Below are 115,343 nucleotides of genomic sequence, written 5' to 3'. Positions count from 1 at the left end.
AATATCAAATTGACACGATTTATAGTCAAAACGAATGGACGCAAGAAGAGGTGGATGTTGAAACTGAAGTGCGAAATTTAATTCCAGCTGTAAATTGGAAAACGTATTACGACCAATTCTTATTTCATCCTGATGATGTTCCTTATGAAGACTGGGAGAAAATTCCAGAAGTTTTTACAGAGTTTAGAAAGCAATTGGAAAAGAAAATTCGAGTACGACCAACAGTTGCCATTTCAGCGAAACCAATTTCAAATCTAATTGAAGAAAAAACAAATATTCCAACTTTAGAAGATTTAGAATTTGATGATTTTAAACAACCAAATAAAACCGCTTTTCCATTTAAAGGTGGAGAAAATCAAGCTAAAAAAAGAATCAAAGACTACTTTTGGGACACCAAAAAACTAGCCGTTTATAAAAAAACTCGAAACGGTTTGGTTGGAAAAGATTATAGTTCAAAACTTTCGGCTTGGTTGGCAAATGGCAGTATTTCAGCACGCATGATTTATTGGGAAGTCCAACAATTTGAGAAAAAAATTGTCAAAAACGAAGATACGTATTGGTTGATTTTCGAATTGATTTGGCGTGATTATTTTAAATACATTTCGTTAAAACACTGCAATAAAATTTTCCAATTGAATGGAATTTTACAAAAAGAATACCATTGGAATCAAAATACAAAAGCTTTCAATCAATGGACGAATGGGAATACAACCGAACATTTCGTGAATGCCAACATGATTGAATTGCAAAAAACAGGTTGGATGAGCAATCGCGGCCGTCAAAATGTAGCAAGTTATTGGGCTAAAGAATGGGAACAAGATTGGCGCATTGGCGCAGCTTATTTTGAAAGTATGTTGATAGATTACGATGTACACAGCAATTATGGTAATTGGATGTACAATGCGGGGGTAAGTAACGACCCTAGAGACAGAAAATTCAACATCAAACGTCAAGCGGAAATGTACGATAGCGATGGGAAATTTCAGAAAATGTGGTTAATTCCAGAATTATTTTAGATGAAAATACTTCGATTACTTTTGGGTGACCAACTCAATTCACAACATTCTTGGTTTGATGAAGTCAATCCGAATGTGATGTATGTAATGGCAGAAATGCGTCAGGAAACGGATTATGTGAAACATCATATTCAAAAAGTGGTGGCATTTTTTCTAGCAATGCGAAATTTTTCAGAGGAATTAATACATAAAGGTCATCAAGTGATTTATTATAAAATTTCGGATACCCATAATCCTCATAATTTGGAACATTTGATTTTGGATTTGGTTGAAAAGAATACAATCGAGCAATTTGAATACCAACTTCCTGATGAATACCGTTTGGATGAACAATTGAAATCCATCTGCGAAAAACTTTCGATTCCGACAAATGCAGTTGACTCCGAACATTTTTATACTTCTAGAAATGAATTGGCTGATTTTTTCAAAGGGAAAAAGCAACTTTTGATGGAAAGTTTCTATCGCATGATGCGAAAAAAACACGATGTTTTAATGGTAGGCGACCAACCGCTAGACGGAAAATGGAACTTTGACCACAACAACCGCAATCAATATAAAAACGAAGTCCCGATTCCGTTTCCATTGGAATTTCATAAAAACGTGAGTAAACTTATTGCTGAAATTGAAGGGCAAAACATCACCACTTTTGGAAGTATTGATGCTGAAAATTTCAATTGGTCAACTTCCAGAAGCGAAAGTTTACAACTGATAGACTATTTCTGTGAGCATTTGTTAATGCATTTTGGAACCTATCAAGATTCTTTATTTTCTGGACATAAATTTCTTTTTCATTCCCGTTTGTCTTTTGCGATGAATTCCAAAATGATTAGCCCCAAAGAAGTGGTTAATGCTGTGATTTCGTATTATTATCAAAATCAAGAAACCATTGAATTGACCCAAGTAGAAGGTTTTGTGCGACAAATTATTGGTTGGCGTGAATATGTTAGAGGAATTTATTGGAAAGAAATGCCCAATTATGCCCAAATGAACGCACTAGAAAACTACAATCCGCTACCTGAATTCTTTTGGACCGGAAAAACCAAAATGAAATGCCTACAACATTCGATTTCCCAAAGTTTATCGGAAGCGTATGCGCATCATATTCAGCGATTGATGGTGATTGGGAATTTTTCTTTGTTAGCCCAATTGCATCCTGACGAAGTAGATGCATGGTATTTAGGAGTTTACATCGATGCAATTGAATGGGTTGAAATGCCGAATACTCGAGGTATGAGTCAATATGCGGATGGTGGAATTGTGGCAACCAAACCTTATGTTTCTTCGGGAAGTTACATCAATAAGATGAGCAATTATTGTGGTAGTTGTCATTACAACGTAAAAGAGAAATTGGGCGAAAAAGCCTGTCCGTTTAACAGTTTGTATTGGCATTTTTTAGATGAGAAAAAGCAGCATTTTGCCAATAATCAAAGAATGAGCATGATGCTAGCCTTACTAAGAAAAATGAAACCAGAAGAATTAGCAGCGACGAAAGAAAAAGCGATATTGATTTTGGAGGATTTGGGAAGTTTATAGTTTAATTTTAAATTCCTCAGGTTTATTTGGATTTTTATGATATTCATACCAGATATACATATTTGCAATATCATTTTTATAATCAACCTTTATTGAATCAATGTCTTCAAAATTTAAATTTTCATCTTTATATTCCTTTTCAAAAATTCCAATTTTTTTATAAACTTTAATTCTTGGAGGTGCCATAACCCCAACAAAACTGCTTTGAATTCTTAATTTATTATCTTCATAATAAATTTTATCCACTGGATTAAATAATTGTCCGATTAGGGAAACTACAATTATAAAACCAATCATCGGAATTAAAACTAATCCAAAAAATAGAATAGGAAAAAAACTTAAAAAAGTGAAATAATATTTTTCCACCTTATTTAAAACCGATTTTTGAGCAATCAAATTGTAAAATACTCCAATAAAAATTGAAACTATAATTACAATTTGAGTCGTCCAAATTCCCCTTAAACTATAATTAATAAAAGCAAAAGACAATGATAAAATTAATGTAAAATAGTGTAAATATTTTAAACAGCTAGATTTAAATGCCGAAAATCTAAATTGGTTTTTCTTCCAAAACCTCAAGGAGTATGCATAACTACCCGCAATTATTAAAAATAAAAAACCTAATTCTATCATTTATTTTAGACTATAAAGAAGTTATTAAATTAAAAAGTCAAACTAAAACAACTTCAGTCTGACTTTATATATTCAAATTAAACTTTACTTATTAAATTTAATTTTATTCCCCACATTCATTTTCTGAGATTTCGCAAAAGCCCCACACATGTGGAACAACATTCTTGCTCCTACATTTCCGTCCCAATCGTCATCGCCTGGAGCAACCTCAACTAAATCAAATCCGATGATTTCTTTATTCGTTTCAGCTAAACGACTAAACAAATAAGCGGCTTGCTCAAATGAAAATCCACCCGGAACTGGAGTTCCTGTATTGGGGCAATACCAAGGATACATGCCGTCAATATCAAACGAAATACAAACTTTTTCTGGTAATGAAGCGATGATTTGGTCGCATTGTTGTTGCCACGTTTTGCCTTCAAAAGCTTCTTGCTTTAAATCCATATCGGTATGCACTAATACGTTGTCTTTCAATGCCACTTCCACTTCTTGCTCACAAAAATCGCGAATTCCAACTTGTACAATTTTAGAAATTTGCGGAATTTGCAACGCATTATACATAATAGAAGCGTGCGAATATGTGAATCCTTCGTAAGCAATACGTAAATCCATGTGCGCATCTAAATGTAAAATCCCAAAGTTGTCGTATTTGGTTGCTAAAGCTTGATAATACCCAAGAGGAGTTGAATGATCTCCACCTAAAAGCACTACTTTTTTACCTTGATTCATCCAATGCAACACGCGGTCTTTTACTTCTTGATGCAATTCCTTACATACTTTATTGATTTTATCTAGATCCGCTTGTAAGGCCGGAAAAGTTGCCACATCTTCTCCACTTTCTAAAGCTTCGATTATGGGTTGGGCTAAACTTTTATATTTTTCTGAATTCTTTGCCCAATGTGCTGGCGCTTCATCCATGTAAATTCCTAATTTCCATAATTCAGGGAACTCTTGATGATTTAAATCTACTTGAAAAGAAGCATCTAAAATCGCATCGGGTCCTTCCGAAGCACCGGCTCCATAACTTACTGTTACTTCCCAAGGCACTGGAACTACAATAATTTCACTTTGCTCTGCTGAGAATGGCAATCCAAAAACGGTTGCATCTGCTAACCCAGGTTGTGATGGGTCAAAATTTTCTATGATTTGTTGTTTGGTCATTTTTTTGATATTGGATTTTCTGATATTCTGATGTTCGGACAGACTGAAAACCTGAACATCCGATTATCTAAAAATCATTACTACTTATTTTTATCGTTTAAATACTTTATAAATTTTATTAACTTTTTGATGATTGAAAATAGCTTCTCCATAATTTGGTTGTATTCAATCTCTGTTATGAAGCTTAATTCTACACAAACAAGCAACTGTGTTTCTATTTCATAGCACGAACCTAAAGAATTTTCCAAAAAAATAATAAAATGTTTGTCAGATGATTTGGCTGAACCTTCGGCAATATTGGATGGAATTGAAATGACTGCTCTTTTCAATTGGCTAATTAATCCAAACTTTTCTTCTTCAGGTAATTTTCGAACAAGTTTATAAATTTCTGGACAAAACTTGATGCTTTCCTTCCAAACTTCTAATTCTTTGTAATTGTGCATGGCTTTTTTTTATGATGTTCAGATATTCGGATAGTGGATTTTCTGATGGTCTAAAAATCTGAACATCCGAAAATCCGAAAATCTATTTCTCCAAAATTAATCTTTTCAATATTTGCCCAAATTCGTACATATCTTCGAAAGAACAATAGAATGGTGCTGGCGCTAAGCGAATTACATTTGGTTCTCTCCAATCGGTGATTACACCGTTTTTCATTAATCGGTCGAATAATTCTCGTCCTTGTCCGTGAAGATAAACGGATAATTGACAACCACGTTCTCTAGGATTTGATGGTGTGATAATTTCAAAATCTGCACCTTCTAATTCTTTGTCGATTTCATGAAGAATAAATTCCAAATAAGAAGTAATTAAATTTCGTTTTGCAATTAATTTATCCATTCCTACTTCAGCAAACATTTCTACCGAAGCTAAATAAGGTGCTAAAGACAAAATCGGAAGATTACTTACTTGCCAACCATCTGCTCCGTGAACCGGATCAAAATCTGGTTCCATTTTGAATCTTCTTTCTTTGTTGTGTCCGTACCAACCCGCGAAACGTTTTAATTCTTTATCGTTATGATGTTTTTCGTGGACAAAGAATCCCGATGCATTCCCTGGTCCTGAATTCATGTATTTATAACTACACCAAGCGGCGAAGTCTACATTCCAATCGTGTAAATTTAATTTGATATTTCCAGCTGCATGCGCTAAATCCCAACCCACATAAGCTCCATGTTTTTGTCCAGCTGCTGTTATGGTTTGCATATCAAAAACTTGACCTGTGTAATAATTGACTCCACCTATTAAGACTAACGCCAAATCACTTCCAACTTCTTCAATTTTGGCCAAAACATCTTCTAAACGAATATTAGCTTCTCCTTCTCTACGTTTGATTTCAACAATAGCATCTTTTGGATCATAACCGTGAAACTTCACTTGACTTTGAAACATGTATTGGTCGCTTGGAAACGCTTTTTCTTCGCAAATGATTTTATATTTCTTTGGCGTTGGATTATAGAAAGACACCATTAACAAGTGAAGATTCACAGTTAAGGTATTCATAACACCAACTTCAGTTGGCTTTGCCCCAACAATTTCGCTTAAAGGAACAGCGAATCGTTCTTGATAATCCCACCAAGGCTTATCAGCATAAAAATGACCTTCTACAGCCATATTTGCCCAATCACTCATAACTTCATCTACATAGGTTTTGGCTCTTTTGGGTTGAAGTCCTAAAGAATTTCCTGTAAAATATAGTACTTCTTTTCCATTAACCTTAGGAAAATAAAATTCATCTCTATATTTTCTTAATTCGTCTTGAGCGTCTAAACTTTGTGCAAATTTGCGATTGTTTTCAAAAATCATTTTCTTGTTTGTTTGTTTAGCAAAAATAGAGAAAAGTTAGTAGGTGACCAACTTTTAAAAAAAGGCAAAAAGGAATTTGAATTCGAAAGATTACTGGAAAAAAAAATCCCAACCTTTCGATTGAGATTTTCAGAAATTATATAATTAACATTGCGTCTCCATATGAGTAAAAACGATATTTTTCTTGAATGGCTTCTTTATATGCTTTCATCATTAAGTCATGACCACAAAATGCCGAAATCATCATTAGCAAAGTTGATTTTGGCGTATGAAAGTTAGTAATCATACAATCTGCAATACTAAAATCGTAAGGTGGATAAATAAATTTATTGGTCCAACCTGTATACGGATTTAAAGTCCTTTGTGAAGAAACAGAACTTTCCATAGCACGCATGGATGTAGTCCCCACACAACAGATTTTTTTCTTATTCGCTTTCGCATTATTAACAATATCACAAGCTTCTTGCGTAATTATCATTTCTTCAGAATCCATTTTGTGCTTAGATAAATCTTCTACCTCAACTGGATTAAAAGTTCCTAAACCAACATGCAATGTTACTTCTGCAAAATCCACACCCTTGATTTCTAAACGCTTTAATAAATGTTTAGAAAAATGCAAACCAGCAGTCGGAGCTGCAACAGCACCTTCCTCTTTTGCATAAATCGTTTGGTAGCGTTCTGCATCTTCTGGAGTGACTTCACGATTGATGTATTTAGGAATTGGAGTTTCTCCAAGCTCAACTAATTTTTCTCTGAATTCTTCATAGGACCCATCGTATAAGAAACGTAATGTTCTCCCACGAGAGGTAGTATTGTCAATTACCTCAGCTACTAAAGAATCGTCATCACCAAAATATAATTTATTTCCAATACGAATTTTACGCGCTGGATCAACTAAAACATCCCATAAACGTTGTTCCGCATTTAATTCTCTTAGTAAGAAAACTTCAATACGAGCACCTGTTTTTTCTTTATTTCCATATAAACGAGCTGGAAAAACCTTTGTATTGTTCAACACCATTACATCACCATCATCAAAATAATCGATAACGTCTTTGAATAATTTGTGCTCAATTGTTCCTGTTTTTCTATTCACTACCATTAGACGAGATTCATCTCTGTTTTCAGTAGGAAATTCAGCTAATAATTCTTCTGGCAAATTGAAATTGAAATGTGATAATTTCATAGTTTAGTATTAAGTATTAAGAATTTAGTATATAAGACTTGCATCTTACTAAAAACGGTTGCAAATATACAATCTGAAAATAGGGGTTGTCAAGTAATTTGTTATTTATTTTTTATAAATCTAATTAAAGTTATTATTTTTGCAAAAATTTCGGGATGTAGCGCAGCCTGGTAGCGTACTAGCATGGGGTGCTAGGGGTCGCTGGTTCGAATCCAGTCATCCCGACTTTCTTTTAAATTTCTTCAATAGTAAATCCTGCTTTTCTCAAATCTTCCCAAAAATCCGGATACGATTTAGAAACTACTTCAGCTTCATTAATTTGAATAGGAACTCTCAATGCTAATGGAGCAAATGCCATAGCCATTCTATGATCTTGATAAGTTGCAATTTCTACATTTTCTTTGATAGTACTTGAAGATTCTAGTATCAATTTTTCATTTGTAACCGTAACCTTAGCACCTAACTTCGTCAACTCTACTTTTAAAGCTTCTAATCTATCGGTCTCTTTAATTTTTAAAGTGTGTAGTCCATTCAATTCACAGCCCACTCCTAATCCAAAGCAAGTAACAGCAATGGTTTGAGCAATATCAGGTGAATCTCTAAGATCAAAAATTAAAGGCAATGAGTTATGAGTTTTAAATTTTGATATTGTTATTGAGTTATCATTATTAAATGAAGTTGCAACACCAAAATCTTGATAAATATCTACTAATGTACTATCACCTTGTAAACTATTTTCTTTATAACTAGAGAGTATCATTTGAGTACCCACTTTTGATAAAGCAACAATAGAATACCAATACGAAACAGATGACCAATCGGATTCAACCGTTAATTGAGATGCTGAAACAAATTTAGCATGTTGAACAACAATTGTATTCCCGATAAAAGAAGTTTCTACTCCAATTTCATGCAACAAAGCTAACGTCATTTTGATATAAGGAACAGAAGTAATTTCGCCCTCCAAAACTAATGCTAAGCCATTCTCTAATTTTGGCGCAATTAAAAGTAATGCTGAAATATACTGACTACTTACATTAGCAGGAAGTGATACTTTATTTTTGACCAACTTTTTCCCTTTAATACGAACTGGCGGAAAACCTTCTTCTTCTTCATAAATAACTTCGGCACCCAACTTATTTAAAGCCTCTACCAAAATTTTTATGGGACGTTCTTTCATACGAGATGACCCAGTTAACACAACTTCTTTACCCGCTTGTATAGAAAAGAAAGCGGTTAAAAAACGCATAGCAGTACCCGCATGATGAACATCTATGAGTTGGGAGTTGGAAGTTGGGAGTTGGGAGTTTTTCAATGCTTTCAACATGACTTCAGAATCATCAGAATTTGAAGTATTCTCCAAAACTAAATTTGGGTATAATGCCTGCAACAACAACAATCTATTCGTTTCAGATTTACTACCCGTTATTTTAATGGATGCTGAAGGCTTAGTACGGGATAATGGAAGTAATAATTTCATTATTTGGTTACCATTTTTAATCCGATTATGGATAAAATTAACGTACAGATGAAGAAAACACGCCAAAAAGTTGCAGGCTCTTTAAAAACAATGACCCCCACTAAAACACTTCCTACAGCACCGATTCCGGTCCAAACTGCGTAAGCTGTACCGATAGGCAATTCTTTTGTCGCTTTCACTAATAAAATCATGCTAACAGAAAGACAAACTAAAAAACCTCCGTACCAAAATAAAGAACTATTTCCTGTTGTTTCTTTTGCTTTTCCTAGGCAAGTTGCAAAGCCTACTTCAAACAAACCTGCTATGATGAGTAAAATCCAATTCATGTTTTTATAAGGGTGAAAGGTTAAAAGAGAAAGGTTAAGGGAGTTTCAACATCAACAAGTGACCTTTTACCTTTAACCCATCACCATTTACCTTATTTTAGTTTCTCATTATTATGATGTCTATCGTGATCGCGTTTGGTTTTTAAATCCATTTTCTTATCGAAAGCAGCTTGTAAATCCACTCCTGTTTGATTCGCTAAACATAAAACTACAAAAACTACATCGGCGAGTTCTTCACCAAGATCTTTGTTTTTATCACTTTCCTTCTCTGATTGTTCGCCATATCTGCGAGCAATAATTCGAGCGACTTCTCCTACTTCTTCAGTAAGTTGCGCCATATTAGTTAACTCATTAAAATAGCGAACACCGTGTTCTTTTATCCAATTATCGACTTCTTGTTGCGCGTTTTTTAGGTTCATATTATATCTTCTTTTTCAACACAATTTTCTCATTTTGTTTAATCCACTTTTTATTATAGTATTCCTTCAAGTCTGGATAAAATTCTGAGGATAAAATAGTAACATTAACATCGTCTTGAATCATGAACTTAAGAGTTTTTTCATCTTTATTAACGATATATCTATGTGACAAAATCTTATCAGCAAAAAACAGATTCTCAGTTTCAGGAACATAATCAACTACATAACCCTCAGGTATTTGCAAAGTTATAATATATTTATCTGAATGTGGATATGCAAATTCTATTGGAAAAGTACGATTGTCACTTTTAAAAGGGTTAGAATCTAAAGCGTAAAACAGAAGAGGTGATATATAAATTTTATCCCCTATAACCTCAACATTCTTATTATCCTCAAAGTCAAAGGATTCAATAACAGCCGCATTTAAATTGTCCGCATTCTCTTTATTATAGTTATCAATTACAATACCGCCAAGTGATTTTTCTTTTTTCTCAATAACAGATTCATCATTGAGTAAACCATAATCATTTCTATAATTATAGGCATTGTAATCCGTTAACTGTCTTTTAATAGTACCTTGAATACTTCCTGATGTGGATACAGAATAATCCATAATAATATTGTCTTTTGAAACGACAGTAGGCTCTAAATCAATTTCCTTTGAGCCTCCATTTTCATATATCATTCTCCCTCTCCAGTTAATTGCTCTATAAGGCAAAATATTTAAATGAGAAAACTTATCAGTAGCATCAAGTAAAATTGTTCTACCTTCTATCTCAACTCCAGCCAAGACATAATTAAAAGCAGTTCTTGATGGAAAAAGTGGTATTCCGTTTGACACAGAACTAATCAAAACGGGATGAGCATTTAACTTTGAAAATCTCAAAATAGCTGTAAGCAATAAATTAAGATCTGCAACATTTCCAATTTTATTCTTATATGTATTCTTTAATCCTTCATCAGTATAAATCCCAAAATAGCCATTCCATTTGAAATTATTTTTCACAAACTCAAAAATAGATATCATCTTTTCTTGATCAGAATTTTTCCCTACTAATAACTTATTAATATCATCTTCAAAATAACTCATTTTACTTAACTCACCTCCAAAATCCTGAGATAAATTAATATTTTTAGCAACCTCTTCCCAAGAAGTTGAAAGCAGTTTAAAAGGTTCATTTGGATATTGTATCGACGCTAATTCATGAGTTACACCACCAATGTAATTTGCAAGATTCTTTACAAACGTCTCTTCTTTTATTGAAGGAACATCATGAATCTCAAAATTAGAAATATTTTCCTTAAAATCAACCTTTGATTGTGAAAACTCAGTAGAAACTGTTCTTCCTCGACTCGTAGATTGTCGCTCTTTACTATTAATTGTTAAACTTGAAGAGACTGTGTTCTTAATACTCTTAATATTTAAAGATCCTTTTGTAAAGCTATTATATGTGTAATATTCTGGAATCCTTATTTGAAAACTAGAATAATCTACAGGAATTAAATCCTGAAAATACCAATCCTTAACTTGAGAAACAAAAGGTGACTTAATGGTATATTTATATTCTACTATAGACCCAACCTTAACATTAGGCATAGTAATTTTTTTTACTTGATTATATTTGTTTATTCTTTCCGTAAATTCTCCTTCACTTTTTAGCTTTGTCTTTTCAATTTTACCAGCTACTAAATTATAAGTAACTGCATCTGAAAAATTCACAATCTCTTTATCTGATCCATAACTATAGAAATCAACTGAAAAATTTGCAAATTTTAATCCATCTGTCTTGTAAATCTTTATCTTATTTTCTACTTCGGTAACTAATTCAAAACCTTTATCGTTATTATAAACCATATATGTTTTAGCCTTACTAAAGATTTTACAAGCACTTGCATCCTTTTCTAATTTATGTTCATTCTCTTTTAATTCATCAATGGTAACTTTTCCCAATTTATATTCTTGAGAATAAAATAAATTAAGGTTCAGGATAAATAAATAAATAAATAAATTTTTCATTTTATAGGTTTAATTAGTTAGTTCTTTTAAAAATAATTTTTGAATTATCTGCTTTTGAAATTTGTTCTGAAAAATTTCTAAACTTTTCATATTCCTCTTTCGGATACGATCCATTTTTTAACAAATAACTCCTCTTGAATAATATTCTATTAGTATTTATTTCTATCTCCATTTTATATGTTCCAAATTTATCTGAAATTTCAACATTATTTGGTTTTGCCTCAACAATGTACCCATTTGGAATTTCAATCTCAACTTCATCTTCATCAAAAAAACCAGTATCGATTTCAAAAGAATTTAACCTATTTCTGTATCGCTGTGGTATAAATGATGTTCTATTAAAAACATTCAAATTAAACATTAATCCATTGGAAAAAGTAGCATACGATGGAACTAAAACATCCAAATCCTCTATAAATTCAATCGTTTCTTTATCATTTATAATTGATACTGAATTTACCTCTAGTGCATTCAACCAACTTAACATCTCTTTATAATGCAATTCTTGATCATCCTTTGATTTAATCTCAACTTCACTTTTTTGTTCATATTGAACTCCCTTTGACTTATAATTCAATTTTGCCTTTAAATCCCCTCTTTCATTAATTTTACAAAAAGCTTTTATACTCTGTTTACTTTTTGAATTATTGTAATCATTTGTTTTTATGATTTCTCCACCATGAGGTTTTACAACTAACGCATATCTATCATCTGTAAAATCACCATTAAAACCGAATGGACTTGTTTGACTGGTACACTCTAAAAATATATAGTTATTTTTATATGGAATAGATAATATCGCATGATTACCTTGCATAGCAACAAAATCATCTAATATATTCTGCTTATTATTTCCTCCATAAATAATGGTATAATAAGAATCTACTCCAACACTCTTAAGTAAAACTCTAGTATAGTTAGACAATGCTTTACAATCTCCATATCCTAACCTATCTACATCTGCTGCTAACATCGGTTTCCATCCACCAATTCCCATTTGAACACTAACATAACGTGTTTTATCTTGAACAAACTTATATACAATTCTTGCTTTTTTTATTGGATCTTTTTCATCTCCAACAAGAGATTTCATTTTTGCAACTGTTGCCTCTGGTAAAGTTTCTGTATCTTTTAAAAGACTGTTATAAACCCATGAACTAAACTCATTCCAATCTCTTGCATTTCCCTGATAACCCTCTAGGTAAAAAGAGTTTAATCCAAATAAAACAGATGGATTATTTTGAATAAATGTTGGTGAAAGCTCTTCATACTTCCTTGCTGGATAATTTTCTACAGAATAGAATAATAATTGACTTTGCTCTGTTCTCTTTATCTTATCATCAATAAAATTTCTCTCTTTAAACTTAAAACCCAAATCAACTTCATATTTAATAGCGATTGATGATTCTTGGATACTCTCATAATAATCGTCAAGAGGATACCAAGTTGGAATAAAAGCAGTATTAAACGTTTCTATTTCACTATTGTAAACAATTGTAAAAGGGTATTCAGTAGGGGTATAATCTAAATAAACCATTCTATTATCGTTGTAAACAGAAAAGCCATCCGCAACACTTTGATCTTTAAAATCTTTTCTTCTTATTTTCCTCAGTTCAGCACCAGATGCATTATAGATAACAGCTTCTATAGACTTTAATTTTGTAGAGCCATCATAATATTCTACCGCATCTATATTGTTTAATCCCTTACTATTTAAAACTGTTATAATTTTTGATTTACGAATTTGCATCAACTTTTGAGACAAAATATTAATTTCTAATTTTTGATTTCTAACTACACTATTAGCATTTTCCATTAATTCTTTGGGAATAAATAGTGTCGATAATTTCAAATCTTGTGAATAATTCAATAGAGAGAAAAAAAGAAAAAGAATGAGATTTTTTTTCATAATTAAATTTGTATGGAATTTTTATTCTTTATTTTTTGTATCAATTATAATAGTTACGGGACCGTCATTAACCAAACTCACTTTCATATCGGCTCCGAATTGTCCAGTTTGTATTTTTTTACCTAATTCACTTTCCATTTGTTTTAAAAAGGATTCGTAAAGTGGAATAGCAATTTCAGGCTTTGATGCTCTAATGTAACTGGGACGATTCCCTTTTTTAGTCAAAGCATGTAAGGTGAACTGGCTTACTACAATCATCTCCCCGTCAATATCCTTTAACGACAAATTCATTATTTGATTTTCGTTAGCAAAAATTCTAAGATGAACTATTTTTGATACCAACCAATTGATATCATCCTCATTATCTGCATCTTCAATTCCAACTAAAACCAATAAACCTTGTCGAATTTGTGAAATTACCTGACTATCTACTACAACTGATGACTGAGAAACTCTTTGAATAACTGCTTTCATTTATCAAAAATAGGAAAAATAACAGAATTTATTTACGGAAATCCGTATTTACACTTTTTTTAGTAACCAAAATTTAAAAATTAACTTTTATAACCCTGATTTTTAAATACAATAAACCACCACTACTATGACTTTCTAGTTTCATCACTAGCTCTTCTCTCTGCATCATAAATATCCGAACGATAGTGTTCTTCGTCACCTTCTAAAATTTGTATATAACTTTTGTAACGCGACCAAGAAATTTCGTCCTTTTCTAATGCTTTTTTAATAGCACAATGTGGTTCATCCTTATGCAAACAATTATTAAATTTACACTGATCTTTCAAAGCAAAAAATTCAGGGAAATAATCTCCTATTTCCTGTTTATCCATATCCACAATCCCAAAACCTCGGATTCCAGGCGTATCAATAATTTTTGCTCCAAAAGACAAATCAAACATTTCGGCAAAGGTTGTAGTATGTTTCCCTTGGGCATGTGACTCTGATATTTGTTTGGTTTTTAAATTCAATGATGGCTCTAACGTATTTACCAAAGTTGATTTCCCAACACCTGAATGGCCCGAAAACATCGAAACTTTATCTTTCATTAAAGCTTTCAATTCCTCAATACCTTTTGCATCTTTTGCAGAGACACGTAAACATTTATAACCAATTGATGAATAAACATGTTGCAAATACAATTGTTCATCTAAAGTAGCTTCATCAAAAGTATCAATTTTATTAAAAACGATTACAGCTTCAATTCCGTAAGCTTCAGCTGTAACTAAAAATCGATCAATAAAACTTGTTGTTGTGGGTGGATTGTTTATAGTTACCAATAAAAACACCACATCAATATTCGACGCAATAATATGCATTTGATGCGATAGATTTACTGATTTTCTTACAATGTAATTCTTTCTTTCATGAATAGCTGTTATAACTCCAGTTGTTTCATCAGATGTATTTTCGATATCATAATCTACTACATCTCCAACGGCAATAGGATTGGTACTTTTAATACCTTTCATTCTAAATTTACCTTTTATACGGCACTCCAAAAAGTCACCATTTTCTGTTTTGATGGTATACCAACTTCCAGTAGATTTATAAACGATTCCTGTCATGCAAAGTTAGAAGTTAAAAGTTAGAAGTTTTCTAAATCTAACTCGTTAGTTGTAGCAAAGATAGTGTTTCTTATTAAAAATTATAAATAAAAAAGACCACTTAAAAGTGGTCTTTAAAAATTTCTAGAAAGAAATTAATATTTATAACCAATTCCTTTTTTAATAACTTGAGAACCTCCTAATGAATTAGAATTAGCACCAACTGTTGATTTATCAGCAGTTTGTAAAATAAAAGGACATCCCATTTTTGCTGCCTCAATTTTTAATTTCTTTTCTGCTTTTTTGTCGCCTGTATTTCCAGTATGATAATTAATCAAGCCTGTTTTACCTCTAACTTCATCAACTTTTTTCAAACCAGCAATATAGGCTTTATCCTCTAAAATAACCACTTTCTCCCAATCATCTTCTCCGTTGATAACAATCTTCTCTGTTACCTCTTCAACACGTCCTGTCTTTCCATAAACAATTTTTTCAATTGCATATTTACCTATAGTATTTTCAGCATCTTCCCCATCATACTTAAATACTATTGTAAACTCATCTAATCTAACGACCTTACCATCTACAACTTCACCGCTATGTTTGTAAATTTTATCTACTTGTGCATTAGATATAAAGCCAACTAAACTAAAAATTAAGAATAAAATTTTTTTCATTTATTTTCTATTTTGTGATTATTTTGGCGCTAAAGTATAAAAATATTCCACTTATTTAACATCTCAATAGAAAAAAATTAATTTTTCATAACTTTTTCTTGATGACTTATACTTTCTTGATGTATCGCTTTAAATAATTGCATCACAAATTCATTACTTAATCCTTTTTCTTCACCTTCCAAAATCATTTTTCCTAAAATTTCATTCCAACGCTTGTTTTGTAAAATTGCAACATTTTTCTCTTTCTTGAGCACCCCGATTTTATCGGCTACTTTCATTCTATTACCTAGTATTTCTAGTAGTTTCCCATCAAACTCATCAATTTGCAAACGCAATTTTGCCATTTTCTGATTATACTCACTTTCATCATCTGAAATTTTTCTAACGCGTAAATTAACGAACATTTGTTTCAAAGTTGCTGGAGTTACTTGTTGCGCCGCATCACTCCATGCGTTATCTGGGTCAATATGCGTTTCAATAATCAATCCATCATAATTCAAGTCTAAAGCTTGTTGCGATACTTCCTGAATCATATCCCGTCTTCCTGTAATGTGCGAAGGATCACAAATCAAAGGCAAATCGGGAAAACGATTTTGCAGATCAATAGCAATTTGCCATTCGGGATTGTTTCTGTATTTCGTTTTTTCATAAGTAGAAAATCCTCTGTGAATTACACCTAATTTCTTAATATTCGCATTATACAATCGCTCTAAACCGCCAATCCATAAAGATAAATCTGGATTAACAGGATTTTTTAGCAACACTATCTTATCGGTTCCTTGCAAAGCATCCGCGATTTCTTGTACAGCAAATGGATTTACAGTAGTTCTAGCACCAATCCAAAGTACATCAATATCATGTTCCAATGCTAATTTCACGTGAGCTGCCGTTGCGACTTCTGTGGCCATTAATAAACCTGTTTCGGCTTTAGCTTTTTGTAACCACTTTAATCCGATTTCGCCCACACCTTCAAAACCACCTGGACGGGTACGAGGTTTCCAAATTCCAGCACGAAAAATGGAAACATCCGAATTTTTCAATTCATGTGCAATTTTTAAAACTTGTTCTTCGGTTTCTGCACTACAAGGACCCGCGATTACAAGTGGATGATTCAATTGAAAATCATCTAACCAAGTACGTAATTCTTTTTTATTTTCCATAACCATTATTTCACTGTAAAATTACTATTTATTCTTAAATTATTGTTGTTTACTTCTTTCATATTCACCCAAAACCTTGAAATGCGCAGTCATAATTTCCATTACCTTTTTTGCTTTTTCAAAATGTTTGTATTTTTCAAAAACTACATCCACAAAAAAAGCATACGTAAAAGGAGTTTCTATAATAGGCAACGATTGAATTTTTGTTAAATTTAATTTGCAATTATTCAACACATTTAAAACCGTTGCCAAAGACCCTGGTGTATCATCCAATTCAAATTTTATTGACGCTTTATTAATGCGCTCTTTTGGAATTTCTTTTGTAGAGGCTTTCAATACTACAAATCGTGTTTTGTTACTTTTGACAGTGTGAATTCCATCTGCGATTATTTCCAAATTATAAATCTGTGAAGCCACTGGTCCACCAAGAGCGCCAATTCCTCTTAATTGATTCTCCTGAATTCGTTTTGCTGTAATTGCCGTGTCAGAACTTTCCACTAACTTGATGTGTGGATATTGACTAAAAAAATTAGCACATTGCAATAATGCAATAGGATGCGAATGCACTTCATGAATATCTTGAATGGTTTGACCTGGAAAAACCATCAAATTCATATGAATATCTAAAAAATACTCCCCAACAATATGCAAATCGTTCGAATCAATTAAGGCATAATTAGGCAATATTGATCCTGCAATAGAATTCTCTAACGCCATAATTGCTTTGTTTGATTGATTGGTCTTTAAACTAATTACCACATCTCTAAATGATTGACACTCATCTAACCGAATGGAATCACCAAAATAGTGATGTGCTACTTGATGATGAAAAGAACCCTTTATCCCTTGAATTGCAACTTTTATTTCCATTAGTACGAGCAAAAAAAAATCCCGATTTGCATCGGGATTGTATGTTTATAAAATATAATTTATTCAATTTATATGATAGCACAACAATCCCTCATCTGACACCAGAAGAAATAAAAAGAATTGTTATAAAAAAATGTGCTATTTGTAAGCATTTTGAGTTTGTTCATATATTTGGCTAAAGTAATAAAAAAAATGAAATCGAAATACTTTTTTAAATAAATTTGAGTTCTTTTAAAAAAAGTTATTTTTGCTAAAATTTAAAAAGTATGTCGATAGAAATTCAAAATATTTCAAAAAATTACGGTGACCAAAAAGCATTGGACAACGTTAGTTTTTCTATAAAAAAAGGAGAAATAGTAGGTTTTTTAGGCCCTAACGGCGCTGGAAAATCAACACTAATGAAAATCCTGACTACTTATTTATCAGCAGATAGTGGAACAGCTAAGGTTAACGAGCACGATGTGACTGCCGCACAAAAAGAAGTTCAAAAATCAGTAGGATACTTACCAGAACATAATCCGTTATATATAGATTTATATGTAAAAGAATATTTAGCTTTTAATGCAGATCTTCATAATGTGGCTAAATCGAGAATTGATGAAGTAATTACTTTAACAGGATTAACTCCTGAAAGTCATAAAAAAATAAGTGAACTATCCAAAGGATATCGACAACGCGTAGGATTAGCAACAGCTTTATTACACAATCCAGATGTGATGATTTTAGACGAACCAACTACTGGTTTAGATCCAAACCAGTTAGTTGAAATTCGCGATTTAATAAAAAACATTGGAAAAAATAAAACCGTTTTTCTATCAACACATATTATGCAAGAAGTAGAAGCTATCTGTGATAGAATTATCATTATCGATAAAGGAAAAATAGTTACCGATAAAAAACTAAATAATTTAGTTGACGAAGAGGCGGAACAAATCATTGAAGTAGAATTTGACAAAAAAGTTAATGAAAATATATTTAACGCGCTTCCTAATTTAAAGAGCGTCAAAAATACCCACGATTTAGTGTGGGAATTAACATTTTCTTCAACGTCAGATATGCGCCCAAATTTATTTGATTTTGCACAAGACCATCAATTAAGAACCTTACAAATCGTATTAAAAAGCAAAAATTTAGAGCAGATTTTCAGAGAAAAAACAACAAAAAATAATTAAAATATTTCTTTAGCAATAGCTTTAATATTTTCTGCCTTACCCATGGAATAATAATGTAAAACCGGAATCCCTGCTTGAACCAAACCTTTACTTTGTTCAATGCACCATTCAATTCCAATTTGCTTTACGACATCATTATCTTTTGCTTTAACTACTGCCATAATCAGATCATCGGGCAAATCAACTTTAAAACGATGTGGAATTAAGTTTAACTGTTTTTTTGTGGCTATGGGTTTTAGTCCAGGTATGATCGGAACAGTAATCCCCGCTGTTCTGCATTTATTTACAAAATCAAAAAATTTTTGATTGTCAAAAAACATTTGGGTTATAATATAATCAGCACCATTTTTAATTTTCTGTTTTAAAAAATGAATATCACTATCCATACTTGGTGCTTCCATATGCTTTTCAGGATAACCCGCAACACCTATACAAAAATCCGTTTTAGTTGAATTTTGTAAGTCTTCGTCTAAATAAATTCCGTTATTTAAATTATATATTTGTGCTACTAGCTCAGAAGCATATGCATGACCTTCTCTTTCGGGTTTGAAATAAGTTTCGCTTTTTACTGCATCACCACGAAGGGCAACGACATTGTCGATGCCTAAAAAATCTAAATCAATTAATAGATTCTCCGTATCTTCTTTCGTAAAACCGCCACACAAAATGTGTGGAATAGCATCTACCTGATATTTATTTTGAATTCCGGCACAAATACCAACAGTTCCCGGTCGTTTTTTAACTACTTTTTTCTGAAGCAAACCGTTTTCTAACTCTTTGAATTCATATTCCTCTCGATGATAGGTAACATCAATAAAAGGGGGATTAAACTCCATCAGTGGATCTATCCCGTCAAAAATAGATTGAATGTTTTGCCCTTTTAAAGGCGGTAAAATTTCGAAGGAGAACAAAGGTTTTCCGTTGGCGTTTTGTATATGTTCAGTTACTTTCATGTTTTTTATTTTCAGGTTTCAGGTTTCAATTTTCAGGTTAGTTGAGAAACTTGAAACTTGAAACTTGAAACAAATATTTAATCTGCTAAATTGGGTGACAGCCATTTTTCGGCTAATTCAATACTAATATTTCTTCTTTTGGCGTAATCTTCTAATTGGTCTTTTTTAATTTTTCCTAAACCAAAATATTTACTTTCTGGATTCGCAAAATAATAACCCGAAACTGAAGCTGCTGGCCACATCGCCATACTTTCGGTTAACTTTACTCCTATTTCTTGTTCCACCTTTAATAATTTCCAAATCGTTGGTTTTTCCAAATGATCAGGACAAGCAGGATAACCCGGAGCAGGACGAATTCCTTTGTATTGTTCTTTGATTAACTCATCATTTGACAACACCTCATCAGAAGCGTAACCCCAAATTTCCTTACGCACTTTTAAATGCAAATATTCCGCGAATGCTTCTGCTAATCTATCTCCTAAAGCTTTCACCAAAATAGAATTATAATCGTCTAATTGTTTTTCGAATTCTAGAGCTTTTTCGTCTACCCCAAAACCTGTAGATACACAGAAACATCCTATGTAATCTTGTTTTCCAATTTCTTTCGGGGCTATAAAATCTGCTAAAGCGATATTGGGAGCCCCTGCTGTTTTTTGAGATTGCTGTCTTAAAGTAAGAAGTTGGAAGTTGGAAGTTGGAAGATTTACTTCGATATCATCATCATTAATAGTATTCGCTGGAAAAATTCCTAAAATCCCTTTTGCTGTGAACCATTTTTCTGAAATAATTTGAGATAACATCTTTTGGGCATCTTTATATAAATCAGAAGCTTGTTCACCTACAATATCATCAGTTAATATCGCTGGAAATTTTCCATACAATTCCCATGATTGAAAAAACGGTGTCCAATCAATGAAATCTACTAATTCTGAAAGTTCCACTTCAATGGTTTTTGTTCCGATGAAATTTGGTTTTACAGGTTCGTAATTATTCCAATCGATTTTGAATTTATTTTTTCTTGCATCTTCTATTGATAAGAAATTTTTCTCGCGACTTCTATTCAAATAACCTTCACGAAGTGTATCATACTCTTCACGAAGTGATTTTGCGTAGGTGATTTTAGTATCGGGTTGTAATAAATGGGTTGCAACGGTTACTGCTCGAGATGCATCGTTTACATGCACCACCGTTTCCTTATATTCTGGAGCAATTTTAACAGCGGTGTGCGCACGAGAAGTGGTTGCACCGCCAATCATGATTGGAATTTTGATATTCAACTTATCCATTTCTTTGGCCAAATACACCATTTCGTCCAACGATGGCGTAATCAAACCACTCAAACCAATAATATCTACATTTTCTTTAACCGCAGTTTCAATTATTTTTTCTGGCGGAACCATCACACCTAAATCAATAATTTCGAAATTATTACAAGCTAAAACTACAGAAACAATATTTTTACCAATATCATGCACATCACCTTTTACAGTTGCCATCAGAATCTTACCAGCCCCCCCCGCCCCCGAAGGGGGAGCTACAAACTTCATGGATAATTCCTTTTTGATGTTTTCAATAGTTTCAAATAAATTATTTAAAACCTCCTGATTTTTAAATCTTACTATTTTAAATCCTTTAGATTCAAGCCATTCGGTTCTCTGTTTATCATGTTCTATTTGTTCTTTCAAATTATGAATGGAACCATCAATCTCAATAACCAGTTTTTTTTCCAAACAAACAAAGTCTACAATATATTCACCAATAATATGTTGTCTTCTAAATTTATAACCATCAATCCCTTTATTCGATAAAACACTCCAAAGCAATTTTTCTGCCTCAGTTGGCTTGTTTCTCATTTCTTTTGCTTTCTCTTTTAGAGATTTATACAATATTGGGCTAGCCGTATTCCACGATTGCTTTTCAGCTCCCCCTTCGGGGGTTGGGGGGCTAACATAAGGAAGTAAATAAGCAACCGCTTTCTTCATTACGCGAGCCGATTTTACTACTTGCGGCAAAAACATTTTCCCACTTCCGAATAAATCGCCAACCACATTCATACCAGCCATCAAATTGATTTCGATTACTTCGATTGGTTTTTTAGCTAACTGACGAGCTTCTTCGATATCAATTTCGATAAATTCGTCAATTCCTTTTACTAATGAATGCGTTAATCGCTCTTGAACCGAACCATTTCGCCATTCGGCAATCGCTTTTTCATTCGATTTTACATCACCTTTGAAACTTTCGGCTAAATCTAGTAAACGCTCTGTGGCATCTTCTCTTCTATTTAATAAAACGTCTTCAACATGTTCTAATAAAATGGGATCAATTTCATCGTAAATCTCTAACATTTCAGGATTTACAATTCCCATCGTCATTCCGTTTTGAATCGCATGATACAAAAATGCTGAATGCATTGCTTCACGCACTTTATCATTACCACGGAAAGAAAAAGAAACGTTACTAACTCCGCCTGAAATATTAGCATACGGAAGATTTTCGCGAATCCATTTGGTTGATCGGAAGAAATCTAAAGCATTTAGTTTGTGTTCTTCCATTCCGGTTGCAACTGGAAAAATATTAGGATCAAAAATGATATCTTCTGCTGGAAAACCCACTTGGTTAACCAAAATATCGTAACTTCTTTTACAAATTTCGATACGTCTTTCGTAAGTATCCGCCTGACCATTTTCGTCAAAAGCCATTACAATTACTGCAGCTCCGTATCGTTTGATTAATTTGGCATGATGAATAAAAGTAGCTTCTCCTTCTTTTAACGAAATCGAATTCACCACGCCTTTCCCTTGAATAACTTTTAAACCGGCTTCAATGATTTCCCATTTCGAAGAATCAATCATTACTGGAACTCGGGCAATATCGGGTTCGGCTGCGATTAGATTTAGGAATTTAGTCATCGCATAAACGCCATCTAACATTCCTTCATCCATATTGACATCGATGATTTGCGCGCCACCTTCTACCTGTGCACGTGCAATTTCTAAAGCTTCATCGTACTTTTTTTCTTTAATTAAACGAAGAAATTTCCTAGAACCGGTTACGTTTGTTCGTTCTCCAACGTTTACAAAATTGGTTTCTGGAGTCACAATCAAAGGTTCTAAACCTGATAATTTTAAATATTTATCGGAATTATAACGCATTACTTATTCTTTTATAATGTTTCGCAACATCCTTCCAAAAGGTTTTGCTGTCGCTAACGTATTGGCAAACCCAACATCGTTGCGACTGTAAAAATGTTTCGAATTGTATTTTTATCGAATTGTTTTTCATTGTTCTATTTTTTTCCACGGATTTCACCGATTAAACGGATTTAAATTGTTGCGTCCTAGGTTTAAATTCTCTTGCAACCTCAGCAATTAATTTGATATGTTCAGGAGTCGTTCCGCAGCAGCCACCGATGATATTCACTAAATTTTCTTTTAAATATTCGCGAATTAATTGTTGCATTTCTTCAGGCGTTTGGTCATATTGTCCGAAGGGATTGGGTAAACCTGCATTTGGATGTGCTGAAATATTTAACGAGGTATTATTTCCTAATCGTTTCAAATACGGTTTCAATTGATCAGCTCCTAAAGCGCAATTAAATCCAACACTCAACAAAGGAATATGCGAAATCGAAATCAAAAAAGCTTCCACCGTTTGTCCTGAAAGTGTTCTTCCAGAAGCATCGGTAATTGTTCCTGAAACCATTACTGGAATATCGATATTGCGTTCCTCTTTCACTTCCTCAATCGCAAACAAAGCGGCTTTTGCATTTAAAGTATCGAAAATCGTTTCTACCAAAAGTAAATCGCAACCGCCATCAATTAAAGCTTCGACTTGCTGTTTGTAAGCAATTTTTAAGTCGTCAAAATTCACCGCGCGAAATCCTGGGTCATTCACATCTGGACTCATAGAAGCGGTTCTATTTGTTGGACCAATTGAACCCGCAACAAATCTTGGTTTATCGGTAAATTCATCAGCAACTTCACGAGCGATTTTTGCTGATTGAAAATTCAACTCATAGACTAAATCTTCCATGTGATAATCCGCCATTCCGATAGTAGTTCCCGAAAAAGTATTGGTTTCTACAATATCGGCACCTGCTTCAAAATAAGCGCGATGTACCGATTTTACAGCTTCGGGTTGAGTAATGGAAAGTAAATCGTTATTTCCTTTTAATGGATGTGGAAAATCTTTGAAACGTTCGCCTCTAAAATCTTCTTCTTCAAATTTATAACGTTGCAACATCGTTCCCATCGCTCCATCGAGTACGAGAATTCGTTTTTTGATTTCTTCTTGAATTTTTGACATTGTATTCTCTCACAAAGGCTAATTGCCTAATTTCTCTTTATTAACTTAATTTGTTACCGTAGAAAGTTGGAGAGCAATTCTAACGTTATCTGCTTCCGATAAAAATCGGAATAGAATGTAGCACCTTCTACAAGTGTAGGGTTGCTAAGCTTTCACAGGGTCTATTCCCTCCAGCTTTCGTGATAACAAACACTATAATTATGAACACTGCAAATGTAGTGACAAAATTGAAATAATGAAATATTTTCTAAAATTTCATTAAAAAAATAACATTTATAGATTTATACTCTAAATTAATATTTTTAAACAGAATATAAATCTATAAAATAATTTAAAAACTTTTATTCTAACGCTTGTTTTAAGTCGTTAATTACATCTTGAACCGTTTCTAAACCGACAGAAACGCGGACTAAACCATCTGTAATGCTAACCGCTAATCTTTCTTCTTCCGTTAATTTACTATGTGTTGTGGAAGCTGGATGTGTTACAATCGAACGGGTATCTCCTAAATTCGCAGACAACGAACACAATTTGATTTTATCCAAAAATTTTCTTCCCGATTCAATTCCGCCTTTGATTTCGAAAGCCACAATATTTCCTCCAAATTTCATTTGCTTTTTAGCGACTTCATATTGCGGATGTGATTTCAAAAATGGATATTTCACAGAAGCTACATTGGGATGATTTTCTAAAAAATCAGCAACTTTTAAAGCGTTTTCGCAATGTTTCTCGATACGAACCGGCAACGTTTCTAAACTTTTTGACAATACCCAAGCATTGAAAGGCGATAAAGCGGGTCCGGTGTTTCTGGAAAACAAATAAATCTCACTAATTAAATCGGAGCGACCAACAGTTACCCCACCTAAAACACGACCTTGACCATCGATTAATTTGGTTGCAGAATGAATCACTAAATCGGCTCCAAATTGAATTGGATTTTGAATATAAGGCGTTGCAAAACAGTTATCAATGATTAAAATTAAGTTGTGTTTTTTGGCTATTTTCCCCAATAATTCCAAATCTAAAATATCTACCGCTGGATTCGTTGGTGATTCAGCGTAAAGGATTTTGGTATTTAGTTGAATAAAACTTTCAATCGTTTCGGGTTTGTTGACATCGAAATAACTCGTCGTAATATTCCATTTTGGAAAATATTTGGTAAACAATGTATGTGTCGAACCAAAAACACTACTCGCTGAAACGATATGGTCGCCCGAATTCAACAAAGCAGCAAAAGTTGAATACACAGCAGCCATTCCAGTTGCAAATGCGTAGCCGTCTTCTGCTCCTTCCATTTGACAAATTTTCTCAACAAATTCGGATGTGTTGGGATTGGAAAATCGGCTGTAAATATTGCGTTCTTTCTCCTCAGCAAAAGAAGCGCGCATGTCTTCGGCATCTTCAAAAATAAAACTGGAAGTTAAATATAGCGGAACAGAATGTTCTAAATACTGTGTTCGTTCTAATTGCGTTCTAATAGCTTGGGTTTCTAATCCTAAATTTTGGTTACTCATGGTTTGTTTGTTGAGATGTTTAATCGTTGAACTGTTAAAGTGTAAAACCCACAAGACTTTTAAAATCTTGCAGGTTTTGAGTTTTGGTGGTTATAATTTTTTTTCGGATAAGCGTAAAATATCGCCAAAAACACCTCTTGCGGTTACAGATGCTCCTGCTCCAGCACCTTGAATTACGATAGGTTGTTCGCCGTAAGATTCTGTGTAAATTTCAAAAATAGAATCCGAACCTTTTAACGAACCTAAAGCTGAATTGGCTGGAACCGAAATTAGTTTTACTTCTAATTTCCCTTTGTCTTGTTGTAAATCACCCGATAATTCACCGATGTATCTCAGCACTTCATTTGGACCTTGAGCGTCTTTGATGTTTTGGTAAATTCCGTCTAATTCAGATAAGCGTTTTAGAAAATCTGACGCACTTCCTTCGCGTAAAGCTTCTGGAATTAGATTTTGAATTTGGATTTCTTCGAATTCGTTTTGTAAATCTAATTCGCGTGCTAAGATTAATAATTTACGACCCACATCATTTCCGTTTAAATCTTCTCTTGGATCGGGTTCGGTGAAACCTTTATCGATGGCTTCTTGCAATACTTCACTAAATTTCTTTTTTTCAACTGAAAAATTATTGAATAAATAACTCAAAGTTCCAGAGAAAACACCTTTGATTTTGGTGATGTTTTCACCTGATAAATGCAGCAATTTAATGGTATCAATTAAAGGTAAACCTGCGCCAACATTGGTTTCATACAAATATTCTTTTTGGTTATCTTTCAGCACTTTTCGTAGTTTTTTGTAAAAATCAAAACTTACGGTATTCGCAACTTTATTAGAAGAAATTAAATCGAAACTATTTTCAGCTAACGAAATGTAATTTTCGATAAAAGTTGTACTTGCAGTGTTGTCAATTGCGATTAAATTTTCCAAATGGTGTTCTTTGGCGTAAGCGATAATATCTTCTACTTTATATTCCTGACCTTTATCTTCTAAAGTCGCTTTCCAATTTTCGCTAATTCCAAATTTATTCAACAAGACTTTCTTTGAATTCGCTATCGCAAAAACATTCAGTTTAATTCCTTTTCGTTTCTCGATATTTTTCGCAGATTCTAAAATTTGGGAAATCAAAGTTCCACCAACCGTTCCATGACCAAAAATGGCTATATTGATTTTTTTCGCTACTCCAAAAATTTCGCCATGAATTACATTTAAAGCACGTTTGAATTCATCTTGACTGATGACCAAACTGATGTTTCTTCCCGTAACGGTATTGTTCAACAAAATTGGCGTGATTTTATTTCGGATTAAAGCCGTGTAAGGTTTATGGAAATTTGTTAAATCTTGTCCAATTATAGAAATCACAGCAATGTTATCGTTTACTGAAATTTTATTGACATCTTTTGTGTAAAAATCAGTTTCAAATTCTTTTTCCAAACCAACCAAAGCTTTCGAAGCCTTGTCAGAACTCACGACCAAACCAATTCCTCTTTCCGAAGAACCTTGCGAAATGATGCTAACACTAATGTCGTTTTCTGCCATTACTCGGAAAATTCGTGCATCAACACCTGTTTTTCCTAATAAACCTCTTCCTTCTAAATTAATTAACGAAACATTCGTTAAAACCGAAAGCGATTTAATTCCTTCATTGGTTTGTTCTGAAGTGATTAACGTTCCATTGCCTTCAGGATTGAAAGTATTTAAAATGCGTAACGGAATATTTTTTTCTACCAACGGAATAATGGTTTTGGCATGTAAAATTTGCGCTCCGAAATTTGCCAACTCATTCGCTTCGTTGAATGACAAACGCTCTATTTTTTTCGCATCGGCAACTAAATCAGGATTTGCAGTAAAAATTCCATCAACGTGTGTGTAATTTTGGAATTCTTCAGCGTTTAGATAATTTGCTAATAAGGAAGCGGTGTAATTACTTCCATTTCTCCCTAAAGTTGTGGTTTCATTATGTAATGTTGAACCGATAAAACCCGTTACAATGTTTACTTTATCTGTATTTTTTTCAAAATAATCTAACACATTTCGTTTTGAAACGGCATCTATTGGTTGCGCATTTCCGAAATTAATATCGGTTTTTATTAATTGACGTGAATCTGTGAATTGTGCTTTGATGCTGTTTTCATTTAAGACATTAGATACATATTTTGCTGAAAGAATTTCGCCATACGCAATAACTTGGTCTTTGATTTTTTCACTGTAATCGCCTAAAAGCGAAACGCCTTCTAGTAATTTCTGTAAAACCGAAAATTCTTCTTCGAAGATATTTTCTTTCAAGCCTTCCAATTGGTATTTTTTGAATTGCTCAAAATCTGCTTGAAAATTGATGTTGGCTTGTGCTTTTTTTAGTAAAATTACCAATTCGTCTGTAGCATTTCCTCTAGCCGAAACTACGACTGCAATGGGTTCATTATTGAAATATTTTTGAGCAATCGTTTGAATTACTTTTTGTAATCCTTCTCCGTTTGCTAATGATTTTCCACCAAATTTTAATATTTTCATTCTTAATTAAATATAGGTTTAAGTATAGTGTTTAGTTGTTCAAATTCTATCAAGAAAGCATCATGTCCGTGAATAGATTTGATTTCATGATAAAATGTGTTGCTCTTGTAGTTTTTGATTTGTACAAAAGCAGTTTTGATTTCGTTTGCCGTAAAAAAGTAATCAGTATCCACACTGATTAAGTGAATGTTGGAAGTGATACTTTTTATAACTTCAGATTGTTCTTTGTTTTTGAAAACATCGATAGTTTTCAATAAATGATTCATGAGTTTGTATGCCGAAAGTTGAAATCGATTTTGTAATTTTTTTCCGTGATGCAGCAACCAACTTTCCACTTGAAACAATCCTTCCGAATTTTGTAATTGATTGTGGAATTTTTCTTGGAGTGATTCGGGTGTTCGATACAATAACATGGCGTGAATTCTGGCATCGTGAATTGGATTTTTGGAATTATTCAGAATCAAATCTTGAATTAACACATTTCCAATCAACCAATCAGAAGCTTTCCAATTTGTCGCTACCGGAATTAAATTCGCAATCGCTTTTGGGCGAATCGCTGCCATTTCCCAAGCAATTGCACCGCCTAAACTTCCACCAATAACAGCAAAAACTTGATTCACTTTTAACGAATCGATTCCTTTCCAGAATAAATTCGCAATATCAGAGGTTGTGAAATCTTGATAATTTTCAATCAAGTTTTCTGCATCTTGATAGCCGTTTCCAGGAATATTGAAAGCTAAAACTGCATATTTTTTGGTATCAATAATTTTATCATTACCAATTAACGATTGCCACCAACCGTTTTCGCCAATAACTTGTGAATTTCCGGTCAAAGCATGATTCACTAAGACTAAAGGCGCCAAACCAATCGGTTGACCAAACAATTGATAGGACAAAATCACTTTGGCTTGCACTACCCCATTTTGCAATGAAACATTTTGGAACACTATTTTTTGAATTGTACTCATCTCTCTTTTTAAAAAAAGGCTGCCTTTAGGTAGGTCTATCGGCAGCCTTCAAACAAACAAAAACCTAAACTAAATTTTGAACTGGCAATTTTTCGAAAACACTTTGTAAATCGGCTTTCAAGTCTTCAATATCTTCTAAACCAACGGATAAACGAATTAGATCTTTCGTTACTCCGGTTGTGATTTGTTGCTCTTCTGACAATTGTTGGTGCGTTGTACTTGCTGGATGAATAATCAGTGATTTTGTATCGCCAATATTCGCTAACAATGAGAAAAATTGAGTCTCATCGGCTACTTTTTTAGCAGCTTCATAACCACCTTTTAACCCAAAAGTTACGATGCCACTTTGTCCTTCTGGTAAATATTCTAGTGCTAAATCATAATATTTTGAAGAAATTAATCCAGGGTAATTTACCCAAGCCACTTCGGAACGTTTTTGTAACCATTTGGCTAATTCCAAAGCGTTTTCACTGTGCTTTTTAATTCGAATAGCCAATGTTTCTAATCCTTGAATAATTTGAAATGCGTTAAACGGACTCAAAGAAGCACCTAAATCACGTAACCCTTCGATTCTAACTTTTGCTATGAACGAAGCTGCTCCTAAGGCTTCATAATATTTTAATCCGTGATAACCTGCTGAAGGTTCTGTGAATTCCGGGAATTTTCCGTTGCTCCAATCAAAATTTCCTGCATCGATGATAACACCTCCCAGAGAAGTTCCGTTTCCACCTATGTATTTTGTTAAGGAATGAATTATGATGTTGGCTCCGTGCTCGATGGGGTTTAACAAAAAAGGAGTTGCAACTGTGTTATCTACAATGAAAGGCACTTTATAGGTTTGTGCGGCTTTTGAAATGGCTTTTAAATCGAGTACATCTAATTTTGGATTTCCTAAACTTTCGGCGAAGAAAACTCTTGTATTTTCTTGTGCTGCATTTAAGAAATTCTCAGGATTTGATGGATCTACAAATGTTGTCGTAATGCCTAATCTTGGCAAAGTCACGTTTAACAAATTGTAAGTACCTCCATATAAACTGTTTGAAGCTACGATGTGATCGCCAGCTTTTAACAACGTTAATAAAGCAGTTGAGATGGCTGCGGTTCCTGAAGCGGTTACGACAGCTCCGATCCCACCTTCTAATTTAGCTAAGCGTTGTTCTAAGATATCGTTTGTTGGGTTATTTAATCTTGTATAAATAAAACCCGCTTCAGCTAAACCAAAAAGATTGGCTGCGTGGTCGGAATTATTGAAAACGTAAGATGTGGTTTGGTAAATTGGAACTGCTCTTGTTCCAGCATTTTTAGTTGTGTCGTGTCCTTCGTGTAAAGCGTTTGTTGCAAATTTATTTGTGCTCATGATATTTTAAGTATTAAGATATTTGTATTAAGTATTAAGATTTTTTGTTCCGAAGTTTCCTTTTCAGCTACACATTCGACAACATCGTCTTGGATTGTAAATGGCTATTTTCATATTTGTTGTGTTTTTAGAAATAAAAAAACCTCTGCTTTCGACAGAGGTTATATTGAATTAATTTACTTTTAAAATTATGCAATAGGTTTCCTCTGCGGATTGTTCCACAGCATCATACAAATATTGCACATTGTAAAGTTCATCTTCTATTATATTATTTTAATGAAACAAAATTAGATTTATTTTCTGTAATAATAAAATAAATAGATTATTTTTCTAAATTTTGTTATTTAAATCTATTTATATGGAAAAAACATCTTAATGTTAAAAAAATAAAAGTTTATAAATCTAAATTATTTCAAAATTTCAAACAATTTTTAAAAACACCCTAACACTAAACACAATAACCAAGAAAGAAACAAATAACAAAGCTGCTTTCTGGGGCAATTTTCCTGCTAACTTTGCCGCAATTGGCGATGCAATAACCCCGCCTAAAATAAGCCCTAAAACAATATACCAATGACTCACTCCCAGAGAGGTAAAAAACACTATTGACGCAGCAAATGTTACAAAAAACTCAGCCAAACTAACTGTTCCTACCACATATTTAGACTTTCTTCCTTTTGCCAATAGTGTTGAAGTAACTATTGGCCCCCAACCTCCTCCACCAAAAGCATCCATAAAACCTCCTGTGAATCCTAAAACACCTAAAAATTTAATTTTCTTTTTGAACTGAAACTTTTTAAAAGCAATGATAATTAAGCGAATACCTATAACAAAAGTATATGCAGATAAAATCAAGTAGGCTAATTTTTCATATTCATTCCCTAGATAAACTAAAAAAAAAGCCCCTAAAACAGCCCCAACAACTCCAAATGATACCAACCAAAAAAGCAATTTCTTATTTACATTTCCAAATTTGTAATGAGAGAAACCACTTATGGCGCTAGAAAACATTTCTGCTGTATGTATACTACCGCTAATAGCTGGTAACTTAACTCCTAAAATCATCATACTCGTTGCACATGTTACTCCATAACCTAAGCCTACAGCCCCATCAATTAATTGGGCAACAAAACCAATCAAAAGCATATAATAAAACTCATTTGGTACTTGACTAAGTCCATTTTGAATATCAGAAAATGTAACTAAAGTAGAACAACCATATCCAATAAAAAACATTAGAAAAGAAGTCGCCAATGTAAAGGCCAAACGTTTATACTTCTTGGTTTCTCTGCTTTTTTGAAAACCTTCCGTTAACTTATTTAGATCGGCTAATTTTTGACTAAAATCCCCTTTATGCTTACTTCTAAAATCATTTAAAACGGTTAAACTTTCTTCTATATTATCAGGTATAACCTCCGTAAAATATTCCCGCATTCGCTTTGCAAGAACCGGCGATTTTCCGTTTGTCGAAATTGCAATTTTTAAACTTCCTTTGTTTACAATCGAGCCCAAATAAAAATCACATAATGCAGGTTGATCAGCTGCATTTACTTTTATTCCTTTAGACTTGGCTAATTCACGCACAGCTAAATTCACCTCTGGCTTATCCGTTGTGATGATAACAAAATCTTTATTTAATAAATCGGCTTCTTCAAAAGGACGTTCAAAAAAAGTAATAGTATTATGAGTACTACCGATTTCAACTAATTTTGGATGAAAATAGGTAGCAACAACTGTAATTCTAATTTCAGGATTTTGTCTGAGTAACGTTTCGGTTTTTTCCAAACCAACATTTCCACCACCAACTATAAGAAAGTGAGTGGTTTCGGTTTTTAGAAAAACAGGAAAAAGGGTATTCGTCATAATTAGTTCTATTTAAGAAATGATGTGAAAAATTGAAAATCGTAATATGTTTCTATCATAATAATCTGTTCCATTTTGTTGTTGTTGAAACCAATTCATGTATCCAACTTCAAAAGCTAATTTTGAAGTAATTACATAATTCAAACCCAAATAAATTCGGTTTTGATCAAAGGTGTTTTTTACTATCTGACTCCCAATATTTAACATTAATTCGTCTTTTATTTTTAGAATAATTTTATCAGATTCATCAAATCTTAGCAATGGATAATCGAAACACAATTGGTATCGAAAACGAAAATTTGAAAAAGTATATCCCGATGTCAATTCTCCATTTACTTGATTGTGAAAAAAGCGGGCTTCCATCTGATATTTATGGTTCATTTTTAATAACCCAAAACGCTCAAAATTTACAAAACCAACACTTGGCCGAAGTTCTGGAACCATTAAATCAGATGTGGAATTTAAATTTTGTGGACTTTGTAAAAACAAAGTCATTCCCAATAGTGTAGACCAATTATTTAATAATTTCCTTTCAATATTAGCTCTAAAAACCAACTGATGTTGCGCAATTGGATTAATAAAATGACGCTCTTGTATTTCTGAATAGCGTTTCCAATTTGGATTCAATTGCAGCGTATTATAATAGCCGTACCAAATCAATTTTTGATGTTGTATCTTTTTCTGACCATAACTATTTTGAAAAAGTAGCACTGATACAACCAATGCTAATTTTAAATGGTTTTTAATCTTTAAAAAAGGTTCTAAAAGCAAAATCTCCAAATGTTTCATCAATTGTTTTATTAGCTACATAATTTGAAAACAAACTATCCACTTCTTCTAAAATTTGACTTTCTGTTAGCTTTTCTTTATATAAAAAATTCAATCTTTCTCCATATCTATCACCTCCCAACATGAAATTATATTGTCCAGCACCAGTTCCAATAAAACCTAATTCAGCTACATAAGGTCTACCACAACCGTTTGGACAACCCGTCATTCGTATTGAAATTTCATCCTCTGTTAAACCATGTTTTTCTAATAAAGGTTCAATTTTAGTAACTAATTCTGGCAAATAGCGTTGCGCCTCTGCTAAGGCCAATGGGCATGTTGGTAAAGCAACACAAGCCATGGAACTTTTCCGAAGTGCACTTACTTGTTTTTCAATATCGTGAGCGACTAATAATGCTTCAACTTTTGACTTATCTTCATCATTAATTTCTCCTAAAATCAGATTTTGATTACCCGAAAAAATAAAGTTTGAAATCTTTAATTGTGCTAATTCATATAAAAATTGCTTTTGATAAGGCTTCACTACCCCATGCTCTACAAACAATGTATAAAACCAACTACCTTGATGATTTTGTTCCCAACCAAAACGATCGTTTCTTTCGGTAAATTTAAAAGGTTGCGCTGGTAACAAATCAAATCCAATTCTGCTTTCTAATTCTTTTTTGAAACCTTCCACCGTTAATTTATCTACTGTATATTTTAGTCGAGATAATTTTCTATCCACGCGATTTCCAAAATCACGTTGTACGGTAAGAATTTCATACACTGATTTTAATGTTTTTTCTTCCGTATCGGTAAACCCAATAATACTTCCCAAACGCGCATATGTATTTGGATTTCCATGTGTTGTAGCCAATCCTCCACCAATTGCAATATTGAATCCTTTCAACACATCATTTTCAATTACAGCAATCAATCCAATATCATTTGCAAAAACATCAACATCATTACTCGGCGGAATAGCAATTGCAATTTTAAATTTTCTTGGCAAATATCTATCTTCATACAAAGGATCGGCTTCTGCAGAACGCTCATAAATTTTTTCACCATCGATAAAAACCTCATAATAAGATTGTGTTTTAGGTAGTAATAAAGTTGAAATTTTATCTGCATATTCGTAAATCTGTTGATGGATTGGAGAAATTTGAGGATGTGAACTCACGATTACATTTCTGTTGACATCGCCACAAGCAGCAATTGAATCCAGTTTTGCAGTATTGAAAGCTTGAATCGTTGGTCTTAATTGATGTTTTAACAAACCATGTAATTGTACCGTTTGCCTTGTTGTAATTTTCAACGTACCTGTTCCGAATTGTTCCGAAATTTCATGAGTGGCCAACCATTGTTCTGCTGAGATTACACCGCCTGGAATTCGTAAGCGAATCATAAATGAATACAATTTATCTAATTTTTTGGTAGCTCTTTCTGCTCTTCGATCGCGGTCGTCTTGTACATACATTCCGTGAAACTTTACTAATGTTTCGTCGTCTGGACGGACATTACCTGTATGATTGTCTAAATCTATACTTTCTTTTAATGTTCCTCTAAGACCATCACTTTTGGTCTTGATAGCTTCTATAGGTGATAATTTTTCGCTCATTTTCTTTTCATTTTAGACGTGATAAATCGCATCTTTACATTAATACACGTCTTTTTGATATTTTCCTTGATTTTCTAATTCTTCCAAAATTTGTTTAGCTTCACTTACTGTGATATTTCGCTCTTTTGAAATAACCTCAACAATGGCCTGCTCTACATCTTGACTCATTGGATTTTTTTGTCCGCAGATGTAAATACTTGCTCCGTTTTCTAACCAATTATTAAACGCTTTTGCTTTTTCTCGAATTCTGTCTTGCACATAAATTTTACGTTCTTGATCTCTTGAAAATGCCGTATCTAATTTGGTCAGCACACCTGTAGTCAACCATTCTTGGATTTCGGTTTGATAATAAAAATCGAGCACAAAATGTTGCTCCCCAAAAAATAACCAGTTTTTACCTTCGGCGCCAGTGACATCTCTTTCTGCTAAAAAACTTCTGAATGGTGCAATTCCTGTACCTGGTCCAATCATAATAATATCTGTTTCTTTACTTGGCAGTCGGAAATTTTGATTTTTATGGATGTAGAAATCCATTGGTTCACCTAAAGGGAAATCAGCTAAAAACTCTGATGCTAAACCCGATTTTATTTCCTCACCTACTTTAAACTTATTCAGATTTACAGTTAAATGTACCTGTCCGTCATGCGCTTCCGAAGACGAAGAAATGGAATACAATCTTGGTGCAATTGGTAAAAGCAAAGCAATTATTTCTTCAAATTTCACTTTCTTAGGTTGGTATTTTTGAATCACATCTAATAAATTAGCTCTATCTTCGATAATTTGTAATTCAAACAATTTTGAAAAAGCTTCTAATGATTTCTTTGATAAACCTCGAATATTTTTATCCGCAAGAATTGAATAATTTTCTTCATTAAAATAAGTTGCAATTGCTTTTATTTCTTCTTCTTTATTTCTCGGAAAAACACCTAAAGCATCGCCGGGTTCATAACTAATTTCGTCATCTGATTCAATTTCTATATGATAGGTTTCTTTGTTTGAACCTGTATCGTTCAACACTACCTTGTGACTGATTTTTCCTAAATAATTTTTCTTACCAGAGGCAACAGTTGAGCTCACTGGTTTCATTTCATTAGTTACATTTGAACCAAAATTTTGAAGCACTTCTTGCAAATCTGATTCCCAGATTGAAACTGTTTCTGCAAAATCAACATCCGCTTTTACCAAGGGTAATAAACGATTTGCTCCTTTTTCTAATAGAACTTCATCTAACAAAACCCCTGCATTACAAAATAGCGAATATGAAGAATCTCCAAGTCCTAAAACAGCGAAAGAAACTTTATTAAGATTAAGATTTGACATTTTTAAACTTTCGTAAAAACTTATCGCGTTTTGAGGGAATTCGCCCTCGCCTTGTGTACTCATTACGAAAAGAACTAAATTTTCTTTTTCTAATTTTGCAATATCAAACTGGAACACATCAATCGCTTTAGCTTGAATTTTATTCTTCTTGAAATTAGCCAACAAACTAGAAGCTACTTTTTTAGAATTTCCTGTTTCAGTTCCATAAATGATTAAAGGTTTTACAGTAACCGCAGTATGGTTTTCAATAGATGGAACTATATTTTTAATTAGATTCTTATCTAAAAACCCAGCTAAATAGCCCTTTGTCCAAATAATTTCTTCTGTTGATGCATTTTGCACCAATTGTTGTAATAGTGATAGTTTAGATTCAGATAGCATTTTGGTAAATATTTTTATGGTTATCAAAATAGGAATCGGATGAGTTTTTCTCGGCAAACCATGCAAAATCATGATACAAATTCACAACTTTACCGATTATTAATAAGGTGGGAACATATTCGAATTCTGGTAAAGATTTATTTTCTATTTCTTCAAAAGAAAACACAGTTGTTTTTTGATTTGGAGTAGTCGCTTGTTGCACTACAGCAACTCCTTTAGAAGTATCAATTCCGAAATTTAAAAGCTGTTTTGTCAACACATCTAATCGTTGACCACTCATATAAAAAACCAAAGTATCCTCAGTTGTTGCCCAATCTTGCCACTGATTTTTCTTCACGGAATTTAAATCATACAAGGTTAAAAAACGCACTCCTCTTGAATATTCTCTGGCTGTTAAAGGAATTCCTGTGTAAGAAGCCGCACCAAAAGCAGCTGAAATTCCCGGGATAATTTCATATGGAATATTATTACTTTTTACTGCATGTAATTCATCTAAAATATTAGAAAATAGAGTGGCATCACCTCCTTTTAATCTTAACACTAATTTATCTTGCAATGCAAACTCAACAATAAGTTCATTAATATCTTTTTGTGGTGTCCAAATTCCTTTAGAGCATTGTTTGCCAACATAAATTACATCTGCATCTTTACGCGCATACTTTTCAATTAATTCAGGCGAAACTAATCTATCGGTTAAAACTACATCTGCAGTTTGCAAGTATTTAAGGGCCTTAAGACTTATTAGATCGGGATCACCGGGACCGGCTCCTGCTAAAATCACCTTTGCTTTTTTTGCTATTTGTATCATTGTTTTTTTTAAAATTAGGCATAGAAATGGCTGCTCCGTATTTAAATCGGAGTGAAATCTCTACAATAAATCACTGATTTTTAGAACAATCCTTCTATGGAAAGATAGCGTTCTCCTATATCGTAATTAAAGGTTAACACTACAGCATCATCAGGTAATGAGGCTACTTTTTTTGCCACTGCTGCCAATGAGGCACCTGTCGAAATTCCTACTAAAACCCCTTCTTGCTTGGCAATTTTTCGGGTGAATTCAAAAGCTTCTTCTTTTGAAACTTGAATAACCTCATCTATTAAATTTTCGTGATAATTTTCAGGAACAAAACCTGCGCCAATACCTTGAAGCGGATGAGGAGCCGGACTTCCTCCGCTCAAAACTGGTGACAATTCTGGTTCTACAGCAATAACTTTTGCATTTGGAAATTTTTCTTTTACAACTGCTGCCACTCCTGAAATATGCCCACCAGTTCCTACTCCAGTAATAATATAATCTAATCCATTTGGAAAATCGGCTAAAATTTCTTGAGCAGTTGTTTTTTGATGTACTTCAACATTTGCTGGATTTTTAAACTGTGAAGGAGACCATGCATTTGGTGTTTGTGAAACTAATTCTGAAGCTCTTTCAATAGCACCTTTCATCCCTTTTTCGCGTGGGGTTAAATCGAATTCGGCACCATAAATTTCCATTAATTTTCTGCGTTCTACACTCATCGATTCTGGCATTACCAAAATTACTTTGTAACCTTTCACAGCTGCTACTAAGGCCAATCCAATTCCGGTGTTTCCAGAAGTTGGTTCAATAATCACGCTGTTTGAATTTAGCAATCCTTTTGCTTCAGCATCTTCAATCATTGCTAAAGCAATTCTATCTTTTATACTGTTACCTGGATTCGTGCGTTCTAATTTTAGAAATACATTTTTATTAGCTCCAAAAAGCTTATTTAATTTTACAACTGGTGTATTTCCAATGGTTTCTAAGATATTATTTACTTTCATCTTACTAAGTTTTTATTTTTAAATACTAAAATCGATAATGTTATTGTACTCTATTTTTGTTTTCACGATGATTTCGCTTTTATGATAAACTAGCGACTGTGCAGGAACGGATTCAGTTATCCAAACATTTCCGCCAATTATGGCTCCTTTTCCAATAGTTGTATTTCCTCCTAAAATTGTGGCATTGGCATAAATTATTACATCATCTTCAATTGTAGGATGTCGTTTTTCTTTAGCTTTGTCTTTACTTACACTTAATGCCCCGAGTGTTACACCTTGATAAATTTTAACATTGTTTCCAATTTTTGCTGTCTCACCAATTACAATTCCAGTTCCATGATCGATAAAAAATCGCTTTCCTATGTTGGCTCCAGGATGAATATCAATACCTGTTTTACTGTGTGCCAATTCTGAAAGCACTCTAGGTAAAATATTTACTTTATGCACCCATAAATAATTTGCAATTCGATAAACGAAAATGGCAAAAAAACCAGGATAAGCTAGAAGCACTTCGGCTCTTGATTTTGCGGCTGGATCAAAGTCTAAAATAGCTTCTAAATCTGACAACAAATCGGAATGAATTGCAACTAAACTCTCGAAAAAACTGGTTGTAAAATCTATTACCGAAATAACTTCTGATTGCTTCAACAATATTTGCAACTCATTTCTTAAAATCAATTCCTTTTCTTTAAAAGTATTGAAATCTAGACATTCTTCTTGAGTACAAAACAACCATGTAAATAAATTTTCCAGCCAATTCTCAGCTTTGGTTTTATCAAGAAAGTTTTGCTTTTCTTTTAAATTTCTTTGGAATAATAATTCGCTATTAAAATTGGATTGGCTCATATTCATTAATTTTCTAAAAACATTAAAGCACCTACCGTATTAAATGTGGTTTCATCAATTAGAATAGCATTTCCAGATTTTGCATTTTTATCAAAAGCATCAAAAAACAAGGGTTGATTGGTTTTTAAAGTTATCTGAGCAATGTCATTTAATTTGATTTCTTCCGTTGCTGTGAATTGCCATTCGTTAATATTCCATTTTTGATTAATTGATTGGATCTTAACTCTTACATTTTTAAATCGATGCTGTAGTAAATAGGTTTTCCCTAATTGAAGTTGGGCATTATCTAACCAAGAAATCCAAGTACTAATTTGATTGGACTCAGTTGGTAATTGATTTGAAAGGACAATAGTATCTCCTCTACTGATATCAATATTATTCTCAAAATGCAATACCACGTTGTCTCCTGCTTTTGCAACATCGGTTGCATTTAAATTGTTTTCGATTTTTACAATTTTTGTTGTCATTCTTGCAGGCAAAATGGTTATCTCATCACCTACTTTGTAACTTCCACTTAAAACTAAACCAGCATAACCTCGATAATCGTGATTTACTTCATCTTTTGGACGTATGACCCATTGCACCTGAAAACGAGATTCTAGATTTAATGTGGTTTCAATTACTATATCTTCTAGAGTTTCTAATAATGCTTTTCCTTGGTACCAGGGTGTGTTTTCAGAACTTGTTACGATATTATCCCCAACCAAAGCACTAACTGGTATATAACTAATTTCGTTATAATTTAATTCGGATTTAATAGCTTCGAAATCAGCTTTAATTTGATTGAAAATAGTTTCAGAATAATTAAGTAGATCGATTTTATTGACGGCAATAATAGCTTTTTTAATTCCCATTAAAGAACCAATACTTGCATGACGCTTTGTTTGTTCGGTAATTCCTTTTCGAGCATCGACAAGAATAACAATCAAATCGGAATTGGAAGCTCCTGTAATCATATTTCGGGTATACTGCTCGTGACCTGGAGCATCGGCAATGATAAATTTTCTTTTCTTAGTTGAAAAATATTTATAAGCTACATCAATTGTTATACCTTGCTCACGTTCTGCTCTAAGGCCATCCGTAATTAATGACAAATCGAAATCAACGCCTTCTTGTTTCGTTTGTTTTTGCAAAACACCTAGTTGATCTGTGTGAATGCTATCAGAATCGTAAAGCAGTCGACCAATTAATGTACTTTTCCCATCGTCTACATTTCCTGCTGTTATAAATCGTAATGTGTTCATTTTCTTTGTTTTCAAGTTTTAAGATTAAAAATAGCCTTGTTTTTTTCGATCTTCCATGGCTGCTTCCGAGAGTTGATCATCCAATCTAGTTTGCCCTCTTTCGCTAACTCTGGTTTGAATGATATCATCAATAATATCTTGAATAGTTGATGCTTCAGAAGAAACTGCTGCAGTACAAGTCATATCACCAACAGTCCTGTATCGTACTTTTTCAGTCACCACAACATCATTTTCTAAAGGTTGAATGAATTTTGAAGTCGCCACCAATTTATCTTGATGAACAATACACTCTCTAAAGTGTGCAAAATATAAACTAGGTAATTCAACATTATATTTTTTAATGTAATTCCAAACATCCAATTCAGTCCAATTGCTTATTGGAAAAACTCTAACATTATGCCCTTTTTGAACTTTTCCGTTTAAAATATCCCATAATTCTGGTCGTTGTAACTTTGGATCCCATTGCCCGAAATCGTCACGAACCGAAAAAATACGTTCCTTAGCTCTTGCTTTTTCTTCATCACGTCTTGCTCCTCCAATGCATGCGTCAAATTCATTCTCTTCGATGACGTCTAAAAGCGCATAAGTTTGTAGTGCATTTCTGGAGGGAAATCGGCCTGTTGTTTCTTTTAAATTGTATTTTTTAATACTATCTTCTACCGAAGCAACGATTAATTTTTCTCCAATTTTGTTTGCTAAGTAGTCTCTAAAATCAATGGCTTCCGGAAAATTATGACCCGTATCTATATGTACCAATGGAAATGGAAATTTTCCTGGGCGGAATGCTTTTAATGCCAAATGCACTAAAACAATAGAATCCTTACCTCCAGAAAATAATAAAGCAGGTTTCTCAAATTGTGCCGCAGTTTCTCTAAGTATATAAATTGCTTCGTTTTCTAGTTGTTCTAAATAATGATCTGTTATTGTCATTTTATCTCATTTTTGATTAGTAATTTATCTGTGTAATCCACATTCTTTTTTTGATTTATCTTCCCACCACCATCGTCCAGCTCTAAAATCCTCACCTGGTTTTAAAGCTCTTGTACAAGGAGCACAACCTATACTTACAAAATTTTCATCATGAAGGGTATTATAGGGTACTCCAAACTTTTTCAAAAACATTACCACATCTTCTGTTGACCAGTTAAGCAATGGATTGTATTTGTATAACTGTCGTTCTTCATCCCATTCGATTTTTTTTAATGCATTTCTGTTTTCTGATTGTTCTGTTCTTAATCCCGTAATCCAAACATTAGCATCTTTTAAAGCTCTTCCTAAAGGAACCACTTTTCTTATGAAACAACATTCTTTTCGTAATTCCACACTATTATAAAAAGCATTAATTCCATTTTTATTTACATAGTTCTCTACTTTATCAGCATATGGATAATAAGCTTTTATATTTTTGCCATATTGTAATAAAGTTTTATCCCAAACTGCATATGTCTCAGCAAAAAAGCGTCCAGTGTCTAATGTAAAAACCTCTACATTATTTAAATTTCTTGAAAAAATTACATGCGATATAACTTGATCTTCAATACCAAAACTCGTAGAAAAAACAATTTTTCCATTAAAATTATTGACTAAAAAATCGAGTTCTTCTCCTATGTTATTAGCATTTTCTAAAAACTGAATTAGTTCTGTTTTCATAAATTTATTTTGAAATTAGACAAAAAAAAACCTCTGTCTAAAACAGAGGTTATATTGGATTAATTTATTTTAAAATTATACAATAGGTTTCCTCTGCGGATTAATCCACATCATACAACACATATTGCAAACTTTAAATTTCATTAGTTTTATTTAAAAGTGATAATGCAAAATTAGTTTTATTTTCTAAAAAACCAAAATAAATAGATTTATTTTCTAAATTTTATTATTTAAAAATTTATACTTAGAATTAAAATCATTAAAAACAGATTATTATCCGAAAAAATTTCCGAATAAATCCCGTTTTGTAATTTCCAAAGAAAAAATAAAAAAAAGTTAACAATCATTTAGAATTCAATTTCATTTCATACATTTGCATCACAAAACTAAGAGGAAAAATTTGAACTGATTGCAACCTCATTAAAAAATGCTAAAGCAGTAATTACTACTCCTTTAGGCACTATCTGCAATTATTTTTCCTCGCTTAAAATTTAAAATATTTTATTATGGCTTATTTATTTACGTCAGAATCTGTGAGTGAAGGACATCCTGACAAAGTTGCGGATCAAATTTCGGACGCATTAATTGATAACTTTTTAGCATTTGACCCTGAATCAAAAGTAGCTTGCGAAACATTAGTAACTACTGGTCAGGTAATTTTAGCTGGAGAAGTAAAGTCAAACACGTATTTAGATGTACAAACTATCGCGAGAGAAGTGATCAAGAAAATTGGTTACACTAAAAGTGAATACATGTTCGAAGCAAATTCTTGTGGCGTTTTATCAGCAATCCACGAACAATCTGCAGACATTAACCAAGGTGTTGACAAAGCAAGTAAAGAAGAACAAGGGGCTGGCGACCAAGGAATGATGTTTGGTTATGCTACGAATGAAACTGCTGAATTCATGCCATTAGCCTTGAAATTATCACACCAAATTCTTCAAGAATTAGCGGATTTAAGAAGAGAAAATAACGAAATCACATACTTACGTCCAGATGCTAAATCTCAGGTAACTTTAGAATATTCTGACGACAACAAACCTGTTCGTATTGACGCTATTGTAGTTTCTACACAACATGATGATTTTGCTGATGAACCAACGATGTTGGCTAAAATCAAAAAAGACATTATTGAAATTTTGATTCCTAGAGTGATTGCTAAAAACCCTCAATATGCTCATTTATTTAATGCTGCCATCAAATACCACATTAACCCAACAGGAAAATTTGTAATTGGAGGACCTCACGGAGATACTGGTTTAACAGGAAGAAAAATTATCGTTGATACATACGGTGGAAAAGGAGCTCATGGAGGTGGTGCTTTCTCAGGAAAAGACCCATCTAAAGTAGACCGTTCTGCTGCTTATGCAACACGTCATATCGCTAAAAACTTAGTTGCTGCTGGTGTAGCGGATGAAATTTTAGTACAAGTTTCGTATGCGATTGGAGTTGCTGAACCAACATCAATCAATGTAAATACTTACGGAACAGCAAAAGTTAATTTAACAGATGGGGAAATTAGTAAAATAGTAGAAGGCATCTTTGATATGCGTCCCTATTTTATTGAACAACGTTTAAAATTAAGAAACCCAATTTACAGCGAAACGGCTGCTTACGGACACATGGGAAGAACTCCTGAAACCGTAACCAAAACATTTACTGCTCCGGGTGGTTTAACAAAAACGGTTACCGTTGAGTTATTTACTTGGGAGAAATTAGATTTCGTAGACAAAGTAAAATCAGCTTTTAAAATATAATAAAGCATCAAACAATAAAAAAGGCTTCAGAGATTATCTGGAGCCTTTTTTATTGAAGTATTTCGAAATTACTACAAACTGTATTGTAGTGAAAATATGATGTATCTCGGCTGAACAAAATATTGAGAAGAATTAAAACTTACCACATTAAAACTATCTCTGTTTATCGATTTTGTATTTAACAAGTTCGTTCCACTAACTCTATATTCTAACTTAGAATCTTTTTTTCTATAGTTAATACTTGCTGTTAACAAATCAAAAGTATTATTAACGTTTCCATCTCTTGATCTAAAATCATTATAAGTATAGGTTGAAGTCAATGCTAAACCTTCAATTATTCTATAATCTAGCGTTACAGATGGACTATGCGTTGTAAAAACCGCACCTGGATTTTCATTAATATTGATTCCGTAAGCCGCTTCCAAATTAGGCAACTTTTGAAACTGAGTACCAAAACTTAGTCGATAAAGCTGATTCCAGTTTTCAATACTTCTAGAAAAATCAACCGAAGGATTAGTTGGATCTGACGGATTAACAAATAACTGATTGTTTTTTGTCCAAGTAATATTAGTTACAGCACTTACTTTATAATATTTTTTAAAAGAACGTTGGTACGAAAAAGTTCCCGAAACCGATTCATTTGTAAAATTAGCATTAATCCTTTCACTAGTTTGACTAATACCATTAAAAAACGAACGATTGATTACCGGATCCTTTGTCGAAGTATAATTCAAGAATGCAAAAATCGTAGTGTAATTAAACAAATTGTATTTTGAATAACGCAAATTATGATTTTGCTGTAATGCATTGTCAATAAATCGATTACCAGAACTTAACGAATTAAAATTATTCAAAGTAAAACCTTCAACCAAGGTATTCACATCATTAAAAAAGTTACTCATCTTATAATTATAGGTCAACGATTCTGATTTCTTCAATTGCCATTGCGCAAAAACATCAGGCAAAATTCTGAAAAAGTTATCACGAACTCTAGAACTCAATTGATCGTTATAAATATTAAATTGATGAAAGTTTATACCCGGATTAAACGTAAAATCTTTTCCTAAAACAAATTTGTAATGAGCCCCTAGATAAGTATCATTAAAGCTATACTTCACATCATTATCAAAAATAAAATCTGCATTATCTGGCAATTGATATAACGATCCATTATCCAATAATTGAAAAATAGATGAATTATACCCTTGGTACGAATTTGTATTTCCTAATGTTATGTTGAAAATACTTTTGTTATTAACGGTATAATAGTAGTCTGCTTTGGCATCTACTTTATTCGTTTTCACAAATCGTTCTTGGCGGATATCATAACGACTTTGTCCTGATTGAAATCCAATTCCCGGAAATGGATCTTCAAGCAAGCTAGGATTGTAAAAAGGATCTTCATCTTGGTACAAATGTTGAACTTCCAAAACAAACGTATTTTTATCGTTTTTTGTCCAAAACATATTTAAACTTTGTTGGAATGCAACTGGATCTTGATCCTTGAATGAAAGAATGTTGTTTACTCTTTCAATATTTCCTGAATTAGAAAAAATAGTAGATTGCGAATTTACCACATTATCCTCCGATTGACTAGAACGACGAAAAGTTGCATCATAGTCGACTTGAAAATTAGCACTTTTTTTGTATTTTGATGCTAATTTAAAAACTACTAAATTATCTCTTAGATTAGACACATCCGAACGATCTTCAATAGTTTGCAATTCCGATGAATTGGGTTGAAAAATACCAAAATTAGATATTGTATTTGTTAATGTTTTATTTGACGAAATTACCCCAAATCCACTAACATTCCATTTGTTTGTAATTTGTTGGGTCAAATTTAAAGCGCCAAACTTTGTGTCAAGTTCTAAAGCTCTATCATTTTGAGTTGTTGAAATTCCAAGATTATTACTCGAAATTCCGATATTTGTTCCACTTCTAGCTATCGTATTTCTTGCCCCACCTGTCAAACGAAAGAAATCACGAATAGAAAAAGGCACTTCTCCAATATTATTGAAATTAGAAATTACATTAACTGTAGTCTTCGGACTGTAATAAAATATTTTTGGATTAATTACGTAGCGTTCATCTGGTCCGCCACCTACTAAAACATCACCAAACCAAAACTTGTCTTTACCTTTTTTAAGTTTAATGTTTAATGCAATATTTTCTTCATTATTTTCCAACCCTTTTAGTTGAGAAACCTCATTGAAATTTCGCAATACCTGTACTTTATCAACAGCATCCGATGGAATGTTTTTCGAACCAATCTTAGTATCTCCTTCAAAAAACTTTTTCCCTTCAACTAACAATTGGGTTACTTTTCTTCCTTCAACCTCAATCTCACCATCTTCGTTCACCTGAACTCCAGGAAGTTTTTTCAATACATCTTCTAATTTTCTTTCGGTACCTGTTTTAAAAGAATCAGCATTATAAATGATAGTATCGCCTTTAATAGAAACAGGCATTTCTTGAACAATTTCTACATCATTAAGCAATATCCCTCCTTCTTTTAAAGTTATAATGCGTCTTATATTTTCTGTTGTAGTGGTTAAATCTTGATTCAAGGCTTGAAATCCAATATAACTAACTTTAAGTTGATAACTTGTATTTGCTTTTAAACTGATTTGAAACTTCCCTTGCTCATTTGTAATGGCATAACCATCCATTGCTTTCGTTTCTTTATTGACAACCATTACATTTGCCATTTCAAGTGCATTACCCAAAGTATCTTGCACCAATCCTTCTAATTTAATATTTTGAGATATAGCCCAAGAAGACAGTAGTAAAAAAATTGAGAAATAAATATTTTTTATCATTTTAGCTGTAATAAAATTAATCTTGAAATTCTTATCGGCTTATTCTAAAGCCTCCTCCATTTCTACCCATTTCTCTCCATTCCTCCATTTTTTCTGCCACTATTTTATCATACGCTCCCTGAGTAACTATAGTGCCTTTCTTAGGAGCTTTAATTTCTTTTTTTTTTTTTGGATTTATAACGATTTTAGAACAGAGAATAACCGTCTTGCCATCACTAACCTCTAAAATCAATCCCGGTAAACCCCAATAATTTTCGGGACCTTGATTAACAGGAATATCAGGCGAATACCAAGCTATTACTTCAATTTCTTTTGGCATTTCCCATTGATCCATGAAATTTGTATTGCGATCTTCCTTCTTATCTTCTGCTTGTACTTCTTCTTTCTTACCCTCTTCTTTCTTTCTTCGAAAATTTCTAAAATCAGACTGACTTACTGGCCTTAAAGCCGTTGCTTTAAAACACATATAATTACCAATTTGCTTGGTTTCTCCTGTTAGTTTCCAATCTAATTTTGGCAAGGAATCTTTAATTAAAAATTCTTTACCTGCAAACTCTCGATCTATTAAAAAAACTTTGTCTTTAACGTTTTTATAATGCGTTCCACCACCGCCCATCATGGAAGACATAAAGCGCATCCCGTTTTGCTGACCAGGTGCTTCTATTTTTTCTTCCTCCGCATAAGTAGATGCAGTCTTATCAAACGTTAAAACAAACGTTTTTTCAAACATGGCCTTCATGTTTTGCTCAATTTGCTTTTGCATTTCAGGTGTAATTTCGCGATTACCTCTAAAATTTGAAGTTATATCAGAAGTACTTGTCTTGGACTCATAAACCGCAACTCCCTGAAAATTTTGAGCATTAATAAAACCTGAAACCACTAAAAAAGAAACATAAACTATTTTTTTCATAATCAAAGTTTATTTTGGATTTACTACTAGACTATTATCTATACTATTTGTTACACAATTTAACTGCGCTTTTTATGTTAAATTAGTATCTTAGACCCTAAATTTTATTACTAGTTTAACTATGACAGTAAAAACAACACTATTTATAATAGTTATAAATTTCTTGTGCTTAACGCTTAAAGCCCAAGAAACAATTAGCACTGTAAAACAAAGTGATACAAAACTAACTTGTGATTTTTTTTTAGGAATTGACAATCAGAAAAATATTTATAGCTCAAAGAACAATATTCTCACAAAAAATAGTGATGCAACAACATACCAATACCATAATGTGGGTTTAGGCAAAATAAGCAATGTAGACTTTCAGAATCCATTACAAATTATAGTTTTTTATAAAAATTTTAATACTGTTGTGCTTCTAGATAATCAGTTAAACGAGATTAAAAAGATTGACTTCAACTCAAAATCAACTCCAGTTTTTTTAGAAGCTGTGGCTTTATCTTCTCAAAATCAAATTTGGATTTATGATGGTATTTCGTCAAAAATTGGCTTATACAATATAAATTCAGATACTTTCAAATGGATTTCAACTATGCTTGAAAATCCAGTTGCTAGTTATGAATCGGACTATACGCATTTTTATTGGACCGATAGTAATTTGAATTTTTATCGTATTTCAATCTATGGAACCATCGAAAAATTAGGAAATCTGCCAAAGCATGATACAATTCAGCTAACAAAAAATGGTGATTTCATTTACAAGATGGATGATAAATTATTTTATTACAACCTTACTTCTAAGAGTAGCAGTAAAATAGCCATTGACGAAAAAATCATTTCGAAATTTTTCTTTAGAGATGGAATTTTGTCTATTTTTACCCAAAATGAAATTACTAATTATAAACTTATTTTACCATAATGCACATAGCAGTAGCAGGAAATATTGGAGCAGGAAAAACAACATTAACCCGATTATTAGCCAAACATTTTAAATGGGAACCGCACTTTGAAGATGTGGTGGACAATCCCTATTTAGATGATTTTTACCATCAAATGGAACGTTGGAGTTTTAATCTTCAAATCTATTTCTTGAACAGCCGTTTTCGTCAAGTTTTGCAAATTCGTGAAAGTGGTAAAAACATTATTCAGGACCGAACCATTTATGAAGATGCTCATATTTTCGCACCTAATCTTCATGCCATGGGATTGATGTCAAATAGAGATTACAACAATTACACGTCGCTTTTCGAATTAATGGAAAGTCTGGTAGGCTCGCCTGATTTATTGATTTATTTAAGAAGTTCAATCCCAAATTTAGTTAGCCAAATTCACAAAAGAGGAAGAGATTACGAAAACTCCATTTCGATTGATTATTTAAGCCGTTTGAACGAAAGATACGAAGCTTGGATTCAAACGTATGACAAAGGAAAATTAGTCATTATTGATGTCGACAATATCGACTTTGTAAACAACCCTGAAGACTTAGGAAATATCATCAATAGAATTGATGCAGAAATAAACGGATTATTTTAAAAGTAAAAAGCCTCACAAATATGAGGCTTTTTTGCTTTCATTTCTTAAAAATTATTTACCAAGAGCTGCTATCTTAGCATCCACTTCTAATTCAGTACCTTCAAAAACTTTTTCTTGTGTAATTGCTTTTCCGTCTACTTTAGTAGTGATGATAACGGTTGCTCTTATTTTTCCGTTTTCCTCTTTCTCTTTTTTCACATCCATGTTAATAATCTCTTGATGAGTGTCGTGATTGCAATTAGGCCCATGAACATGCTTGTCTTCATGATTAGCACCATGATTGTGTTTATCATGACCATGTTTGCAAGATTCTGCACAATTCTCTTTATCACATCCCATTTCAGCACATTTAGCCGCACATTCTTCTTCTGTCATATTCGCACAAAGTTCTGTACAACATTTTTTATTACCATCTACCATAGTTGTTGTACCATGACCTCCTAATATTGGAGCGATTACTAAACCAATTAAACACGTTAATTTGATTAAGATATTCATTGATGGCCCAGAAGTATCTTTGAATGGATCTCCAACCGTGTCACCAGTCACGGCTGCTTTGTGAGCATCCGAACCTTTATAAGTCATTTCTCCGTTAATCATAACTCCTGCCTCAAAAGATTTTTTTGCGTTATCCCATGCACCACCAGCGTTATTTTGGAACACCGCCCATAGTACTCCTGAAACAGTAACTCCCGCCATATAACCACCTAACATTTCAGCAATTAATTGGTTGTTGTTACCATAAACCAATTTCCCTAACAATACAATAGCAATTGGGAAACCAATAGTTAAAATTCCTGGTAACATCATTTCGCGTAAAGCCGCTTTTGTAGAAATTTCAACACATTTTCCATATTCTGGTTTACCCGTTCCTTCCATGATACCTGGAATTTCTTTGAACTGACGACGTACTTCGTACACCATGTCCATCGCAGCTTTACCAACCGAATTCATTGCTAATGCAGAGAATACAACTGGAATCATACCTCCGATAAATAACATTGCTAATACTGGCGCTTTGAAAATATTGATTCCATCAATTCCTGTAAATGTTACATAAGCTGCAAATAAAGCTAATGAAGTTAAAGCAGCAGAAGCGATTGCGAAACCTTTTCCAGTTGCAGCCGTTGTATTTCCTACTGAATCTAAAATATCGGTTCTCGTACGAACTTCTTTTGGCAATTCACTCATTTCAGCGATTCCACCAGCATTGTCAGAAATTGGTCCAAATGCGTCAATTGCTAACTGCATTGCTGTTGTAGCCATCATGGCAGACGCGGCTAAAGCAACTCCATAAAATCCTGCTAAAGCATAAGAAGCCCAAATGGCACCTCCAAATAATAAAACAGTTGGGAAAGTAGAAATCATACCTGTTGCTAAACCAGCGATTACGTTAGTTCCAGCACCAGTTGATGATTTTTGTACGATTGCCAATACTGGTTTTGTACCTAATCCTGTATAATATTCGGTTACAGACGAAATTGCTCCACCCACAAATAAACCTACAATAGTAGCATAGAAAACACGAATAGAAGCAATTTCTTTATCACCTTCACCGTAGAAATTTAATGTTAATACTTCAGGCAACATAAAGTCAACCAAGAAATAACAAGAAATTAAAGTTAACACAATAGAAACCCAGTTTCCGATGTTCAATGCTTTTTGTACTTGTGCTTCTTTCGCATCGTCGCTTGAAATTTTCACTAGCATTGTTCCAATGATAGAGAATAAAATTCCGAAACCAGCGATTGCCATTGGTAATAAAATTGGTCCAATTCCACCAAAGGCGTCATCGATTTTACCCCCCATATCTTTAATTACGTAATTTCCTAAAACCATTGCTGCTAAAACAGTTGCTACATACGAACCGAATAAATCGGCACCCATACCAGCAACGTCACCAACATTATCTCCAACGTTATCTGCAATTGTAGCCGGATTACGGGGATCATCTTCTGGTATTCCTGCTTCTACTTTTCCTACTAGATCTGCGCCAACATCAGCGGCTTTTGTATAAATTCCTCCACCAACACGAGCGAACAATGCTATAGATTCAGCTCCAAGAGAGAATCCTGCTAAAGTTTCAAGAACGATAGTCATGTCTTCTGTAGAAGTCCATTCTCCGTTCATAAAAAATCTAAAGAAAATAATGAAGAATCCTGTTAATCCTAAAACAGCTAAACCAGCAACACCCAATCCCATTACCGTTCCACCACCAAAAGAAACTTTTAAAGCTTGTGGCAAACTGGTACGAGCGGCTTGCGTAGTTCTAACATTTGTTTTTGTTGCAATTTTCATTCCAATATTCCCTGCATAAGCAGAAAATATAGCTCCGAAAATAAAGGCTATTACGATTAACCAATGTGTTGTAGGCACTATAAATGAAATTCCCGCAAGAACAACACTAGCACCTAAAACGAAAAATGTTAATAATTTGTATTCTGCTTTTAAAAAGGCCAAAGCACCTTCATAAATGTAATCTGAAATTTCTTTCATTTTACCATCTCCGGCATCTTGCTTCAGAACCCAAGCGCGTTTGACTGCCATAAATGCTAACCCTAATAGTGCCATGACTATAGGTACATAAATCATCATTGATTCCATAAAATATAATTTAGTTTGGTATTTGTTAATTTTATGGTAATATTAAGAAAATAAAACAAAAAAGGCAATATTTTTGAGAAAATACTGCCTTTTAATTCTTTCAACAAGAAATTATTTAATACTAAATAATCCTTCTGGTTTGTTTTCTAATTCTTCGAAACGTTTTGTACACTTAACTAAAATTTCTTTTGCTTCATTAACATCTCCCCAACCTTCTACATCTACTTTCTTATTCTCTAAATCTTTGTATACTTGGAAAAAATGTTCGATTTCTTTAATTAAGTGTGGATTCACATCACTTAAATCGTTTAGTTTGTTCCAAATTGGATCTGAAACGGGCACACAAATTACTTTTTCATCTGGACCTTTATCATCTGCCATATGGAAAACACCGATTGGCTTAACTTCCATAACACAACCTGGGAACGTAGGTTCATTAACTAGAACCAAAACGTCTAATGGGTCCCCATCCAATGCCAATGTTTCTGGAATGAAACCGTAATCTGCTGGATACATCATTGACGAAAATAACATTCTGTCAAAACGCATTCTTTTTAATTCAAAATCGTATTCGTATTTGTTTCTACTTCCCCTAGGAATCTCAATCAACACATCAAATGTAGTAATTTTATCTGCTGTCATTTTTTCTTATGTTTTAAAACGGGTGCAAAGGTAGAAAAAAGTTAGAAGTTAAAAGTGAGAAGTAAGAAGTTTTTTAATAACTAACACTTCTATTTCGTTTTTGAAGGTAATAATGCCAAAGAAAATAAGTAGCTACCGAACGATAAGGCTTCCACTTTTGCGCATAAATTTCCATTTCTTCTTTAGTGGAAAGGTCTAAAAGTTCTTTCATGGTTGTTACTACTGCAATATCTCCAAGCGGAATTATATCCAATGAATCCAAACAAAACATGAGATAAATATCAACAGTCCAGTTTCCAATACCTTTAATTTTTACAAGTTCTTGCCTGATAATATCGGGCTCTTTTGATGCTAGACTTTCTAAATCCAACTCATTTGATAAAATAGCATTGGCAAGAGTTTTTATGTATTTTGTTTTTTGACGACTTACACCACAAGCTCGAAAATTTTCTTCTGAAAAAGAAAACACATTTAAAACAGAAAAATCAGGAATAGCCCTCTTTAGCTTGTTAAAAGTAGCTTTGGCAGCAGCTATCGAAACTTGTTGCTCTAAAATTAAAAGCACTAAAGTTTCAAAACCTTGAGGCCTCTTGGGCCATATTGGAGTCCCATACTGCTGATATATCTGTTCAAAAACAGATTCTTTTTTACATAGATAAGCAATTGCCTCTTCCATTAAAAATAAAATCCAAATGAAGCTCTTACAGCAAACTTTCTTGCATCAGGCATCTCTAAATAACTTCCTCTCCAAGCAAAATCTATTCGTAAAACTTTGAATATATTCCCAACACCAGCATGATATTCCCAATAAACATCTTCAGGAGCTACATAATTTAATCCAGAAGCATTTAACATTTTGTTGCTTTCTGAAACTCTTCCATAAACACCTTTTATTCCGACAATTTCTCGCAAATTCAACTTTCTTAAATAAGGAATTCTAGAAAATAATCTCCCATTAAAATGATGCTCTAAATGCAAAGAAGCATACTCATCGGCAACAAAATCATAATAATCAAGTAAATTATAGGTGTTTTCAATTACAAACCATGATTGGTTTCCAGGAATTACCCCCATCAAACCTAGCGGCACTTCACCAAATATTTTTCCTGTTTCAAATGTAGTAAATAACCTCCCGAAACCGCCTATTAATGTGGGTTGACGATAATAAAATTGTAACTTTTGGTAATCGAAATCACTATCTAGAACTCCCTTTAATCCATTACTATAACTTAAAAAAACACGGGCATAATTAAAATCAACATCTAAACGATCAACTCCATAACCTACTGTTTTTCTCTTAGGTGTAAATTCGGCAACAAAATTAATTTCAGATTGTTTGACTTCGCTTTTAATTTCCGTCTGTGATAAATCCGTATAATAGTCCAAACTAAATTCACTTGAAGCTGATTTCAGCGTTCTATAAGTTAAATTAGTTTGAAATGTAAAATTCTTAAACGGCTCAATTTCAAATCCCAATGTAGTTAAATTCACAGAAGTTAACTGATTATTTACACCACTCGCAAATAAAGCCGATGAAGCAAAACTTCTCCCTAGCACATCATTAGAAGTTGTTAAACTTACCCCCATTTGCTCCACGTCTCGGCGGTTCCCAATGGATAGAATTAAACGATTGTTTGGATTTACCATCCACCTTCCTGAAATCCCGTATTTGAATTGATTATCTCGAAAGCCGTAAGCCGTATATCCTTGAATTCGCCATTTGTCATTAGGTCCAAAATAAGTTCTCCCACCCACACGAACGCGTTGTCCTTCCACATCATTATAACCAAAAGTTGAAAATATTGGACCATAATCTAAATTGAGTTTTGGAAACTCAACATAGCCACTTCCTAAAATTGAGGCCAAATTATAAATTCTCTTAAAACGCGGGACTTCCTTCAATGTATCAAGCATTTTATAAATTCCAGCTTCGTTTTTATTCAAGGCTTCAAATCGGTTCTCTTCCCAAAATGCATCGGTCTTATTATAAATTGCGTTATCATAAAAATTGACTTCTTTTTTATAGAATTTATCTTCTTTTTTTATGTCAAACCTATGATTTTTAGCAAGTGTAGTTCGTTTTCCATACACCCCTTTTGATTCTTCTTTTTTCGAAAAACTAAAGTCCGACATCATATAATCACGCTTCAGCAAAAAAACAGAATCATTTAAGACATCATACTCCTGCTCAATATAAATTTCTTTCACCCAGTTAATATTGGCACTTTTACTGGCCTCTAAATTGATTTTTTTGATAGCAAAAGTGGTGTCGTTCACCCAAAAATCACCTTTGAAAGTTAGTTCATTTTTACGTCTTGGATAGTATACAATGTTATAACACCATTTATTATCGATAAACATACTGTCATTTAAAACATAATTGTAAACGTTAATTCCAGTTCTAGAAAGTGGGCTTACAAAGTCTTTATCGAAAAACTTGAGATAATTGTCATAAATATCAAAATCAGCATATAAATCCTTAATAAAAGTATTCACCCCATCGCCAGAACCAAATCCAGAATTTTTATTCGCTTTTGTAATTTCCTTGTACTTCTTGTCTTCGTTATCTCCATAAACTTCACTTAGGGTCTCATTGATAAAAATTGGCAGAAAAGTCTTCCCTGAAATACTAGACGTATCGATTTGATTAAAAACAAATTCCAACCCTTTGAAAGCCTTATTATTCATAAAAGCGGAATCAATCGTATTTATATCAAATTCAACTTTTTCATACTTATCATATTCATACTGCTTAAACATTTTAAGTCCATTCTTTCTTCTTCTTTCCCATATTTTTCTCAAAATATCGATAGCAGGATTATTTTTTTTAGAAGTTTTCCCTTTATAAACTACCACTTCCCTTAAAACCGTACCCGATTGCAATTGAATTTTCAAACCCGTATTCAAACCCGGTTTTAAGCTGATTTCTTTTTTTTCATATCCAACATAAGACACTACTAATACGGAATAATTTTGACTAGACTCAAAATAAAAATTTCCATTTTCATCTGTAATTACACCTTCTTTAGAATTTTTAAATATAACATTTGCAAAAGCTATTGGTTCTCCAAACTCATCCATAACTTTCCCTCCTACCTTAGTTTGTCCTAAAACAGAAATACTTAGAAAGAAAAAGAATAATACAATTTTTGTTTTCATAGTAAAAAAAAACTTCATCAGAAAGTTACTGATGAAGTTCCAAATATAATAAGTTAATTATTATTTATACATAACTTTTTTAACTGCTTTAATAACATCTTGTGCATTTGGCAACCATTCTTTTAATAAAGTTGGAGAATAGGGTGCTGGAGCATCCGCTGTTGTGATTCTCTGAACAGGTGCATCTAAATAATCAAATGCTCTTTCTTGAACCATATATGTAATTTCAGAAGCTACAGAAGCAAATGGCCAAGCTTCTTCTAAAACAACTAGTCTATTCGTTTTCTTTACTGAAGTAATGATCGTGTCATAATCCATAGGACGAACTGTTCTTAAATCGATAATCTCACACGAAATCCCTTCTTTAGCTAATTCTTCAGCCGCAGCAAGAGCCTCTTTAATAATTTTCCCAAAAGAAACAATAGTTACATCAGAACCTTCTCTTTTGATATCAGCAACCCCTAATGGAATGGTGTATTCTCCTTCTGGAACTTCACCTTTATCACCATACATTTGCTCTGATTCCATAAAAATGACTGGATCATTATCACGAATAGCCGCTTTTAGTAATCCTTTTGCATCATATGGCGTTGAAGGCACAACCACTTTTAAACCCGGAGTATTTGCAAACCAGTTTTCAAAAGCTTGGGAGTGTGTCGCCCCTAATTGCCCCGCAGAGGCTGTTGGACCTCTAAATACCATTGGCATCGGAAATTGACCCGCAGACATTTGACGCATTTTTGCAGCGTTGTTAATAATTTGATCAATTCCAACTAATGAAAAGTTGAATGTCATAAATTCTACAATAGGACGATTCCCGTTCATAGCCGAACCTACAGCAATACCTGCGAATCCTAACTCTGCGATAGGGGTATCAATTACACGTTTAGGTCCAAATTCATCAAGCATTCCTTTTGACGCTTTGTAAGCACCATTATACTCTGCTACTTCTTCACCCATTAAATATATTGATTCATCGCGACGCATTTCTTCGCTCATCGCCTCACAAATAGCTTCTCTAAATTGTATCGTTCTCATGAAATTAATTTCTTTGAATTATGATTGGCAAAAGTAAGAAAAATAAAATTATTCCAATTCGATTAAAAAAAAAATGGCAGCACTTTCTACTAAAACGTTTTAGCGTTAAAAATATTCAATCAAATTAAACAATACAACAAATAAATTAAACAATTCGTAAAAAAAAGATAATTTTTACAACAAAATGATATTTATTATGCGTGCATAGTTTTTATTTAGAAATTATTTTGTATTTTTGGTGTTGAAAATATTCACTAACAAAATACATAAATAATGAAAATATTAGTTTGCATCAGTCACGTACCTGATACTACTTCAAAAATTAATTTCGTCAATGGTGACAGCGAATTTGACACGAATGGTGTTCAGTTTGTAATTAATCCAAACGATGAATTTGGCTTAACAAGGGCCATTTGGTTCAAAGAACAACAAGGCGCAAATGTAACAGTTGTAAATGTTGGCGGTGCTGATGCTGAAGCAACTTTAAGAAAAGCATTAGCAATTGGTGCTGATGAAGCTATTCGTATCAATGCAAATCCATCAGACGGTATGTTTGTAGCAAAACAATTAGCGAATATTGTTAAGAATGGAAGTTACGATTTAGTAATCGCTGGTAAAGAATCATTGGATTACAATGGTGGTATGGTTCCAGGAATGATGGCTGCAATGTTAGGCTACAACTTCGTGAACGCGTGTGTTGGAATCGACGTAAATGGAAATGAAGCTAAAGTAACAAGAGAAATCGACGGTGGAAAAGAAATTGTTTCAGCGAGTTTACCATTAATCATTGGTGGTCAAAAAGGTTTAGTAGAAGAAAAAGATTTGCGTATTCCAAATATGAGAGGAATTATGATGGCAAGAACAAAAGCTTTGACTTTAGTAGAACCAACAGGAGACGCAACAGCAACTAAAGCTGTTAAATTTGAAAAACCAGCTGCAAAATCAGCAGTTAAATTAGTAAGCGCTGATAATCTAGATGAATTAATCAGTTTGTTACACAACGAAGCTAAGGTTATTTAGTAATCAGTGTTCAGTTTTTAGTGTTCAGTTAAACACTTAAACTTTTAAACATTTTAAACTCTTAAACTTAAAAAATCATGTCGATATTAATATATGCTGAATCAGCAGAAGGAAAAATTAAAAAAGTAGCTTTAGAATTAGCTTCATATGCAAAAAAAGTAGCTGCTTCTATGGGAACAACAGTTACAGCGGTAACTATCAACAACTCTGACAACAGCGCTTTAGCTGCTTACGGAGTAGACAAAGTTTTAAACGTTTCTAACGATAAATTAAACAACTTTAGCGCTAAAGCTTACGCTGATGTAATTGCTCAAGCGGCTAAAAAAGAAGGAACTCAAATCGTTTTAGTTTCTTCATCAACAGATAGTTTATATTTAGCACCACTTGTTGCGGTAGCTTTAGAAGCAGGTTATGCATCAAATGTGGTAGCTTTACCAGTTAGCACTTCTCCTTTCCAAGTAAAAAGAACCGCTTTCTCAAACAAAGCTTTTAATATTACCGAAATTTCAACTCCAGTAAAAGTTTTAGGAATTGCTAAAAACTCTTACGGTTTAGTGGAAGATGCAGTTGCAATGACAGAAGAAGCTTTCGCACCATCATTAAACGATGCGGATTTCGGAATCAAAGTTGAAAATGTAGAAAAAGTAACTGGAAAAGTAACTATCGCTGATGCTGAAATCGTGGTTTCTGCAGGTCGTGGAATGAAAGGTCCAGAAAACTGGGGAATGATTGAAGAATTAGCTTCTGTTTTAGGTGCAGCAACTGCATGTTCTAAACCAGTTTCTGATATTGGGTGGAGACCTCACAGCGAGCACGTAGGACAAACTGGAAAACCAGTAGCTTCTAACTTATATATTGCTGTGGGAATTTCTGGAGCAATCCAACATATTGCAGGTATCAACTCTTCAAAAGTAAAAGTAGTTATTAACACTGACCCTGAAGCTCCTTTTTTCAAAGTTGCTGATTACGGTGTTGTAGGGGATGCTTTCACTGTAGTACCCCAATTAATTGAAAAATTAAAAGCATTCAAAGCAAGCAACTCTTAATAAATTAGTTGTTCAAAAATATATTATATTAAAATTAGAGTTATCTTTGTTTAGATAGCTCTTTTTTTTATTTTTGGGGCACCCTGAGTGGCAACGAATTGACGAAGTAATGGCTAACCGTTTTTCAGTTAGCCATTTTCTGACTTTATGATTATTATAAACCAATTCGACATATCAAAAAATGATAATTAACACATTAAAATGAGTTTAGTAAAATTAACCATAAAAGGTATTTCGTACAGCCAAACGCAAAACGGAGCATACGCCTTAATCTTAAATGAAGTGGATGGTGAGCGAAAACTTCCAATTGTTATCGGAGCTTTTGAAGCACAGTCGATTGCTATTGCTTTAGAGAAAGAAATTAAGCCTCCAAGACCACTTACACATGATTTATTTAAAAACTTTGCTGACCGATTTGACATCGTTGTGAAGCAAGTCATTATTCATAAATTAGTAGACGGTGTATTCTATTCGAGTATTATCTGCGAAAGAGATAAAATCGAAGAAATAATTGACGCACGTACTTCAGATGCTATTGCATTAGCGTTGCGATTTAATGCTCCCATTTTTACTTACAAAAACATTTTAGACAAAGCCGGAATTTATTTAAGTATCAATCCGTCTGAGACTACAAATGAAGATCCAGATAATGACAACATTTTAACCCCAACAGACACTTACGAAGAAGATGTTGTGGTACCAGCAGACAGCTACTCGGGTTATTCCCTAAAAGAATTGTACCAAAAATTAGACGAAGCAGTTCAAAACGAAGACTATGAAAGAGCAGCCAAAATTAGAGACGAAATTTCAAAAAAAGAATCATAAACTTCAGACGTATATATGTATAAATATATTTTTTATGTACTCGCTTTATTTTTAAGCTTTACAACTTCAGCTCAAGAAATTGAGAAAAAATGGCAACTTTCTTCATCAAATAAAGATTATTTAGAATTAAAAGGCGGAAGCTACGAACTTCACATTTCGTCAGACAGTTTAAAACAAAAAGGGGACTATTTAGTTCAAGATAATTTTATTTTCTTATTTGAAAATGGATCGGATTCTCCAACAAAACGTTTCGTAATTGAAACCAAAACCGATTCTACTCTTACCTTAAAAAACCGAGGAAAAGCCTATTCTTTTTTCGCTTCAAACAAAGCTACTAAAGCAGAAGTAATCAATGGCGAAATCAAACCAAACGAAGGATTTTCATTAAACAGTTTCCTTAGAGGAATTTTAGGAATGGTAGCATTATTAGGAATTGCTTATATTTTCAGTTCTAACAGAAAAGCTATCAATTGGAAAACCATTGGAATTGGATTAGGCGTTCAGTTAATCTTAGCAATCGGTGTCTTAAAAGTGGGCTTTGTTAAAACTGGATTTGAATTCGTAGGAAGCTTATTCGTAAAAGTGTTAGATTTCACAAGAGCGGGAAGCGAATTCTTACTTGGAGGCATGATGAATGTAGATAATTTCGGATTCATTTTCTTATTTCAAGTATTACCAACAATCATTTTCTTTTCAGCATTAACTTCTTTATTGTTCTATTTAGGAATCATTCAAATTGTAGTTAAGGGAATGGCAACTGTGTTAACCAAATTAATGAACATTTCAGGAGCAGAAGGTTTATCAACAGCTGGAAATATTTTCTTAGGTCAAACCGAAGCGCCTTTGATGATTAAAGCCTATTTAGAAAAAATGAACCGAAGCGAAATCTTCTTAGTAATGACTGGAGGAATGGCAACCGTTGCTGGAGGAGTTTTAGCCGCTTACATCAGTTTCTTAGGTGGAAACGATCCTGTATTGCGATTAGAATTTGCGAAACACTTATTAGCAGCATCTGTAATGGCGGCTCCTGGTGCGATTATCATCTCAAAAATGTTATGTCCACAAACGGAATCTGTAAACACAGATGTGGAAGTTACCAAAGAAAAAATTGGTTCCAACATCTTAGATGCCATTGCAACAGGAACAACCGAGGGTTTAAAATTAGCAGCAAACGTAGCCGCAATGTTATTAGTTTTCATTGCTTTCATTGCGATGATTAATTACACTTTTGGAAAAATCGGACTTTGGACAGGCTTAAATGATGTTATTGCAGCAAATACTCCATATAAATCATTTTCATTAGAAACTATTTTAGGAATTATCTTTTCACCCTTAATGTGGTTGATTGGAATTGCTAAAGAAGACATGATGTTAATGGGACAATTATTAGGAATCAAGTTAGCTGCATCAGAATTTGTGGGTTATATCCAATTAGCAGAATTGAAAAACGTAGCTAACGAAGTACATTTCACTTTCAACAAATCGGTAATTATGGCAACCTATATGTTGTGTGGATTTGCAAACTTTGCTTCTATCGGAATTCAAATTGGCGGAATTGGTTCATTAGCACCTAACCAAAGAAAAACCTTATCAGAATTCGGTTTGAAAGCCGTTTTAGGAGGAAGTTTAGCTTCATTATTATCGGCTACAATTGCCGGAATGATTATAGGCTAATTTGTAACTTCTGACTTCTAACTTCTAACTTCTGACTTAAACATGAAACAATATCACGATTTAGTAAAACACGTATTAGCAAACGGCAACCAAAAAGGCGACCGTACTGGAACAGGAACCTTAAGTGTGTTTGGGTACCAAATGCGTTTTGATTTAAGCGAAGGTTTCCCAATGGTAACCACTAAGAAACTCCACCTAAAATCGATTATTTACGAATTGTTGTGGTTTTTAAAAGGCGATACGAATATCAAATATTTACAAGAAAACGGTGTGAAAATTTGGGACGAATGGGCGGATGAAAACGGCGATTTAGGTCCGGTTTACGGACACCAATGGCGCAATTGGAACAGCGAAGAAATTGACCAAATTACCGAATTAATCGAAACGCTAAAAACCAATCCAAACAGCAGAAGAATGTTGGTTTCCGCTTGGAATCCTAGCGTTTTACCAGATACTTCAGTTTCGTTTGCTGAAAATGTGGCAAATGGTAAAGCCGCTTTACCTCCATGTCACGCGTTTTTTCAGTTTTATGTGGCGGATGGAAAATTAAGTTGCCAGTTGTACCAACGCAGTGCTGATATTTTCTTAGGCGTTCCGTTTAATATTGCATCTTATGCTTTGTTTACGATGATGATTGCGCAAGTTTGTGATTTACAAGTAGGTGAATTCATCCACACCTTTGGTGATGCGCACATTTACAACAACCATATTGAGCAACTACAATTGCAATTATCGCGCGAGTGCCGCCCTTTACCAACGATGAAATTAAACCCAGAAATTAAAAACATTTTCGATTTCAAGTTTGAGGATTTTACTTTAGAGGGATATGACCCGCATCCGCATATTAAAGGTGTTGTGGCGGTTTAGGAAAATTAATAACCGTAAATAAGTAGCGCTAATACAACCTATATGGATTAATATGCATACTTTTTAGCGCACATAAACCAAGTCATAGGAAATATAAAAAATATGTTTACATTTCATTTCAAAAATTTTGTTGGAAACCTTGACATACAAGCCCCAACTCACCATGGAATTCCTTCAGAATCTCCAGTATTTATATTTTATAGAGAAAAGGAAGATTTAAGCAAACATGAAATACTTCGAAGATTTAGAAAACTTCTTTCAAAGCATGATATAACGTATTTAAGACCTTTTAAAGATCTAACTAACGAATGGATTATTGACCTTAATGAATTTAAATACCACTTTGATTGTTTTAAAGAAACAAAATTTTTGAAAGGCCAAATTACTATTGAGCCAGAGTATTTTCAAGACAAAAAGTACGATGAATATACAGATGAAGTTATTTCCGAAGAAACAACAATTAAGTTTTCCATCTATCCTGAAGAAGTTAAAATGTTCTCATCAAATAGTTCAACGCTATTACCTGACGAATTGAATACTCCACTGAGAAGATTCAGAAAGGACTTTCCGTCTGAGGTAAAATGTGCTTTTCTTATGATGAAGTTTGAAGATACACCTATTCAATTAAAATTAATTGAAACGATAAGCAATTGTTTTAAAGAACAAGGAATCACTCTCCTTCGAGCAGACTCTAAATGGTATGCTGACGATTTGTTAACGAATATCAGGACTTATATGCATGGTTGCGATTTTGGGGTAGCAATATTTGATAGAGTGAAGACCGAATATTTCAACCCTAATGTTTCATTGGAAATTGGTTATATGATGGCAATGGATAAAAATGTGCTCTTATTTAAAGACAACACCTTAAATTCATTGCATACAGACTTAGTGGGAAAACTTTACCATGAATACGATTTTCAATCCCCAGACACAACTCTTCCAGTTGTATTGAAACAGTGGCTAAATGACAAAGAAATATAAATTTCCTGAATTTGCGTAGCTGGAAAATTTTATCTTAGGTAAAAATAATCATTATATGAAGACATAACGTTTCAAAATTACAAAACCCTAAAACACAATATTTCGCAAAAACCCTCCTAAATACCAAATTAAATCATTACTTTTGATACTATCATTTGATAGTATCAAAATATGAAACCACCTTACGAAATAACTTCTCAAATCTTAAAATACATTGCTTCCATTTCTGAAAAAATTGGAGAAGTTAACGCCAAATATTTAGTTAAAAGCAACCCTAGTTTACGAAAACAAAATCAGATAAAAACGATACATTCTTCATTAAGCATTGAAGGAAATACCTTATCAGAGGAACAAATTACCGCAATCTTAGAAAACAAAAGAGTTGTTGGGCCTCAAAAAGATATCGTAGAAGTGCTGAATGCTTTAGAAGTGTACAAAAACATAAGTAGTCTAAAACATCATTCCGAGAAAGATTTTTTAAAAGCACATAAAATGCTAATGAAAGATCTCATAGAAAATTCTGGAAAATATAGAACAAAAGGTGTTGGAATTGTAAAAGGTTCAAAAGTAGAACATGTGGCACCTCCTTTTGAAAATGTTCCTTTTCTAATGAAGGATTTATTTCAATATCTAAAGGATAAATCAGAAATTTCATTAATAAAAAGTTGTGTTTTTCATTACGAAATGGAGTTTATTCACCCCTTTATGGACGGAAACGGAAGAATGGGAAGACTCTGGCAAACCTTGATTTTAATGGAAGAGTATCCTATTTTCGAATTTTTACCATTTGAAACTTTAATTTCTAAAAATCAAGCCGCTTATTATAATGCGCTGTCTGCTTCTGACAAGGAAGGAAAGTCGACAAAATTCATTGAGTACATGCTCAGTATTATTGACCAATCTTTAGATGCACTTTTGAAAAACACTACAAAGAAACTTTCAGATGAAGATAGAATTCAGATTTTCATCGAAAATCATGTTGAAGAATTTACAAGAAAAGATTATATAAATTATTTCAAAGATGTATCTACAGCAACTGCAAGTAGAGATTTAAAGAAAGCGGTTGAAATAAAACTCATAGTCAAACAAGGGGATAAAAAAACAACAACATATAAAAAAATTAATACCAGAGAAAACAAAAGGTTATAAGAATGTAATGATGAGCAAAAACACTAAATAATTCCCCGCAAAATACTACCTTAGCGTTTTCATTCGTTTCCTAAACTTTCATCATGAAAACACTCGTACAGAAAAAAAACTTTGACACTCGAGAATTGCGTATTTCCGAGGCAAAATTATTCTGTAAAGTTTCCAAGTTTGGCAACACAAATGAAATTGACATGGCGTTTGAAAACATTGATGGTGAGAAAGTTTCGTTTAAATCTTCTAACAATGTATTGCTTTTGGTTGCAATTGGATTAGTCGTATTAAGTTTCATTAATTTGTTTTTAACTTTTGGCAACTGGATTTCAATTGTTGGCTTTCTTATAGCAGTTGTTTTAGCTGTAATTTACTGGTTAAGTATTGGCAATTTTTGGCAAGTAAAACTAATGGACGGTAACAGCATTTTAGTCGTAAAAGACGTTCCCGATGCTAAAACCGTAGATCATTTTATCGACGAAATTATCAAAGCTCGAAATGTGTATTTAAGAGAAAATTTTGCTGCGATTGATGAAAATTTAGATTACGAAAGTCAGTTGAACAATTTCAAATGGTTGAAAGCCATCAAAGCGATTACCAAAGAAGAATTTGAAACCAAACACGCCGAACTAAAAAAAATCTATTTCCACTCCGATTTGAATATTGGATTTACTAAATAAAACTACTTTATGATAAAAAAAACACTTTTTGTTCTTGGATTGATTTTACAAGCCAACGTTTCTTATTCACAAGATATTATTTTAACCAATGATGACATAATAAGTAAAGAAGAATCAGTTCAATTTGCCTTAATTGAGGAGGTACCTATTTTTCCAGGTTGTGAAGATGTTGAAAATGATAAGAGAATGAAATGTTTTCAATTAAAAATGACAGAACACATTAAAAAAAATTTCACATACCCTAGAAAAGCTATGAGGAAAAACATAAAAGGAAAAATTGTAGCCATGTTTATAATTAACAAAGAAGGTGCTATTGAAAAAATCACAGCTAGAACCCTTTCAGCATGTGATGATTGTGAAATTTTAGAAAGAGAGGCAATCAGAATCATAAGTAAGTTACCTAAAATGACTCCCGGAAAACAAAAAGGAAAACCAGTTAAGGTAAAATACTCCCAACCATTTAGTTTCAAACTTCAATAACATGCTTACCATAATCGCAGCGGCAGCCGAGAACAATGCTTTAGGAAAAGACAATCAATTGGTTTGGCATTTGCCAGATGATTTTAAGCGTTTTAAAGCCATTACTTCCGGTCATTATATTGTAATGGGAAGAAAAACGTTTGAAAGTTTTCCAAAACCTTTACCCAACAGAACACACATCATCATCACCCGACAAAAAGATTACGAAGTTCCAGAAGGTTGTTTGTTAGCTAGTAGTTTGCAAAAAGCTATTGATTTGTGTCCAAAAAATGAAGAGATTTTCATCATTGGTGGCGGAGAAATTTACAAACAATCTATCGAAATTGCCGATAAAATCGATTTAACTCGTGTACATACGACTATTGAAGCCGATACTTTTTTCCCTGAAATCGATACAAAGAAATGGGAATTAGTGTTCGAAGAATTTCACTCAAAAGACGAAAAACACGATTACGATTTTACTTTTTTAACTTATGTAAAAAGGTAAAGGGTAAAAGGTGATTGGTTTTAGATAAAAAGTTTTAATTCCTTTTAGATTAAAACATCATTAAAATTGACTCATCGACTAATTGACACATCATCTAATTAGCTCATTTTCAAATTGGCTCATTGTCACATTGTTCTATTGAAATTTTATCAGTACTTTTGTGTTCCAAAAAATTGCAAAATGTCAAAAAAAATTACACCGTATCAGGATTCACAATTAGGAAAAAAAGAGCAAGTTGCTCAAATGTTTGATACCATTTCTGAAAATTATGATGGGTTAAATAAAGTCATTTCTTTTGGAACAGATGCTAAGTGGAAAAAGAAAATTTTGAAAATGATTGCGGCCAAACAACCCCAATCCATCTTAGACATAGCAACCGGAACTGGAGATTTAGCCATTTTATTTGCAACTACTTCAGCTACTGAAATCATTGGCTTAGACATTTCGCAAGGGATGTTAGACATTGGGAAGAAAAAAATTGCAGCTCAAAATTTAGATTCGAAAATTCAAATGATTTTAGGAGATGGAGAAAACATTCCTTATCCAGACAATTATTTTGATGCCATTACAGTAGCTTATGGTGTTCGTAATTTTGAGAATCTTGAAAAAGGCTTATCTGAAATCTTGAGAACTTTGAAACCAGGCGGACAATTCATTATCTTAGAAACTTCTGTTCCAACACAATTCCCATTCAAACAAGGCTATTACCTTTACACAAATTTCATTATGCCAACCATTGGAAAGTTATTTTCAAAAGATAAAAAAGCGTATCAGTACTTATCAACTTCGGCACAAAATTTCCCTTTTGGAGAAGTCTTAAACAATATTTTAAGAAAAATTGGGTTTATAGATGTAAAACATCTACCTCAGACATTTGGGGCTGCTACTATTTATTACGCATCGAAAAAATAAAATGAAGAAACTTTTTATCTTTTTACTTTTTACACCAATCGTTTTTGCTCAAGGCGGTCTATTTGGTAAAGATCCAATTATCAATAAAGAGAATTGGAACAAACAACCCGTTCACTGGGGTTACTACCTAGGTTTTAATAGTTTAGACTTTAAATTCGACTATTTATCAGTTACCGAAGATATTGAAGTAAACACTACCACTGGTTTCAATGTGGGCTTAATTGGCAACTTACGATTAAACGATTATTTTGATCTTCGATTCGAACCGGGCTTATATGTTACGCAAAGAAATTTAACATACCCCAATATAACCGATACAGGTGATCGTTTACGAGAAGTAAAATCGACTTACATTTTTTTTCCACTTCTAGTTAAATATTCAGCATTAAGAGCTGGGAATGTTCGTCCTTACTTAGTAGGCGGATTGTCTACCGCTTTAAATTTAGGAAGCAATTCAAAAGCACCCGACGATAATTACAGCGATCGCTTTAGAATGACAAAATGGACTAATTTTTATGAAGTGGGCTTTGGTATCGATATCTATTTAGAGTATTTTATTTTTTCGCCTTCCATTCGTGGTGTTTTTAGTATCAACGACGAATTAATACGAGACAATACGCCAGGCAGTCCTTGGACAGGAAATGTAGATCAAATGCAAACAAGAGGATTTTTTATCAATTTTGCATTTCATTAAAATTTAACCTCGTTTAAATTCACTCAGTATAATTGCAGTAGCAGTAGCCACATTTAAACTTTCGGTAACCTGAAGATTTCCAAAACGAGGTATGGCAATTCGCTTTGTGACTAATTTTTCAACAGCAGAAGAAATTCCATTGGCTTCATTTCCCATGACAATAATTCCTTCTTTTGGTAATTTTTCCTGATAAATAGACTTTCCATCCATAAAAGTTCCAAAAACAGGTAACTTGGATTGTAACAAAAATGTTTCTAGATTTCCATACATGACATTTACCCTACTTATTGAACCCATAGTGGCTTGAACCACTTTTGGATTATAGACGTCTACCGATTCTTCGCTGCAAAATAAAGTGGCTACACCAAACCAATCACACAAACGTATAATTGTACCCAAATTCCCTGGATCACGCACATCATCTAAAGCTATTATCAAGCCTTCTTCAACCCTTTCTTTTGCTTTTGGAATTTTAAAAACTGCTAAACAAGTATTGGGTGTCGTTAGCGCACTTATTTTTTTCAGTTCATCAGCTGTAATGGCATGGACTTTGTCTTTTTGTACTGTTAGAAAATCTTGCTTCGTTGTATACAAATCCAACAATTCAAAATTGGAATGCAACAATTCTTGAACCACCTTTATACCTTCTGCTATAAAAAGTTGTTCTTGTTTTCTATATTTTTTTTGTTGTAAACTCGTTATTAGTTTAATTTGGCTTTTACTAACCATAAAAATTGTATTTTTGACTAACTTTTTATAAGCTGCTTTGAGAAATAATTTATCAAAAATAACACTATTATTTGTAATCGGAATAATATTTTATTCGTGTTCGTTAGTTAAACGAGTACCCGAGGGAAAACTGCTTTTAACAAAAAACGAAATATACGTAAACGACAAACTTGTCAAAGAAGAGCGCATTAACAATTTGGTGGTTCAAAAACCAAACAATAAATTTTTAACGTATCCGCTTCGCCTTTCATTATATAATCTAGCCAAGAAAAATCCTGATTCATCTTATCAGAGTTGGCTGAATAAAAACCCCAAAAGAAGAACTCGTTTAGTCAAATTACTTTCAGAAAAGCAAATACAGCGCTTTGGAAAGTCATTTGTGGTTTCAGGATTTAGTAATTTTTTAAAAAAAACTGGGGAACCTCCAGTGATAATTGATGAAAAAAGAGCAAAAACATCTCAAAACAGGCTCTCACAATACCACTACAACATGGGTTATTTTGACAATAAAGTTGAAATGACCATTGATACCATAGGAAAAAAAAGAGGCAAACTGTCCTTTAACATAGCAACCGGTTCCGCATACATTATCGATTCTATATCAAAAAGCATTGAGAGCAAAGCCATTGATAGCTTATACGAAACAGAAAGGGATGCATCCTTTATAAAAAAAGGAGAAGCCTTTCAATATTCCAATTATGACAGCGAGAGAAAAAGAATCACACAACATTTTAGAAACAATGGTGTTTATCATTTTCAAGAAAACTTTGTAAAGTTTGACAATATCATAGATGAAGCTCAAAAAAAATTAGAAGTTGTAGTAAAAATTGAAGACAGAAGCGTAAAAGAGGGCGATCTTCTGGTAAAAAAACCTTTCAATTTATACACGATTAGCCAAATCAATATTTTTACTGACAATTCATCCAGAAAAGGAAACAATCGAATAAACGACAGTACTACCTATAGAGATTATACCATTTACAGTTTTGGAAAACTAGACTACAAACCTAAGGCGATAACGAATGCCATATTTATTGAAAAAGGGAAATTATTTAGTGATAACGATCGTACATTGACTTCAAAATCGTTAAGCAATCTTAAAGTTTTTTACTATCCTACTATTGAATATGTTGAAGACACTTCAGATACTACAAAAAATGCATTAATAGCCAACATTTATTTACTTCCAAGAAAAAAAATGGAACTCAATGTTGCCGCTGATTTTTCCACCTCAGACATACAAGATTTTGGAATTACAGGAAACTTATCACTTACCTTTAGAAATGTGTTTCGAAGAGCTGAAACGCTACAATTATCTACTAGAGGAAACATTGGTTCTTCTAAAGATTTAGCAAATCCTAAAAATGTGTTCTTCAACATCTCTGAATATGGATTAGATGCCAAATTGAGTTTCCCTAGAATTTTCTTCCCCTTAGACACAAGAAGAATCATCAGAAAGGAAATGCTACCAACAACCAACATGAACTTTGGTTTTACTAGACAGACCAACATCGGTTTGGATAAAGAAAATTTTACTAGCGTTATCAATTACAATTGGACCCCAAAAGAACAAAAAACAGTTCGATTTGATTTGTTTAACATGCAATACATACGAAATCTAAATGTTGACAATTATTTTAACGTGTATCGCTCTTCTTATGATAGATTAAACGAACTAGCTCAAGATTACAATTACATCCCTACAGGTGAAAACCTAACATTTCCAGGTGCAATAACTTTTATCGACGATGCTGTTAATGGAACGATTCCCAACTTAACGCCAACAGATGCCGACTATAGAACAATCAGTAGTATTGGAGAAAGAAGGAAACGTTTAATTGAAAACAATTTGATTGTTTCGAGTAGCATCACATTTTCTAAAAACACAAAATCTGGATTTTTAGATAATAATTTTTACTCTATAAAAGCTAAAGTTGAATCCGCTGGAAATTTTTTATCTCTTTTTAATTCCAGTTTTAATGAGCCTTTGAGTAGCAATGGAAATAGAACAATTTTAGGTGTTGAATATGCACAATACATTAAGACAGAATTTGAATTAGTAAAACATTGGGATTTTGGCAAAAAAAACACACTTGCCATGCGAACATTTGCAGGAATTGCCATTCCGTATGGAAATGCCAATTCAATTCCTTTCTCTAAAAGTTATTTTTCTGGAGGTTCAAATGACAACAGAGGTTGGCAACCCTATAGTTTAGGACCAGGAAGAAGTGGCGGAATCAATGATTTTAATGAAGCTAACTTCAAGCTTGCCTATAGCACCGAATTTAGATTTCGAGTTGGGGGCAACTTATTTAGCGCACTCTTTGTTGATGTAGGAAACATATGGAATGTGTTTGACAATGTGGAAGACGAACGTTACACTTTTAATGGATTAGAATCTTTAAAAGATTTAGCAGTAGGTTCTGGAATAGGATTTAGATACGATTTTAATTTCTTTGTCTTCCGTTTTGATTTAGGATATAAAGCCTATGATCCCGCAAGAGAAATGGGAGACAGATGGCTGAAAGGAGTAAACTTCGGCAAAACAGTACTAAATTTTGGTATTAATTATCCGTTCTAATTTTTTAAATTATTATTTTTGCACAACTATAACCTAAAACATACAACTATGAGTCACAATATTAAACCGGGTGTTGCTACCGGAGATCAAGTTCAAGAAATTTTCAACTATGCAAAACAAAAAGGATTTGCATTACCTGCTGTTAATGTTGTAGGTTCAAGTACAATTAATGGAGTTTTAGAAACTGCAGCTAAATTAAAAGCTCCTGTTATCATTCAATTTTCAAATGGTGGTGCTCAATTTAATGCTGGGAAAGGATTATCAAATGAGAATCAACAAGCAGCTATTTTAGGAGCTGTTGCTGGTGCAAAACATATTCACACTTTAGCTGAAGCTTATGGCGCAACGGTTATTTTACATACAGACCACTGTGCTAAAAATCTTTTACCATGGATTGATGGTTTATTAGATGCATCAGAAAAACATTTTGCTGAAACAGGAAAATCATTATTCAGTTCTCACATGATTGACTTGTCGGAAGAACCAATTGAAGAAAACTTAGAAATTTCTAAAAAGTATTTAGAAAGAATGAGTAAAATGGGAATGACTTTAGAAATCGAATTAGGAATTACAGGTGGTGAAGAAGATGGCGTTGATAATTCGGATGTTGATAGCTCAAAATTATATACACAACCTGATGAAGTTGCCTATGCATATGAAGAATTAATGAAGGTTAGTCCAAGGTTCACAATCGCAGCATCTTTTGGAAATGTACATGGCGTTTACAAACCTGGAAACGTAAAATTAACTCCAAAAATTCTTAAAAATTCACAAGAATACGTTCAAAATAAATTCAATACAGGTCACAATCCAGTTGATTTTGTTTTCCACGGAGGCTCTGGTTCTACTTTAGAAGAAATAAGAGAGGCTATTTCATATGGCGTAATCAAAATGAATATTGATACCGATTTACAATTTGCTTTCACAGAAGGAATTCGCGATTACATGACATCTAAAATTGATTATTTAAGAACACAAATCGGAAGTCCAGAAGGGGCAGATAGTCCAAATAAAAAACATTACGACCCAAGAAAATGGGTTCGTGAAGGAGAAGTTACGTTCAACAAACGTTTAGAACAAGCTTTTGCCGATTTAAATAACGTGAATACTTTATAATCACAAAGTACGAAGTACGAGGTACAAAGTACGAAGTTTGAAATTTTATTATTAATTGAAATTAGATAAAGTTAAGGTCTTCCTTCCAACTTCTAACTTCTAACTTCTAACTTAATTATGGCTTGGTTTAAAAGAAAAGAAAAAGGAATTACAACAGCGACAGAGGACAAAAAAGATGTTCCCAAAGGTTTATGGTACAAATCACCAACAGGAAAAATTGTTGATCAAGATGAACTAGCAAGAAACTTATGGGTGAGTCCAGAGGATGATTATCATGTACGTATTGGTAGTAAAGAATATTTCGAAATTTTATTCGACAACAATGAGTTTACCGAGTTAGATGCAAATTTAACTTCTAAAGATCCATTAAAATTTGAAGATACTAAGAAATACAGCGAGCGTTTAAAAGACGTAATGGATAAAACCAAACTAAAAGACGCTATTCGTACTGGTGTTGGAAAATCTAAAGGAAAAGATTTAGTCGTTTCTTGTATGGACTTTGCTTTCATTGGAGGTTCTATGGGAGCGGTTGTAGGTGAAAAAATTGTAAGAGCAATTGATTATTCTATCAAACATAAAATTCCATTTGTATTGATTTCTAAATCAGGTGGAGCACGTATGATGGAAGCCGCTTTTTCATTAATGCAGTTAGCCAAAACCTCAGCCAAATTAGCGCAGTTAGCAGAAGAAAGAATTCCTTACATTTCTTTATGTACGGATCCAACTACTGGTGGAACTACCGCTTCTTATGCAATGCTTGGTGACATTAATATCGGAGAACCAGGCGCTTTAATTGGTTTCGCTGGACCACGTGTTGTAAAAGATACAACTGGAAAAGATTTACCAGAAGGTTTCCAAACCTCAGAATTCTTATTAGAGCATGGTTTCTTAGATTTCATCGCTCACAGAAAAGAATTGAAAAACAAAATTAACTTGTATTTGGATTTGATTCAAAATCAACCGATAAGATAAAAATAGATATCCCGATAGCAGTATCGGGATTTTTCATTTTTAAAACTTAGCTCGCAAAGCTAAAATAAAATTCTTTCCTGGCGCTACAATTCCGGAACTGTAAGGGCGATAGCGTTGGTCAGTGATGTTTTCTAAACCTACAGTTACCGTAAAGTTATCCGTTAATTTATACATTGATTTTAAATTTAAAGTGTACCAACTTGGAGAATAGGGATTTCCATTGGCATCAATCGCATAAATTTCTGGTTTTCCTCGTTCTTCTTCGGCTAAATCATCGTACGAAACCTCATCGCTAAATTGCGCATTCAATTGTAAATCTAACTTAGAATTGGAATACCCGAATCGACCTATACCGAAAAATGGCGCCGCATGTCGAGACGGACTTTTCGCTCCGTTATCTAATTCTTCCTCTCCCCTTTGGAAATTCAAATCGCCATGAAAATAAAACCCAGTTGCTGATTTTACTTCAATTCCAGCTTGAATGCCATATACTTTTGCATTGGCTGCATTTTGAATAGCTTGCACATTACTCAATTCGCCATCGTAGATTATTTCAGTTGCACCATTTAAAGTAAAATCTCTTCTTACCATAGCATTATCTAGTAATGTATAATATCCTGAAAGATCTACTTTTACATTTTTGCCAAATAATTTCGCTAGATTCAAATCCACATTATAAGCATATTCCGCTTTTAAATCAGGATTAGGAACTACAACCGAGCCTGGTTCGGAATCAAATACCTTTCCTAAATCATCTACATTTGGAGAACGGAAAGCTGTTGCCACATTAGAACTAATTACCCATTTCGCTGTTGGACGATACACCAAACCAAAACTTCCGGTTAAAGCGCCATCATTGATTTTTGCTTCAGTAAAAGGAAACAGATAAAAAGTAGTATCAAAATCGGCATCTAACACAAATTGGTTGTATCGTAATCCCGCTTGAAGCAACATTTTCTCTGAAAATTTATATTGGTCGTTGATGTAAATTCCGTATGAATTCCATTTGGATTGTGGATATCGAGCTGGACCAGCTTGACTTGTTCCAGTAACGATATTCTCATCAATTCCTTCCGAATTGACATCATTGGTAACAAATTCAACTCCGTAAAAAACCGCATTATTTCCACTAGTTTTCTTGGTAAAATCCGCATTAACTGAAATCGCATTTACTTTCTCAATTCGTGTAGCACGATTCGGATTGTTCATATTACGACTGATTCTACTTTCCTCAAAAAATTGATGTGCCATTCGAATAGAAAGTTCGTCATACACTTTTGTAGCTTGTGTATTTGAAATCGTCAAATTGTTCATGATCCATTTTTGTGGACCATAATCAAATTCGCCATAACGAGGCAAACCAGCGTTATTGTATCGAATATGTCTGTCGTAACGCGAATAACTCGAAGTTTCTGAAAAATGAAAAGCGTATTGAAAATCCAATCTTTCATTAGGAGCAAATCGAACTTTTTGCATCAAATTGATTTGAGAATACGCTGTTGGTTTTTGTACTAAAGGATCGTCATTTGTCACCACTACATCTACTCCATTTTGTCTTTGTACATAAAAAGGGCGCAAATATTCATCGGGACCATGACTTCCCATTTTCAAATCACCAAAATCGTTGGAACTGATACTGGTTACCGAAGCCCATTTTTTCCACCCTACATTCACATCAAAATGTCCCGTTTTTTCATTATTTGCTGATGAATATCTTGTAAAAGCACTTCCCATAACAAATGGTTTTTCTTCTGTTGTAAATTGTGGTGTTAAGGTTTGAAAGCTCATTACACCTCCAATAGCATCACTTCCGTAAATAACAGAACTTGGTCCAAATAAAACTTCTGACTTTTCAAGAGCAAATGGATCTAACGAAATCACATTTTGAATATTTCCACCTCTAAAAATGGCAGTATTCATTCGCACACCATCAATAGCATACAACAAACGATTGGTAGCAAAACCACGAATCATAGGGCTTCCACCTCCTTGTTGACTCTTTTGCAGGAACACTTTTCCAGAAACCGTTAATAAATCAGCTGCCGTTTGCGGATTTTGCAACTGAATATCTTTTTTAGAAATAGACGCGATTTTTACAGGGATGTCACGCGTGTGTTGTTTCCAACGATTTGCAGCAACAATAATTTCATCCATCGAAAGCAATGAAGGCTTTAAAAGGACCTGAAAGGAAGCCAACTCCAAGTCATTAAAGCTAAAAATTTGAGTTTCATATCCAAAAGATTGCACAAAAATTTTATTGACTCCTCTGAAATCCGAGATATCGACTTTACCTTTTGCATTAGTTGAAACGTATATTTTTTTATCATCAGACAAAAAAACAACTGCTTCCAATAGATCTCCAGTTTCTTTGTCCCTAACGGTTACGTCTTGAGAGAATGAAACAATAGAGAAAAAGAAAAAAAAGAAAATTTTAAAGGAATTATACATTATCGGTATGGAATTTAATCGCTTTTACACAGCAAATTACATGCCACTTCTAATGGCTTCCACTGGATCTAATTTAGAAGCTGAAATAGCAGGAACAATTCCCGAAATCAACCCAATAAAAGCCGCTAACCCTGAACCTATTAACATATTAGAAACACTTAAAACAAACTCAAAATCAAGAGCTGCTGAAAGTCCAAGAGCTATAATCCAAACTAAAAACATTCCCACAATTCCTCCAATTAAAGAAAGAATTATTGCTTCAAACAAAAATTGAAACAAAATAAATTTATTTTTAGCCCCTAAAGCTTTTTGAATTCCAATTAAGTTGGTTCGTTCTTTAACAGAGACAAACATTATATTCGCAATACCAAACCCCCCTACTAAAAGAGAAAAAGCACTAATGATCCAACCAATCATGTTCATTTGACCCACGATATTGTCAATAAAATCAGTAAAGCCAGACAATACATTCATGAAAAAATTATTAATTTCTCCCGTTTTTACACCTCTGTAACTTCTTAATTTTTGTGCCAACTCCGCCTTAAACTCTTCTACATCAATCCCTTTTTCTGGTTTAATAAGAATTGCTGGGGTTAAGGCTTTATTATTGTCTCCATACATTTTTCTTAAAAAATTTACAGGAAAAAACACCGCTATGTCGTTACTGTCCCCAAACATCCCCTGTCCTTGTTTTTTCAAGACACCAATCACCGTAAAACGTTGACCATACAAGCGAACTTTTTTACCTATAGGATCACTATTTTCAAATAATCCCGTAGCCACTTCACTTCCAATAACAATCACAGGACTTCCTGAATTGGATTCTGACTCATTAAACAAACGCCCTTTATCAATTTTAACGGGTTCGATATCAAAAAATTCAAAAGTAGAAGGTTTAACACGAATTGAATTTACCGTTTTAGAATCGTATTTTATGTTCTCGTTTCGAGTGAAAATATTAAAAGACATTTTATCAATTCCGTTAACAGATCTTCTTAAATGTTCAAACTCATCATAAGTTACATCGGGAAATTGTTGTCTTTTCCAACGTGGAATTTCGGAAGGACCAAAAGAAAAACGCATTAAATAGACCGTATTCATATCCATATCACTCAAATCCTCCTTGATTTTTTTATCCATAGAATCTACTGCAGCCAACACCGCAATAATAGAAAAAATACCAATAGTAACCCCTAATAACGACAAAAGGGTACGCAATTTATTGTTGCGCAACGCGTTGATGGCAAAACTAAAACTTTCTGAAAGTAATCGTAAATATAAAAGCATAATACTGAGCTATAACAAATAAGTAGAGTAATTGAATAAAATGTTACAGATATAGGGAATATATTTACATTTGAAAAAAGGAAAATCATGCAAAATGAAAGTTTAATTTTAAGCATCCTATTCGGATTAGCCTCATTTCTTTACTACCGAATTCATAAATGGTGGTTATCGGGTCGTGATGAGAATCCAATATTTTTTTAATTTGGCACAAAGGTTAGTGTAATTCAAAATTGGATTATCATAATTTTTTTAGCAATAACTTCTTTTGGATTTTTGATAAAATCAATTCTTGAACAATACTAAATCCAAACGAAATGATTCCATTTAAATCAATTTTACCCCAACAACATTTTAATAATTTTCTGTTTCCAATCCGTATAAGGCGCATATTTGAAATTAAATTCCAACCAAGTTGGTTTATTTAAAATGCCTTTGAAATGAGAAAACGTGTCGAATCCAAATTTTCCGTGATAGCTTCCCATTCCGCTGGCTCCTACACCACCAAAAGGCAATTTATCGTTTGAAATGTGCATAATGGCATCGTTTATGGCGCCACCACCAAATGAAACTTCACTTTGAATTTTATTTTTTATGTCACTAGAATTTGTAAAAACATAACAAGATAAAGGTTTTTCCCTCTCTTTTACTTTCGCTATCGCTACATCAAGATTGGAATAGGAAATAACTGGTAAAATAGGACCAAAAATTTCTTCTTGCATTACCATATCCTCAAATGAGCAATTGTCTAAAATGGTGGGATAAATTACCCGTTCTGAGGCATCTATTTTTCCACCAAAATACAATTTATTCCGATCGATTAATTTTTCTAAACGTTGAAGATGATTATCATTTATAATTTGAACATAGTTTCCATTAACCAAAGCATAATCAGCTTGTTCAACTTCTTTAACTACCGCTTTCAAGAAAGATTCCTTGACAGTTTCGTCAACTAAGACATAATCGGGCGCAATACAAGTTTGTCCGGCGTTTAAAAATTTAGCCCAAACCATACGTTTTGCTGTCATTTTCAAATCAGCATCTTGGCAAACAAACGTTGGACTTTTTCCGCCCAATTCTAAAGTAATCGGAACTAGATTTTTTGCCGCCGCTTCATAAACAATTTTCCCAACCTTTGTACTCCCAGTAAAGAAAATTTTATCGAAAGGCAATTCTAAAAGAGATGTCGTTTCAGAAACACCGCCTTCTTGAACAAAAAAAACAGAAGCATCAAAAGACTCATTTATGATTTTAGCCATAATAGCGCTCGAGTGAACTGCAATTTCACTAGGCTTTAAAATTACAGTATTTCCAGCAGCCAAAGCCGCAATGGCGGGAGCAATAGACAATTGGAACGGATAATTCCATGCACCAATAATTAAAACGGTTCCCAATGGTTCAGGAACAATGTAAGATTGAGCGGGAAAATTAGCTAAATTCGAGCGAACTTTTTGCTTTTTTGACCAAGAAGACAACTTGGAAAGTGCGGTATTTATTTCGGAATACAACAAACTTAATTCAGTTGTATACGTTTCAAATTTTGATTTTTTAAAATCAAGGTAAATTGCTTCAAAGAAAGAGTCTTCGTTTGCTTTTAAAACCTCTTTTAATTTTTTGAGTTGCTGTTTTCTAAAGGAAATCGACTTGCTTGCATTCGAATTAAAAAAGATTTTTTGATTTTGGAAAACAGTTTTCATAACGATTTAATTTAGATTCTTAAAAATACAGAATAATTTCAATACTTATTCCAATTACACTTTCTAAAATTCTGTTTTTTCAATTGTAAGAATCGTCTTCATACAAAACAAAATTTTCTATTTCAAAAATTCATCTCTTTTATACTTGAAAGTTTTAAGAAGTATAACTACTTTTGCACCACGAAAACAACAACACTTATCTGAGACTTATTCAGATACAACAACACAACACCATGAACACAACAAAAAAAATTGCTTCGGCATTGATTTCTGTATTTGACAAAAACGGTTTAGAACCTATTGTTAAAGCCCTTCACCAAAACAATGTAACCATTTATTCAACCGGCGGAACCGAAACTTTTATTAAAGATTTAGGCATTCCTGTTGTCGCTGTAGAAGATATTACGGCATTTCCTGAAATCTTAGGCGGAAGAGTAAAAACATTGCACCCAAAAATCTTCGGTGGTATTTTAAACCGTCAAGACCATGCAGGTGATGTGGCACAAATGAAAGAATTCAACATTCCGCAAATCGATTTAGTGATTGTGGATTTATATCCGTTTGAAAAAACAGTTGCTTCTGGCGCTAGCGAACAAGATATTATCGAGAAAATCGACATCGGTGGCATTTCTTTAATTAGAGCTGCTGCTAAAAACTTCAAAGACACGGTAATTGTCCCTTCAGTTGAGCAATATGCCTCATTTTTGAAATTTTATACAGATAACAATGGTGCTACCACTTTAGAAAACAGAAAATTATTAGCTTCAAGAGCTTTTAACGTTTCTTCACACTATGATTCGGCTATTTTTAACTACTTCAATCAAGTTTTTGAAGAACCGGTTTTAAAAATCAGCGAGCAAAACGGAAATGTATTACGTTATGGCGAAAATCCACACCAAAAAGGATTTTTCTATGGCGATTTCGATAAAATGTTTACCAAAGTGCACGGAAAAGAATTGTCTTACAACAATTTACTAGACGTGGATGCAGCAGTAAATTTAATGAACGAATTCAAAAACGACAACCCAACTTTTGCGATTTTAAAACACAATAACGCTTGTGGTTTAGCCACAAGAAATACGATGAAAGAAGCATATTTAGATGCTCTAGCAGGTGACCCAACTTCAGCATTCGGAGGTGTTTTAATTGCGAATGGAAAAATTGATGTTGCTACAGCGAATGAGATCAATCAACTGTTCTGTGAAGTTGTTATCGCTCCTGCATATGACCCAGAAGCAATTGACATTTTAGAAGAAAAGAAAAATAGAATTATCTTAATTTTGAATGATGTCGAATTACCACAAACAACTGTTCGCACTTGTTTAAACGGTGTTTTAGTGCAAGACAAAGACAATGTTACCGATTCAAAAGACCATTTAAAAACGGTTACAACCGCGGTTCCAACAGCAGAAGAAATTGAAGATTTATTATTTGCATCAAAAATTTGTAAACACACCAAATCAAACACCATTGTATTTGCTAAAAACAAACAACTTTGCGCATCTGGAACCGGACAAACTTCAAGAGTGGATGCTTTAAGACAAGCTATTGAAAAAGCAACCTCATTTGAATTTGATTTAACTGGAGCAGTTATGGCAAGCGATGCGTTCTTCCCTTTCCCAGACTGTGTTGAAATCGCGAACAAAGCCGGCATTACTGCGGTAATTCAACCAGGTGGTTCAATCAAAGATGAATTAAGTATTACCTATTGCAACAACAATAATATGGCTATGGTTTTTACAGGAATTAGACATTTCAAGCATTAACAACAAAATACTTCTAAAAAATATTTAAAAACGCGTTAAAATAAATTATTTTAATGCGTTTTTATTTGAAATTATTCCAGATAATTTTATTAGTTTTGCTAGTCGAACACAATTTTACAAAACTAAACCCTTCATTTACTTATGGGATTTTTTGATTTCATGACCGAGGATATCGCAATTGACCTTGGTACCGCTAACACTTTGATAATTCACAACGATAAAGTTGTCATTGATAGTCCGTCTATTGTTGCCCGTGATCGCATCACTGGAAAAATAATCGCCGTTGGAAAGGAAGCCAACATGATGCAAGGTAAAACTCATGAAAACATTAAGACCATTCGTCCTTTAAAAGATGGTGTAATTGCTGATTTTGATGCTTCTGAACAAATGATAAAGATGTTCATAAAAAGCATACCAGCACTTAAAAAGAAACTTTTTACTCCTGCATTACGAATGGTAGTTTGTATCCCATCAGGTATCACAGAAGTGGAAATGCGTGCGGTTAAAGAATCATGTGAACGCGTAAATGGAAAAGAAGTATATCTAATTCACGAACCAATGGCTGCTGCAATCGGTATTGGTTTAGACATTATGCAGCCTAAAGGAAACATGATTGTTGATATAGGTGGTGGAACTACAGAAATTGCAGTAATAGCACTTGGCGGAATTGTGTGTGATAAATCGGTTAAAATTGCGGGTGATGTTTTTACAAATGACATTATTTACTACATGAGAACCCAACACAATTTATTTGTTGGAGAAACAACAGCTGAAAAAATAAAAATTCAAATAGGTGCTGCCATGGAAGATTTAGATAATGCACCTGAAGATATGTCCGTTCAAGGTAGAGACTTACTAACTGGAAAACCAAAACAGGTGGATGTTTCGCATAGAGAGATAGCTAAAGCATTAGACAAATCGATACAACGCATAGAGGATGCCGTAATGGAAACCTTATCGCAAACACCCCCAGAACTAGCAGCAGATATTTATAATACTGGTATTTATCTTGCTGGTGGAGGTTCGATGTTGAGAGGGTTAGACAAAAGAATCTCATTAAAAACGGATTTACCTGTCTACATTGCCGAAGACCCATTAAGAGCTGTAGTTAGAGGAACAGGAATGGCTTTAAAAAATATCCTGAAATACAAGGGAATACTTATAAAATAAAAAAATAGATGCAGCAAATAATTAATTTTATCATTAAAAACAGCTACAGATTGCTGTTTTTGCTGCTTTTAGGTATTTCATTATATCTTACAGTAAAATCTCATTCTTATCATAGGAGTGAGTATGTAAATTCAGCCAATATTATTTCTGGTTCAATATATGAAAAGATTAATGAAGCAAATGAATATTTGAGTCTAAAAGAAAAAAATAAAGAGTTAGCTACCGAAAATGCTTTATTAAAAGAATTGCTTTTTAATAAAAAAGACACCTTACTAACTTCTAAAACTCTTTTTAGAAGCGACTTAAACAATTACAATGTTGTGGTGGCTAAAGTAGTGAAGAATTCTTTTAACAAAAGAGAAAATTATATCACAATTAATGCTGGTAAAAATTCTGGACTCAAAACTGACATGGGAGTTATTAATGATAATGGAGTCATTGGTTTAGTTGAGAAAACTTCAGCCGATTTTGCCACTATTCAAAGCATACTCAACACAAAATCAAAAATCAATGCCAAAATTAAAAATTCGTATCATTTTGGTTCCTTAGTATGGGATGGTAAAAACGTTGGATATGCCCAACTTATTGACGTTCCTAGATTGGCATCAATTAAAAAAGGGGATTCGATTGTAACTGGGGGAAACTCGACGATCTTTCCAGAAAACATTCCAATTGGAAAAATCGATAGAATTTTTATTGATAAAAAAACAAATTACTACACTATCAATATTCGTTTGTTTAACGACATGACTTCATTAGGTTATGTCTACATAATCGAAAACAAAAAGAAAGAACAAAAACAAGCATTAGAAAACGCAACAACACCAACAAAACGATAAGTGAACAATTCCATTTCAAATACTATTCGCTTTGTAATGTTTATTGCATTACAAATACTACTATTCAACAACATCAACTTGTTTGGTTTTGTCAATCCCTATCCTTATATTTTATTTATTCTTTTATACCCTGTTAATAGCAATAAGTCATTTTTATTATTAGGTAGTTTTGCTTTGGGAATTTTCATAGATATGTTTTCTAATTCAGGTGGTGTTCACACAACAGCTGCTATTTTATTGGCCTATATTCGTCCTGCTTTATTTCGATTTGCTTTTGGATTAAGTTATGAATATCAAACTGTTAAAATCGCTGATAAAATAACCCCTGAAAGAGCGACACTTTTATTTCTAGCGATTTTAATTCACCACTTTATCCTTTTTACATTGGAAATCTTTAGAATCGATTTGTTTCTAATAATTTTATATCGCACACTACTTAGTACTATTTTTACGTTTATTATTTGTTTGCTTATTATTTATTTAATAAAACCAAATAAACGATGAGAAAAATTATTCTACCTTCTGTAATTATACTGAGTGCCATTGTTTTAATTGCTAAAATATTTTATCTTCAAGTTATTGATGAAACATTAAAACTGAAAGCAGAAAACAATGCTATTAAGAAAGTTTTTGATTTTCCTGAAAGAGGTTATATATACGATCGAAATGGAAAATTATTAGTAGCCAATCAACCCTCGTATGACATTATGGTTATACCGAGAGAAATAAAAAATATTGATACAACAGAGTTTTGTAAACTATTAAATATAACAAAAGATTATTTTATTAATAAACTTGAAAAAGCGAATGTTTACAGCCCAAGACTCCCTTCTGTTTTTTTGGCACAACTAAACAAAGCTGAATATGCTGCATTTCAAGAAAAAGAAAGAAAATTTGAAGGATTTTACACCCAAAAAAGAGCTTTACGAGACTATCAAGTTAAGGATTGTGCTAACATTTTTGGCTTTATCACTCAGGTGAATGAAGCTATAATAGAAAAAAATCCTTACTACAACCCAGGAGATTTAATTGGAAAACAAGGTGTTGAACAACAATACGAAGAAATTCTTCGAGGGGTAAAAGGGGTTAAATACCTTTTAAGAGACAAACACAACAAAATAATAGGGCCTTATAAAGATGGTGCTTTCGATACTATTGCCCAACAAGGAAAAGACTTAACGTTAACAATAGACCATGAGTTACAAAAGTATGGCACGGAGTTAATGGTTAACAAAAGAGGAGGAATTGTTGCTATAGAACCTAAAACGGGAGAGATTTTAGCACTAGTTTCTGCACCTACTTACGATCCTTCGCTTTTAGTAGGAAGACAACGTTCTAAGAATTATACCGCTTTGTATAATGATTCCATTTCGAAACCCCTTTATGACAGAGGTCTTCAAGCTACTTACCCTCCTGGATCTCCATTTAAAATCATCACAGGTCTAATTGGGTTACAAGAAGAAGTTATCGATTTAAACAGCACTTTTTATTGTAATGGTGGAGCCAACTTTGGCCGTTTTATGAAATGTCATTGTGGATTACACACATTACAACTAAATAATGGAACGTATAAGTCTTGTAATAGTTATTTTGGAAACGCATATAAGAGAACAATAGAAAAATACAAAGATTCTTATTTTAGTGTTGACAATTGGGCCAATCACGTAAAAAGTTTTGGATTAGGACAATTCCTAGGAACTGACATGCCCATTGGTGCAAAAGGATTAGTTCCTACTTCTAAAACCTACGAAAGAATGTATAATGGAGCTCCAATAAGAAGTTCCTATATTATCTCAAATTCAATTGGCCAAGGAGAAGTGCTAACGTCCCCATTACAATTGGCAAACATGATGGCGGCAGTAGCCAATAGAGGATATTACTATACACCTCACATTGTAAAAAAAATTAAAGGACAAGCATTAGATAAAAAATACACTACAAAACATTATACAACAATAGCAAAAGAACACTTTCCTGCTATGATTCAAGGATTGGCAGATGTTTATAACGTTGGAACTGCCTCAACATTAAAAGTAGAGGGTTTAGAAATTTGTGGTAAAACTGGAACCGCCGAAAATAAAATTCGAGTAGCTGGTAAAACATATCAATTGAAAGATCACTCTATTTTTGTTGCTTTTGCACCTAAAGAAAATCCTACAATCGCCATAGCTGTTTTTATTGAGAACGGTTATTGGGGAAGTAGATGGGCTGGGCCAATCGCCACGTTATTAGTGGAAAAGTATGTAAATGGAAAAATTTCAAGAAAAGATTTAGAAACACGAATGCTTAACGGAAGTATTGAAGACGAGTATGAGAAAATTGAAAATATCATTTTTCAACGCACACCTGAGAGAAAAATTAAAAAAGACACAATATCAAATATTAAAAACAAAATAGGCGAAGCTAGAAAAGAAGAAGAAAACGCATAAATGAAAAATCAAAACATAGGAAACAGCATCGATTGGTTAACCATTTTACTCTATACCTTGTTGGTTATAATGGGATGGATGACAATCTATTCTGCCTCATTACCCATAGAAGAAACTTCAATTTTCGATATTTCACAAATTTACGGTCGCCAATTTTTATTTATAGGTTTAGCGATTCCTTTAATCTTAGTAGTCTTATTCACGGATGCAAAAATTTTCGAACGCCTATCCTTTGTTTTTTACGGATTAGGAATAATCTTATTACTAGGGCTTTTCGTATTTGGCGTAACAAAAAAGGGACAAACCAACTGGTATCAATTTGGAGGATTTGGTTTTCAACCCTCAGAATTTGTCAAAATAGCAACTGCTCTATTATTAGCAAAATACTTAAGTTTCTCACAAGTTAACATCCAAAAATTCAAGCATCAAATAGTTAGTTTAGGCATAGTTATACTTCCTGTATTTTTAATTCTCTTACAACCGGATGCCGGAAGTGCCATGATTTTTCTATCATTAATTTTTGTTTTAAACAGAGAAGGTTTACCAAGTTGGTATTTTATATCAGGAATCTTAGCCATCGTTTTATTTTTTGCTTCGTTACTTATACAACCCATTTTTATAATTAGTGCTGTTTTAATCTTCATGATTATTCACTATTTATTTAACAAAAAAATAAGTCGTAACCCTATAATTTATTCCCTTATATTTGGAATAATAGCTTCTTATACGTATTCCGTAAGTTATGTTTACGATTCGGTTTTAGAACCGCATCAGAAAGACAGAATCAATGTGCTTTTAGGAAACGATGTAGACTTGAAAAGAGAAGGTTATAATCTTAACCAATCTATGATTGCAATAGGTTCTGGAGGACTTACAGGAAAAGGGTATTTAGAAGGAACGCAAACAAAAGGAGGCTTTGTACCAGAACAACATACCGACTATATTTTTACAACAGTTGGAGAAGAATGGGGCTTTATAGGGAGTTTTGTTGTCATTCTTCTTTTTACACTTCTTTTCCTAAGGATTTTATATTTAGCGGAAAACCAAAAAACGAAATTTAGCAGAATCTATGGCTATTGTGTCGCAACGTATCTGTTTACTCATTTTTTTGTAAATATAGCAATGTTGATTAAACTATTCCCAACGATTGGAGTTCCTCTTCCATTTTTCTCATATGGCGGCTCTAGTCTTTGGTCGTTCACTATACTTCTTTTTATCTTTATAAAACTAGACGCCAATAAAGTAAATGAATGGTAATTAAAAACTCCAGATTTTATAATCATTTTTAGATTCCAAAGCATTTTCTATGGTATCTTCTAATCTTGGAAAAAAATCAATTCCTGTAATTTTTTCGACTTCATTTACAGTGACTACATATTCATACAAAGGAAGTTTAGAATCTTCATGAGGTATAAGAAAAGCAATCATTTTTGATTTATCTTTAGTCATGAGAACCTTATAAAAATAATTTGGAACAGAAACCTTTTCCTTTCCTATAGTTTTCAAATTATCACTTAAAACACCACCTGTAACCACATAAATACCATTATATTTTTCAGCCCAATACCTTGTTTTTTCTTCTAAACGATTCCATATACCTGAATTAAACGCTCGTTTTTGCGGCGTTATATTAGAAGTGTAAAAGGTTTCTTTAAAGCTATCATAACTCGATTTTCTATCACCAGCAGGACATAAATGACCTTTATCATATCCAGATTTTTTATAATTCCTCCAATCAGCGGATACCGTTTTCACTAGTGGGTCTTCAATAAAAAAAGGACGATCATAAGTACCTTTTTTAAAGTCTGATGGAGTCAAAAAATAGGCTACCCATTCACTTTGCTCATGTTCTTCCGAGTATGAAAAAACAAAACTCTTACGCTCATAAACCGCTTGTGTAGTTGAAGTAGGAAAATAATAAAACTGATTTGATACTATATCAACTTCCTCATTAGAAATCGAACTATCAAGTACTTTTTCTTCATCTTTTGGCAAATCAATACAAGAAGAAACAAACACTAATAAAAATATTGAAATGAGCATCTTTACCATACTACCTATTATTTTTAGTTATCTTTGTAAATATAACCCTTAAAGTTGAAATCATGAAAATAAAATTTTTACTATTAATAAGCTTACTTTGCATACAAAGCACATTCACAGTAGCACAAGAAAGAACAAGCGATAGCATTAAAAACAAACAAGAGCGTCTTATTAAAGAAAGACAAAAAGAAGAGAAGGATAGAATAAAACAAGAAAAAGAAGCGCTTAAAGAGCTTAAGAAAACAGAAAGTGACCGACAAAAAACAGTAAAAGAAGCTAAAAAAGCTCAAAAGGAAGCACAGAGAGAAGTAAAAAAAGCCGAAAAAATAATTGCGAACAGAGAAAAAGCCAAAAAGAATGTTGAGAAAGCCAAAAAGAGAATAAATTCTAATAAAGATAAATTAGAAAAAGAAAATAAAAAACTCGAAAAACTAAAAGGAAAATTAGAAGAAAAAGAGGAATTAAAATGGAAGGCAAAAATTTTAAAACTCGAAACACAAAAAATTGAATTACAAGAAGACCTTTTGGAAGCCGAAGAAAAATTAAAAAAATTAGAATAATATAATAACAAAAAAGAGGCAATTGCCTCTTTTTTGTTACATGTCACTCTTATAATCCATATGACCCAAAAAAAGGGGGGCAAAAACCCCTTTTTTTTGGCAATTTAATTTCTATACTTTGAATTATACCTTGAGGTAGCTAATTTAGCCTTATTAAGAGATTTCATCTCAGAAATAACATTCAAAGTTTCTGTAATATAAATATCTTTCTGTAAATCTTCATGCCAACGATCTCTTTTTTCTTTCAAAACAGGATCTTTATCAAAAAGTTCAATTTCATAAGGTAATGAAGAAAAAGTCAAATTATTATTGTACTCAGAAATTGGCTTAAAACGCTTTAGTTTATTTTCATCTAAACGCTCTTTTTCTTTAAATTCATTAATATTAAGACTATAAACATTTTGATCCTTTCTTTCATAAATCCATTTTGCATTTTGATCAATCAAAGTAAAAATACTATTTGAAGCTATTCTTTTTCTACTATTGTCAATGACATCTTTAAAATCGCCAAATAAAGGCTCAAATTTCACGGGAGCAATACGATCCCATGGCAACGCACTTTCCTCATCACGCTCCCCCATATCTAAATAAGTAAATCGATCTGGAAAAACAATATCACTCTTTACACCTTCTCTTTGTGTTGAACCACCATTAATTCGGTAAAACTTTTGAATCGTAGTCTTCAATGCTCCTAAATCTCCAAATTCATTACCTTTTATAAACTGATTTAAATCGATAACATTTTGAACGGTTCCTTTTCCATAAGAATGCTTACTTCCAACCACGATACCTCTGTTATAATCTTGAATAGCTGCAGCAAATATTTCAGAAGCAGAAGCAGAAAAATTGTTTATCATTACTACTAAAGGACCATCATACTGCACTTTCTTATCTAAATCAGGTAAAACCTCAGGATTTCTACCTGGAGCTTTAACTTGAACAACAGGTCCTTCAGGAATAAAAAGTCCTACCATTTTAACAACCGTTTCTAAAGACCCTCCTCCATTATCTCGAAGATCCATAACAATTCCGTCAATGTTTTGAGCTTTCAAACGCTCTATCTCCATTGCTACATCTTTAAAAGCATCTCTATTTTGCTTATTTTCAAAACTAATATAAAATTTAGGCAAATAAATAATTCCAAACTTTTTCCCATCTTTCTCAACGATAGATGATTTAGCAAAAGTCTCTTCTGTTTCTACTTCATCTCTGATAATCGAAATGACTTGAATAGAACCGTCAACTTTTTTCACAGTAAGACGCACTTCAGTTCCTTTTGGTCCTTTTATCTTCTTAACTACATCATCTAAACGCATTCCTGCAATATCGATAGGGTTCTCTTTGCCTTGACCTACTTTTAAAATTAAGTCACCAGCCTCTAGTTGTTTCCCTTTCCAAGCAGGTCCTCCTGATATCAATTCAGAAACCTCAACACCTGATTCTTTCTTTTGAAGACGTGCTCCAATTCCTTGGAAAGTACCACTCATACTAACATCAAACTTTTCCTTGTCTTCTGGAGAAAAATAAAACGTATGAGGATCAAATCGCTCCACAATTGAATTTAGGAACATTGAAAACCAATCGGCTCTATCCAATTCCGATTGAATAAAATCAAAATATTCATTTAATGATTTTAATGAACTTTCACGTACTTCCTTTTCAATAACAGCAAAAGATTTAACTTGGTAAGAAGGATCCGTCTTTTTCTTCTCTTCTTCTAACTTTTGTTTATCAGTTACAGAAGACAAGGCTTGTAATTTAAGTTGTTTTCTCCATCGCTCAACTAATTCCTTCTTATTCTGAGCAAATGGTAGTTTTTCATAAGCCACATTAATAGATTCCATTTGTTCAAAATCAAAAGGCTTAGACAATATATCTTTATAAATCGCTCTTGATTCTTCCATTCTTTTTAATAAACGAGTATGTGTAAGCGTAAAGAAAGTCAACTCTTTATTTCTAATCATGTCATCAATTTGCAATTCATACTTACTGAATTCAGCAATATCACTTTGAATAAAAAAACGCTTCGTTGGATCAATCCCTTCCAAATACTTATCGTAAACTTGCTTAGAAAAATCGTCATCAAATGAAATAGGACTATAATGTACCTTTTCAAGAACGAAGGTCATCAAGTCTAAAAGTAGTTTGTCCTTTTCAGGATCCTCCACTTTCTTATTAGGGATAAAACTCCACAATACTGCAGAAAGTGCAGTAATAAACAAAATAACCTTATAATTTCTTTTCATAAATTCCCCTATTCGTTTCATTAAAAATTTTTATCTAAAATACATAAAAAATCGTGCCACAACTCTTTATCATCTATAATTTTTTGTTAAAGCTATAAAATTATTTCTTTTAAAAAAATGGATTTATAAATTTTAGCTAATTTAGCAAAAAAAGACATAAATGCCAAGACCTTTAATACTTGTAACAAACGACGACAGTATTGTTGCACCGGGAATTCGAGCTTTGATTGACGTAATGAAAACGTTAGGCGATGTAGTAGTTGTAGCCCCAGATAGCCCACAAAGCGCAATGGGACACGCAATAACAATCAACAACACCTTAAAACTAGAGAAAGTAACAATAGACAAAGAACTTGAACAAGAATACAGTTGCAGCGGAACACCCGTTGATTGTGTGAAAATTGCAATTCACGAAATCTTAAAAAGAAAACCCGATTTGTGTGTGTCAGGAATAAATCATGGTTCCAACTCTTCCATAAATGTAATTTATTCAGGCACCATGAGTGCAGCAGTTGAAGCCGGAATTGAAGGAATTCCAGCCATTGGATTTTCCCTACTAGATTACAGTTGGGATGCTGATTTCGAGCAAATCAAACCTCACGTAAAACAGATTGCAGCTGAAGTATTAAAAAAAGGGCTGCCAGAAGGTGTAATTTTAAACGTTAATTTTCCAAAATTAACTAAAGAAGAAATAAGAGGAGTGAAAATTTGCCGTCAAGCGAAAGCCATGTGGCAAGAAGAATTTGATAAAAGAACGAATCCTCAAGGAAAAGAATACTACTGGTTAACCGGAAAATTTGTCAATTTAGATAAAGGAACTGACACCGATGAATGGGCTTTAGAAAATGGATACATCTCAATTGTTCCAGTTCAGTTTGATTTAACGGCTCATCATGCGATGCAACAATTGAATTCTTGGGAATTATAAAATTAGACAATTAGAAAATGAAATATTACATTATAGCAGGAGAAGCTTCGGGCGACTTACATGGCGCTAACTTGATGAAAGCTTTATATGAAAAGGATCCATCATCCGAAATTCGTTTTTGGGGTGGCGATTTAATGCAAAATGTGGGCGGAACCTTAGTCAAACACTACCGCGAATTGGCTTTTATGGGATTTATTGAAGTCATCATGAACTTAAAAACCATTTTGAACAACATCAAAATCTGCAAAAAAGACATCGAAGCATTTCAACCTGATGCCATTATTTTTATTGATTACCCCGGATTCAATATGCGCATTGCAACTTGGGCGAAAGAACGCAATATTCCGACGCATTATTATATTTCGCCTCAAATTTGGGCTTGGAAAGAAAATCGCATCAAAGCCATCAAACGCGATGTAGACTTTATGTATGTAATTCTTCCATTTGAAAAAGACTTCTACGAGAAAAAGCACAACTTTCCTGTTCATTTCGTTGGCCATCCGTTAATTGATGCCATTGCTAGTAGAACGGAAGTATCCGATGAAAAATTTAGACAAGACAACCAATTGTCAAACAAACCAATTATTGCGTTATTACCAGGAAGTCGAAAACAAGAAATTGCCAAAATGCTTTCGATTATGCTTTCGGTAACAAAAGATTTTCCAGAGTATCAATTTGTAATTGCTGGAGCTCCGAGTCAGGAATATGCATTTTACAAACCATTTTTGACAAATGATAATGTAAAATTCATTTCAAATAAAACCTATGATTTATTGAGTCATTCACATGCGGCTTTAGTAACCTCTGGAACGGCTACTTTAGAAACCGCTTTATTTAATATCCCCGAAGTGGTTTGTTATAAAGGAAGTTACATTTCGTATCAGATTGCCAAACGCATCATCACTTTAAAGTACATCTCATTGGTAAATTTAATCATGGATAAAGAAGTGGTTAGAGAATTGATTCAGGAAGAATTGAATACCAAGAATTTAAAAGTTGAACTCCATAAAATTTTAAATTCGGAAAGCCGTGCTGTTTTATTTCAAAATTATGCCGATTTAAAACACAAATTAGGAGGCGAAGGCGCAAGCAAAAAGACTGCGGAATTGATTGTGAATTCTTTAAAAAAATAGAGAAAATTCTTATTGGTTCGAAATAAATATAATGGATTTTTTTTATTTTTGGATTAAGAAGCTACGCCTTCTTAATCCAAATACCATTTAATTACAAAAGTACTTGAAAGTATTTAAATTTCCATTACTCACCATAACCATATGTTTTGCGATAGGAATTATTGCTGCATATTACTTGCATTGGAGTTTTACTACACTTCTAATTTCATTGTTGGTAAGTCTAGGTATTTTCGGGATCCTATTTTGGAAAAGCAAAAAAGCTTTGCTTCAAAATTCTTTTTTTGGCATCATTACTTACTTATTGGCTTCGATCTTGGGAATGATGAATTTCCACATACATTCCGATTTAAATTTAAAGCAACATTACTCAAAAAAATCCTTTGAAGAATACAATTCCATTCGAGGAATTGTTACAACTACATTAAAACCAAATGAAAAATACAACAAATATTTTATAAACCTAACTCATTTCAACGATAGTATGGTTGCTGGAAAAATATTACTTTATGTACCAAAAACGAATCGTGAAACTTTACACTCTGGAAATGACATTTGGCTAAAAGCGCCTATCTATCCTATTCCAAAAGCATTTAATCCGTACCAATTTGATTATTCAAAATACCTCGAAAAGCAAAACGTTTACCATCAAATTTACACCCGAGAAAATCAAATTAAAATCGTTCAAACACGCAAAACCATTGATTACTACATCGAAAACATCAGAAATAACCTCAGTAAGAGTTTTGAAATTCATCATTTTGAACCTAAAACCAAAGCAATTATTGACGCCTTAATTTTAGGACAACGATTAGAATTAGATAAAGAAACCATTACTGATTATTCCAATGCTGGTGTGATTCACATTTTAGCAATTTCTGGATTGCATATTTCCATTATTTACTTTTTTATGGTGTTCCTGTTAAAACCATTAAAAAGAATTCGTTTTGGAGCTGAAATTCAATTACTAACCATATTGGGCATTCTATGGTTGTTTGCTTTAATTACGGGTTTACCAGCATCAGTAACTAGAGCAGTGACACTATTTAGTTTTGTTAGCATTGGAAACTATTTTAATCAACCGAAAGCCATTTATAATGCCTTAGCAATTTCTGCCTTTTTGATTTTGCTGGTAAAACCCAATGCCATTTTCGACATTGGTTTTCAATTGAGTTATGCCGCCGTTTTATCAATAGTTTTGTTCCAACCGTTTTACAAGAAATTCTATTTTTCCGAAAATAAAATTGCGATTTATCTCACCGATACTATCTTAGTTTCCATAGCGGCACAAATAGGCGTTTTACCTTTAAGTCTATATTACTTTAACCAATTACCGTTATTGTTTTTAGTGGCGAATTTGGTTATTATTCCGCTTTCTAGTTTGGTTTTAATTGCTGGAATTATCATTTTACTTTTTAATTATGTACTTCCTTCGGTTGCAGTTTTTATGGGGAAAATTTTAGAATTTAGCATTCAAATTATGAACGACTATATCCATTGGATTGCACAATTTAAAAGCGGAATTATTACAAATATTTCGTTTTCGGGTTGGCTGACTTTTGCATTGTATTTGGTAATAGTTGCCTTTATGTATTGGTTATATCATACTAAAGCTAAAAACGTAAACTATATTTTGGGAACACTTTTACTCTTCCAATTGAGTTATATCATTGTAAAATGGAGTGAAAGTAACAGTAATGAATTAGTTATTTTTAATGAAAAATCAACTTTAATAGGAATCAAAAATCAAAATAGCATTATTGCCTTCAGTGATAACCCAGAAATCCACAACGCTACCCTGAGTCATTATAGCCGAGGTAGCTTCTCGGATTCAATACAAATTTTTCCCTTGCAAAATACAATTGCTTTTCAAAGCAAAAGAATTTTAATCGTTGATAGCATGGGTATTTACCAAACCTCTATTCATCCTGATATAATTATCCTAACTCAAAATCCTAAAATCAATCTATCTCGATTGATTCGAGACATAAAACCAAAAGCAATAATTGCAGATAAAGTCAATTATAAAAGCAACATTAAACGTTGGGAAGCTACTTGTAAAAAAGAAAAAATCCCTTTCCATGCGATTGCTGAAAAGGGATTCTATAAAATAAAATAATCTTATTTCTTTTTAATAATTTGATTAGCACCTTCAAGCCAAACTTTTGGGCCTCCAGCTACATAACCCGTACTCCCAAGAGCTGTTAAATTCACTTTAGCAGCATCTGTTTTAGCAGCACCTACAAACCAAACCGTTGGATAACCTCTCACTTGTAATTGCTGTTGTAATTGAGCATTTTGAACTTTAATTGCTTGGTCTTGTGGCGTTCTTCTCGGGAAATCTAACTCAACTAAAACAACATTCTCTTTTGCCCATTTCGTAAATTCAGGCGTTTTAAAAACTTCTTTTTGCAAACGAATACACCAACCACACCAATCAGAGCCTGTAAAGAATAAGAACATTGGTTTATTTTCTTTAATTGAAATATCAGTTGCTTTTGACATATCAGTATGCCATGTTAACTCTTCTTGCGCTTGGATTGACATACTCGTCAAAGTTAAAAACGCTATTAGTAAAATCTTCTTCATATATATAATTTATTAAAACAAATGTAACAAATTAAATGCCAAAAATAACTGTTACTTAACTTCTTGCATTAATTTCCTAACGACTGGAGAAATAGCAATCAAAACTAGTCCAGCTACTAAAGCGTATATTGCTAATTGTTGGTAACCATTAGCATAGGTATTCAATTTTTCTAAGTTGGTCATGTTCTTAGAAGCACTTGCAATATTTGCACCTAATAAACCTGCAAAATATTGACCATATGCGCTTGCCAAAAACCACATTCCCATAATAACGGCTTGAGTTTTTTGAGGCGATAATTTGGTCATGGCACTCATACCAATTGGGGATAAACATAATTCACCAAAAGTAATTACGAACCATCCAAATGTAAACAAATCTAAAGAAGTCTTTCCATCTGGTCCTGCAAAAAACTTGGTATAGTAAAAAACCCAAAAACCTCCAGCTAAGAATAAGAATGCTAATCCAAATTTAATAATTGTATTAGGTTCAATCTTTTTCTTAGCCATCCAAAGCCAAACCATGCCTACTAGTGCTGCGAATGCAATTACAAAAAAAGAGTTTGCCGAGTTGTTTACTCCATTAGGATCTAAAGGAATTCCTAAAACTTTATTATTTAAATTCTCAGCAGCAAAATCACTTAATGAGCCTCCACTTTGTTCAAAAAAGGCCCAAAAAACAATTGAAAATAGCATAAAAATAACTGCAGCAATTAACTTTTTATTTTCAGCTATTGAGAAACCACGCATTTCATAGGCTAAATATAACAATGAAAATGGACCAATGGTATACATGAAGTAATCTGTATATTCTGTATTAGAAACCATTACAATTATAATTGGAATAATTAAAATAGAGCCTATATAAGTAGACCACTCATAAATTTTTCTTTTACCAGATTCAATATGTTGTAATGGTGACAAACCAATGTTTCCTAAACTTTTTTGAGTTTGTGTAAAGGTTAATAAACTAATAACCATAACAATAGCAGCTAACCCAAATGCAATATTCCATTCCAATCCTTCCGGTATGATAGAAGATAACATCTCTCTTTTTCCTATAGCTATACAAACATAACCGCCAATTAAAGCACCTAAATTAACTCCTGCATAAAACAATGAAAATCCAGCATCTGTTCTTGAATCACCCTCTCTGTATAGTTTACCAACCATTGATGAAATATTTGGCTTGAAGAAACCAGTACCTACAATAGTAAAACTCACTCCAATAAAAAACATTGATTTAGGATCTATTGCTAATATTAAACTCCCAACGATCATTAATAATCCACCCCAAAATAATGACTTTCTGAATCCAAAAATTTTATCAGCAAATAATCCTCCAATAAAGGTAAATGCGTATACCCAAGCTTGAGTTGCACCGTATTGTAGGTTAGCTGTTTCTTTATCCATCAATAAATGATGAACCATATAGAAATATAACATCCCACGCATTCCGTAGAAACAAAAACGTTCCCACATTTCGCTGAAGAATAAATACCAAAGTTGCTTTGGATATTTCCCTTTAAAACCCTGGATTTGTTCTATTGTTTGCATCTTAGTGAATTCCTTTTTCTTGCATTACTTTGTTTAGTTGTTTCAATAAAATGAACATTAACAAAGTAGCAAACATTAATAATCCGAAATTTATCCAGAAGAAATCTTGTTTGTTATCATACGTATCCCAAAGACTAGCTAATACACCACTCAATTTATTTCCGATAGAGGTTGATAAAAACCAACCTCCCATCATTAGTGAAGTGATGTTTGTTGGACTCAATTTAGAAACCACTGATAATCCCATCGGACTCAAGAATAATTCACCAATAGTGATTACTCCGTAATTAGCAACTAACCACCAAACACTTACTTTTTCAGAACCATTTGCTCCCATATTTACAGCAGCAATCATTACTAAAACAGATAAAGCCGAAATTAATAATCCGAATGCTATTTTGGTTGGTGTTGAAGGCTCTTTCTTTCTGCTTCTTAAAAAAGTGAAGAACGCTACTACTAATGGAGTTAAAATAATTACCCAACCCGGATTAATTGACTGACTCAAATTGGTTGCCCAAAGTGAAACAGAAGCGCCTTCTTCTGGTAATTTATCTTTAGCCACGTTTCTAAAGTAAACTGGATAATCCACTGTTTTTTGAACTTCTCCATCTACTTTTTGAATTCGGAAACTTGAATCGTATAATTCAACCGTATCTTTTTTGTATTCTACTTCTTTGGCTAATTTTAAACCATTGAAAACCGTTTGAGTAGTTCCTGTAATTTCTCTATCCGTGTAACGGTCTGCCCAAGTATTTAATGCTGAACCATTCAATTTGAAAACACCCCAGAATAAAATCACCACTGCAAAAATCGTTAACAAAGCTCCAATAGGTCTTTTATCTTCCGTCTTAGCTTTAAAGTATAAACTTCCGTAGAAGAAAATCACTGGAATACAAGCAAAAATAAAAGCATCTGTACTATCCGAACCAAAAATATAACCATTAGGATTAGCCTCAGTTGTTACTCCTTTTATTAACCAACCAATTATTCCAAAAACAGCAGATGGTACTAAGATAAACATTACAATTTTCCAGAAAGGCATATCACTGGCTTGTACTCCTTTTTTCTCCGTTTTATTACCATAGTGTTTGGTTCCTAAAATAAAAACGACAACACCGATGAACATTCCAATTCCAGCCGCCATGAAAGCATACTGCCAGCCTAATAAAATTTGCAAAGCAGCTCCAAAGAAATTACAAATGAATGCCCCTACATTAATTCCCATGTAGAAAATATTATAGCCTTCATCTTTTTTATCTTTATATTGCTCTTCGGTATAGAAATTACCTAGAAGTGTTGAAATATTAGGCTTAAAAAAACCATTACCTACAATAACTAAGGTCATGGCGATATATAACATAGTTATATCATGAATTCCCATCATGAAATAACCAGCTCCCATCATTAAACCTCCAATAACTATGGATTTTTTATACCCCCAATATCTATCGGCAACTAAACCACCAATGAAAGGCGTTAAGAATACCAAAGCGATAAAAGTTCCATATAAATCGGATGCTTCTTTCTCGGTCATAGCGAATCCGGCTTCAACATCTTTAAGGTATAAGGTAAAAATACCAATCATTAAATAATAACCGAAACGCTCCCACATTTCAGATAAAAACAAGTAGGGCAATGCTTTAGGATGACTTTTCCACATAATTATATTGTATTAAAAAACAAACCTACAAGGATTTCTTGTAGGTTTGAAAGATATAAAAAATATTTTTAAAAGCAATTAGGTCATTCCATTCATCATTTTTTTCAATCTTGGTGATAAAACTGCTAAAATAACAGCTGCAATTCCACAAAGAATAACAAAAACCATAAAAAACTCATAGAGATTATGAATTTCAAATCCTGCAAATGAAGTATATTCGGTTGGCAATTGCTCCTTTTCGAATAATACTACTTGTTCCGCTGTTAAAGTTACTTTTTTATCTAAAACATCTTGAAGATTAACTCCTAATGTTTCCGCCTTTTGGAATTTATCTCCTGTTGCAGGAATAATAGCACCCAACGACCCTGCTAAAGCGTAACCCGCTGCATTAGAGATAAAGAAAACACCGTATAATAATGACGCAAAACGTTTAGGAGCTAATTTACCAACCAATGACAGTCCAATAGGTGACAAACACAATTCTCCCATTGTCTGAATCAAATACAACAACATTAACCACTTAATAGCTAACAAACCAGAGTTCCCTAGATCTTTTACATTATGAGCAATGATAAAATAACTTAATGCAATTAAAGCCAATCCCATTGCTTGCTTTAGTGGAGAAACGGGTTCTTTTCCCTTAGCTCTTAACTTATCCCAAAGCAAACTGAATGGCAATGCCAACATTACAACGAAAATACCGTTAAAAATTTGCACCATTGACGGCGGCATGTTCCATCCAAAAATATCCCTATCTGTTTGATTATCTGCTATAAAAGTTAACGAAGAACCCGCCTGCTCAAAAGCTGCCCAGAAAAAGATGATAAAGAACGAAACAATGTAAATAACCCAAATTCTTTGTCGTTCTACTTTATTTTCAGCAGAACTCATAATTAAATAAGCTAAAGCAATACCAGCAGAATAAATAAATGGATAAATAATTCCCTTTATCAATTGTCCCATGGCAACATCAGAAAATCCAAATTCGCCAACCAATAAATATCTAAAAACAAAAAATAAAGCTGCAAAAATTACAATTGCTGTTCCAATTGCTGTTCCTGTAAATTTAGCTGTTTGTGTTTCACCTTCTTCAAAATCTCCAGCCTCATTATTTTTAGGCAAACCACCGATAGGTCTCCCCTCTGGTGTAACAACATATTTATTCTTTAGAAAAAAGAAAGTAATTGTCCCTATTATCATTGCGATTGAAGCCGCAAAGAATCCCCACTTAAAAGCAAAAATATCTCTTACTCCAGTTTCTGCATCCTTAACATCACCTACCCAAGGACAAATAAATTGGCCTAAAAAAGCTCCAATATTAATACCCATATAGAAAATTGTAAAAGCTGAATCCAGTTTGTTTTTTTCTTGTTTCGGATACAAACTTCCTACCATTGAAGAAATATTCGGTTTGAAAAATCCATTTCCAAAAATAATAATAAACAAGGCTATCCACATGAATAATTTCGCGCTTCCCAAGCTAGAATCAAAAGTTGACGCACTAATAAACAACAAAAATTGTCCTATTGCCATTAATGTTCCACCTAGCATAATACTGTATCTATTTCCGATGTATTTGTCAGAAATAAAACCTCCTAATAGCGGTGTCAAATAACATAATGCTAGAAATCCTCCATAAATAATAGCTGCATCTGCCTCTTTAATTAATAATGAATTTACCATGAACAAGGTAAGGATTGCTCGCATCCCATAGAAATTGAACCTTTCCCACATTTCGGTTCCAAATAAAACCCAAAGTCCTTTTGGATGTCCTGTTTTTACTGCTTCACTCATATAAATTTATTTTAGTTAATGGTTAGTTTATAATTTTTCTTTAATAAAATTTGTCATTTTAGTATACAATTGTAGGCGCGTTTTGCCACCATAGATACCATGATTTTTGTCTGGATAAATAGCCCAATCGAATTGTTTGTTCGCCTGAACCAACGCCTCTACCATTTTCATCGTGTTTTGTACATGGACATTATCATCAGCCGTTCCGTGTACTAATAAAAAGTTGCCTTTTAATTTACTTACGTGATTGATTGGCGAATTGTTATCATAACCACTTGCATTTTCTTGTGGCGTTTGCATATAACGCTCCGTGTAAATACTATCGTAATATCGCCAAGAAGTTACTGGAGCTACTGCAATTGCCATTTTGAATACATCAGCACCTTGGAACAAACAGTTAGACGACATGAATCCTCCATAACTCCATCCAAAAATCCCAATTCTTGAAGCATCAACATAATTATACTTTCCAATTACTTTAGCCGCGTCAATTTGATCCTCAACTTCATATTTCCCTAATTCTTTATAAGTACACTTCTTGAAAGCTGCTCCCTTATAACCTGTTCCTCTTCCATCCACACAAGCTACAATATAGCCTTGTTGGGCTAACATCATAAACCAATAATCATTAGTTCCATTCCATGTATTCGCTACTTGTTGAGAACCTGGTCCAGAATATTGGAACATAAAAACAGGATATTTTTTATTTGGATCAAAATTTTTTGGTTTAATCATCCAGGCATTTAATTGATGCCCTTTTTCAGTAGTTAACACGAAAAATTCTTTTGAAATTACATCATATTTTGCTAATTTTTGCTCAACGGCTTCATTTGAAACAATTGTTTTTACAACAGCTCCCGTTTTTGAATCGTTTAAAGTGTAAGTTGGTGCTGAAGTTGCGCTTGAATAGGTATTAATGAAGTATTGGAAATTTGGACTAAAAGTAGCCGAATTGGTTCCTGTTTTTGATGACAATCTTACTTTCGATTTTCCATCGACTTTGATTGCATAAACATCTCTATTTATAGAACCATTTTCAACCGATTGATAATAAATCATTCCCGATTTCTCATCAAAACCGTAATAATTAGTTACTTCCCATTTTCCAGAAGTAATTTGTTTTTTCAATTTCCCTGATTTATCGTAGTGGTAAATATGATTAAAACCATCTTTTTCTGATGTCCAAATAAAACTATTATCTTTTAAGAAAGTTAAATTATCGGTAACATCAACATAAGCAGCATCTTTTTCATTTAAAACGATCTTGGTAGTTCCTGAATTGGCATCAACAAAATGCAAATCCAAATTATTTTGATGACGATTCATAACTTGAACACTCAAAGTAGCCGCATCATTCGTCCATTTGATTCTTGGAATATAAAAATCGTTATAATTTCCTAAATTGATTTTTTTTGTGGTTCCCAATTTTAAATCAAAAATATGCAACGAAACTATGGCATTTCTTTCACCCGCTTTTGGGTACTTGAAAACGGTTTGTGTTGGGTATAACCCTTGATTGTACATATCCATTGAAAATTCAGGAACTTCCGTCTCATCAAATTTGATGTAAGCTATTTTGTTTCCTGTCAGATTCCAATCATAGGCTTTTACAAAAGCAAATTCTTCCTCATAAACCCAATCTGTAATACCGTTGATGATTTTATTCTTTTGTCCGTCCTGTGTAATTTGAATTTTAGCACCGGAAACCAAGTCATGAACATATAAATTGTTTTCAAATGCATATGCAATTTTAGTACCGTCTGCACTAAACGAAGGTTCTTGAATGGGATTAGCTGTAAAACTGTTTACGGTTTTGGAAACAATATCATAAACAAAATATTGCGCTGTGAAAGAATGACGAAAGATTGGATTAGAATTTGTGGCAATTAAAATCTTTTTCTCACTTCTATCGAAGGAATAACTATCAATTGATGATACTTCTGTGTGATTCTTTGTATCAAAAAGCGTACTTACTTTCTCCAAAGTTGCAAAATCGTACAAATCGATTTGAAAACTTTTAGAGCTTCTGTCATAATTTAAAACAGTATATTGGTTTGTGTTCTTCATGGCGCTCAAAGCATCCATTCCTTTTGTTCTGAAAGCTCCGCCCCAAATTTCCTCTAACGTGATATTCTGTTGCGCTTCAACTGATAATGAGCTTACTAGAAAAAGTAAAATTGCTAAACTGTATTTTTTCATAATTTTAAGTTCTTAAAAAACCTTCAATTTTAGTGAAAATATATGAATTAACCATAATTTTAACTTGAATTATTAAAAACAGCATCTCATCAAATTTATTATCTTTGTTGTTTATTGTAATAAAATATGACTCATAACGTAAAAGGTTTCTCCAAACTTTCTAAAGAAGAAAAAATTGATTGGATTACAAATACATATTTCGAAAATCCAGAAGAAGCAAAAGAAAGTATTTTAAAATATTGGAATTCGGATGAAAATTTACAAAAATTACACGACGAATTCATCGAAAATACCTTGACAAACTTTTACCTACCTTATGGTGTTGCGCCAAACTTTACCATCAATGGAAAAAGCTACACCATACCCATGGCAATTGAAGAAAGTTCTGTAGTGGCAGCAGCCTCCAAAGCAGCAAAATTTTGGGGAGAACGTGGTGGTTTTAAAACAAGTATTATCAATACCGAAAAAATTGGCCAAGTTCATTTTCTTTTTCATGGTAATGCAGAAAAAATAACAACTTTTTTCAACAAAATAAAACCAATTTTTTTCGATGATACAAAAGAAATTACCAAAAACATGCAAAAACGTGGTGGCGGGATTTTAAACATCGAATTAAGAGACAAAACCAATGAAATTCCGAATTACTATCAATTACATGCTACTTTTAACACTAAAGACAGCATGGGTGCGAATTTCATCAATACGTGTTTGGAGCAATTTGCTAAAACCTTAGAAAATCAAGCACAAGAGCATACTGATTTTACTACAGACGAAAAAAACATCCAAATCATAATGAGCATTTTAAGCAACTATGTACCAAATTGCTTAGTAAGAGTGGAAGTATCTTGTCCACTTTCCGAAATTTCGGATGACAAAAATATTGACGCAAATGAATTTGCTCAAAAATTTGCAACTGCAGTTCGCATAGCTGAAATAGAACCTTACAGGGCGGTAACCCACAACAAAGGAATCATGAATGGGATTGACGCCGTTGTGTTAGCTACAGGAAATGACTTCAGAGCTGTGGAAGCAGGAATTCATGCTTATGCAAGTAAATCAGGACAATATTCGAGTTTATCGCATGTGAAAATTGAAAACGATATTTTCACTTTTTGGATGGAAATACCATTAGCATTAGGAACCGTTGGTGGGTTAACTTCGTTACATCCATTAGTGAAATTCTCTATGGAATTATTAGGAAAACCTTCTGCAGAAGAATTAATGCAGATTGTTGCCGCAGCTGGATTGGCTCAAAACTTTGCAGCATTACGTTCACTTACAACTACAGGAATTCAACAAGGTCATATGAAAATGCACCTAATGAACATTTTGAACCAACATCATGCTACTAAAGAAGAAAAACAGAAAGTCTTAGATTATTTCAAAGACACAACCGTTTCGCATAGCTTAGTAGTTGACTATCTGGAAAAAATCAGAAGTTAATGAAAACACAAACGTTTTACAGTAACGGAAAATTACTCATCACAGGCGAATACGTTGTTTTAGATGGTGCGAAAGCTTTAGCACTCCCAACAAAATTTGGACAAAGTTTAGTTGTGAAATCAGGAAAAAATTACCAGATCAAATGGACAAGCTTTGATGCCGATAAAAGTGTTTGGTTTGAGGATGTAATTTTATTTGAAGATATAAAACAAAAAAACACCAACGAAAATTATGCTTCTATAAAAAATACCTTGATTGAAATTTTACATCAAGCTTTTATTCAGAATCCCACCTTTTTAGAAAAAGAAGGCTACGAAATTGAAACACACTTAACTTTTCCTCGTCTCTGGGGATTAGGCACTTCCTCTACCCTTATAAATAGCATCGGTGACTGGCTCGAGATTGATGCTTTCGAGTTGTTACAAAAAAGTTTTGGAGGAAGCGGTTATGACATTGCTTGTGCAAAGTCGAATTCACCCCTAGTATATCACTTAGAAAACGAAAAACCACATTTTAAACCCATTCATTTCGACCCCTCGTTCAAAGAAAACATTCATTTTGTGTATTTGAATCAGAAACAAAATAGCAAATTAGCGATCGCCAATTATATGTCGAAACACCACCACGTAAATGCGGTAATTTCAAAAATCAACACCATTACTTACGAAACCATAAATTGTAAAGAAGGAAAAGAATTTGCCAAACTAATGGAGAATCACGAAGTAATTATGAGTGATGTTTTAGAAATTCAAACTATTAAAGAAAAAGTTTTTCTTGATTTCAAAGGTGTTATTAAGAGTTTAGGCGCATGGGGTGGTGATTTTGTAATGGTTATTTCAAAAGACAACCCCAAAGAATACTTCAAAAACAAAGGCTACAATGTAGTACTTTCTTATGAAGAAATGATTCTATAAACACCACTTGACAAACACATGTAAAACAAAAAAACCACTCGAATGAGTGGTTTTTGTGGTACCTCCAGGAATCGAACCAGGGACACATGGATTTTCAGTCCATTGCTCTACCAACTGAGCTAAGGTACCTTTACAATTTAGAGCATTACTGCTTGTTGATTGCGGGTGCAAATATAGAACCATTTTTATATTTTCCAAAACAATTCTAAAAAAAAATCAATTTGTATATTTGTTGCACCTAAAATAAAATCATGCTTATCACTATCGATGTAGGAAATTCAAGAATTAAAGTCGCTGTATTTGAACAAAATACATTAATTGAGTTATTTGTTTTTGAAACAAATGATGCCGAAAAAAAATTTAAAAAAATTTTAAAAAAATATCCAAACGCCACACATTCGACCATATCAAGCGTTGGAAAAATCAATTTTGAGGTATTCGATTATCTTAAAACCAATACCAATCTTCAAATAGTAAGTCACGAAACGAAATTTCCGTTTACGAATTTATATAACACTCCAAAAACACTTGGCATTGATCGCATGGTTGTTGCCGCAGGTGCCGTGTTACAATATCCATCACAAAACCGGCTTATAATTGATGCTGGAACATGTATTACTTATGATTTTGTGGATAAAAAAGACCAGTACTTAGGCGGAGCCATTTCTCCAGGTGTAAAAATACGATACAACAGTTTACATGAATACACAGCAAAACTTCCATTATTAGAAAAAAAAAATATTGAAAATTTTATAGGAGATTCTACAGAAAATGCAATTCACAGTGGAATAATAAACGGAATTTGTTATGAAATAGACGGGTTTATTTCTCAATATTTACTTAAAAATCAAGATTTAACAATAATTTTAACAGGTGGAGATGCAGATTTTTTGGCTAAAAGATTAAAAAGCACCATATTTGCGAACTCAAATTTCTTATTAGAGAGTTTGAATCTTTTATCCATTTATTTACATGAAAATGATTAAAAAAATAATATTTTGCATCAGTTTGTTTGTTACCACTTGTTCTTGGTCTCAAGACAACACTGCTTCTCCATATTCGTATTACGGATTAGGAGAGCCTAAGTTTAGAGGTACTCAAGATGTAAGATCTATGGGAGGTATTGGAATAATGAGCGACAGCTTACAGTTGAACTTACTAAATCCAGCTTCTTATTCTAGACTTCTAACAACCAATTTTTCTATTGGAGGAACTTCTAGTTTCACAACAATGAAAAACAGCAGTGAATCTGAAAAAGTTCAGAGAACAACCTTAGACTACATAGCAGTTGGGTTTCCTGTTGGTAAAATTGGGTTTTCTTTCGGTCTTATGCCCTATTCTGCCGTTGGGTATAGAAATGAGAATACATTTGAGAACACAAATGACCAAACTACAAGAAGGGAAATCAAAAGAGGAGAAGGAAATGTAAACAAAGTTTTTATTGGAACTTCATACAATATCAATAAAAAATTAAGTTTTGGTTTTGAATTGGGATACCATTTTGGTGAAATCACAAATAATTATATTGAATTCATAACAGAACCAGCTGTTCCGCTAGGAACTATAGAAAGAAACAACTCTAACATAAGAGGAATTTCTTTTAATACAGGTTTGTTATACCAAACAAAATTAAATTCGAAATTAAATCTACAAACCAGTTTAACGTTCAGTCCAGAAACAAAATTAAAATCCGACAACACCAGCTACCTAAGTACTGTTTCACTAGGCGCAAACAATATTGAAATTGTTGACAATCAAAACGGACAAGAAATCAATGTGGCTGATACAGAAATTCGATTGCCCTCTAAATTTGGTTTTGGTGCTGGCATAGGAGAATCAAAAAAATGGTTAATTGGTTCTGAAATCGTCTATACTCAAAGCAGCGTATTGACGAATCGTTTTGGAAACCCAGAAAACGCTACTTTTGAAAATGCTACCAAGATTGGTATTGGAGGATACTATATTCCTAAATACGATTCCTTTTCTAGTTACTTTAGTAGAATTGTTTATCGTGCGGGTTTTAGATACGAAAACACAGGTCTTGTTATAAGAAATCAGAGCATAAAAGATTATGGCATGACTTTTGGTTTAGGTTTACCACTCGGAATATCGAAAATTGACTTAGGTTTTGAATTCGGCAAAAGAGGAACAACCAATAATGCATTGATTGAAGAAAATTATTTTAACTTAAATATAGGCCTTTCATTCAGTGACATTTGGTTTAAGAAAAGAAAAATTGATTAATAATTATAGTAAAAAAGAAAATGAAAACTAAATTATCATTATTATTTATAGCATTTGCTAGTTTATTTGTTCAAGCTCAAAACACAGAAGCTTGTACAGAAACCATAAGTTTAATGGGAACGTTAGCAAAAGCTAAAGATGTAGCAGCTTACGATTATTTAGCTACTTTGAGAAAAGAATGCCCTTCTTTTCATAAATCTATCTACACCTATGGTGAAGTAGTTATTGAAATGAAAATTGACAAAGCTACAACTGCCGAAGAAAAAGAAAAGTATGTACGTGATTTAATGAAATTGTATGACGAATACGATGCTAACTTTCCAAACAACGGTGCTGGAAATAAAATGAAAAAAGGGTTACTACTTTTCGATAAAAAAGTGGGTACTGATCAAGAAATTTACGCTTTGTTAGATGATGCATTCAAAACAGATTATGCAAATTTCAGATATGCAAAAGCCATGTATGTTTACTTTGAGTTATTAGTAAAAGACTTCAAAGCGGGTAACAAAGGAATTGAGTTGCAACAAGTATTTGATAAATACGATGATTTATCTGTTAAGTTAGCAGAGGAAGAGAAAGAATTAACAGAAGAAAAAGATGCTTTGTTAAGTAAAGAAGAAGCAGGGCAAGCTTTAACAGATAAAGAAACCAAAAGAAAAGACAGAATTGATAACAGCTTAGAAATATTTGCTGGTGTTACTGCTAGCATGGATGGTATAATTGTGGAATTATCTACATGTGATAAATTAATCCCGTTCTATCAAAAAAGCTTTGAACAAAACAAAAACAACGAGCAGTGGTTAAAAAGAGCAGCAGACCGTTTAGAAGCTAAAGAATGTGACAACAGTCCATTATTTACAAAAATATCTGAAGCACTTTATAAATTGAACCCTAGTGCAGATGCAGCTTACAAATTAGGAGTAGTTGAATATCAAAAAAAGAACACTACTAAAGCGATGGAATATTTTAATCAAGCGGCTAACTTGTACAACGATAACACTAAAAAAGCTAATGTTTATTACAAAATGGCAACCATTTACAGTAAGTCAAACAAAGTACAATCACGCACTTATGCTAGAAAAGCATTATCAGTTAAACCTTCTTACGGTAAAGCATACTTGTTAATTGCTCAATTGTATGGAAGTAGCATCAACGAATGTGGCGACAACCCATTTGACAAAAGAGCTGTTTATTGGTTAGCGGCGCAATATGCAGATAAAGCGGCAGCTACAGACGCTTCTTTAAAAGGTATTGCTAGTAAAACAGCCGCAAGCTACAGAGCAGCAGCACCTACGAAAACAGACATCTTCAACGAAGGAAAAGCGGGACAAAGAATTGCTTTTGGTTGTTGGATTGGAGAAAGTGTTGTTGTACCAAACTTATAAAATGAAGAGATTCATAAAAATAACTATACGAAACATGGTCACGATTTTTATCGTGACTATGTTTTTTTCATGCGAAAGCGACATTCAAAAGGTGAAACAATTGAGTGAAACTTCTTTTATCCCTTCAGGAGAAGCTGATTCATTAAATTTAAAATATACGGATTCTGGAAAAATAAAATCCATATTAGTAAGTCCGAAAATGCTTGACTATAGTTCTATTGACAATCCTTTTACTGAATTTCCTAAAGGCATCAAAGTAACTTTATTTGACAACAAAGGCCTAACCACTACAATAGTATCAAACTACGCCATTTCTTATAAAAGAACCAATATAATTGACCTTCAAGGCGATGTCACGATAACTTCGCATGATGGCAAAAAACTAGAAACAACCCAACTTTATTTTGATCAAAAAAACGAATGGTTTTTCACTGAAAAACATTTCAAATATTCCGACGAATCAGGCGGCTATCTAGAAGGTCCTGGTGTTGATTTCAGTAAAGATTTTAAAATCTTCAATATGCAAAAAAGTAGCGGATTAGTAAACTCGTTTGAAAAGTAATTGTTACTAGTTCCATTAATTTTATTACTTTTGAAAAAAGATACATTATGACTTATTTAAAATTCATCCAGTATATTTATATAATTTTTGCAGGTTTCTTTATCTACGATGCCTACATGAAATTTAAAAACAGCGAAGACTATCTACTTAGTTTAATCATTGCAGGAGTAGCAATAGGAATGTTCTTTTTTAGAAGACATTTTCATAACAAATACCAAAACAAGCAATAGCAAAAAATGGATATCGCCATTATTGGAATTTGCCTACTTCTTTCTGCATTTTTTTCTGGAATGGAAATCGCCTATGTTTCATCAAACAAGGTGTATTTATCTATTGAAAAAAGACAACAAAACTTTCTGGGAACGCTACTTTCAAAACTTATCGACAAGCCATCGCAATTCATAACTGCAATGCTAGTGGGAAACAACTTTGTTTTAGTAGTGTATGGTATTTATTCAGGAGAACTTATTTTAAACTGGCTAGAGGGCTATTTTCAATTGTCACCATTTGCAGGGCTTTTACTCCAAACACTTCTATCTACCGCACTCATACTTATAACAGCAGAATTTTTACCAAAAGTTTTTTTTCAGATTTATGCCAATACTGCTTTTAAACTTTTTGTAGTTCCTGCTTACATTTTTTATCAAATCTTTTATTGGCCCTCAAGATTTACAATTTGGATATCCGATATTATTTTAAAAAAATTTTTCAAAACAGAAGGTGATCAAGTACAAGAATACTTTAGCAAAGTTGAACTCGGAAACTACATATCCGAACAAATGAATAACATTTCAGAAGGAAATGAAATTGACACCGAAATTCAATTTTTCCAAAATGCGCTAGAATTTTCTAATCTAAAGGCGAGAGACATCATGACACCAAGGACCGAATTATGCGGCGTGGATGCTACGTCATCTATAGAAGAACTCAAAAATCTTTTTATAGAAACCGGTTATTCGAAACTACTCATTTATCAAAATTCAATAGACGATATTTTAGGTTATGTTCACTCCTTTGAGTTGTTTAAAAAACCGAAAAATGTCAAAGAAGTGATGATTGCTATTGAGTACATACCTGAAACAATCTATGTAAAAGAAGCATTAGACATCTTAACCAAAAAAAGAAAGAGCATTGCCGTAGTCATCGACGAATATGGAGGCACCTCTGGAATTATAACAATTGAAGATATTATCGAAGAACTTTTTGGCGAAATTGAAGACGAACACGATCTAGAAGAAACCTTAATTGATGAAAAAATCGACGAGAAAAGTTATTTGTTTTCATCCCGACTGGATGTGGAATTCTTGAATGAAAAATACAATTTACAAATTCCAATATCCGATTCTTATACGACACTTGGAGGATTCATAATGAATGCTACAAAAGAAATTCCTCAAAATGAAGCCGTAATTAATATTGAAAATTTTCAAATAACTATACATTCTGCAACCAGTAAAAAAATAGAATTAGTACGATTTACAATAAATCAAGAAAAAAGATAAAAAAACTAGTAAAATTTAACTGAAAATATAAGTTTACTATTTTATTATTAAATAGATAATTGTATTTTCGCCCTCTGAATAAAAAATTAAACATAAATAAAAATGGCAGTTTTATCTAAAATTAGACAGCGCACCGGATTACTTATACTTGTTATTGGATTCTGTTTACTAGCTTTCCTTGTGGGAGATGCTTTTCAAAGTGGAACATTTGGTTCTAATGCAAATGAAGTAGGATCTGTTAATGGTACTGATATATCGTCTCAAGATTTCATGCAACTTGTTGCTATGGCAGAAAAACAAGGACAAGGTATGAGTGCTACACAAGCGCTAAATTCAACTTGGGAACAAGAAGTAAGAAGAATAATCCTTACAGAAGAGTTTGAAAAATTAGGTTTAAAAATTGGTAACGAACAACTTATCAACATTATTAAGCAAAACCCAAATCTTGCTCAAAACCCACAATTTTTAAATGCTGCTGGACAATTTGACGAAAATAAATTTAAAGAATCATTAAAATCGTTAAAAAACGCTCCTAACCAAGACCAATGGTTACAATGGAAAGAATTTGAAAAAAATATTGAACGTTTTGCTGTAGAACAAATGTACAATACCATGATAAAATCAGGGGTATACACCACAAAATCAGAAGGAAAATTCATTCACCAAATGGAGAATGACAAAGTTGATTTTGATTATGTAATGGTGCCTTTTTCTTCAATCAACGACGATCAAGCTAAAGTTACAGACGCTGAAATCATCGATTACATGAAGAAAAATCCAAAAAAATACAAATCAGACGATACGAGAAGCATTGATTTTGTACTTTTTGAAAATAAACCTTCAAAAGAAGACGAAGATGCCATGTTAAACTCAATTAATAGTGTTTTAAATGGTGGTGTCATATACAATAAGGAAACCAACACAAATGATACTATTCCTGGTTTCAAGTCTGTTGCAAATGTTAGCAAATTTGTAAATGACAATTCAGACATCAAATTTGACTCAACTTATTTGGCTAAAAAACAACTTCCTATCGAATTCCAAGAACAATTGTTCAACCTACCTGTAGGTGGTGTTTTTGGACCGTATGTATACAACGGTTACCAATGTATTTCTAGAATGGTAAGTAAAAAAGCGAATTCAAGTGCTAGAGCAAGCCATATCTTATTAGCATACAAAGGTGCTCCTCAATCTAGTGCAACTAGAACAAAAGAAGAAGCACAAGCTTTGGCTAACGACCTATTAGCACAAGCAAAGGCTAACCCTACAAACTTTCCAATGCTTGCCATTGCTAATTCAGACGACCCTGGATCAAAAAACAATGGTGGAGAATATGACAACATCACTCCAGGGCAAATGGTACCACAATTCAATGATTTTGTTTTCAACAACGCTGTAGGAACTATAGGTGTGGTTGAAACTGATTTTGGATTCCACGTAATTAAAGTAAATGAAAAATACGATGCCGTTTTATTAGGAACCGTTGCTCAAAAAATTGAACCTTCTGAAACTACTATGGATGCAACTTATACAAAAGCCAGTAAGTTTGAATCTGACGCCAATGAAAATAACGATTTTGCTGCATTAGCAAAAAAATCAGGGGTTGAAGTAATTCCAGCTACGAACATCAAAGCAATTGATGAGTTTGTTCAAGGTTTAGGTTCACAAAGAGAAATTGTAAGATGGTCCTTTAATTCAGACACAAACACTGGCGACATCAAAAGATTTGACGTTCCTCAAGGATTTGTTATTGCAAAACTAAAAGATAAAAATGAATCTGGATTAATTCCTCTAGACATTGCAAAGCAATCTGTTGAACCAATTCTTAGAAATCAGAAAAAAGCGGAATTGATTAAAAAGAAAATGAACGGCACTTCACTTGAAAAAGTAGCAAATACTTCAGGAGCTTCTGTTTTAACTGCAACGGGAATTACGATTAAAACACCTCTAATACCTAATGTTGGCCCAGAAGCTAAAGTAGTAGGAAAAGCTTTTAACCTAGCTGCTGGTAAAACTTCTGAAATTATCGAAGGAAACTCAGGAATGTTCATGATTAGAACTAAATCAGCAACAAAAGCTCCTGCTGTGGCAAGTTATGCATCTTATATCACACAAGATAAAACACAAAACCAATCTTATGCAATTTCTAAAGCTTACACGGCTTTGAAAGAAAAAGCAGAAATAAAAGATAATAGAGCAAACTTCTAATTTTTGCTTCAAATAAAAAAGGCTGTTTCAAAATGTTGAGACAGCCTTTTTTTATTTAATTTGTTTTATAACATAAGTGACTATACCCCAAATGATAAACTCATTATGTGGAGCTATTTGAATGGGAACATAATTTGGATTTTCTGGCATTAAAAAAACAGCCTCGTCCGTTTTTTTTATTCTTTTTACCGTAAACTCTCCGTCTACAAAACAAACTGCTACAGCGTTATTTCTTGGCTCCAGACTTCTATCAATAACTAAAATATCACCATCGTCAATCCCTGCCCCTATCATTGAGTTTCCACTCGCCTTTGCATAAAAGGTAGCTTCTTTATTCTTAATCAACAAATGATCCAAACTCACCTTTGATTCTTCAAAATCAGCTGCAGGAGAAGGGAAACCTGCTTTAATTTCACTCGAAATAAAAGAGGTTGGTATCGGATTTTCATAATTAGGAACAAAGAAGGTTATTTTTGGATTTACTTGCATTTTACTTCTAGTAATTCATTAAAATTAGTGGTATATCGTTTGGATAAATGATTCTGTTTCATTTTCCAAGTTCGTTTTAAATCTTGTGAAGCTAATCTAAGTTTGCGTTCGCCTGTTTTTGCTTGAACCGCATCCATAACTTCCATGAGCTTTTGATACTTTGGATTTTCTTCTTCAAAAAGTTTAAATTGACGTTGTGAAGAAGGGACGATCTCGGTAACGATAACTCCTGCTTTTTTATAAGCTACACCATCCTGATACAAATCTTTTAACATAGCAATTGCTGCTTGACTGATTGAAAAAGAAGTATTGGAAGAGAAAGGTAAGGTTTGAATACGATAGAAACTATATCGTTCACCATTAGCTTTAAATTTATCCTTTCGTAAATACAAAATAACCGCATTGCAACACGAATTTTGTTTCCGCAATTTTTCAGAACACACACTAGCAAAAGTAACCACACGTTCTTTGAGCTCATTGAAATCAGATATATCCCTCTCAAAACTACGTGTAACCGCTATATTTTTCTTAGCTTTTGGTTCTTCCATTTCCAATACGGATTTTCCTTCTAATTCGTACTTCAAACGCATACCAACCACTCCCATTTCTTTACGAATGAAAGCTTCATTATGAGGCAGTGTAAAATCGTAAGCCGTCTTGATATTTCTAGCTTGCATTTTTTTAGTAAGACGGAAACCTATACCCCAAACATCTTCAATTTTAGTCCACTTTAAGGCTTTTATACGCTTTTCCTCCGTATCGATAACATAGACTCCATTCGTGCGCTCTGGAAACTTTTTAGCTATTTTATTAGCCACTTTAGACAATGCTTTCGTAGGCGCAAAACCAATCCCAATCGGGATACTTAACCATTTTAAAATTCTATATTGGATTTCAGAACCATACACAGTAAGGTCTGGAATTGACATTCCAGAAAAATGTAAGAAAGCTTCGTCGATACTATAAACCTCAACATTTGGCGTATAATGCTCTAAAATTTTCATAACCCTATGACTCAAATCACCATACAAAGCATAATTAGAGGAAAAAACCTGAACATGATGCTGACGTATCAAATTACGAACTTGAAACTCAGGAGCACCCATAGGAATTCCTAATGCCTTAGCTTCACTACTACGCGAAATTATGCAACCATCATTATTAGACAAAACCACAACTGGTTTGCCATTCAAATGCGGTTGAAAAACACGTTCACACGAAACATAAAAATTATTACAATCTACTAAAGCATACATTTGGTAAAGTTACCGCAACTTTTGTAAAAAGAAAATCAGTCAATTGTTAATGTTAATAAAAAACCCAACAACTAGAAAAAGTCGTTGGGCTAGTAAATTATATAAATCAAACTACAGCTAGTCATTCAGTTTTAAAACCGCCATAAACGCCTCTTGCGGAATTTCTACATTTCCAACCTGACGCATACGCTTTTTACCTTTTTTCTGCTTTTCTAAAAGTTTACGTTTACGCGAAATATCGCCACCATAACATTTAGCAGTTACGTCTTTTCTCAATGCTTTAATCGTTTCACGAGCAATAACTTTTGCACCAATTGCTGCCTGAATTGGAATATCAAACTGTTGTCTTGGGATCAATTCTTTTAGCTTCTCACACATTTTTTTACCAATATTATAGGCATTACTTTCGTGAATTAAAGCGGAAAGCGCATCTACTGGTTGTGCATTTAACAACACATCTAAACGAACTAATTTTGATTCGCGCATTCCTATTGGGTGGTAATCAAAAGAAGCATATCCTTTAGAAACAGTTTTTAATCTATCGTAAAAATCAAATACAATTTCCGCTAACGGCATATCGAAATTCAATTCAACACGCTCAGTTGTTAAATACGTTTGATTGGTAATTAAACCACGCTTTTCAATACACAAACTCATTACGTTACCAACGAAATCTGATTTTGTGATGATGGTTGCTTTGATATAAGGCTCTTCTACTCTATCTAATTTTGAAGGCTCAGGCAAATCTGATGGATTATTGACAATTAAGATCGTATCAGGCTCCTTCTTTGTATACGCATGATACGAAACGTTAGGAACCGTAGTAATAACAGTCATATCAAATTCACGTTCTAAACGCTCTTGGATAATTTCCATGTGTAACATCCCTAAGAATCCACATCGGAAACCAAATCCTAAAGCCGCCGAACTCTCAGCAGCAAAAACTAAAGAAGCATCGTTCAACTGCAATTTTTCCATTGAAGCACGCAAATCTTCATAATCTTCTGTATCAACAGGGTAAATTCCAGCAAAAACCATTGGTTTTACATCTTCAAATCCCTGAATAGCGTTTGTTGTAGGTTCTTTTGCATCGGTAATCGTGTCTCCCACTTTTACTTCTTTTGCTTCTTTAATTCCAGAAACTAAGTACCCAACATCTCCAGTCGAAATTACACTTTTTGGAACTTGATTTAATTTCAATGTCCCAACTTCATCGGCATAATATTCGTTTCCAGTCGCCATGAACTTAATCTTCTGCCCTTTTTTAATTTCTCCATTTAGCACACGGAAAATAACTTCAATTCCTCTAAACGGATTGTAATGCGAATCAAAAATCAAGGCTTGAAGCGGCTCATTTGGATCTCCTTTTGGAGCTGGAATTTTCTCAATAATAGCGGCCAAAATATTTTCAACCCCAAAACCTGTTTTTCCAGAAGCATGAATAATATCTTCTAAATCACACCCAAGCAAATCAATGATATCATCACTAACCTCCTCTGGATTAGCACTTGGTAAATCTACTTTATTTAAAACTGGAATAATTTCCAAATCGTTTTCTAAAGCCAAATATAAATTTGAAATCGTTTGTGCCTGAATACTTTGCGCTGCATCTACAATCAACAAAGCCCCTTCACAAGCAGCAATGGAACGCGAAACCTCATATGAGAAATCCACGTGACCTGGAGTGTCAATCAAATTCAAAATATATTGTTCCCCTTTGTAGGTATACTCCATTTGAATAGCGTGACTTTTTATGGTAATCCCACGTTCGCGCTCTAAGTCCATGTTATCCAATAACTGAGCTTTTTCTTCACGAGCGGTAACGGTTTGCGTAGCACCTAATAAACGGTCTGCCAACGTACTTTTTCCGTGGTCAATGTGTGCAATAATGCAGAAATTTCTAATATGTTTCATCTTTCAATGTAAAGTTCAGGTACAAGAGCCATTTTCATCCTCAAAACTCTTGTTCGTTTAATCTGCAAATATAAAGCAAAGTTTTGATTTATAAGGCTGAAACTTGAAACCTTAAACTTGAAACCAACAAAAATTCGTATTTTTGCAAAAAAATTGAAGCACCATGCCTAAAATTGGTAACATCATACTACCCGATTTTCCTTTATTATTAGCCCCGATGGAAGATGTAAGCGACCCACCATTTCGTCGTTTATGCAAATTACATGGAGCCGATCTAATGTATTCTGAATTTATTTCTTCGGAAGGATTGATTCGTGATGCCATGAAAAGCAAACAGAAATTGGATATTTTCGATTACGAACGTCCAGTTGGAATTCAGATTTTTGGTGGTGATGA

94 protein-coding genes, 2 tRNA genes and 1 riboswitch (2 of these 97 cut by a window edge) are annotated in these 115,343 nt (G+C 33.2%); of the genes, 42 read left to right on the top strand and 54 right to left on the bottom strand.

The genetic code is table 11. The features are described from left to right. Both BUE95_RS05805 and BUE95_RS05800 read left to right on the top strand, forming a co-directional pair. Positions 1–1,016: the 3' portion of a DASH family cryptochrome gene (locus BUE95_RS05805; RefSeq protein ID WP_073582286.1), read on the top strand. Its footprint begins 277 nt before the window's first position; the window shows 1,016 of its 1,293 coding nt (coding positions 278–1,293); the start codon falls outside the window, past its left edge; the stop codon is at positions 1,014–1,016. Further along, positions 1,017–2,549: a cryptochrome/photolyase family protein gene (locus tag BUE95_RS05800; protein WP_073582284.1), complete on the top strand. Its 1,533-nt coding sequence runs from the start codon at positions 1,017–1,019 to the stop codon at positions 2,547–2,549. Here the strand turns inward: BUE95_RS05800 and BUE95_RS05795 are convergent. The 5 genes from BUE95_RS05795 to queA all read right to left on the bottom strand — a co-directional run bounded on the left by BUE95_RS05795 (position 2,544) and on the right by queA (position 7,335). Continuing rightward, positions 2,544–3,182, bottom strand: coding sequence for a hypothetical protein (locus tag BUE95_RS05795; RefSeq protein ID WP_073582282.1), 639 nt, complete (start codon positions 3,180–3,182; stop codon positions 2,544–2,546). The genes BUE95_RS05800 and BUE95_RS05795 overlap by 6 nt on opposite strands. A gap of 84 nt (positions 3,183–3,266) precedes the next feature. Further along, entirely contained in the window at positions 3,267–4,343 is a 1,077-nt protein-coding gene (locus tag BUE95_RS05790) for an agmatinase family protein (RefSeq protein WP_073582280.1), read from the bottom strand. 80 nt (positions 4,344–4,423) lie between these two features. Then, positions 4,424–4,786: a four helix bundle protein gene (locus tag BUE95_RS05785; RefSeq protein ID WP_073582278.1), complete on the bottom strand. Its 363-nt coding sequence runs from the start codon at positions 4,784–4,786 to the stop codon at positions 4,424–4,426. An 82-nt stretch (positions 4,787–4,868) separates the two neighbouring features. Beyond that, positions 4,869–6,149: a kynureninase gene (kynU, locus tag BUE95_RS05780; RefSeq protein ID WP_073582276.1), complete on the bottom strand. Its 1,281-nt coding sequence runs from the start codon at positions 6,147–6,149 to the stop codon at positions 4,869–4,871. Positions 6,150–6,285: 136 nt separating this feature from the next. Continuing rightward, positions 6,286–7,335, bottom strand: coding sequence for a tRNA preQ1(34) S-adenosylmethionine ribosyltransferase-isomerase QueA (gene queA / locus BUE95_RS05775; RefSeq protein ID WP_073582274.1), 1,050 nt, complete (start codon positions 7,333–7,335; stop codon positions 6,286–6,288). Between the two features lie 151 nt (positions 7,336–7,486). Here queA and BUE95_RS05770 point away from each other — a divergent pair. Then, positions 7,487–7,560, top strand: a tRNA-Pro gene (locus BUE95_RS05770). Positions 7,561–7,567: 7 nt separating this feature from the next. On the opposite strand, the gene BUE95_RS05765 is transcribed toward BUE95_RS05770, so the two are convergent. The 10 genes from BUE95_RS05765 to BUE95_RS05720 form a co-directional block, all read right to left on the bottom strand. After that, on the bottom strand, positions 7,568–8,815 hold the full coding sequence (locus BUE95_RS05765; protein ID WP_073582272.1) for a 3-phosphoshikimate 1-carboxyvinyltransferase: 1,248 nt from the start codon (positions 8,813–8,815) through the stop codon (positions 7,568–7,570). After that, entirely contained in the window at positions 8,815–9,141 is a 327-nt protein-coding gene (locus BUE95_RS05760) for a DMT family transporter (RefSeq protein WP_073582270.1), read from the bottom strand. Before BUE95_RS05760 ends, BUE95_RS05765 begins: the two co-directional genes overlap by 1 nt. Positions 9,142–9,233: 92 nt before the next feature. Further along, positions 9,234–9,560, bottom strand: a complete 327-nt coding sequence (locus BUE95_RS05755) for a nucleotide pyrophosphohydrolase (RefSeq protein ID WP_073582268.1) — start codon at positions 9,558–9,560, stop codon at positions 9,234–9,236. A gap of 1 nt (position 9,561) precedes the next feature. Next, positions 9,562–11,577, bottom strand: coding sequence for a DUF3857 domain-containing protein (locus BUE95_RS05750; RefSeq protein ID WP_073582266.1), 2,016 nt, complete (start codon positions 11,575–11,577; stop codon positions 9,562–9,564). Positions 11,578–11,590: 13 nt separating this feature from the next. Then, a complete protein-coding gene (locus tag BUE95_RS05745; RefSeq protein WP_073582264.1) occupies positions 11,591–13,486 on the bottom strand; it encodes a DUF3857 domain-containing protein in 1,896 nt (631 codons plus the stop codon). Positions 13,487–13,507: 21 nt separating this feature from the next. Next, positions 13,508–13,960, bottom strand: coding sequence for a D-aminoacyl-tRNA deacylase (gene dtd / locus BUE95_RS05740; protein ID WP_073582262.1), 453 nt, complete (start codon positions 13,958–13,960; stop codon positions 13,508–13,510). A gap of 125 nt (positions 13,961–14,085) precedes the next feature. Then, positions 14,086–15,066, bottom strand: a complete 981-nt coding sequence (gene rsgA, locus BUE95_RS05735) for a ribosome small subunit-dependent GTPase A (RefSeq protein ID WP_073582260.1) — start codon at positions 15,064–15,066, stop codon at positions 14,086–14,088. 134 nt (positions 15,067–15,200) lie between these two features. After that, positions 15,201–15,722 (bottom strand): hypothetical protein, encoded by a 522-nt coding sequence (locus tag BUE95_RS05730; RefSeq protein WP_073582258.1) that lies wholly within the window; start codon positions 15,720–15,722, stop codon positions 15,201–15,203. 77 nt (positions 15,723–15,799) lie between these two features. Then, positions 15,800–16,882, bottom strand: a complete 1,083-nt coding sequence (locus tag BUE95_RS05725) for a bifunctional 3-deoxy-7-phosphoheptulonate synthase/chorismate mutase type II (protein ID WP_073582476.1) — start codon at positions 16,880–16,882, stop codon at positions 15,800–15,802. 39 nt (positions 16,883–16,921) lie between these two features. Continuing rightward, the gene (locus tag BUE95_RS05720; protein ID WP_073582256.1) at positions 16,922–17,752 is read right to left on the bottom strand and encodes a prephenate dehydratase; all 831 of its coding nucleotides are present in this window, start codon (positions 17,750–17,752) and stop codon (positions 16,922–16,924) included. 266 nt (positions 17,753–18,018) lie between these two features. Here BUE95_RS05720 and gldA point away from each other — a divergent pair, with 266 nt between their 5' ends. Continuing rightward, complete coding sequence (gldA, locus tag BUE95_RS05715) at positions 18,019–18,924, top strand: gliding motility-associated ABC transporter ATP-binding subunit GldA (RefSeq protein ID WP_073582254.1); 906 nt, start codon at positions 18,019–18,021, stop codon at positions 18,922–18,924. On the opposite strand, the gene metF is transcribed toward gldA, so the two are convergent. From metF to BUE95_RS05630, 17 genes are all read right to left on the bottom strand, one after another. Beyond that, positions 18,921–19,877, bottom strand: coding sequence for a methylenetetrahydrofolate reductase [NAD(P)H] (gene metF / locus BUE95_RS05710; protein WP_073582252.1), 957 nt, complete (start codon positions 19,875–19,877; stop codon positions 18,921–18,923). The two genes, gldA and metF, sit on opposite strands and share 4 nt — an antisense overlap. Positions 19,878–19,954: 77 nt before the next feature. Next, on the bottom strand, positions 19,955–23,032 hold the full coding sequence (locus tag BUE95_RS05705; RefSeq protein ID WP_073582250.1) for a vitamin B12 dependent-methionine synthase activation domain-containing protein: 3,078 nt from the start codon (positions 23,030–23,032) through the stop codon (positions 19,955–19,957). Positions 23,033–23,192: 160 nt separating this feature from the next. Continuing rightward, positions 23,193–24,185, bottom strand: a complete 993-nt coding sequence (locus BUE95_RS05700; RefSeq protein ID WP_073582248.1) for a homocysteine S-methyltransferase family protein — start codon at positions 24,183–24,185, stop codon at positions 23,193–23,195. An 82-nt stretch (positions 24,186–24,267) separates the two neighbouring features. Beyond that, positions 24,268–24,374, bottom strand: a riboswitch (SAM riboswitch). A 152-nt stretch (positions 24,375–24,526) separates the two neighbouring features. After that, entirely contained in the window at positions 24,527–25,699 is a 1,173-nt protein-coding gene (locus tag BUE95_RS05695) for a trans-sulfuration enzyme family protein (protein WP_073582246.1), read from the bottom strand. Positions 25,700–25,789: 90 nt separating this feature from the next. Beyond that, the gene (gene thrA / locus BUE95_RS05690) at positions 25,790–28,204 is read right to left on the bottom strand and encodes a bifunctional aspartate kinase/homoserine dehydrogenase I (RefSeq protein ID WP_073582244.1); all 2,415 of its coding nucleotides are present in this window, start codon (positions 28,202–28,204) and stop codon (positions 25,790–25,792) included. A gap of 2 nt (positions 28,205–28,206) precedes the next feature. Further along, positions 28,207–29,172, bottom strand: a complete 966-nt coding sequence (locus BUE95_RS05685) for an alpha/beta fold hydrolase (RefSeq protein WP_073582242.1) — start codon at positions 29,170–29,172, stop codon at positions 28,207–28,209. 64 nt (positions 29,173–29,236) lie between these two features. After that, entirely contained in the window at positions 29,237–30,529 is a 1,293-nt protein-coding gene (locus BUE95_RS05680) for an O-acetylhomoserine aminocarboxypropyltransferase/cysteine synthase family protein (RefSeq protein ID WP_073582240.1), read from the bottom strand. A 420-nt stretch (positions 30,530–30,949) separates the two neighbouring features. Continuing rightward, positions 30,950–32,392: a TSUP family transporter gene (locus tag BUE95_RS05675; RefSeq protein ID WP_073582238.1), complete on the bottom strand. Its 1,443-nt coding sequence runs from the start codon at positions 32,390–32,392 to the stop codon at positions 30,950–30,952. Positions 32,393–32,404: 12 nt separating this feature from the next. Continuing rightward, positions 32,405–33,181, bottom strand: a complete 777-nt coding sequence (locus BUE95_RS05670) for a DUF2490 domain-containing protein (RefSeq protein ID WP_073582236.1) — start codon at positions 33,179–33,181, stop codon at positions 32,405–32,407. Continuing rightward, positions 33,135–34,781, bottom strand: coding sequence for an NADPH-dependent assimilatory sulfite reductase hemoprotein subunit (locus BUE95_RS05665; RefSeq protein WP_073582234.1), 1,647 nt, complete (start codon positions 34,779–34,781; stop codon positions 33,135–33,137). Before BUE95_RS05665 ends, BUE95_RS05670 begins: the two co-directional genes overlap by 47 nt. Before the next feature lie 39 nt (positions 34,782–34,820). After that, positions 34,821–36,482, bottom strand: a complete 1,662-nt coding sequence (locus BUE95_RS05660) for a diflavin oxidoreductase (protein WP_073582474.1) — start codon at positions 36,480–36,482, stop codon at positions 34,821–34,823. Further along, a complete protein-coding gene (gene cobA, locus BUE95_RS05655; RefSeq protein WP_073582232.1) occupies positions 36,472–37,290 on the bottom strand; it encodes a uroporphyrinogen-III C-methyltransferase in 819 nt (272 codons plus the stop codon). Before cobA ends, BUE95_RS05660 begins: the two co-directional genes overlap by 11 nt. 80 nt (positions 37,291–37,370) lie before the next feature. Continuing rightward, complete coding sequence (cysK, locus tag BUE95_RS05650) at positions 37,371–38,282, bottom strand: cysteine synthase A (protein ID WP_073582230.1); 912 nt, start codon at positions 38,280–38,282, stop codon at positions 37,371–37,373. A gap of 18 nt (positions 38,283–38,300) precedes the next feature. Beyond that, positions 38,301–39,128: a serine O-acetyltransferase EpsC gene (gene epsC / locus BUE95_RS05645; protein WP_234977628.1), complete on the bottom strand. Its 828-nt coding sequence runs from the start codon at positions 39,126–39,128 to the stop codon at positions 38,301–38,303. A 5-nt stretch (positions 39,129–39,133) separates the two neighbouring features. Then, positions 39,134–40,372 (bottom strand): sulfate adenylyltransferase subunit 1, encoded by a 1,239-nt coding sequence (locus tag BUE95_RS05640; RefSeq protein ID WP_073582226.1) that lies wholly within the window; start codon positions 40,370–40,372, stop codon positions 39,134–39,136. 24 nt (positions 40,373–40,396) lie between these two features. Further along, positions 40,397–41,302 carry a sulfate adenylyltransferase subunit CysD gene (cysD, locus tag BUE95_RS05635; protein ID WP_073582224.1) on the bottom strand — a complete coding sequence of 302 codons (906 nt, stop codon included), beginning with the start codon at positions 41,300–41,302 and terminating at the stop codon, positions 40,397–40,399. Between the two features lie 24 nt (positions 41,303–41,326). Beyond that, positions 41,327–42,022, bottom strand: a complete 696-nt coding sequence (locus BUE95_RS05630; protein ID WP_073582222.1) for a phosphoadenylyl-sulfate reductase — start codon at positions 42,020–42,022, stop codon at positions 41,327–41,329. Between the two features lie 506 nt (positions 42,023–42,528). Between BUE95_RS05630 and metK the strand changes: the two genes are divergently transcribed. Beyond that, positions 42,529–43,779 (top strand): methionine adenosyltransferase, encoded by a 1,251-nt coding sequence (gene metK, locus BUE95_RS05625; protein WP_073582220.1) that lies wholly within the window; start codon positions 42,529–42,531, stop codon positions 43,777–43,779. A 71-nt stretch (positions 43,780–43,850) separates the two neighbouring features. On the opposite strand, the gene BUE95_RS05620 is transcribed toward metK, so the two are convergent. Beyond that, positions 43,851–46,601 carry a TonB-dependent receptor gene (locus BUE95_RS05620; RefSeq protein WP_073582218.1) on the bottom strand — a complete coding sequence of 917 codons (2,751 nt, stop codon included), beginning with the start codon at positions 46,599–46,601 and terminating at the stop codon, positions 43,851–43,853. A 31-nt stretch (positions 46,602–46,632) separates the two neighbouring features. Next, complete coding sequence (locus BUE95_RS05615) at positions 46,633–47,511, bottom strand: GLPGLI family protein (protein WP_073582216.1); 879 nt, start codon at positions 47,509–47,511, stop codon at positions 46,633–46,635. Between the two features lie 121 nt (positions 47,512–47,632). On the opposite strand from BUE95_RS05615, the gene BUE95_RS05610 reads away from it, so the two are divergent. Both BUE95_RS05610 and BUE95_RS05605 read left to right on the top strand, forming a co-directional pair. Then, positions 47,633–48,430, top strand: a complete 798-nt coding sequence (locus tag BUE95_RS05610; protein ID WP_143165228.1) for a hypothetical protein — start codon at positions 47,633–47,635, stop codon at positions 48,428–48,430. Then, positions 48,430–49,044: a deoxynucleoside kinase gene (locus tag BUE95_RS05605; RefSeq protein WP_073582214.1), complete on the top strand. Its 615-nt coding sequence runs from the start codon at positions 48,430–48,432 to the stop codon at positions 49,042–49,044. Before BUE95_RS05610 ends, BUE95_RS05605 begins: the two co-directional genes overlap by 1 nt. A 51-nt stretch (positions 49,045–49,095) precedes the next feature. On the opposite strand, the gene BUE95_RS05600 is transcribed toward BUE95_RS05605, so the two are convergent. From BUE95_RS05600 to BUE95_RS05580, 5 genes are all read right to left on the bottom strand, one after another. After that, positions 49,096–51,648: a sodium-translocating pyrophosphatase gene (locus BUE95_RS05600; protein WP_073582212.1), complete on the bottom strand. Its 2,553-nt coding sequence runs from the start codon at positions 51,646–51,648 to the stop codon at positions 49,096–49,098. 111 nt (positions 51,649–51,759) lie between these two features. Then, positions 51,760–52,290, bottom strand: coding sequence for an inorganic diphosphatase (locus BUE95_RS05595; protein WP_073582210.1), 531 nt, complete (start codon positions 52,288–52,290; stop codon positions 51,760–51,762). 73 nt (positions 52,291–52,363) lie between these two features. Beyond that, positions 52,364–52,966, bottom strand: a complete 603-nt coding sequence (locus BUE95_RS05590; protein ID WP_073582208.1) for a DNA-3-methyladenine glycosylase family protein — start codon at positions 52,964–52,966, stop codon at positions 52,364–52,366. Beyond that, positions 52,966–55,449 carry a DUF5686 and carboxypeptidase-like regulatory domain-containing protein gene (locus tag BUE95_RS05585; protein WP_073582206.1) on the bottom strand — a complete coding sequence of 828 codons (2,484 nt, stop codon included), beginning with the start codon at positions 55,447–55,449 and terminating at the stop codon, positions 52,966–52,968. The genes BUE95_RS05590 and BUE95_RS05585 overlap by 1 nt, the downstream gene beginning before the upstream one ends. Positions 55,450–55,509: 60 nt before the next feature. Beyond that, positions 55,510–56,487, bottom strand: coding sequence for a pyruvate dehydrogenase complex E1 component subunit beta (locus BUE95_RS05580; RefSeq protein WP_073582204.1), 978 nt, complete (start codon positions 56,485–56,487; stop codon positions 55,510–55,512). A 273-nt stretch (positions 56,488–56,760) separates the two neighbouring features. Here BUE95_RS05580 and BUE95_RS05575 point away from each other — a divergent pair, with 273 nt between their 5' ends. The 12 genes from BUE95_RS05575 (at position 56,761) to porT (ending at position 67,296) form a co-directional block, all read left to right on the top strand. Further along, complete coding sequence (locus BUE95_RS05575; RefSeq protein ID WP_073582202.1) at positions 56,761–57,507, top strand: electron transfer flavoprotein subunit beta/FixA family protein; 747 nt, start codon at positions 56,761–56,763, stop codon at positions 57,505–57,507. Between the two features lie 77 nt (positions 57,508–57,584). Beyond that, positions 57,585–58,553: an electron transfer flavoprotein subunit alpha/FixB family protein gene (locus BUE95_RS05570; protein WP_073582200.1), complete on the top strand. Its 969-nt coding sequence runs from the start codon at positions 57,585–57,587 to the stop codon at positions 58,551–58,553. Between the two features lie 201 nt (positions 58,554–58,754). Further along, positions 58,755–59,378: a bifunctional nuclease family protein gene (locus BUE95_RS05565; RefSeq protein ID WP_073582198.1), complete on the top strand. Its 624-nt coding sequence runs from the start codon at positions 58,755–58,757 to the stop codon at positions 59,376–59,378. Between the two features lie 15 nt (positions 59,379–59,393). Then, positions 59,394–61,052, top strand: a complete 1,659-nt coding sequence (locus BUE95_RS05560) for a NupC/NupG family nucleoside CNT transporter (RefSeq protein ID WP_073582196.1) — start codon at positions 59,394–59,396, stop codon at positions 61,050–61,052. A 42-nt stretch (positions 61,053–61,094) separates the two neighbouring features. Beyond that, positions 61,095–61,919 carry a thymidylate synthase gene (locus BUE95_RS05555; protein WP_073582194.1) on the top strand — a complete coding sequence of 275 codons (825 nt, stop codon included), beginning with the start codon at positions 61,095–61,097 and terminating at the stop codon, positions 61,917–61,919. A gap of 102 nt (positions 61,920–62,021) precedes the next feature. Beyond that, positions 62,022–62,903, top strand: a complete 882-nt coding sequence (locus BUE95_RS05550; RefSeq protein WP_073582193.1) for a hypothetical protein — start codon at positions 62,022–62,024, stop codon at positions 62,901–62,903. Positions 62,904–63,074: 171 nt separating this feature from the next. Continuing rightward, a complete protein-coding gene (locus tag BUE95_RS05545) occupies positions 63,075–64,052 on the top strand; it encodes a Fic family protein (protein ID WP_073582191.1) in 978 nt (325 codons plus the stop codon). 83 nt (positions 64,053–64,135) lie between these two features. Next, on the top strand, positions 64,136–64,723 hold the full coding sequence (locus BUE95_RS05540) for a hypothetical protein (RefSeq protein WP_073582189.1): 588 nt from the start codon (positions 64,136–64,138) through the stop codon (positions 64,721–64,723). Between the two features lie 9 nt (positions 64,724–64,732). Beyond that, positions 64,733–65,203, top strand: a complete 471-nt coding sequence (locus tag BUE95_RS05535; RefSeq protein WP_073582187.1) for an energy transducer TonB — start codon at positions 64,733–64,735, stop codon at positions 65,201–65,203. Position 65,204: 1 nt separating this feature from the next. Next, positions 65,205–65,690, top strand: coding sequence for a dihydrofolate reductase (locus BUE95_RS05530; protein ID WP_073582185.1), 486 nt, complete (start codon positions 65,205–65,207; stop codon positions 65,688–65,690). Positions 65,691–65,870: 180 nt separating this feature from the next. Next, on the top strand, positions 65,871–66,602 hold the full coding sequence (gene ubiE / locus BUE95_RS05525) for a bifunctional demethylmenaquinone methyltransferase/2-methoxy-6-polyprenyl-1,4-benzoquinol methylase UbiE (protein ID WP_073582183.1): 732 nt from the start codon (positions 65,871–65,873) through the stop codon (positions 66,600–66,602). A 1-nt stretch (position 66,603) separates the two neighbouring features. Then, complete coding sequence (gene porT / locus BUE95_RS05520; protein ID WP_073582181.1) at positions 66,604–67,296, top strand: type IX secretion/gliding motility protein PorT/SprT; 693 nt, start codon at positions 66,604–66,606, stop codon at positions 67,294–67,296. 3 nt (positions 67,297–67,299) lie between these two features. On the opposite strand, the gene BUE95_RS05515 is transcribed toward porT, so the two are convergent. Continuing rightward, complete coding sequence (locus BUE95_RS05515; protein WP_073582179.1) at positions 67,300–68,025, bottom strand: TrmH family RNA methyltransferase; 726 nt, start codon at positions 68,023–68,025, stop codon at positions 67,300–67,302. A 37-nt stretch (positions 68,026–68,062) separates the two neighbouring features. Here BUE95_RS05515 and tamL point away from each other — a divergent pair, with 37 nt between their 5' ends. From tamL to accD, 3 genes are all read left to right on the top strand, one after another. Then, a complete protein-coding gene (gene tamL / locus BUE95_RS05510) occupies positions 68,063–70,606 on the top strand; it encodes a translocation and assembly module lipoprotein TamL (protein ID WP_200778598.1) in 2,544 nt (847 codons plus the stop codon). Between the two features lie 48 nt (positions 70,607–70,654). Next, positions 70,655–71,722, top strand: coding sequence for a class II fructose-bisphosphate aldolase (fbaA, locus tag BUE95_RS05505; RefSeq protein WP_073582177.1), 1,068 nt, complete (start codon positions 70,655–70,657; stop codon positions 71,720–71,722). Positions 71,723–71,839: 117 nt separating this feature from the next. Then, positions 71,840–72,694: an acetyl-CoA carboxylase, carboxyltransferase subunit beta gene (gene accD, locus BUE95_RS05500; protein WP_073582175.1), complete on the top strand. Its 855-nt coding sequence runs from the start codon at positions 71,840–71,842 to the stop codon at positions 72,692–72,694. A 39-nt stretch (positions 72,695–72,733) separates the two neighbouring features. Here the strand turns inward: accD and BUE95_RS05495 are convergent, their stop codons facing one another. From BUE95_RS05495 to BUE95_RS05485, 3 genes are all read right to left on the bottom strand, one after another. Beyond that, positions 72,734–75,142, bottom strand: coding sequence for a TonB-dependent receptor plug domain-containing protein (locus BUE95_RS05495; RefSeq protein WP_073582173.1), 2,409 nt, complete (start codon positions 75,140–75,142; stop codon positions 72,734–72,736). Positions 75,143–75,178: 36 nt separating this feature from the next. Next, positions 75,179–76,429 (bottom strand): ABC transporter permease, encoded by a 1,251-nt coding sequence (locus tag BUE95_RS05490; protein ID WP_073582171.1) that lies wholly within the window; start codon positions 76,427–76,429, stop codon positions 75,179–75,181. 335 nt (positions 76,430–76,764) lie between these two features. Continuing rightward, complete coding sequence (locus BUE95_RS05485) at positions 76,765–78,123, bottom strand: aldehyde dehydrogenase (protein ID WP_073582169.1); 1,359 nt, start codon at positions 78,121–78,123, stop codon at positions 76,765–76,767. A gap of 233 nt (positions 78,124–78,356) precedes the next feature. Here BUE95_RS05485 and purH point away from each other — a divergent pair, with 233 nt between their 5' ends. The 6 genes from purH to rodA all read left to right on the top strand — a co-directional run bounded on the left by purH (position 78,357) and on the right by rodA (position 85,584). Beyond that, positions 78,357–79,889, top strand: coding sequence for a bifunctional phosphoribosylaminoimidazolecarboxamide formyltransferase/IMP cyclohydrolase (gene purH, locus BUE95_RS05480; RefSeq protein WP_073582167.1), 1,533 nt, complete (start codon positions 78,357–78,359; stop codon positions 79,887–79,889). Positions 79,890–80,030: 141 nt separating this feature from the next. After that, positions 80,031–81,059: a rod shape-determining protein gene (locus BUE95_RS05475; RefSeq protein WP_073582165.1), complete on the top strand. Its 1,029-nt coding sequence runs from the start codon at positions 80,031–80,033 to the stop codon at positions 81,057–81,059. Positions 81,060–81,067: 8 nt separating this feature from the next. Further along, positions 81,068–81,898, top strand: a complete 831-nt coding sequence (mreC, locus tag BUE95_RS05470; protein WP_073582163.1) for a rod shape-determining protein MreC — start codon at positions 81,068–81,070, stop codon at positions 81,896–81,898. Continuing rightward, complete coding sequence (locus tag BUE95_RS05465; RefSeq protein ID WP_073582161.1) at positions 81,899–82,402, top strand: rod shape-determining protein MreD; 504 nt, start codon at positions 81,899–81,901, stop codon at positions 82,400–82,402. After that, positions 82,399–84,327, top strand: a complete 1,929-nt coding sequence (mrdA, locus tag BUE95_RS05460) for a penicillin-binding protein 2 (RefSeq protein ID WP_073582159.1) — start codon at positions 82,399–82,401, stop codon at positions 84,325–84,327. Before BUE95_RS05465 ends, mrdA begins: the two co-directional genes overlap by 4 nt. Continuing rightward, positions 84,328–85,584, top strand: a complete 1,257-nt coding sequence (rodA, locus tag BUE95_RS05455; RefSeq protein WP_073582157.1) for a rod shape-determining protein RodA — start codon at positions 84,328–84,330, stop codon at positions 85,582–85,584. Here rodA and BUE95_RS05450 read toward each other — a convergent pair whose 3' ends face one another. Then, complete coding sequence (locus BUE95_RS05450; protein WP_073582155.1) at positions 85,585–86,379, bottom strand: DNA/RNA non-specific endonuclease; 795 nt, start codon at positions 86,377–86,379, stop codon at positions 85,585–85,587. A gap of 53 nt (positions 86,380–86,432) precedes the next feature. On the opposite strand from BUE95_RS05450, the gene BUE95_RS05445 reads away from it, so the two are divergent. Then, positions 86,433–86,930: a hypothetical protein gene (locus BUE95_RS05445; RefSeq protein WP_073582153.1), complete on the top strand. Its 498-nt coding sequence runs from the start codon at positions 86,433–86,435 to the stop codon at positions 86,928–86,930. A gap of 104 nt (positions 86,931–87,034) precedes the next feature. Here BUE95_RS05445 and BUE95_RS05440 read toward each other — a convergent pair whose 3' ends face one another. After that, the gene (locus BUE95_RS05440; RefSeq protein WP_073582151.1) at positions 87,035–89,197 is read right to left on the bottom strand and encodes a carboxy terminal-processing peptidase; all 2,163 of its coding nucleotides are present in this window, start codon (positions 89,195–89,197) and stop codon (positions 87,035–87,037) included. A 139-nt stretch (positions 89,198–89,336) separates the two neighbouring features. On the opposite strand from BUE95_RS05440, the gene surE reads away from it, so the two are divergent. The 3 genes from surE (at position 89,337) to BUE95_RS05425 (ending at position 93,353) form a co-directional block, all read left to right on the top strand. Next, the gene (surE, locus tag BUE95_RS05435; RefSeq protein WP_073582149.1) at positions 89,337–90,104 is read left to right on the top strand and encodes a 5'/3'-nucleotidase SurE; all 768 of its coding nucleotides are present in this window, start codon (positions 89,337–89,339) and stop codon (positions 90,102–90,104) included. Between the two features lie 17 nt (positions 90,105–90,121). Beyond that, positions 90,122–91,237, top strand: coding sequence for a lipid-A-disaccharide synthase (gene lpxB / locus BUE95_RS05430; protein WP_073582147.1), 1,116 nt, complete (start codon positions 90,122–90,124; stop codon positions 91,235–91,237). 103 nt (positions 91,238–91,340) lie between these two features. Next, the gene (locus BUE95_RS05425) at positions 91,341–93,353 is read left to right on the top strand and encodes a ComEC/Rec2 family competence protein (protein WP_073582145.1); all 2,013 of its coding nucleotides are present in this window, start codon (positions 91,341–91,343) and stop codon (positions 93,351–93,353) included. Between the two features lie 2 nt (positions 93,354–93,355). On the opposite strand, the gene BUE95_RS05420 is transcribed toward BUE95_RS05425, so the two are convergent. The 5 genes from BUE95_RS05420 to BUE95_RS05400 form a co-directional block, all read right to left on the bottom strand. Beyond that, positions 93,356–93,823, bottom strand: a complete 468-nt coding sequence (locus BUE95_RS05420) for a thioredoxin family protein (protein WP_073582143.1) — start codon at positions 93,821–93,823, stop codon at positions 93,356–93,358. Between the two features lie 51 nt (positions 93,824–93,874). Beyond that, positions 93,875–95,377 (bottom strand): peptide MFS transporter, encoded by a 1,503-nt coding sequence (locus tag BUE95_RS05415; protein ID WP_073582141.1) that lies wholly within the window; start codon positions 95,375–95,377, stop codon positions 93,875–93,877. A 1-nt stretch (position 95,378) separates the two neighbouring features. After that, positions 95,379–97,037, bottom strand: a complete 1,659-nt coding sequence (locus BUE95_RS05410; protein WP_073582139.1) for a peptide MFS transporter — start codon at positions 97,035–97,037, stop codon at positions 95,379–95,381. A gap of 78 nt (positions 97,038–97,115) precedes the next feature. Beyond that, the gene (locus BUE95_RS05405) at positions 97,116–98,831 is read right to left on the bottom strand and encodes a peptide MFS transporter (RefSeq protein ID WP_073582137.1); all 1,716 of its coding nucleotides are present in this window, start codon (positions 98,829–98,831) and stop codon (positions 97,116–97,118) included. A 27-nt stretch (positions 98,832–98,858) separates the two neighbouring features. After that, a complete protein-coding gene (locus tag BUE95_RS05400) occupies positions 98,859–101,030 on the bottom strand; it encodes a S9 family peptidase (protein ID WP_073582135.1) in 2,172 nt (723 codons plus the stop codon). Positions 101,031–101,156: 126 nt separating this feature from the next. Between BUE95_RS05400 and BUE95_RS05395 the strand changes: the two genes are divergently transcribed. Beyond that, the gene (locus BUE95_RS05395) at positions 101,157–102,473 is read left to right on the top strand and encodes a hydroxymethylglutaryl-CoA reductase, degradative (protein WP_073582133.1); all 1,317 of its coding nucleotides are present in this window, start codon (positions 101,157–101,159) and stop codon (positions 102,471–102,473) included. Then, positions 102,473–103,387 carry a GYDIA family GHMP kinase gene (locus BUE95_RS05390; protein ID WP_073582131.1) on the top strand — a complete coding sequence of 305 codons (915 nt, stop codon included), beginning with the start codon at positions 102,473–102,475 and terminating at the stop codon, positions 103,385–103,387. The genes BUE95_RS05395 and BUE95_RS05390 overlap by 1 nt, the downstream gene beginning before the upstream one ends. A gap of 56 nt (positions 103,388–103,443) precedes the next feature. On the opposite strand, the gene BUE95_RS05385 is transcribed toward BUE95_RS05390, so the two are convergent. Then, positions 103,444–103,516 (bottom strand) — tRNA-Phe (locus tag BUE95_RS05385). A 122-nt stretch (positions 103,517–103,638) separates the two neighbouring features. On the opposite strand from BUE95_RS05385, the gene BUE95_RS05380 reads away from it, so the two are divergent. The 7 genes from BUE95_RS05380 (at position 103,639) to BUE95_RS05350 (ending at position 111,288) form a co-directional block, all read left to right on the top strand. Next, positions 103,639–104,373, top strand: coding sequence for a type III pantothenate kinase (locus BUE95_RS05380; protein ID WP_073582129.1), 735 nt, complete (start codon positions 103,639–103,641; stop codon positions 104,371–104,373). Further along, the gene (locus BUE95_RS05375; protein ID WP_073582468.1) at positions 104,366–105,631 is read left to right on the top strand and encodes a BamG family beta-barrel-assembly machinery protein; all 1,266 of its coding nucleotides are present in this window, start codon (positions 104,366–104,368) and stop codon (positions 105,629–105,631) included. The genes BUE95_RS05380 and BUE95_RS05375 overlap by 8 nt, the downstream gene beginning before the upstream one ends. A gap of 20 nt (positions 105,632–105,651) precedes the next feature. Then, positions 105,652–107,016 (top strand): tetratricopeptide repeat protein, encoded by a 1,365-nt coding sequence (locus BUE95_RS05370; RefSeq protein ID WP_073582127.1) that lies wholly within the window; start codon positions 105,652–105,654, stop codon positions 107,014–107,016. Position 107,017: 1 nt separating this feature from the next. Then, on the top strand, positions 107,018–107,578 hold the full coding sequence (gene lptC, locus BUE95_RS05365; RefSeq protein ID WP_073582125.1) for an LPS export ABC transporter periplasmic protein LptC: 561 nt from the start codon (positions 107,018–107,020) through the stop codon (positions 107,576–107,578). 47 nt (positions 107,579–107,625) lie between these two features. Next, the gene (locus BUE95_RS05360) at positions 107,626–107,808 is read left to right on the top strand and encodes a hypothetical protein (protein ID WP_073582123.1); all 183 of its coding nucleotides are present in this window, start codon (positions 107,626–107,628) and stop codon (positions 107,806–107,808) included. A 6-nt stretch (positions 107,809–107,814) separates the two neighbouring features. Next, positions 107,815–109,080 carry a hemolysin family protein gene (locus BUE95_RS05355; protein ID WP_073582121.1) on the top strand — a complete coding sequence of 422 codons (1,266 nt, stop codon included), beginning with the start codon at positions 107,815–107,817 and terminating at the stop codon, positions 109,078–109,080. 102 nt (positions 109,081–109,182) lie between these two features. Further along, the gene (locus BUE95_RS05350; protein ID WP_073582119.1) at positions 109,183–111,288 is read left to right on the top strand and encodes a peptidylprolyl isomerase; all 2,106 of its coding nucleotides are present in this window, start codon (positions 109,183–109,185) and stop codon (positions 111,286–111,288) included. Positions 111,289–111,339: 51 nt separating this feature from the next. Here the strand turns inward: BUE95_RS05350 and BUE95_RS05345 are convergent, their stop codons facing one another. The 3 genes from BUE95_RS05345 to lepA all read right to left on the bottom strand — a co-directional run bounded on the left by BUE95_RS05345 (position 111,340) and on the right by lepA (position 114,947). After that, a complete protein-coding gene (locus BUE95_RS05345) occupies positions 111,340–111,777 on the bottom strand; it encodes a LexA family protein (protein WP_073582117.1) in 438 nt (145 codons plus the stop codon). Further along, positions 111,768–113,033: a Y-family DNA polymerase gene (locus BUE95_RS05340; protein ID WP_073582115.1), complete on the bottom strand. Its 1,266-nt coding sequence runs from the start codon at positions 113,031–113,033 to the stop codon at positions 111,768–111,770. Before BUE95_RS05340 ends, BUE95_RS05345 begins: the two co-directional genes overlap by 10 nt. Before the next feature lie 117 nt (positions 113,034–113,150). Further along, entirely contained in the window at positions 113,151–114,947 is a 1,797-nt protein-coding gene (gene lepA, locus BUE95_RS05335; protein WP_073582113.1) for a translation elongation factor 4, read from the bottom strand. A gap of 163 nt (positions 114,948–115,110) precedes the next feature. On the opposite strand from lepA, the gene dusB reads away from it, so the two are divergent. Further along, positions 115,111–115,343 carry the 5' end (the start) of a tRNA dihydrouridine synthase DusB gene (gene dusB, locus BUE95_RS05330; protein WP_073582111.1) on the top strand. 772 nt of this gene lie beyond the right edge of the window, so only the first 233 of its 1,005 coding nucleotides appear in the window; the start codon lies at positions 115,111–115,113; its stop codon lies off the right edge, out of view.

Source organism: Flavobacterium cucumis, assembly GCF_900148835.1.
Lineage (GTDB): Bacteria > Bacteroidota > Bacteroidia > Flavobacteriales > Flavobacteriaceae > Flavobacterium > Flavobacterium cucumis.
The sequence above is the reverse complement of the archived record's forward strand: the minus strand, read 5'-3'. Positions and strand labels throughout refer to the sequence as shown.

Coding starts and splice junctions, on each gene's coding strand:
- BUE95_RS05795 (WP_073582282.1), bottom strand. CDS start 3,182: ATGATAGAATTAGGTTTTTTATTTTTAATAATTGCGGGTAGTTATGCA.
- BUE95_RS05665 (WP_073582234.1), bottom strand. CDS start 34,781: ATGAGCGAAAAATTATCACCTATAGAAGCTATCAAGACCAAAAGTGAT.
- BUE95_RS05405 (WP_073582137.1), bottom strand. CDS start 98,831: ATGAGTGAAGCAGTAAAAACAGGACATCCAAAAGGACTTTGGGTTTTA.
- BUE95_RS05585 (WP_073582206.1), bottom strand. CDS start 55,449: ATGAAAACAAAAATTGTATTATTCTTTTTCTTTCTAAGTATTTCTGTT.
- BUE95_RS05745 (WP_073582264.1), bottom strand. CDS start 13,486: ATGAAAAAAAATCTCATTCTTTTTCTTTTTTTCTCTCTATTGAATTAT.
- accD (WP_073582175.1), top strand. CDS start 71,840: ATGGCTTGGTTTAAAAGAAAAGAAAAAGGAATTACAACAGCGACAGAG.
- BUE95_RS05800 (WP_073582284.1), top strand. CDS start 1,017: ATGAAAATACTTCGATTACTTTTGGGTGACCAACTCAATTCACAACAT.
- BUE95_RS05340 (WP_073582115.1), bottom strand. CDS start 113,033: ATGTATGCTTTAGTAGATTGTAATAATTTTTATGTTTCGTGTGAACGT.
- ubiE (WP_073582183.1), top strand. CDS start 65,871: ATGTCAAAAAAAATTACACCGTATCAGGATTCACAATTAGGAAAAAAA.
- BUE95_RS05540 (WP_073582189.1), top strand. CDS start 64,136: ATGAAAACACTCGTACAGAAAAAAAACTTTGACACTCGAGAATTGCGT.
- BUE95_RS05530 (WP_073582185.1), top strand. CDS start 65,205: ATGCTTACCATAATCGCAGCGGCAGCCGAGAACAATGCTTTAGGAAAA.
- BUE95_RS05450 (WP_073582155.1), bottom strand. CDS start 86,379: ATGGTAAAGATGCTCATTTCAATATTTTTATTAGTGTTTGTTTCTTCT.
- BUE95_RS05750 (WP_073582266.1), bottom strand. CDS start 11,577: ATGAAAAATTTATTTATTTATTTATTTATCCTGAACCTTAATTTATTT.
- queA (WP_073582274.1), bottom strand. CDS start 7,335: ATGAAATTATCACATTTCAATTTCAATTTGCCAGAAGAATTATTAGCT.
- BUE95_RS05445 (WP_073582153.1), top strand. CDS start 86,433: ATGAAAATAAAATTTTTACTATTAATAAGCTTACTTTGCATACAAAGC.
- purH (WP_073582167.1), top strand. CDS start 78,357: ATGAACACAACAAAAAAAATTGCTTCGGCATTGATTTCTGTATTTGAC.
- BUE95_RS05490 (WP_073582171.1), bottom strand. CDS start 76,429: ATGCTTTTATATTTACGATTACTTTCAGAAAGTTTTAGTTTTGCCATC.
- thrA (WP_073582244.1), bottom strand. CDS start 28,204: ATGAAAATATTAAAATTTGGTGGAAAATCATTAGCAAACGGAGAAGGA.
- cysK (WP_073582230.1), bottom strand. CDS start 38,282: ATGAAAGTAAATAATATCTTAGAAACCATTGGAAATACACCAGTTGTA.
- BUE95_RS05560 (WP_073582196.1), top strand. CDS start 59,394: ATGTATAAATATATTTTTTATGTACTCGCTTTATTTTTAAGCTTTACA.
- BUE95_RS05495 (WP_073582173.1), bottom strand. CDS start 75,142: ATGTATAATTCCTTTAAAATTTTCTTTTTTTTCTTTTTCTCTATTGTT.
- BUE95_RS05440 (WP_073582151.1), bottom strand. CDS start 89,197: ATGAAACGAATAGGGGAATTTATGAAAAGAAATTATAAGGTTATTTTG.
- mrdA (WP_073582159.1), top strand. CDS start 82,399: ATGAGAAAAATTATTCTACCTTCTGTAATTATACTGAGTGCCATTGTT.
- BUE95_RS05675 (WP_073582238.1), bottom strand. CDS start 32,392: ATGACGAATACCCTTTTTCCTGTTTTTCTAAAAACCGAAACCACTCAC.
- BUE95_RS05370 (WP_073582127.1), top strand. CDS start 105,652: ATGAAAACTAAATTATCATTATTATTTATAGCATTTGCTAGTTTATTT.
- BUE95_RS05395 (WP_073582133.1), top strand. CDS start 101,157: ATGACTCATAACGTAAAAGGTTTCTCCAAACTTTCTAAAGAAGAAAAA.
- BUE95_RS05550 (WP_073582193.1), top strand. CDS start 62,022: ATGTTTACATTTCATTTCAAAAATTTTGTTGGAAACCTTGACATACAA.
- BUE95_RS05545 (WP_073582191.1), top strand. CDS start 63,075: ATGAAACCACCTTACGAAATAACTTCTCAAATCTTAAAATACATTGCT.
- metK (WP_073582220.1), top strand. CDS start 42,529: ATGGCTTATTTATTTACGTCAGAATCTGTGAGTGAAGGACATCCTGAC.
- BUE95_RS05670 (WP_073582236.1), bottom strand. CDS start 33,181: ATGAAACATTTGGAGATTTTGCTTTTAGAACCTTTTTTAAAGATTAAA.
- cobA (WP_073582232.1), bottom strand. CDS start 37,290: ATGATACAAATAGCAAAAAAAGCAAAGGTGATTTTAGCAGGAGCCGGT.
- surE (WP_073582149.1), top strand. CDS start 89,337: ATGCCAAGACCTTTAATACTTGTAACAAACGACGACAGTATTGTTGCA.
- BUE95_RS05590 (WP_073582208.1), bottom strand. CDS start 52,966: ATGGAAGAGGCAATTGCTTATCTATGTAAAAAAGAATCTGTTTTTGAA.
- BUE95_RS05705 (WP_073582250.1), bottom strand. CDS start 23,032: ATGCGTTATAATTCCGATAAATATTTAAAATTATCAGGTTTAGAACCT.
- BUE95_RS05515 (WP_073582179.1), bottom strand. CDS start 68,025: ATGGTTAGTAAAAGCCAAATTAAACTAATAACGAGTTTACAACAAAAA.
- BUE95_RS05410 (WP_073582139.1), bottom strand. CDS start 97,037: ATGTGGAAAAGTCATCCTAAAGCATTGCCCTACTTGTTTTTATCTGAA.
- BUE95_RS05555 (WP_073582194.1), top strand. CDS start 61,095: ATGAAACAATATCACGATTTAGTAAAACACGTATTAGCAAACGGCAAC.
- BUE95_RS05400 (WP_073582135.1), bottom strand. CDS start 101,030: ATGAAAAAATACAGTTTAGCAATTTTACTTTTTCTAGTAAGCTCATTA.
- BUE95_RS05700 (WP_073582248.1), bottom strand. CDS start 24,185: ATGTCAAAAATTCAAGAAGAAATCAAAAAACGAATTCTCGTACTCGAT.
- BUE95_RS05685 (WP_073582242.1), bottom strand. CDS start 29,172: ATGAGTACAATTCAAAAAATAGTGTTCCAAAATGTTTCATTGCAAAAT.
- BUE95_RS05475 (WP_073582165.1), top strand. CDS start 80,031: ATGGGATTTTTTGATTTCATGACCGAGGATATCGCAATTGACCTTGGT.
- BUE95_RS05350 (WP_073582119.1), top strand. CDS start 109,183: ATGGCAGTTTTATCTAAAATTAGACAGCGCACCGGATTACTTATACTT.
- BUE95_RS05630 (WP_073582222.1), bottom strand. CDS start 42,022: ATGAAAACAGAACTAATTCAGTTTTTAGAAAATGCTAATAACATAGGA.
- BUE95_RS05660 (WP_073582474.1), bottom strand. CDS start 36,482: ATGCTATCTGAATCTAAACTATCACTATTACAACAATTGGTGCAAAAT.
- BUE95_RS05390 (WP_073582131.1), top strand. CDS start 102,473: ATGAAAACACAAACGTTTTACAGTAACGGAAAATTACTCATCACAGGC.
- lptC (WP_073582125.1), top strand. CDS start 107,018: ATGAAGAGATTCATAAAAATAACTATACGAAACATGGTCACGATTTTT.
- BUE95_RS05790 (WP_073582280.1), bottom strand. CDS start 4,343: ATGACCAAACAACAAATCATAGAAAATTTTGACCCATCACAACCTGGG.
- BUE95_RS05355 (WP_073582121.1), top strand. CDS start 107,815: ATGGATATCGCCATTATTGGAATTTGCCTACTTCTTTCTGCATTTTTT.
- BUE95_RS05760 (WP_073582270.1), bottom strand. CDS start 9,141: ATGAATTGGATTTTACTCATCATAGCAGGTTTGTTTGAAGTAGGCTTT.
- epsC (WP_234977628.1), bottom strand. CDS start 39,128: ATGAGCCAATCCAATTTTAATAGCGAATTATTATTCCAAAGAAATTTA.
- BUE95_RS05375 (WP_073582468.1), top strand. CDS start 104,366: ATGATTAAAAAAATAATATTTTGCATCAGTTTGTTTGTTACCACTTGT.
- gldA (WP_073582254.1), top strand. CDS start 18,019: ATGTCGATAGAAATTCAAAATATTTCAAAAAATTACGGTGACCAAAAA.
- BUE95_RS05345 (WP_073582117.1), bottom strand. CDS start 111,777: ATGCAAGTAAATCCAAAAATAACCTTCTTTGTTCCTAATTATGAAAAT.
- BUE95_RS05755 (WP_073582268.1), bottom strand. CDS start 9,560: ATGAACCTAAAAAACGCGCAACAAGAAGTCGATAATTGGATAAAAGAA.
- BUE95_RS05725 (WP_073582476.1), bottom strand. CDS start 16,882: ATGGAAAATAAAAAAGAATTACGTACTTGGTTAGATGATTTTCAATTG.
- BUE95_RS05485 (WP_073582169.1), bottom strand. CDS start 78,123: ATGAAAACTGTTTTCCAAAATCAAAAAATCTTTTTTAATTCGAATGCA.
- BUE95_RS05600 (WP_073582212.1), bottom strand. CDS start 51,648: ATGGAATCAATGATGATTTATGTACCTATAGTCATGGCACTATTAGGG.
- BUE95_RS05615 (WP_073582216.1), bottom strand. CDS start 47,511: ATGAAAAAAATAGTTTATGTTTCTTTTTTAGTGGTTTCAGGTTTTATT.
- BUE95_RS05765 (WP_073582272.1), bottom strand. CDS start 8,815: ATGAAATTATTACTTCCATTATCCCGTACTAAGCCTTCAGCATCCATT.
- lepA (WP_073582113.1), bottom strand. CDS start 114,947: ATGAAACATATTAGAAATTTCTGCATTATTGCACACATTGACCACGGA.
- BUE95_RS05620 (WP_073582218.1), bottom strand. CDS start 46,601: ATGATAAAAAATATTTATTTCTCAATTTTTTTACTACTGTCTTCTTGG.
- kynU (WP_073582276.1), bottom strand. CDS start 6,149: ATGATTTTTGAAAACAATCGCAAATTTGCACAAAGTTTAGACGCTCAA.
- BUE95_RS05565 (WP_073582198.1), top strand. CDS start 58,755: ATGAGTTTAGTAAAATTAACCATAAAAGGTATTTCGTACAGCCAAACG.
- BUE95_RS05575 (WP_073582202.1), top strand. CDS start 56,761: ATGAAAATATTAGTTTGCATCAGTCACGTACCTGATACTACTTCAAAA.
- mreC (WP_073582163.1), top strand. CDS start 81,068: ATGCAGCAAATAATTAATTTTATCATTAAAAACAGCTACAGATTGCTG.
- BUE95_RS05595 (WP_073582210.1), bottom strand. CDS start 52,290: ATGACAGCAGATAAAATTACTACATTTGATGTGTTGATTGAGATTCCT.
- BUE95_RS05640 (WP_073582226.1), bottom strand. CDS start 40,372: ATGAACACATTACGATTTATAACAGCAGGAAATGTAGACGATGGGAAA.
- rsgA (WP_073582260.1), bottom strand. CDS start 15,066: ATGACAGGAATCGTTTATAAATCTACTGGAAGTTGGTATACCATCAAA.
- rodA (WP_073582157.1), top strand. CDS start 84,328: ATGAAAAATCAAAACATAGGAAACAGCATCGATTGGTTAACCATTTTA.
- porT (WP_073582181.1), top strand. CDS start 66,604: ATGAAGAAACTTTTTATCTTTTTACTTTTTACACCAATCGTTTTTGCT.
- BUE95_RS05730 (WP_073582258.1), bottom strand. CDS start 15,722: ATGAAAAAAATTTTATTCTTAATTTTTAGTTTAGTTGGCTTTATATCT.
- BUE95_RS05580 (WP_073582204.1), bottom strand. CDS start 56,487: ATGAGAACGATACAATTTAGAGAAGCTATTTGTGAGGCGATGAGCGAA.
- BUE95_RS05605 (WP_073582214.1), top strand. CDS start 48,430: ATGCACATAGCAGTAGCAGGAAATATTGGAGCAGGAAAAACAACATTA.
- BUE95_RS05610 (WP_143165228.1), top strand. CDS start 47,633: ATGACAGTAAAAACAACACTATTTATAATAGTTATAAATTTCTTGTGC.
- fbaA (WP_073582177.1), top strand. CDS start 70,655: ATGAGTCACAATATTAAACCGGGTGTTGCTACCGGAGATCAAGTTCAA.
- metF (WP_073582252.1), bottom strand. CDS start 19,877: ATGAAAGTAACTGAACATATACAAAACGCCAACGGAAAACCTTTGTTC.
- BUE95_RS05535 (WP_073582187.1), top strand. CDS start 64,733: ATGATAAAAAAAACACTTTTTGTTCTTGGATTGATTTTACAAGCCAAC.
- BUE95_RS05380 (WP_073582129.1), top strand. CDS start 103,639: ATGCTTATCACTATCGATGTAGGAAATTCAAGAATTAAAGTCGCTGTA.
- BUE95_RS05415 (WP_073582141.1), bottom strand. CDS start 95,377: ATGCAAACAATAGAACAAATCCAGGGTTTTAAAGGGAAATATCCAAAG.
- BUE95_RS05695 (WP_073582246.1), bottom strand. CDS start 25,699: ATGAGTAACCAAAATTTAGGATTAGAAACCCAAGCTATTAGAACGCAA.
- cysD (WP_073582224.1), bottom strand. CDS start 41,302: ATGACAATAACAGATCATTATTTAGAACAACTAGAAAACGAAGCAATT.
- BUE95_RS05570 (WP_073582200.1), top strand. CDS start 57,585: ATGTCGATATTAATATATGCTGAATCAGCAGAAGGAAAAATTAAAAAA.
- BUE95_RS05680 (WP_073582240.1), bottom strand. CDS start 30,529: ATGAGCACAAATAAATTTGCAACAAACGCTTTACACGAAGGACACGAC.
- BUE95_RS05720 (WP_073582256.1), bottom strand. CDS start 17,752: ATGGAAATAAAAGTTGCAATTCAAGGGATAAAGGGTTCTTTTCATCAT.
- BUE95_RS05420 (WP_073582143.1), bottom strand. CDS start 93,823: ATGAAGAAGATTTTACTAATAGCGTTTTTAACTTTGACGAGTATGTCA.
- dtd (WP_073582262.1), bottom strand. CDS start 13,960: ATGAAAGCAGTTATTCAAAGAGTTTCTCAGTCATCAGTTGTAGTAGAT.
- lpxB (WP_073582147.1), top strand. CDS start 90,122: ATGAAATATTACATTATAGCAGGAGAAGCTTCGGGCGACTTACATGGC.
- BUE95_RS05785 (WP_073582278.1), bottom strand. CDS start 4,786: ATGCACAATTACAAAGAATTAGAAGTTTGGAAGGAAAGCATCAAGTTT.
- BUE95_RS05360 (WP_073582123.1), top strand. CDS start 107,626: ATGACTTATTTAAAATTCATCCAGTATATTTATATAATTTTTGCAGGT.